Origin of the sequence: Enterococcus avium (assembly GCF_002891025.1) — a bacterium.
Lineage (GTDB): Bacteria > Bacillota > Bacilli > Lactobacillales > Enterococcaceae > Enterococcus_A > Enterococcus_A avium.
Genome location: NZ_NBSL01000003.1, coordinates 57672 through 173014, shown reverse-complemented (window position 1 = coordinate 173014; position 115343 = coordinate 57672). Strand labels below are relative to the sequence as shown.

At 37.8% G+C, this 115343-nt stretch carries 117 protein-coding genes and 1 pseudogene (2 of these 118 cut by a window edge); 99 read left to right on the top strand and 19 right to left on the bottom strand.

Features of this window, described 5'->3' with window-relative positions; translation table 11 throughout:
- The 10 genes from AUF14_RS16530 to AUF14_RS16485 form a co-directional block, all read left to right on the top strand.
- On the top strand, positions 1–221 hold the final stretch of the coding sequence (locus tag AUF14_RS16530) for a helix-turn-helix domain-containing protein (protein WP_102866187.1). The gene continues 1321 nt to the left of window position 1, outside the view; the window shows 221 of its 1542 coding nt (coding positions 1322–1542); its start codon lies off the left edge, out of view; its stop codon occupies positions 219–221.
- Positions 222–504: 283 nt separating this feature from the next.
- A complete protein-coding gene (locus AUF14_RS16525; protein ID WP_016179051.1) occupies positions 505–798 on the top strand; it encodes a hypothetical protein in 294 nt (97 codons plus the stop codon).
- A 353-nt stretch (positions 799–1151) separates the two neighbouring features.
- Complete coding sequence (locus AUF14_RS16520; protein WP_102866186.1) at positions 1152–3116, top strand: BglG family transcription antiterminator; 1965 nt, start codon at positions 1152–1154, stop codon at positions 3114–3116.
- A gap of 2 nt (positions 3117–3118) precedes the next feature.
- The gene (locus tag AUF14_RS16515) at positions 3119–3583 is read left to right on the top strand and encodes a PTS sugar transporter subunit IIA (RefSeq protein WP_016179053.1); all 465 of its coding nucleotides are present in this window, start codon (positions 3119–3121) and stop codon (positions 3581–3583) included.
- 23 nt (positions 3584–3606) lie between these two features.
- Positions 3607–3915 carry a PTS fructose-like transporter subunit IIB gene (locus AUF14_RS16510; protein WP_016179054.1) on the top strand — a complete coding sequence of 103 codons (309 nt, stop codon included), beginning with the start codon at positions 3607–3609 and terminating at the stop codon, positions 3913–3915.
- Between the two features lie 102 nt (positions 3916–4017).
- Entirely contained in the window at positions 4018–5118 is a 1101-nt protein-coding gene (locus AUF14_RS16505) for a PTS fructose transporter subunit EIIC (protein WP_016179055.1), read from the top strand.
- A 96-nt stretch (positions 5119–5214) separates the two neighbouring features.
- A complete protein-coding gene (locus AUF14_RS16500) occupies positions 5215–7545 on the top strand; it encodes a formate C-acetyltransferase (RefSeq protein ID WP_102866185.1) in 2331 nt (776 codons plus the stop codon).
- 17 nt (positions 7546–7562) lie between these two features.
- Entirely contained in the window at positions 7563–8345 is a 783-nt protein-coding gene (locus AUF14_RS16495; protein WP_016179057.1) for a glycyl-radical enzyme activating protein, read from the top strand.
- A 65-nt stretch (positions 8346–8410) separates the two neighbouring features.
- The gene (gene alsE, locus AUF14_RS16490) at positions 8411–9088 is read left to right on the top strand and encodes a D-allulose 6-phosphate 3-epimerase (RefSeq protein ID WP_102866184.1); all 678 of its coding nucleotides are present in this window, start codon (positions 8411–8413) and stop codon (positions 9086–9088) included.
- A 265-nt stretch (positions 9089–9353) separates the two neighbouring features.
- Complete coding sequence (locus tag AUF14_RS16485; protein WP_102866183.1) at positions 9354–9821, top strand: GyrI-like domain-containing protein; 468 nt, start codon at positions 9354–9356, stop codon at positions 9819–9821.
- Positions 9822–9842: 21 nt separating this feature from the next.
- Here the strand turns inward: AUF14_RS16485 and AUF14_RS16480 are convergent, their stop codons facing one another.
- Positions 9843–10640 carry a MurR/RpiR family transcriptional regulator gene (locus tag AUF14_RS16480; RefSeq protein ID WP_102866182.1) on the bottom strand — a complete coding sequence of 266 codons (798 nt, stop codon included), beginning with the start codon at positions 10638–10640 and terminating at the stop codon, positions 9843–9845.
- A 180-nt stretch (positions 10641–10820) separates the two neighbouring features.
- Between AUF14_RS16480 and AUF14_RS16475 the strand changes: the two genes are divergently transcribed.
- From AUF14_RS16475 to AUF14_RS16440, 8 genes are all read left to right on the top strand, one after another.
- Positions 10821–12269 (top strand): glycoside hydrolase family 1 protein, encoded by a 1449-nt coding sequence (locus AUF14_RS16475; RefSeq protein ID WP_102866181.1) that lies wholly within the window; start codon positions 10821–10823, stop codon positions 12267–12269.
- A gap of 269 nt (positions 12270–12538) precedes the next feature.
- Positions 12539–13339 (top strand): SDR family oxidoreductase, encoded by an 801-nt coding sequence (locus tag AUF14_RS16470; RefSeq protein ID WP_102866180.1) that lies wholly within the window; start codon positions 12539–12541, stop codon positions 13337–13339.
- 20 nt (positions 13340–13359) lie between these two features.
- The gene (locus AUF14_RS16465) at positions 13360–15207 is read left to right on the top strand and encodes a BglG family transcription antiterminator (protein ID WP_227656371.1); all 1848 of its coding nucleotides are present in this window, start codon (positions 13360–13362) and stop codon (positions 15205–15207) included.
- 1 nt (position 15208) lies between these two features.
- Positions 15209–15691 (top strand): transcriptional regulator GutM, encoded by a 483-nt coding sequence (locus AUF14_RS16460; RefSeq protein ID WP_016179064.1) that lies wholly within the window; start codon positions 15209–15211, stop codon positions 15689–15691.
- A gap of 2 nt (positions 15692–15693) precedes the next feature.
- Positions 15694–16245, top strand: coding sequence for a PTS glucitol/sorbitol transporter subunit IIC (gene srlA, locus AUF14_RS16455; protein ID WP_016179065.1), 552 nt, complete (start codon positions 15694–15696; stop codon positions 16243–16245).
- 13 nt (positions 16246–16258) lie between these two features.
- On the top strand, positions 16259–17257 hold the full coding sequence (srlE, locus tag AUF14_RS16450) for a PTS glucitol/sorbitol transporter subunit IIB (RefSeq protein ID WP_102866178.1): 999 nt from the start codon (positions 16259–16261) through the stop codon (positions 17255–17257).
- A 37-nt stretch (positions 17258–17294) separates the two neighbouring features.
- Positions 17295–17648, top strand: a complete 354-nt coding sequence (locus tag AUF14_RS16445; RefSeq protein WP_016179067.1) for a PTS glucitol/sorbitol transporter subunit IIA — start codon at positions 17295–17297, stop codon at positions 17646–17648.
- 419 nt (positions 17649–18067) lie between these two features.
- Positions 18068–18679, top strand: a complete 612-nt coding sequence (locus AUF14_RS16440) for a helix-turn-helix domain-containing protein (protein WP_016179068.1) — start codon at positions 18068–18070, stop codon at positions 18677–18679.
- Positions 18680–18860: 181 nt separating this feature from the next.
- On the opposite strand, the gene AUF14_RS16435 is transcribed toward AUF14_RS16440, so the two are convergent.
- A complete protein-coding gene (locus AUF14_RS16435; protein ID WP_102866177.1) occupies positions 18861–19679 on the bottom strand; it encodes a CPBP family intramembrane glutamic endopeptidase in 819 nt (272 codons plus the stop codon).
- The gene (locus AUF14_RS16430) at positions 19669–20373 is read right to left on the bottom strand and encodes a TetR/AcrR family transcriptional regulator (RefSeq protein WP_102866176.1); all 705 of its coding nucleotides are present in this window, start codon (positions 20371–20373) and stop codon (positions 19669–19671) included. Before AUF14_RS16430 ends, AUF14_RS16435 begins: the two co-directional genes overlap by 11 nt.
- 351 nt (positions 20374–20724) lie before the next feature.
- Here AUF14_RS16430 and AUF14_RS16425 point away from each other — a divergent pair, with 351 nt between their 5' ends.
- Positions 20725–21252, top strand: a complete 528-nt coding sequence (locus AUF14_RS16425) for a hypothetical protein (RefSeq protein ID WP_102866175.1) — start codon at positions 20725–20727, stop codon at positions 21250–21252.
- Positions 21253–21360: 108 nt separating this feature from the next.
- Here the strand turns inward: AUF14_RS16425 and AUF14_RS16420 are convergent, their stop codons facing one another.
- The gene (locus AUF14_RS16420; protein WP_016179072.1) at positions 21361–22443 is read right to left on the bottom strand and encodes a DUF871 domain-containing protein; all 1083 of its coding nucleotides are present in this window, start codon (positions 22441–22443) and stop codon (positions 21361–21363) included.
- A 3-nt stretch (positions 22444–22446) separates the two neighbouring features.
- Positions 22447–23331 (bottom strand): BadF/BadG/BcrA/BcrD ATPase family protein, encoded by an 885-nt coding sequence (locus tag AUF14_RS16415; RefSeq protein WP_070503284.1) that lies wholly within the window; start codon positions 23329–23331, stop codon positions 22447–22449.
- Positions 23332–23508: 177 nt separating this feature from the next.
- On the opposite strand from AUF14_RS16415, the gene AUF14_RS16410 reads away from it, so the two are divergent.
- Both AUF14_RS16410 and AUF14_RS16405 read left to right on the top strand, forming a co-directional pair.
- Complete coding sequence (locus AUF14_RS16410) at positions 23509–24375, top strand: MurR/RpiR family transcriptional regulator (RefSeq protein ID WP_070503286.1); 867 nt, start codon at positions 23509–23511, stop codon at positions 24373–24375.
- Positions 24376–24410: 35 nt separating this feature from the next.
- Positions 24411–25709, top strand: a complete 1299-nt coding sequence (locus AUF14_RS16405) for a PTS sugar transporter subunit IIC (RefSeq protein WP_102866174.1) — start codon at positions 24411–24413, stop codon at positions 25707–25709.
- A 135-nt stretch (positions 25710–25844) separates the two neighbouring features.
- Here the strand turns inward: AUF14_RS16405 and AUF14_RS16400 are convergent, their stop codons facing one another.
- Entirely contained in the window at positions 25845–27032 is a 1188-nt protein-coding gene (locus AUF14_RS16400) for an IS110 family RNA-guided transposase (protein WP_002297293.1), read from the bottom strand.
- A gap of 322 nt (positions 27033–27354) precedes the next feature.
- On the opposite strand from AUF14_RS16400, the gene AUF14_RS16395 reads away from it, so the two are divergent.
- Positions 27355–27642 (top strand): diacylglycerol kinase, encoded by a 288-nt coding sequence (locus AUF14_RS16395; RefSeq protein WP_070503290.1) that lies wholly within the window; start codon positions 27355–27357, stop codon positions 27640–27642.
- 130 nt (positions 27643–27772) lie between these two features.
- Here the strand turns inward: AUF14_RS16395 and AUF14_RS22590 are convergent, their stop codons facing one another.
- The 4 genes from AUF14_RS22590 to AUF14_RS16380 form a co-directional block, all read right to left on the bottom strand.
- A complete protein-coding gene (locus AUF14_RS22590) occupies positions 27773–27997 on the bottom strand; it encodes a hypothetical protein (protein ID WP_171030578.1) in 225 nt (74 codons plus the stop codon).
- 23 nt (positions 27998–28020) lie between these two features.
- Positions 28021–28557 carry a glucosaminidase domain-containing protein gene (locus tag AUF14_RS16390; RefSeq protein WP_227656370.1) on the bottom strand — a complete coding sequence of 179 codons (537 nt, stop codon included), beginning with the start codon at positions 28555–28557 and terminating at the stop codon, positions 28021–28023.
- Between the two features lie 263 nt (positions 28558–28820).
- A complete protein-coding gene (locus tag AUF14_RS16385; protein ID WP_070503292.1) occupies positions 28821–29453 on the bottom strand; it encodes a DUF998 domain-containing protein in 633 nt (210 codons plus the stop codon).
- The gene (locus AUF14_RS16380) at positions 29446–30084 is read right to left on the bottom strand and encodes a TetR/AcrR family transcriptional regulator (RefSeq protein ID WP_070503294.1); all 639 of its coding nucleotides are present in this window, start codon (positions 30082–30084) and stop codon (positions 29446–29448) included. Before AUF14_RS16380 ends, AUF14_RS16385 begins: the two co-directional genes overlap by 8 nt.
- Positions 30085–30367: 283 nt before the next feature.
- Here AUF14_RS16380 and AUF14_RS22875 point away from each other — a divergent pair.
- A pseudogene (locus AUF14_RS22875) lies at positions 30368–30502 on the top strand (type II toxin-antitoxin system RelB/DinJ family antitoxin); the annotation flags it as partial.
- A 151-nt stretch (positions 30503–30653) separates the two neighbouring features.
- Here the strand turns inward: AUF14_RS22875 and AUF14_RS16370 are convergent.
- On the bottom strand, positions 30654–30839 hold the full coding sequence (locus tag AUF14_RS16370; RefSeq protein WP_070503296.1) for a hypothetical protein: 186 nt from the start codon (positions 30837–30839) through the stop codon (positions 30654–30656).
- Positions 30832–31737: a hypothetical protein gene (locus AUF14_RS16365; RefSeq protein WP_070503298.1), complete on the bottom strand. Its 906-nt coding sequence runs from the start codon at positions 31735–31737 to the stop codon at positions 30832–30834. Before AUF14_RS16365 ends, AUF14_RS16370 begins: the two co-directional genes overlap by 8 nt.
- 362 nt (positions 31738–32099) lie before the next feature.
- Between AUF14_RS16365 and AUF14_RS16360 the strand changes: the two genes are divergently transcribed.
- The 9 genes from AUF14_RS16360 to AUF14_RS16320 all read left to right on the top strand — a co-directional run bounded on the left by AUF14_RS16360 (position 32100) and on the right by AUF14_RS16320 (position 40672).
- Positions 32100–32462, top strand: a complete 363-nt coding sequence (locus AUF14_RS16360) for a DUF2620 domain-containing protein (protein WP_102866173.1) — start codon at positions 32100–32102, stop codon at positions 32460–32462.
- A 21-nt stretch (positions 32463–32483) separates the two neighbouring features.
- Complete coding sequence (locus tag AUF14_RS16355) at positions 32484–33800, top strand: YhfT family protein (protein ID WP_070503302.1); 1317 nt, start codon at positions 32484–32486, stop codon at positions 33798–33800.
- Positions 33801–33815: 15 nt separating this feature from the next.
- A complete protein-coding gene (locus AUF14_RS16350) occupies positions 33816–34688 on the top strand; it encodes a phosphotriesterase family protein (protein ID WP_070503304.1) in 873 nt (290 codons plus the stop codon).
- A gap of 15 nt (positions 34689–34703) precedes the next feature.
- On the top strand, positions 34704–35795 hold the full coding sequence (locus AUF14_RS16345) for an aminotransferase class V-fold PLP-dependent enzyme (RefSeq protein WP_070503306.1): 1092 nt from the start codon (positions 34704–34706) through the stop codon (positions 35793–35795).
- A gap of 16 nt (positions 35796–35811) precedes the next feature.
- Complete coding sequence (gene yhfZ / locus AUF14_RS16340; RefSeq protein WP_102866172.1) at positions 35812–36735, top strand: GntR family transcriptional regulator YhfZ; 924 nt, start codon at positions 35812–35814, stop codon at positions 36733–36735.
- Positions 36736–36846: 111 nt separating this feature from the next.
- Positions 36847–37200: a hypothetical protein gene (locus tag AUF14_RS16335; protein WP_070503308.1), complete on the top strand. Its 354-nt coding sequence runs from the start codon at positions 36847–36849 to the stop codon at positions 37198–37200.
- A 1-nt stretch (position 37201) separates the two neighbouring features.
- Complete coding sequence (locus AUF14_RS16330; protein WP_070503310.1) at positions 37202–38356, top strand: YhfX family PLP-dependent enzyme; 1155 nt, start codon at positions 37202–37204, stop codon at positions 38354–38356.
- Between the two features lie 4 nt (positions 38357–38360).
- Positions 38361–39575, top strand: a complete 1215-nt coding sequence (locus AUF14_RS16325) for a phosphopentomutase (protein ID WP_016179108.1) — start codon at positions 38361–38363, stop codon at positions 39573–39575.
- A gap of 62 nt (positions 39576–39637) precedes the next feature.
- Positions 39638–40672: an amidase family protein gene (locus tag AUF14_RS16320; RefSeq protein ID WP_070503312.1), complete on the top strand. Its 1035-nt coding sequence runs from the start codon at positions 39638–39640 to the stop codon at positions 40670–40672.
- A gap of 701 nt (positions 40673–41373) precedes the next feature.
- Here AUF14_RS16320 and AUF14_RS16315 read toward each other — a convergent pair.
- On the bottom strand, positions 41374–42561 hold the full coding sequence (locus tag AUF14_RS16315; RefSeq protein WP_002297293.1) for an IS110 family RNA-guided transposase: 1188 nt from the start codon (positions 42559–42561) through the stop codon (positions 41374–41376).
- Positions 42562–42914: 353 nt separating this feature from the next.
- On the opposite strand from AUF14_RS16315, the gene AUF14_RS16310 reads away from it, so the two are divergent.
- Genes AUF14_RS16310 through AUF14_RS16295 form a run of 4 tightly spaced genes read left to right on the top strand, consistent with a single transcriptional unit; the run spans position 42915 to position 46185 of the window.
- Positions 42915–44978, top strand: a complete 2064-nt coding sequence (locus AUF14_RS16310; RefSeq protein ID WP_102866171.1) for a BglG family transcription antiterminator — start codon at positions 42915–42917, stop codon at positions 44976–44978.
- Positions 44975–45445, top strand: coding sequence for a PTS sugar transporter subunit IIA (locus tag AUF14_RS16305; RefSeq protein ID WP_102866170.1), 471 nt, complete (start codon positions 44975–44977; stop codon positions 45443–45445). Before AUF14_RS16310 ends, AUF14_RS16305 begins: the two co-directional genes overlap by 4 nt.
- An 11-nt stretch (positions 45446–45456) precedes the next feature.
- Positions 45457–45864, top strand: a complete 408-nt coding sequence (locus AUF14_RS16300; RefSeq protein WP_070503316.1) for a hypothetical protein — start codon at positions 45457–45459, stop codon at positions 45862–45864.
- Positions 45865–45891: 27 nt separating this feature from the next.
- A complete protein-coding gene (locus AUF14_RS16295; RefSeq protein ID WP_016179113.1) occupies positions 45892–46185 on the top strand; it encodes a PTS sugar transporter subunit IIB in 294 nt (97 codons plus the stop codon).
- A 101-nt stretch (positions 46186–46286) separates the two neighbouring features.
- On the opposite strand, the gene AUF14_RS16290 is transcribed toward AUF14_RS16295, so the two are convergent.
- Positions 46287–47495, bottom strand: a complete 1209-nt coding sequence (locus AUF14_RS16290; RefSeq protein WP_049220023.1) for an IS110 family RNA-guided transposase — start codon at positions 47493–47495, stop codon at positions 46287–46289.
- Positions 47496–47770: 275 nt separating this feature from the next.
- Here AUF14_RS16290 and AUF14_RS16285 point away from each other — a divergent pair, with 275 nt between their 5' ends.
- The 37 genes from AUF14_RS16285 to AUF14_RS16105 all read left to right on the top strand — a co-directional run bounded on the left by AUF14_RS16285 (position 47771) and on the right by AUF14_RS16105 (position 86347).
- Positions 47771–49042: a PTS galactitol transporter subunit IIC gene (locus AUF14_RS16285; RefSeq protein ID WP_102866169.1), complete on the top strand. Its 1272-nt coding sequence runs from the start codon at positions 47771–47773 to the stop codon at positions 49040–49042.
- Between the two features lie 45 nt (positions 49043–49087).
- Positions 49088–50128: a zinc-binding dehydrogenase gene (locus AUF14_RS16280; RefSeq protein WP_102866168.1), complete on the top strand. Its 1041-nt coding sequence runs from the start codon at positions 49088–49090 to the stop codon at positions 50126–50128.
- 25 nt (positions 50129–50153) lie between these two features.
- Positions 50154–51005, top strand: a complete 852-nt coding sequence (rhaD, locus tag AUF14_RS16275; RefSeq protein ID WP_185937954.1) for a rhamnulose-1-phosphate aldolase — start codon at positions 50154–50156, stop codon at positions 51003–51005.
- Positions 51006–51017: 12 nt separating this feature from the next.
- The gene (fucO, locus tag AUF14_RS16270) at positions 51018–52169 is read left to right on the top strand and encodes a lactaldehyde reductase (RefSeq protein ID WP_102866166.1); all 1152 of its coding nucleotides are present in this window, start codon (positions 51018–51020) and stop codon (positions 52167–52169) included.
- A 60-nt stretch (positions 52170–52229) separates the two neighbouring features.
- A complete protein-coding gene (locus AUF14_RS16265) occupies positions 52230–53066 on the top strand; it encodes a class II fructose-bisphosphate aldolase (RefSeq protein WP_102866165.1) in 837 nt (278 codons plus the stop codon).
- Between the two features lie 4 nt (positions 53067–53070).
- The gene (locus AUF14_RS16260; RefSeq protein WP_102866164.1) at positions 53071–53754 is read left to right on the top strand and encodes a triose-phosphate isomerase; all 684 of its coding nucleotides are present in this window, start codon (positions 53071–53073) and stop codon (positions 53752–53754) included.
- Between the two features lie 3 nt (positions 53755–53757).
- Positions 53758–54273: a YjbQ family protein gene (locus tag AUF14_RS16255; protein ID WP_016179120.1), complete on the top strand. Its 516-nt coding sequence runs from the start codon at positions 53758–53760 to the stop codon at positions 54271–54273.
- Between the two features lie 887 nt (positions 54274–55160).
- Positions 55161–56735 (top strand): PucR family transcriptional regulator, encoded by a 1575-nt coding sequence (locus AUF14_RS16250; protein ID WP_102866163.1) that lies wholly within the window; start codon positions 55161–55163, stop codon positions 56733–56735.
- Between the two features lie 164 nt (positions 56736–56899).
- A complete protein-coding gene (locus AUF14_RS16245; RefSeq protein WP_102866162.1) occupies positions 56900–58186 on the top strand; it encodes a cytosine permease in 1287 nt (428 codons plus the stop codon).
- 2 nt (positions 58187–58188) lie between these two features.
- Positions 58189–59292 carry a DUF917 domain-containing protein gene (locus AUF14_RS16240; RefSeq protein WP_102866161.1) on the top strand — a complete coding sequence of 368 codons (1104 nt, stop codon included), beginning with the start codon at positions 58189–58191 and terminating at the stop codon, positions 59290–59292.
- Positions 59285–60835, top strand: coding sequence for a hydantoinase/oxoprolinase N-terminal domain-containing protein (locus tag AUF14_RS16235; protein WP_102866160.1), 1551 nt, complete (start codon positions 59285–59287; stop codon positions 60833–60835). The genes AUF14_RS16240 and AUF14_RS16235 overlap by 8 nt, the downstream gene beginning before the upstream one ends.
- 179 nt (positions 60836–61014) lie before the next feature.
- Positions 61015–61650, top strand: a complete 636-nt coding sequence (locus tag AUF14_RS16230) for an AAA-type ATPase lid domain-containing protein (protein ID WP_102866159.1) — start codon at positions 61015–61017, stop codon at positions 61648–61650.
- Between the two features lie 206 nt (positions 61651–61856).
- Positions 61857–62318, top strand: coding sequence for a hypothetical protein (locus AUF14_RS16225; protein ID WP_102866158.1), 462 nt, complete (start codon positions 61857–61859; stop codon positions 62316–62318).
- Between the two features lie 11 nt (positions 62319–62329).
- Positions 62330–63046: a GntR family transcriptional regulator gene (locus AUF14_RS16220; RefSeq protein WP_016179127.1), complete on the top strand. Its 717-nt coding sequence runs from the start codon at positions 62330–62332 to the stop codon at positions 63044–63046.
- 130 nt (positions 63047–63176) lie between these two features.
- Positions 63177–63599, top strand: a complete 423-nt coding sequence (locus AUF14_RS16215; RefSeq protein ID WP_102866157.1) for a PTS sugar transporter subunit IIA — start codon at positions 63177–63179, stop codon at positions 63597–63599.
- Positions 63600–63620: 21 nt separating this feature from the next.
- The gene (locus AUF14_RS16210) at positions 63621–64094 is read left to right on the top strand and encodes a PTS sugar transporter subunit IIB (protein WP_016179129.1); all 474 of its coding nucleotides are present in this window, start codon (positions 63621–63623) and stop codon (positions 64092–64094) included.
- A 19-nt stretch (positions 64095–64113) separates the two neighbouring features.
- A complete protein-coding gene (locus tag AUF14_RS16205; RefSeq protein WP_016179257.1) occupies positions 64114–64896 on the top strand; it encodes a PTS mannose/fructose/sorbose/N-acetylgalactosamine transporter subunit IIC in 783 nt (260 codons plus the stop codon).
- On the top strand, positions 64886–65695 hold the full coding sequence (locus AUF14_RS16200) for a PTS system mannose/fructose/sorbose family transporter subunit IID (RefSeq protein WP_016179131.1): 810 nt from the start codon (positions 64886–64888) through the stop codon (positions 65693–65695). Before AUF14_RS16205 ends, AUF14_RS16200 begins: the two co-directional genes overlap by 11 nt.
- 16 nt (positions 65696–65711) lie before the next feature.
- Positions 65712–66713, top strand: coding sequence for a hypothetical protein (locus tag AUF14_RS16195; protein WP_049222273.1), 1002 nt, complete (start codon positions 65712–65714; stop codon positions 66711–66713).
- A gap of 169 nt (positions 66714–66882) precedes the next feature.
- Entirely contained in the window at positions 66883–67461 is a 579-nt protein-coding gene (locus AUF14_RS16190) for a hypothetical protein (RefSeq protein WP_102866156.1), read from the top strand.
- Between the two features lie 83 nt (positions 67462–67544).
- The gene (locus tag AUF14_RS16185; RefSeq protein ID WP_016252593.1) at positions 67545–68198 is read left to right on the top strand and encodes an HAD family hydrolase; all 654 of its coding nucleotides are present in this window, start codon (positions 67545–67547) and stop codon (positions 68196–68198) included.
- A 283-nt stretch (positions 68199–68481) separates the two neighbouring features.
- Positions 68482–71205, top strand: coding sequence for a sigma 54-interacting transcriptional regulator (locus AUF14_RS16180; RefSeq protein WP_070558593.1), 2724 nt, complete (start codon positions 68482–68484; stop codon positions 71203–71205).
- 165 nt (positions 71206–71370) lie between these two features.
- Positions 71371–71790 (top strand): PTS sugar transporter subunit IIA, encoded by a 420-nt coding sequence (locus tag AUF14_RS16175; protein ID WP_016179258.1) that lies wholly within the window; start codon positions 71371–71373, stop codon positions 71788–71790.
- A gap of 11 nt (positions 71791–71801) precedes the next feature.
- Positions 71802–72263, top strand: a complete 462-nt coding sequence (locus AUF14_RS16170; RefSeq protein WP_016179259.1) for a PTS sugar transporter subunit IIB — start codon at positions 71802–71804, stop codon at positions 72261–72263.
- 16 nt (positions 72264–72279) lie between these two features.
- Positions 72280–73161 (top strand): class II fructose-bisphosphate aldolase, encoded by an 882-nt coding sequence (locus AUF14_RS16165; RefSeq protein WP_016179260.1) that lies wholly within the window; start codon positions 72280–72282, stop codon positions 73159–73161.
- Positions 73155–74000, top strand: coding sequence for a sugar phosphate isomerase/epimerase family protein (locus tag AUF14_RS16160; protein WP_227656369.1), 846 nt, complete (start codon positions 73155–73157; stop codon positions 73998–74000). Before AUF14_RS16165 ends, AUF14_RS16160 begins: the two co-directional genes overlap by 7 nt.
- Entirely contained in the window at positions 73997–75049 is a 1053-nt protein-coding gene (locus AUF14_RS16155; protein ID WP_016179263.1) for a zinc-dependent alcohol dehydrogenase, read from the top strand. Before AUF14_RS16160 ends, AUF14_RS16155 begins: the two co-directional genes overlap by 4 nt.
- Positions 75050–75070: 21 nt before the next feature.
- Complete coding sequence (locus AUF14_RS16150; protein WP_016177908.1) at positions 75071–75838, top strand: PTS sugar transporter subunit IIC; 768 nt, start codon at positions 75071–75073, stop codon at positions 75836–75838.
- A complete protein-coding gene (locus tag AUF14_RS16145; protein WP_016177909.1) occupies positions 75828–76646 on the top strand; it encodes a PTS system mannose/fructose/sorbose family transporter subunit IID in 819 nt (272 codons plus the stop codon). Before AUF14_RS16150 ends, AUF14_RS16145 begins: the two co-directional genes overlap by 11 nt.
- A gap of 12 nt (positions 76647–76658) precedes the next feature.
- Positions 76659–77777 (top strand): mannitol dehydrogenase family protein, encoded by a 1119-nt coding sequence (locus AUF14_RS16140; protein WP_016177910.1) that lies wholly within the window; start codon positions 76659–76661, stop codon positions 77775–77777.
- 16 nt (positions 77778–77793) lie between these two features.
- On the top strand, positions 77794–78762 hold the full coding sequence (locus AUF14_RS16135) for an aldo/keto reductase (protein ID WP_016177911.1): 969 nt from the start codon (positions 77794–77796) through the stop codon (positions 78760–78762).
- Positions 78763–79300: 538 nt separating this feature from the next.
- The gene (locus tag AUF14_RS16130; RefSeq protein WP_102866154.1) at positions 79301–82042 is read left to right on the top strand and encodes a sigma 54-interacting transcriptional regulator; all 2742 of its coding nucleotides are present in this window, start codon (positions 79301–79303) and stop codon (positions 82040–82042) included.
- A 209-nt stretch (positions 82043–82251) separates the two neighbouring features.
- On the top strand, positions 82252–82740 hold the full coding sequence (locus AUF14_RS16125; RefSeq protein WP_102866153.1) for a PTS system mannose/fructose/N-acetylgalactosamine-transporter subunit IIB: 489 nt from the start codon (positions 82252–82254) through the stop codon (positions 82738–82740).
- 18 nt (positions 82741–82758) lie between these two features.
- Entirely contained in the window at positions 82759–83511 is a 753-nt protein-coding gene (locus tag AUF14_RS16120; protein WP_102866152.1) for a PTS mannose/fructose/sorbose/N-acetylgalactosamine transporter subunit IIC, read from the top strand.
- A gap of 1 nt (position 83512) precedes the next feature.
- Positions 83513–84352, top strand: a complete 840-nt coding sequence (locus tag AUF14_RS16115) for a PTS system mannose/fructose/sorbose family transporter subunit IID (protein ID WP_102866151.1) — start codon at positions 83513–83515, stop codon at positions 84350–84352.
- A gap of 43 nt (positions 84353–84395) precedes the next feature.
- Entirely contained in the window at positions 84396–84788 is a 393-nt protein-coding gene (locus AUF14_RS16110) for a PTS sugar transporter subunit IIA (protein ID WP_016177916.1), read from the top strand.
- Positions 84789–84829: 41 nt separating this feature from the next.
- The gene (locus AUF14_RS16105) at positions 84830–86347 is read left to right on the top strand and encodes a carboxylesterase/lipase family protein (protein WP_102866150.1); all 1518 of its coding nucleotides are present in this window, start codon (positions 84830–84832) and stop codon (positions 86345–86347) included.
- 115 nt (positions 86348–86462) lie between these two features.
- Here AUF14_RS16105 and AUF14_RS16100 read toward each other — a convergent pair whose 3' ends face one another.
- Entirely contained in the window at positions 86463–87296 is an 834-nt protein-coding gene (locus tag AUF14_RS16100; protein WP_016177918.1) for a MurR/RpiR family transcriptional regulator, read from the bottom strand.
- Positions 87297–87470: 174 nt separating this feature from the next.
- Here AUF14_RS16100 and AUF14_RS16095 point away from each other — a divergent pair, with 174 nt between their 5' ends.
- The 5 genes from AUF14_RS16095 to AUF14_RS16075 are packed head-to-tail and all read left to right on the top strand — an operon-like array spanning position 87471 to position 91160.
- Complete coding sequence (locus AUF14_RS16095) at positions 87471–87953, top strand: PTS system mannose/fructose/N-acetylgalactosamine-transporter subunit IIB (RefSeq protein WP_102866149.1); 483 nt, start codon at positions 87471–87473, stop codon at positions 87951–87953.
- A gap of 14 nt (positions 87954–87967) precedes the next feature.
- A complete protein-coding gene (locus AUF14_RS16090; protein ID WP_102866148.1) occupies positions 87968–88723 on the top strand; it encodes a PTS mannose/fructose/sorbose/N-acetylgalactosamine transporter subunit IIC in 756 nt (251 codons plus the stop codon).
- Positions 88723–89553: a PTS system mannose/fructose/sorbose family transporter subunit IID gene (locus AUF14_RS16085; RefSeq protein ID WP_016177921.1), complete on the top strand. Its 831-nt coding sequence runs from the start codon at positions 88723–88725 to the stop codon at positions 89551–89553. The genes AUF14_RS16090 and AUF14_RS16085 overlap by 1 nt, the downstream gene beginning before the upstream one ends.
- Positions 89554–89563: 10 nt before the next feature.
- Entirely contained in the window at positions 89564–90763 is a 1200-nt protein-coding gene (locus AUF14_RS16080; protein ID WP_102866147.1) for a M20 family metallopeptidase, read from the top strand.
- Between the two features lie 13 nt (positions 90764–90776).
- The gene (locus AUF14_RS16075) at positions 90777–91160 is read left to right on the top strand and encodes a PTS sugar transporter subunit IIA (protein WP_102866146.1); all 384 of its coding nucleotides are present in this window, start codon (positions 90777–90779) and stop codon (positions 91158–91160) included.
- A gap of 331 nt (positions 91161–91491) precedes the next feature.
- Here AUF14_RS16075 and AUF14_RS16070 read toward each other — a convergent pair whose 3' ends face one another.
- Entirely contained in the window at positions 91492–92280 is a 789-nt protein-coding gene (locus tag AUF14_RS16070; RefSeq protein WP_102866145.1) for a DeoR/GlpR family DNA-binding transcription regulator, read from the bottom strand.
- A gap of 255 nt (positions 92281–92535) precedes the next feature.
- Here AUF14_RS16070 and AUF14_RS16065 point away from each other — a divergent pair, with 255 nt between their 5' ends.
- The 13 genes from AUF14_RS16065 (at position 92536) to AUF14_RS22865 (ending at position 102908) form a co-directional block, all read left to right on the top strand.
- Positions 92536–93408 carry a ketose-bisphosphate aldolase gene (locus AUF14_RS16065; protein WP_102866144.1) on the top strand — a complete coding sequence of 291 codons (873 nt, stop codon included), beginning with the start codon at positions 92536–92538 and terminating at the stop codon, positions 93406–93408.
- Positions 93409–93430: 22 nt separating this feature from the next.
- Positions 93431–93889 carry a PTS sugar transporter subunit IIA gene (locus AUF14_RS16060; RefSeq protein ID WP_102866143.1) on the top strand — a complete coding sequence of 153 codons (459 nt, stop codon included), beginning with the start codon at positions 93431–93433 and terminating at the stop codon, positions 93887–93889.
- A 10-nt stretch (positions 93890–93899) separates the two neighbouring features.
- Entirely contained in the window at positions 93900–94211 is a 312-nt protein-coding gene (locus AUF14_RS16055; RefSeq protein WP_102866142.1) for a PTS fructose transporter subunit IIB, read from the top strand.
- 18 nt (positions 94212–94229) lie between these two features.
- Positions 94230–95342: a PTS fructose transporter subunit IIC gene (locus tag AUF14_RS16050; protein ID WP_102866141.1), complete on the top strand. Its 1113-nt coding sequence runs from the start codon at positions 94230–94232 to the stop codon at positions 95340–95342.
- A 14-nt stretch (positions 95343–95356) separates the two neighbouring features.
- Positions 95357–95902, top strand: coding sequence for a D-lyxose/D-mannose family sugar isomerase (locus AUF14_RS16045; RefSeq protein ID WP_102866140.1), 546 nt, complete (start codon positions 95357–95359; stop codon positions 95900–95902).
- A 72-nt stretch (positions 95903–95974) separates the two neighbouring features.
- Positions 95975–96982, top strand: coding sequence for a dihydroxyacetone kinase subunit DhaK (locus tag AUF14_RS16040; RefSeq protein WP_102866139.1), 1008 nt, complete (start codon positions 95975–95977; stop codon positions 96980–96982).
- The gene (gene dhaL, locus AUF14_RS16035; protein WP_102866138.1) at positions 96982–98070 is read left to right on the top strand and encodes a dihydroxyacetone kinase subunit DhaL; all 1089 of its coding nucleotides are present in this window, start codon (positions 96982–96984) and stop codon (positions 98068–98070) included. Before AUF14_RS16040 ends, dhaL begins: the two co-directional genes overlap by 1 nt.
- A 12-nt stretch (positions 98071–98082) precedes the next feature.
- Positions 98083–98853, top strand: a complete 771-nt coding sequence (locus AUF14_RS16030; RefSeq protein WP_102866137.1) for a triose-phosphate isomerase family protein — start codon at positions 98083–98085, stop codon at positions 98851–98853.
- Positions 98850–99497 carry a fructose-6-phosphate aldolase gene (gene fsa, locus AUF14_RS16025; protein ID WP_102866136.1) on the top strand — a complete coding sequence of 216 codons (648 nt, stop codon included), beginning with the start codon at positions 98850–98852 and terminating at the stop codon, positions 99495–99497. Before AUF14_RS16030 ends, fsa begins: the two co-directional genes overlap by 4 nt.
- A gap of 31 nt (positions 99498–99528) precedes the next feature.
- Positions 99529–100320, top strand: coding sequence for a triose-phosphate isomerase family protein (locus AUF14_RS16020; protein ID WP_102866135.1), 792 nt, complete (start codon positions 99529–99531; stop codon positions 100318–100320).
- A gap of 126 nt (positions 100321–100446) precedes the next feature.
- Positions 100447–101409 carry an aldose epimerase family protein gene (locus AUF14_RS16015; RefSeq protein WP_102866134.1) on the top strand — a complete coding sequence of 321 codons (963 nt, stop codon included), beginning with the start codon at positions 100447–100449 and terminating at the stop codon, positions 101407–101409.
- 13 nt (positions 101410–101422) lie between these two features.
- A complete protein-coding gene (locus AUF14_RS22870) occupies positions 101423–102235 on the top strand; it encodes an FGGY family carbohydrate kinase (protein WP_227656368.1) in 813 nt (270 codons plus the stop codon).
- Positions 102236–102239: 4 nt separating this feature from the next.
- On the top strand, positions 102240–102908 hold the full coding sequence (locus AUF14_RS22865; protein WP_227656367.1) for an FGGY-family carbohydrate kinase: 669 nt from the start codon (positions 102240–102242) through the stop codon (positions 102906–102908).
- A 1259-nt stretch (positions 102909–104167) separates the two neighbouring features.
- Here the strand turns inward: AUF14_RS22865 and AUF14_RS22585 are convergent.
- From AUF14_RS22585 to AUF14_RS22580, 3 genes are all read right to left on the bottom strand, one after another.
- Positions 104168–105205 (bottom strand): hypothetical protein, encoded by a 1038-nt coding sequence (locus AUF14_RS22585; RefSeq protein WP_193756250.1) that lies wholly within the window; start codon positions 105203–105205, stop codon positions 104168–104170.
- Between the two features lie 162 nt (positions 105206–105367).
- The gene (locus tag AUF14_RS15995) at positions 105368–105880 is read right to left on the bottom strand and encodes a GNAT family N-acetyltransferase (RefSeq protein ID WP_102866133.1); all 513 of its coding nucleotides are present in this window, start codon (positions 105878–105880) and stop codon (positions 105368–105370) included.
- A 192-nt stretch (positions 105881–106072) separates the two neighbouring features.
- A complete protein-coding gene (locus tag AUF14_RS22580) occupies positions 106073–106219 on the bottom strand; it encodes a hypothetical protein (protein WP_193756249.1) in 147 nt (48 codons plus the stop codon).
- Positions 106220–106737: 518 nt separating this feature from the next.
- Between AUF14_RS22580 and AUF14_RS15990 the strand changes: the two genes are divergently transcribed.
- The 8 genes from AUF14_RS15990 to AUF14_RS15950 form a co-directional block, all read left to right on the top strand.
- On the top strand, positions 106738–107397 hold the full coding sequence (locus tag AUF14_RS15990; RefSeq protein WP_102866132.1) for a WxL domain-containing protein: 660 nt from the start codon (positions 106738–106740) through the stop codon (positions 107395–107397).
- Positions 107398–107441: 44 nt separating this feature from the next.
- Positions 107442–107666, top strand: a complete 225-nt coding sequence (locus AUF14_RS15985) for a hypothetical protein (RefSeq protein ID WP_034875949.1) — start codon at positions 107442–107444, stop codon at positions 107664–107666.
- A gap of 26 nt (positions 107667–107692) precedes the next feature.
- Positions 107693–108046, top strand: a complete 354-nt coding sequence (locus tag AUF14_RS15980; RefSeq protein WP_227656366.1) for a cell wall protein — start codon at positions 107693–107695, stop codon at positions 108044–108046.
- Positions 108047–108251: 205 nt separating this feature from the next.
- Positions 108252–110315 (top strand): pectate lyase-like adhesive domain-containing protein, encoded by a 2064-nt coding sequence (locus tag AUF14_RS15975; protein WP_102866131.1) that lies wholly within the window; start codon positions 108252–108254, stop codon positions 110313–110315.
- Positions 110316–111107: 792 nt separating this feature from the next.
- Positions 111108–111347 (top strand): AbrB/MazE/SpoVT family DNA-binding domain-containing protein, encoded by a 240-nt coding sequence (locus AUF14_RS15965; protein ID WP_070505085.1) that lies wholly within the window; start codon positions 111108–111110, stop codon positions 111345–111347.
- Positions 111347–111694, top strand: a complete 348-nt coding sequence (locus tag AUF14_RS15960; protein ID WP_070505086.1) for a type II toxin-antitoxin system PemK/MazF family toxin — start codon at positions 111347–111349, stop codon at positions 111692–111694. The genes AUF14_RS15965 and AUF14_RS15960 overlap by 1 nt, the downstream gene beginning before the upstream one ends.
- A gap of 537 nt (positions 111695–112231) precedes the next feature.
- On the top strand, positions 112232–113140 hold the full coding sequence (locus AUF14_RS15955) for a tyrosine-protein phosphatase (protein WP_083291870.1): 909 nt from the start codon (positions 112232–112234) through the stop codon (positions 113138–113140).
- Between the two features lie 551 nt (positions 113141–113691).
- Positions 113692–115343 carry the 5' portion of a BglG family transcription antiterminator gene (locus AUF14_RS15950; RefSeq protein ID WP_070505087.1) on the top strand. It continues 412 nt past the right edge of the window, so 1652 of the gene's 2064 nt are visible here — the first part of the coding sequence; it begins with the start codon at positions 113692–113694; its stop codon lies off the right edge, out of view.

Below are 115343 nucleotides of genomic sequence, written 5' to 3'. Positions count from 1 at the left end.
GAATCAATGAGGAACCTGATGTGATTATTTCCGATTATGCGATTGATCTGTCAAAATATTTTTCATCAGATGTCCCTTACCTGTTCCAATGGAGTGAAAAACAGTACCTGCCTGATTGGGTGCGAGTGATCACCTTTATAAATGAGGTTCGGGAGCGAAAATACGCCCGATTACTGCCAAAGAATGTTGAAGAGGAACAAACCAGCGAACATAGACGTTAAAAATGAAATATTAGGAGAAAATTTTCAGAGAATTACTTTATAGGATTAGAAAATTTTTTGACTTACACACCCTAGGTAGAGGGAAACTTTACTTGGGGTTTTTGGATTGTCGAGAATCCTAAGCGTTCTATTGAAGCCATAGGCTTTTTAATATCAGTATAAAAGAAGATGATGGCTTCCATTTTTTACTGTTTTTACAATGAGAACAAAGAAGCTAAGCAAACCGCTTCCTATGAAACGGGTATCATAGCGTATACTCAAGAAAAAAATAGGAGGAAGGGTTATGAATACTTATGTTAAGGTTATTGACCGGAACGGAGAAGATTATTATTTTGCTGAGGTGGAGTACGAGAAAGGGATCATTGGAATAAGCAGGCATCGGGGCTTATATAAAGTGAGAGAAAGAGAAATTTATCCTTGTGATGTTCGAGAGATTATAATTGAAAAAACAAGTGAAGAAAGAACCATAAGCTTTTATCATGATAAAGAGCATTATACTTTTTTTGATTCTGGTAATGGCATTGTGTCATTTTTGAATCTAAAGGTAAATCCACTATTCTTTTCAAAAGTGATCTAAGGGTGTAGGAAAACATGATAAATAAGAGAAGAATCTGGATAGGTGCGTATCGGGATTCTTTTCTTTTTCAAAATTGAGGTAAAGAATGAGTCTTGTAGATATAAATGTTTTTAGTTAGATAAGATTAGGATATGAAAATATCGTCGGACTAAAATTATTTTATAAAACAACGATAACTTGGTTTTATAAAACGTAAAACTAATATGCTTTAACTGTGAGATTGTATTATACGAGTGTTCGCTATGAATAATAATTGCGACATTAATACGGAAGCAGGATGTGTTATACATAGAAAAAGCCATGTGATATATTTAACTAAAGTTGATAAGCGCTTACAATTTGGAGGAATAATTATGGAGGGAATGAATACAAGACAGAAGAAATTGATTCGATTACTTGTTCAAAATGATGAGTATTTAGCAATATCTTTTTATGCGACGAGACTTTCTAAGTCAAATCGTACAATCTATTCGGACCTAGAAAAAATACAAGAGGAGCTAACAAAGCTTCCTATTAAAGTCAGCATCGATAGAAGGCCAAGGAGTGGAATCAAGTTACTTGGAAGTGTCACAGAGAAAATGTCTTTGTTGGAAATTCTGGACGAGGATGTTCATGAATCTATTTATCTTGAGCCCGTTGAACGGCAATTTGAGATTAGCAGGATGTTGCTTGTCGATGGGAAAACCGTGACACATCAAAAATTAGCAGATAAATTTCACGTGAGTAGTAGTTCAATTTCTAATGATTTAGAAAAAGTGGATGAAAGCTACCCAGTAACAGTCGTTTCTTCGAAAAGGGGTACTTATATCGAAGGGAGTGAGGAGGAAATTCAACGAAGCCTTTTCCGATTTTGTGAAAATTACTTAAACATTAAAGGCTTTGGCAGTGAACAATTATTGGATACAAACGGGCAAGAATTTTTATCAGGTCTTTTTTCAGTACAGATTGTGGAGGCTGTTTTCCATGAAATTGATCGGATTGAGAGATTCTCTGATTACACGATTCCGGGACAATATAGAAAATCAATTATTATAAGTTTAATTGTCTTCTTCTTCAGATTAGGCTTAGGAAAGCATATTCTTTCAAAAAAGGAATTCCTGTTTGACCAGATCCAGTCTCTTGATACCTATTTTTTAGCGAATGAAATAATGGAAGCAATCTCGAAGAAAATACAGGTAGATTTTGACGATCAGGATCTATCTTATATTAATCGTCAGTTAGTAGGTTATGGCATTAAGCTGGAAACATCTACAGAACAAACCTACAAGAAATATGAACCTATAATTAATAAAATCATTCGAAATATGAGCGAGATCATGCATGTAGATTTTTCCAAAGATACGGCCTTGAAAGAACATTTCTCGCAGCATTTTATTCCAATGATTTACCGACTAAAGATGGGAATCGAAACAACCAATCCACTGTTAGCTGAAATAAAAAGTCAATATGCTATCATCTTCAGTTCAACCTGGTATGCGATGGGAAATGTGGAAAGCGAGTTGGGAGTCCACTTTAATGATGATGAGGTCGCATTTTTGGCGATGTATTTTCAAGTGTCACTTGAAAAAAGTCAGCATGGGAAGAAAATACTGATTGTTTGTCCAACTGGTGTAGGTACTTCTGAATTGATTTATAGCCGAATTAAGCGTGTGTTGCCAGCTCAAGATACAGCAGAAGTTACCACGATTCAAAATCTTTATCAAAGTGATTTAGACAGCGTCGATTTAATTATTTCATCTGTCAATTTAGATAAAATTGAAAAACCAATCATCAAAGTTTCTCCACTGATTACGCAAGAAGACATCAAGAACATTTCCATCCTTTATTCGGATTTCTTTTTTAATGAAGAAAGTAAAGCGACTAAACCAAAGGCGGAAACATTTCCATTTCTTAAAAAGGTCATCGATAGAGAATATATATTTACAAATCAATTTTTTGAAAATAAGGATTCTTGTTTAGATTATATGATTGATATTCTTGAAAAAAATAATATAGTTAGCACAGAATTTCGAAACGAGGTTTTTGAAAGGGAAAAACTGGGGGAAACGGCTCTAGATACAGGTGTGGCAATTCCCCATGCAGCGCCGCAGAATGTTTTGAAGTCTAAGGTTTTCATTTTGACTTTGAATCGTGGCATTGTTTGGGACAATAAGAGAGTTAATTATATTTTGCTTATTTGCATCTCGAAGGACGAAAAAAAGTTGGTTAAAGGGGTTATCACGGATATTCATAAATTAGTGGAATCCGAAGAAAACGTAAAATTTTTCTTTAATAAAACGCGTCCAGAAGAAATTTACCGCAAAATTTTAGGAGGATAACTATGACAAAGGTCATTACGGAAAATTTGATTGATTTGAATATTGAGGCAGAGGATAAACTTGGCGCAATCAGAGTTTTATCTAATAGAATTGAAGCTGCTGGCAGATTATATGATGGTGATGGTTATTTAAAAAGTGTTATTGAACGAGAAGAATTAACAACAACTGGTATAGGTTTTGGAATCGCGATTCCACATGGTAAATGTCCACATGTGAAAGAAACAACGGTTGCTTTTGGGCGATTGACCAATTATCTTGATTGGCAAAGCCTAGACGGGCAAGAGGTTGGGTTAGTATTTCTTTTGGCTGTCCCAGAGGAATGCAAAGGAGATCAGCATTTAAAAATTATTGCTAGTTTATCGCGAAAACTGATTCATCAAGATTTTAGAGAAACGCTTCAAAATGCAAAGACGAAAGAAGAAATTGTGAATTTACTAAACGGGACCTTAGCGGCGGTTGTCGCTTAATAATAAAAAAGGAGAGGAAAATGATGAAATTAGTTGCAGTAACAGCATGTCCTTCGGGCGTAGCACACACGTATTTGGCAGCAGAAAGCTTGGAAGTGGCTGCTAAGGAAAATGGTGTGGAGATTCACGTTGAAACACAGGGCTCCATCGGTATCGAGAATGAATTGTCTTCAGAGCAGATTGGCGCAGCAGATGCCGTTATTTTAACCAATAATATCGGAATCAAAAATGAAGAAAGATTTATTGGTAAACCAGTAGTCAGGGTCAGTGCAGGAGATTGTATCAACAAAGCAGGCGCAATTGTGAAAAAGTTGCAAGCAAAACTTGGATAAAAGAAATAAGCCTTCTCCACAAAGGCTCATCTCTTTTAACAAAAAACATTTGACATAAGTATACAACTTTTCACTCCCAAAAAAAAGTAAAGGGGTATTAAGATGAACGATTTAGTGAAGATTTTAAAGGATACAAAAAAGCACCTAATGACAGGTGTTTCATACATGATTCCTTTTGTTGTAACTGGTGGTGTAATTCTTGCTGTTTCAGTATTGCTGAGCGGTGAAACGGCTGTACCAGATGCTGGGGCACTAGGTAAGATTGCTCAAATCGGTGTTGCTGGATTAGGACTTATGGTACCTATTTTGTCCGGATTTATTGCTTTTTCAATTAGTGATCGTGCTGCTTTGGCGCCGGGAATTATTGGAGGGTATCTTGCGAACAGTATCGGTGCTGGTTTTATTGGCGGATTAATCTCGGGGCTGCTTGCCGGGATTGTTGTTTTCTATTTGAAGAAAATCAAGGTACCATCCGTTCTCAGATCCGTCATGCCAATATTTATCATTCCGTTAATTGGTAGCTTAATTGTTTCAGGAATTGTTCTGTTTATTATTGGTGAACCAATAGCCGCGCTTATGAAGAGCTTAACTGGTTTTTTAGAAGGTATGGGTACAGGAAATATCGTTGTATTAGCATTTGTATTAGGAGCAATGAATAATATCGATATGGGAGGACCGATTGGCAAAGTTTCCTATGGCTTTGGTACAGCGATGTTATCCAACATTGATCCAGCTACTGGGTTGCCGACGGAATCATCATTAATGATTATGGCAGCTGTTGGCGTATCTTGCGCGATTCCAGCGATAGCTTGCGGATTATCAACATTAATTTTCAAAAAGAAATTTACACCTGAAGAACGTGAAGCCGGGAAAGCTTCATTGATTATGGGTTTTGTAAGTATTTCGGAAGGAGCCATTCCTTTCGCGGCGACAGATCCATTCCGAGTAATTCCTTCATTGGTTGTTGGTGGCGGAACAGGTGCAGTTATCGCGGCACTTTTGGGGGCAGGAAATCCGGCTCCATGGGGTGGCTTAATTGTAGCGCCAGTAGTGAATAATCCTTTTGCTTATGTATTAGCTATTGTAGTAGGAAGCATGATCGGCGCAGTACTCATGGGCGTGCTTAAAAAGGTGCCAAGTGCAGAAGAACAAGCAATCCAAACAGCCGATGAGGATATTGATTTAGATATCGAAATTATGTAACGAAAATAGCCAGTATGTCTAAAAAAGGTGTACTGGCTATCATTCTAAAACTTATCAATAAATATCCGATTTAGCAGGAAAGGGAGTTAGAGATGAATGATAAACACCTTACAGTGCAACTTTAATAGTATTGATTTGGACAGAATTAAAACTCTAAAAAACGACATGTTGAATCCAACTAGAGAAATTTCTTTAGAAAGAGCGCTGCTGTATACAGAAAGCTATAAGCAGACAGCTGGCATGAGTGTGATTTTAAAACGAGCAAAAGCGGTAGCACATATTTTAGACAATGTAGCAATTTCGATTCGTGAAGGAGAACTGTTAGCTGGCAATCGGACAGTGAAACCAAGAAGCGGTATCGTTTCACCTGAAATGGACCCGTATTGGATTTTGAAGGAGATAGATACAATCGATACACGTCCTCAGGATCAATTTCATTTTTCTGAAGAGAACAAGAAAATTTATCGTGAAGAGCTGTACTCTTATTGGCAAGGAAAATCCATGAAGGATTTTATCACGAAAAAAATTGATCGTGATATTCAAAAGTCGATTGATGAGGAAGTCGTCAGCTTGAACCAAACGGACAAAGGGCAAGGTCATATTATTTTGGATTTTCCAACTGTTTTAAGGTATGGAATTGGTGAATATTGCAAAATTTTAAAGGAGAAAATCGCAGATAATCCTGAAAATGAGTTTTTAATCGCCGCCTTGATCGTCTTTGAAGCTTTTTCACGACATTGTGTAAGATATGCAGAGTTGGCAAAAAAATTATCGGAACAAGAAACTTCGGAAAAAAGAAGAGAAGAGCTTTTGGTTATTTCAACTATGTGTACCACATTAAGCAAAGAAAAACCAGCGAATCTCCAAGAAGGGTTGCAGCTTGTTTGGTTAACCAGTATTGCCGCCCAATATGAATCCAATGCTTCTTCGATGTCGTTAGGTCGGATGGATCAGTATTTGTTTACTCTTTATCAGCATTCGATCGAAGAAGGCTACACAAAAGAAACTATCTTCAGCTATTTGATCGATTTCTTCATTAAGACAAATGATGTTGTTATTTTACGGAGTCAGCAAAGTGCCAAGTCATTTGCTGGTTTTCCGGTAGGCTACAATATTGCATTGGGCGGACTTGATTCATTTGGTCGTTCAGCAGTGAATGAGCTTTCCTATCTTTTTTTAGAGGCTTACGAATATGTGAAAATGCCGCAGCCAAATCTTTCAGTAAGAATGAACGAGTTGATTCCGCAAAAATTTTTGAATAAAACCTGCGAAACGATTCGTATGGGAACAGGAATTCCACAATTATTCAACGATGAAGTGTGTGTACCAGCGTTTCTAAGTAAAGGTGTTTCATTAGAGGATGCACGAGATTATGCGATTGTCGGCTGTGTCGAAGTGACGATACCTGGTCGTACCTACGGGCTTCATGATATCGCGATGTTCAATTTCTTACGAGTGATGGAATTGACAATGTATAGCTTCAAGGGTGATGAGACGATTACTTACGATAAGCTTTATCGCCGAATGAAGGAAAGGATTTCTTATTATGTAGAGCTGGTCACTCGAGGATCAGATATCGTTGATTTAGGTCATAGAGAATTTGCGCCAACACCATTTTTATCTTCGTTAGTGATGGATTGTTTAGAAAAAGGACTAGATTTAACAGAGGGCGGAGCACGCTACAACTTCTCAGGTATCCAAGGAATTGGACAAGCAAATTTAAGTGATTCGATGTATGTGTTGAAAAAAATGGTTTTTGAAAACAAAGAAATTACGTTTGAGGAAATGCTTGAAGCTATGGAGAATAATTATGAAGGAAAATATGCTGATCTGCAGGAGCATGTCATTAATGATTTTGATAAATACGGCAATGACAATGACGAGATTGATTTTGTAGCAGCTGATATGTTTAAGCATTACGCAGTGGAATTGGACAAATACACCAATATTCGAGGCGGTAAATTTAATCCCGGTGCCTATACAGTTTCTGCTCATATTCCACTTGGTGAGGCAGTTGGCGCAACTCCAGATGGACGGAAAAAACAAGAGCAATTAGCTGATGGCGGTTTATCGGCAATGGTTGGTCGAGATCGCTTAGGACCAACCGCAGTGTTAAAAACTGTCAGCAAGCTAGACAATATGTTGATGGTTAATGGAAGCTTGTTAAATTTGAAGTTTCAGCCTAACACATTGAAAGGAAAAGAAGGGATCGAAAAATTCGCCAATTTTCTGCGTGCTTATACGAAATTAAAAATTCAGCATATTCAGTTCAATGTTCAAACAAGAGAAACGCTACTTGAGGCACAAAAAAATCCAGAGAATTACCGTGGTTTAGTAGTCAGGGTAGCGGGCTACTCCGCATTTTTTGTTGATTTAAACGAAAAAATCCAAAACGACATCATCGCTCGGGCGGAACATGTTCTCTAAGAAAGGAAGCTGTTTTAGTGACTAAAGGATTGATATTCAACATTCAGCGATATTCGGTTCATGATGGAAGCGGAATAAGGACAATTGTTTTTTTGAAAGGCTGTCCATTGTTTTGTCCGTGGTGTAGTAATCCAGAGTCACAAGGTCCTGTTCAACCAATTGAATGGCTAAAGAATGGTAAAAAAGAAATTATCGGTAACTGGATGAGTGTTGATGAAGTTACAGAGGAAGTATTAAAGGATGAAATGTTCTATCGGACTTCGACTGGTGGCGTAACATTATCTGGTGGAGAAGCACTGGTTCAGCATGATTTCATCTTTGAGCTATTGAGAGAGCTGAAGGATCATGGGATTCACACTGCGCTAGAAACTACTGGCTGTACGAAACCCAAAGTTTTAGAAAAATTATTTCCTTACTTAGATCAAGTCCTTTTCGATCTAAAAATTATGGACAACGAGCAACTTAAGAAAACGATCGGTGCAAACCTCAATTACGTCAAAGAAAACTTTCGAATGGCTTCTACTAATTCTAACGTTGAGTTGATTGCACGCGTCCCTCTCATTCCGGATCACACAACAAGTGTGGAGAACCTGAATCAAATTATGGATTTTTTATATGAATGTAGGATTGAAACGGTCCATTTGCTGCCATTTCATCAATACGGTAGTAACAAATACAACTATTTAGGCTGGAAGTATTCGATGGAAGATGCTCAAATACTCTCAGCCCAAGAGTTAGACGAAATAAAAGAGCTATTCATTTTGAGAGGGATTCATCCAATCGTTGAAGGGCTTGCGTAAGAATCTTCGTCTACTTTTTAGCTGAAGATGTAGTTCAAAAGAATAAAAGAACAAGGAGAAAACGCATGAAGGTAAAATTTTCGCCATCATTAATGTGTATGGATCTATTGAATATTGAGAAAGAAATCAAAATTTTAGATCCAGAATCAGACTATTATCATGTAGATATTTTAGATTGGCACTACGTAAAAAATATGTCACTGGCACCTTGCTTTATGGCTGAGATAAACAAAATTTCAAAAGTTCCTCAAGATGTCCATTTATATGTAGATAATTTAGATGTGGATTTGGTTGATTTGTGTATTGCTAGTGGTGCTGAAATCGTGACTATGCCGCCAGAGATCATTGAAAAGATGGCCTTTAGACTGTTTAATCATATTCATCAAAGAGGTAAAAAAACCGGCATTTTCATTAATCCAGCTACACCTCTATCGGTGATCTTGCCCTATGCCGAGCATATTGATCGGCTTTTGATCATGACTGTCGATCCCGGTTTTGCTGGGCAAGCGTTCATTGATGAAACTTTAGAAAAAATAAAAGAAGCAAAAGAATGGAAAGAAAAATACGGCTATCACTATGAAATAGCGGTTGACGGCTGTTGCAATGAAAAATACTATAAACAGCTATACGATGCAGGAACTGAAGTATTCATCCTTGGCGGCAGCGGCTTGTTCAGTAAGAGTAAAGACACCAAAGAAGCCATTGCGATAGCGAAGAACTATATTGAGGAAGCGACAAAATAAGCTCACAGTTATATCATTAAGTCTTTAAAATTTAAGTTTAAGAGCAATAAAACGATTATGAAAACGAGTTAAACGAATCATTTTCCTATAATTATTAATAAAGCTTAGAAACTGAAAATATTCTTTGGTCCAATCATTAGTAAAGATGATTGGATCTTTTTTCTATTCGATTGATGATAAAATGGATTGAGGAAAAAAGGTTATAGCGGAAAAGCCATTCGGTTAATCAGGATTATTAGGATATAAAGGAAAGGTTGATAACAAGGTGGAAATTCAAATCGAAAAAATGGAAGCGTTCCGATTACTTGGGAAAGTCGAAAAACAATTTGTTAAAAATGTTCGGGCAGATGAATTTTGGAAGTGCTGCAACCAGGATGGGACTTTGGAGGAATTGATAGATTATTCCACATCGCAGAATAAGGAACTTATAGGATTGGCGGATGGCTCTTCGTATGATGGAGCGAGCTATCAGTATTATATCGCGACTCCTTTTGATGGCGAGGAAATTCCAGAAGGCTACGTAATGAAGACGATTCCGAAAAGTACATGGTTAAAGGTTCAAAGTCCCAATGCGGGTGGATTCATTGATCAGGAGATATGGTCAAAAATATATTCAGAGTTTTTCCCAACAACGACCTACGAGCCAGCTGAATATCAATTAGAGGTTTATCCAAATGGGGACATGAAAAAAGAATCTGAGGTTTGGATTGCTGTTCAAAAACGCGGGAAATAATCGTTAAAAAGCCTCTCTGGATTATTTCTGTCCAAAGAGACTAACATATCGACGGATCACGTAATCGAAAAAGAAGGTTAAGGGGTAGGTTCCGATTTGCACGTAATTTTGGCTAGTGACCTGAATGGTCTGGGTAAATAAATTTGTAAGTGTATTTTTTGTATTTTGTGTAATAAAGATCGACTGAGCGGAACTATTATTAATTAAGCGCGTCAGTTCAGGGTCCTTCGTCAGCAATGTTCCATAAGAAGAAATAAGAAGGATCAAGGCGTCTTGATTCAAGCCTTGAAGTAGTTCCTTTTGCAAGGGTTCGGTTTCACCAAGATAGAGAATTTTTCCGCTGGAAAGAAAGGACATCTGGACTTCCTTGGCGATCTCCAAAGTAGCACCATAGCCCATCAAAACAACTTCGGGAGCCTCATGGATTTTTTTGAGCAGCTGATCAATTTCAGGAATATCGATGGTTTTCAGCACGTCTTGGATCGAGGTAATGATTTCCTCACTGTAATTTTCTAGATAAGTTCGCGGGTTTCTTTGGATTAGCTGGTATTGCTGCTCATTCATCCGTAAGCCGTTGTAAGGAGGCATGCCAACCAAATGAGCCAAGGTTTTCCTCAGTTCATTAAAAGAGGAAAAATCAAAATGACGACTGAAACGGGTCAGCGTAGCCGGCGAGACATAGCATTTATCGGCAATTTCAGAAATCGTCAAGGATTGTACCTCTTCTGAATGAGTCAATAGGTAAATAATGATCTTAGAATAGCTGGTTTCTTTTCCATGGATATTTAAATAGGTTAAAAAGTCTAAGAGATTAGACAAGGTTAGGCACACTCCAATCAAATCAAATCATTCATTTTCATAAACATGAAAATGGCTAATGCAGAATGAAAATGGGTCCTATCACAAGAAAATCTACTTCGGTTTTCTTGTGATAAGATAAAGGAAATCAAGTATAACAATTATACAATAGACTTGAATAGAAAAGGAAGGATGAAGAGCATGAGTGGATTTCCTAAGGACTTTTTATGGGGCGGAGCAACGGCGGCCAATCAATTTGAAGGCGCTTTTTTAGAAGACGGCAAAGGCTGGTCGACCGCTGACACAGCCCGTTATATTAAAGAAAATGGTACAAATATGCATGGCATCACCAAGCCAATGACCACTGCGGATGTCAAGGCAGCGATGGCGGATAAGGAAGGGATTTATCCTAAACGGTATGGGATCGATTTTTATCATCGCTATAAAGAAGATATTGCCTTATTTGCTGAAATGGGCTTTAAAACCTTTCGATTATCGATTTCTTGGCCGCGAATTTTTCCAAATGGCGATGAAAGTGAGCCGAATGAGGCGGGATTGGCTTTTTACGACGCTGTTTTTGATGAGCTGTTGAAATATGGTATTGAACCGCTTGTTACAATTTCACATTATGAATTTCCGCTGGAATTAGCCTTCAAACAAAATGGCTGGGAGTCTCGTGAGACGATCGCGGCTTTTGAAAAGTATGCGCGGGTTCTTTTCAACCGGTATAAGGACAAGGTGAAGTATTGGCTGACCTTCAACGAGATCAATATTATCGGAATGACTGGGTATTTAAGCGGCGGGATTTTGGCCGATAAAACAGACAACATGCTGCAGTCGCAATTTCAAGCGACTCATCATCAGTTCGTCGCAAGCGCACTAGCTGTGAAGGCGTGTCATGAGATTATTCCGGATGCCAAGATCGGTTGCATGCTGGCTCGCATGGAGGATTATCCAGATACCTGCAATCCGCTGGATGTGATGGAAAGTATTGATAGCGATCATACCAATCTGTTTTATTCGGACGTTCAAATTCGCGGGTATTATCCTAGTTATATGAACAAGTTTTTCCGCGATAATAAGCTTACAATCAAAAAAGAACCCGGCGATGACGCAATTTTGCGAGAAGGCACGGTTGATTATATGTCCTTCAGTTATTATATGAGCAGTATTGCTACCCATGAAAAAGATGGAGAAGAAGTAGGAGGCAATTTATTAGGCTCTAAGAAAAATCCTTATCTAAAAGCCAGCGACTGGGGCTGGCAGATTGATCCTGTGGGTCTAAGAATCACCATGCATAAGCTGTATGATCGTTATCAAATTCCTTTATTCATTGTTGAAAATGGTCTAGGGGCGAAAGATGTTGTAGAAGAAGACGGTGCTATACATGATCCATACCGCATTGATTATCTCCGTGATCACATTAAGGAGATGGAACAAGCCATCGATGAAGGGGTTGAGCTAATGGGCTATACACCATGGGGCTGTATCGATCTAGTCAGCGCAAGCACGAGTCAGATGTCTAAGCGTTACGGCTTCATCTACGTTGATTTGGACGATGAAGGACATGGAACATTGAAACGTTCGAAAAAAGATTCCTTTGATTGGTATAAAAAAGTCATTGCCACAAATGGGGCGGATTTGACTTAATTGCCATTATAAGAGAGAAAAAATAATGGAATAAGACATAATAAATAGCACGCATAGAAGATGTTGATCATTTTCTATGCGTGCTATTTTTGACGTAGAAATTAAGATTCCTAGAAAGCTCCACAAAAACAGCGCCAGTTGTGCTTCCTCCTTTTCAGGCACTCTTGAATTAGTTCACGTTTTTTTATGCGGTTCATAAAAAGACCGTATTAATTTTGTGAATGAAGGGTTCTATACTTTGGGTGTATTAAAAATAGGAGGAACGTGTTATGACAGATTGGTTAGACATTGCAGGCAAAACGGTGATTGTGACAGGGGGCTCATCAGGTATTGGAGCGAGTATCGTCACGGAATTGCTGGAGGTTGGTGTGAAGGTAGCGAACTTTGATCTCAAGGAAGGCAAGCAAACACATGAAAATCTTCGCTTTTTTGCGACAGACATTTCATCCAAGGAACAGGTCGAGGCAAATGTAGCAAAAGTAGTAAAAGCGTTTGGAACCATTGATGGGTTGGTCAATAATGCAGGAATCAATGTACCACGATTATTAGTAGATGGAAAACAGCCCCATGGCGAATTTGAACTATCTGTAGATGTTTTTGACAAAATTTGCGGGATTAATCAAAAAGGCCTCTTTTTAATGAGTCAAGCAGTTGCTAGAATCATGGTAGAAAAGAAATCAGGTGTGATTATCAATATGTCTTCAGAAAGCGGATTGGAAGGCTCTGAAGGTCAAAGTGCTTATGCGGCAACCAAGGCTGCAGTGAACAGCTACACTCGTTCATGGGCGAAGGAGCTGGGCAAACAGGGAATACGTGTGGTCGGGATTGCTCCAGGGATCATGGAGGAAACAGGCTTACGAACTCTCTCGTACGAAACAGCCTTGGCTTATACTCGCGGAATCACCGTTGATGAATTACGTCAAAATTATAGTAAAACCACCACCATTCCATTAGGAAGAAGCGGCAAGTTAAGTGAAGTGGCAGATCTAGTATGCTACTATCTATCTGACCGAGCAAGTTATATCACTGGTGTTACAACCAATGTCGCAGGTGGTAAAACAAGAGGCTAAGGTGAAAGTGGGGTAATATGATGGCGTTGGTGAACCGTTGGTATCAAGTATTGCAGCATTTTATTACTCAAGATCGACTAACTCTAGAGGAGCTAGAGCTGATTACCAATACAACTTCACAAACAGTCAAAAAGACGATTCAATTACTAAATGAGCAAATGGAACATGTAGGTAAAATCGTGGAAGTCTCAGGTGTTTATCAGCTGAAGGTGATTGATTCAAAGCAATTTGAGGTAGTGATGAACGGCAGCTTAAAGCAACAGATGGATTTTAATTCAAGCAGTAAACGCATGGCGGTATTAATTGATTGTTTTATGAAACGACAGGATTACGTGATGATTGATGATTTGTCAGAACTTCTGGGGGTCAGTCGTTCAACGGTAAATAAGGATCTGCGGAATTTGAAGCAGCTGCTGCAGGAATTTAACATTTCATTAATTGGAACCCCTAACAAAGGACTGCTGCTGCAAGGACAAGAAGCGGATCTGCGGATGCTGTACTTGCATCATGCCTATGATTATTTAGAATATCTCAGCTTAAGTGAGACGATTTTATTAGTAATCGAAGAAATATCAATCACGAAGAAGCTGGATTTTCGCACTGCCGGCTTATGGAAAAAAGTCATTGGTTTAACCTTGGATCGAATTCAAGGGGGGAATACATTACCGACTGCGATTCCGTATTACGTAAATTATTTCAGTGATGATGCACAAGTAGAAGAGCTGCGGGTGACGATTGAAGAAAGCTACAGCGTGACCTTAAGCCAGTTTGAATTTGACTTTCTGTGCTTTCCTTTGAATATTTTCAACAATAACATAGTGGATGAAGAAGTAGCGGACAATTCAATTGTTCATCAGCTGTTTAAAGGCATGATGACGACCATTCACGAGTCAGTCATTATCGCTATTGATGAAGATCAGCTATTTAAAAATTTGCGAGCGCATTTTATGTTTTTACTTAATCGAATTATTTTTCGCGTACAGACAGCTGATATCTTCGGACGTGATTTTCGTACGAAGCACGCATTTGCTTGTGAATTAGCAGAGATCGGTATTCGTGCATTGGCAGATGTTTTGAACAAGCCGCAGTGCAGTGCAGAAATTCCTTATTTGGCCATTTATTATGAGTTAGCACTTAAGGCAGATACCAGCGGGAAATTTAAAGAAATTGCGATTGTCTGCAATACCGGAAAAGGAACGGCTTTGATGCTGAAGCGTCAGCTAGGCAATGTACTGGGGCCGAATATTCGGATCGCTCATTATTCAGAGGAAGAATATCAAACGAAGGATTTGAATCGCTATTTTGCTATTTTTACAACGATTCCGCTAAATAAAACCAGCGTTCCTACGACGCTGATTAAGCTGACGGATCTTTTTAATGATAATTGGCTTTTAGGCGAGTGGAAGCGGATTATTGCATCAAAAGCGGCTTCATTTGAGAACATTCATTTTAATTTTAAGACACTGGACAGTCAAAAATCATATGAAGAGAACTTATTGCTAATGCTGAATCAGCTTGAAGCTGAAAAGTGGATCGATGGCGCCTTTAAATCCTATATCCTGCAGAAATCGCAGGAGGAGTCGGCGGTCATTGAAAACGGGATTGCGTTTCCTCATGGTATTAATAATCAAAGTGATCAGATTATTGCCTTTATTGGTTCGTATCCTGAAAAACCGTCAATCGAAGAAATTGAGCTGGTCTTTTTAGTCGCTATTCCAGTCGATTTAACGATGGAGGCCGAAGACGAGCTGTTGAGTTTCTACGATACCATTTTTACCATATCTTCCAGTCCGAGCCTGCGTAAAAAGGTAAAGGAAGTCGTTTCTAAGGAAGAATATACACAGCTATTAACGAAAGGGGAAGTCTAAGATGAATATCTTTTTTTTAGGCGCTATTGCTCTTGTTGCTTACATTGTTCAGACATTTTTAGGCTTAAAGCAAATTAAAAATTTCAATATGGTATATGGACGGATGCGAAGAAGAGGCAAGGTGGCTATCGGCAGACGACCGGGAAAGATTGCTTCAGGGACACTTCTTTTGTTTGCTGTAGATACGACAGGAAAAATCGGAGAGGCAGAGATGATGCAAGGAACATCAATCTTGGCTCGCTTCAAACCTCGCCCGCAATTCATCGGCTTGGATATTCATGAGCTATCTGCGGATCATCCAGTCTTATTGAAGGAAAATAAATTGACTCGTCAAGCCGCGATGAACGCGCAAAAAGTCTATTTGGAAGTTGAAAAGGGCAATTATCAAGAAAGTCAGCCAGTTTCACCAGCGATGAACGTAGGGCTGAAAGTAACGATGCTAAAACAAGCAATTCAGACAAAATTTACTAAAAGGAGTGTATAAAAATGGATTTTCTAATTAAATTCGCAGAAGGCTTCATGGGCCTTTTCCAAACAGGTGCTGAAACATTTATCAGCTGGATGACGGGGATCGTCCCGGTTGTCTTACTATTAATGGTGGCAATGAATACTCTAATTGCCTTTCTAGGAGAAGAACGAGTAACAAAGGTCGCGCAGGCTTCTTCTAAAAATCCCTTTACCCGCTATTTGATTTTACCGTTTCTGTCAGCCTTCATGCTGGGGAACCCGATGTCCTTTACGATGGCTCGTTTCTTACCAGAGTACTATAAACCAAGCTACTACGCGTCGCAAGCACAGTTCTGTCACACAAGCAACGGAGTTTTTCCTCATATTAATCCTGGCGAACTGTTCGTATGGATGGGGATCGCTCAAGGGATTACGGCACTAGGCTTGAATTCAATGGAACTAGCGATTCGTTATATGCTGGTAGGAGTTGTTATGAACTTTATTGGCGGCTGGGTCACAGACTTTACGACAGCTTTTGTTTGCAAGCAGCAAGGCATTGAGCTGAGTAAAGACGTACGAACAGTAGAGTAGAGGAGGAAAAGGAATGACTTACAAGAGTATCAAGATTGTTAAAGGCAACGGCGGATTTGGCGGACCATTAGTCATTACACCGACAGAAGAAAAGCATAAATTTATTTACGTAACCGGCGGCGGTGAAAAACCGGCAATTGTTGACAAAATTGTTGAACTGAGTGGTATGGAGCCAGTTAACGGCTTTAAAACTTCGATCCCAGATGATGAAATTGCCTTAGCGATTATTGATTGCGGTGGAACCTTACGTTGCGGGATTTATCCAAAGAAAAATATTCCAACTGTCAACATTGTACCGACGGGTAAAAGCGGTCCATTGGCACAATATATTACAGAAGAAATCTATGTGTCCGCAGTTGGAATAGATCAGATCACGTTAGCTGATGAAAGTGAAGCAGTCGTTGCGCCGACTGAAGCGCCAAAGGAAGAAAAGAAATTCAAGTACTCTACAGATAAAAAGATCACGGAACAGCGAGCAGAGCAGCAAAGCTTTATCGCTAAGATTGGCATGGGAGCCGGAAAAGTAGTTGCCACCTTCAACCAGTCTGCTCTTGAAGGAGTTCAAACCATGATCAATACGGTCATTCCTTTCATGGCCTTCGTATCATTGTTAATCGGGATTATTCAAGGTTCAGGAATTGGCACAGTTTTCGCCAATATGATGAAGCCATTGGCAGGTAACGTGATTGGCTTGATCATTATCGGTTTTATCTGCTCGCTGCCATTTCTGTCACCATTACTAGGACCAGGAGCAGTAATCAGTCAGATTCTAGGAACTCTGATTGGTGTAGAAATCGGCAAAGGCAATATTCCGCCGCAGCTGGCGTTACCAGCATTGTTTGCGATCAACACGCAAAATGCCGCAGACTTTATTCCGGTTGGTTTAGGTCTAGAGGAAGCAGAAGCAGAAACTGTTGAAGTCGGAGTACCATCCGTTTTGTATTCCCGTTTCTTAAATGGGGTGCCTCGCGTATTAGTAGCGTGGCTGGCAAGTTTCGGTATGTACAGTTAAACTAGAGGTAAAAGTAGTTGTTGGGAGAGATGAAAAGATGATTTTTGAGACGCACGTAACGAACATTGGACCAGAGGCAGAGATGTTTCAGGCTGAAAAAATGCTGATTTTTTTCGGGGATGAAGCTCCTGAGACGCTGGCTGATTATTGCTACAACATTGAGCTAAAGGCTTCAACCGGTGATATTTTGCCAGGCATGACCTTTGGCTTTAACGATCAGACGTATAAGATCACAGCCGTTGGAGATGTGGTTAAGAAGAATTTAGACGATTTAGGGCATATCACCGTGCGTTTTGATGGTGCCGCAGAAGCAGAGCTTCCAGGAACATTATATGTAGAAGAAAAGAACCTGCCTGATATTCAAATCGGAACGAAAATCAGTATTTATTAACAGCGAATTTTCTTGGCAAGTATCACTAACGCGGTACTTGCCAAGATTTTTTTTCAGCAAAAATGGAACAAGCAAGACAGAACATGTCATGGGAATAAAAATGACTACGACAAATGGCATATCGACAGAAAAACTTGATATATCAATATTTATAACAGTTTTCAACACTTAAACAGCAATGAAAATAGAAGAAGAAATGTAGCTTTTGACTCGCTATCAGCAAATTAATCGTTGATAAACTTTCTAATTTAGAATGATTTCATTTATTTTTAGTAAATCAAGACTCAAAATTTATTATTTTTAATCGATAATGACGTTTCTAAGGTAGGGAAATGAAACATAATAGAATTGAAATAAATCCACACAAAAAAATTAGAAAAAATGAACGAAATCGATAGATGATTAATGGAGGGATAGAAATGAGAATATTAGTACTGACCAAAAATATTTTTCATGAGTTAGAATTACAACGAGAATTACAGGTTTTAAATCACGAGGTATTCGTGACAAGAAATGAACGGAATAACTCCTTATTGGCTAATTGCGGAAGTGTCTTTGATTGTCTATTTTTGAGCGAAACATTATCGGAAAAGGAATTCTTAACCATAGTGAAGGAATCCTCTTCTTTATTTGATGGGCAAATTATTCGCATAAATGTTGAAGAGGGACAGCAAATTCCCGCATCAAAGGAAAAGTTGGACGTCTTGTATGTTGATCGATCTTTTGTAGAAATTAGAGAGCTTTTGGATATCCTAAATACTAAAAATGATGAACACTTAATGGCAACCTCGATAGAAGAATTCAATCGAAAATTAAGCAAGCAAGAGCAATTATTTTTTGAGAATCTGCAGGAAGGAAAAACAATTGCCAGAGAGGACATGTGCTGGTTAATTTGGGGAGAAGATGAATCAAGCTCAAGAAAATCACAGCTATCTAACTTAGCCAAAAAGATCAATCGAAAACTAGATGAGTGCAACTACACAGACAAAAGAATCAAGACCTATTGGGGAAAAGGCTACATTCTGCAGTAGTCTGTTAAAGTAGTAGAAATTTATAGCTAAAAGCGAAGTTGTGACAGAAGTGGTTAGCTTCAAGAAATAAGAAGGAATTTTCGAAAATTGCTTTTCAAATTTTTATAAAGCGTCGGAAAAAGGCACTGTGACAAGAATCCTGCCACAGTGCCTTTTTTAGTTGATGTATTTGGGAATAGCATTATTTTTCCAGAGCTAATTGACGTTGAGACCAAGTGTGATGGAATGTAATGACTATAAGTGCAGCAGCTACTAATACGATGGCTCCTACGAGTTTGATGAACAAATCATCGATCAGCGGCAACGAACCCTGCATCGCATTGGTCATACAGTGAAACATGACACACAACCACGTGCTTTTCGTCACCTGGCGAATAGCCGCCATTGCAAATGAGGCACCGATGGCGTAGAAGGAGAAAGATAGCAAGTTGCTAGAATTTTGCGACGTACCAACGATCAAAAAGAGTGGCAAATGCCATGCGACCCAAATCAGCGAGGTAATAAGTGTTGCAGGGATGAAAGAGAATTTCTTCTCAAGCGTCGGCTGTAAATAGTTGCGCCAGCCAAGCTCTTCTGATCCGCCAACGAAAAAGAATAAGGGAGAAATCAGTAGCGTCATCCAGATGGGGAAGCGTTCAGCAGCGGCAGTCCCACCAGAAAACGGGCTAACCTCAGTCGCGATGCCTCCCAGCAAAGCAGGTACCGCAAAAAATAGCACTACGAATAACACAAGCAGACCATAATAGACGGGCTTTTGTTTGATGTCAAAAGATGATTTAGCAAATTTCTTCAGTGAATAATCGGTTTGCTCCCGGCGGAATGCAAAAAAGGCAGCGATTGCCGGACAATTTGCGGCAAGAACAACAAGGATAACAGAAAAGGACTCGCCATAATTAAACCAGCCAAGCTCCTGCGCCAGCAGAATAATCCCCCACAATAAATAAGGAACTAAAAATACCAACAATAAATAGACCTTCAAACCACTTTGATTACTTTTCATTAGATAACCCTCCATTTTTTCGTTTTGATACATCGCCGCTCAGTAGGAGAACGGTAGATAAGTATAAAGTTGTCACCAATTTATCAGGATCAAGCTGCATCGCATTTTCATAGGCTTCACCGATTTTGTAGTGACGAGCTAAGATCAAATCCCGTATCATTCCATCAAAAGCAGTTCCCATAAATAACAGAAGATCTTCAATGGACGTTTTTGGTTGAAAATAACCTGCTTGAATTTTTTCTGCTAACCAGCCGAAACATTTCGCTTGAAAAATCGCCTCCTGTGCTCCTAGACGATTTTCAGATCTGAAATGCTCCAGACGTTCCAAATCGTTAGCGTACATATTTGTGACCTCAAAATAAATTTTTCCTGCGCCGACATAGTTTTTCAGCACCTCATTTTGCCAAAGCCGAAATAGCTGCTCCAATGTTTGTTCAGGGACAAGCTCTAAAGACAAAATAGCGTTCACCTCTTGCTCCATATCACAGGCCGGACATTCACGATTGATCAGGGCGATCAAAATATCATCTAATCCTGAATAATAGCGATAAATGCCTCCTTGACTTAACCCGCTTTTTTGGATAATGTCCCGCAATGAAACGGAGTAAATAGGCTTTTCCATCACTACCTGATAGGCCGCATCCAGAATTTCGTCTCTCTTTTTCTTAAAATAATCTTCACTCACTTTTGGCATGCTGCTTCCTCCTTATGTCTACCTATAAAAAATAAATGACATACTGTTCATTTTAGATAATAACAGTGCGAACATTAGGTGTCAATATAAAAATGACAATATGTTCATTTTTATTCAATCAATAGGTGTTACCACATTGAAAGAGGTGGGTAAATTGTTCAGTCACAGCTTTGATTTATTCAAAATGCTAAATAAAAGAAAAAATATTGAGAACCAAAAGAAAGAAACGAAATGCTATCATTTAATGAGAAATATTTTTCGGTTACAGCGTTCATATAAATGATCCCGTTAATTTTTTGTGAGAATTTTTTTGAGCCACGAAAGAAAAGGAGCGTTATCAAGAAGAGGTTGGTGAAATTGGATTATAAAAGAATGTATGGCATTCATTATGAGGCGGAAGTGGGAGGCTACATTTCAGGAACTTATCTTCAGAACCGAAAGAATTATGTCCATTTGACTGAATTATATCCTAGTCAATTTCCAGAAGATAAGATACCCGTACCAGTGCTTCAGATTGCTAGTATAATGATGTTCGATTCTTTACTGCGAGCACAGAAAAATTTAGAAAAATATGCTAAATACGCAAATGTGACGGATGCGGACAAGCTAGAAGTAAGAGAGCTGAACTATCAAGAGATTGAGCTAATCAACCGATGTCGCGTATTCATGGAGGAACGAAAAAGAGCGCGCTCTTATGCGGAACGCTTCAAAAACGAAAAGTTAAAATGCTCTTATTGCGGAAATACCAATATTGCGGAGATGGTGGTAGGGGAAAAAACGTTCCAATTAATGGATAAGCACAAAACAACTCAGGTTGATGAACGCTTTCAAAAAGAACTCAGTGTTTATTGCAATAAGTGCGCGACTCAGATACGATAGACGAGTGCAAATTAGAATAGGCAAAGAAGAAGTATCCAGCAGCGATACTTCTTCTTTTTTAGTGCTGAACTTAGTGGATAGTTTAATTTTGGTGATTTTGAAAAGGACTCACACCAGTTTAAATTTCGTCCACGGGTTCAAATAATTGATGAGGGCAATTTCATCTTTTGAAATTCTTCCAATTTTATTTTTACGGTCATCCTTATGCGGTGTTAATACGATCTGCAATTCATTTTTGTAAATTCCAAAGCGGTCGTTTCCGATTAAAATATCGCCAAATTCAAATGTCATGTCGTTGTCATGAGGAGGATTCGCTTCGTTTTTATAAATAACACGTGACTGTGTAGAGCGAGCGACAAGGGCATTCGTATCGCCACGGCGAAAATGCTGCTGCTCACAAGCGATTTTTCGTTCCAATTCTGTTGTCTCCGCTAAAAAATCCACCTTCAATTGAAGCTGATAACGATCTAGTTCTGCCAGTGCCTTCAATTCCTCTTCAGTAGCATAGGCATTTCCAATGATGACATCATCAATGAGGCCAGTGGCGAATAATTTTTTTGCCTGTACCTCGATTGGCAAATAACGATCACTTTCCAAAGTAGGCAAGCCATCATTCACATTCCAAGGACCTTGTTCTCCATATTGGCTGGCTACGAAGGCGGCGGTATGAATGCCATTCTTCTTAAATCGTTCGCTGCACTCTAGGAAAAACTCTTCTGTTAAGCCAGTTCCCACCTGTGGGTAAAAATTGTGACAGCCGAATAAATATGGTTTATTGGCTTGATAACTCAAAATATTCTCAAGGTAAGCGACATCATTGCTCATGTTCAATTCGATGATGAGTCCATAAGGATTATAGCTTATCAGTGCTTCGGTATTTCCATCAAAGCCTTGATCTAAACGAATCCCATCCACGCCTAATTCCGCAAAAAAGCGCAGATCCTGATAGCTGATCCCCAGTTTTTCAAAGATGCGAGGAGAGATATCGATGATGGTTAAATAGCCTAAATCCTTCGCCACAGCAATGATCCTGCTGAATTTTTGTTTGGTGGCAAGGATGTCGTCCGCTTCAAGCATACTCATGAAAAGTCGAGAATATCCGTATTTTTTCCCCAGTTCTAAATAGTCTTTGTCTTTTGAAAAATCACTATGGTCTGGATAAATGGAAAGTCCTAATTGTCTAAATGTCATGGTTTATTCTCCTTTGTAATAAAGTACCCCAGAAGCATTTGTACCAACTAAAGGGATCAACGCCACTTCGGGATAGTTATGTTTGATTGTTTGTTCAAAGCTATCTTTGAGCACTTGATTGTTTGTTAAAACGGAACCTGTAATAGCAATTTTACTTTGATTTGCGCTCGGACCTATTTGATCAAGGATTGCCAAAACCTGAAGGCCTAAACATTTTCCGCAACGCTTTAAAATCTTTTGGAAGGCTTGGTTTTTAGTGCCGTGTTCTGCAAATGCTTTTCCAAAAGCCGCCAAATCATTGCGAGGAAGACGATTGAACAGCTGAACAGCTTCAAATACATTTTCTACGCCAATTATTGGCAAAATTAGTTTTGTTAAATCACCGATGATTCCACGATCCGCTTCTCCCAGCATTCCTTTAAACGCCTGACGCACCAAATCATAGGCGCTGCCCTGATCCCCTAATAAATGTCCCCAGCCGCCAGCTCGATAGGCTGTTTGATTGAATTGGCCTAAGACAATCGAACCTGTTCCAGCGATGACCAAGATTCCGTCTGTTCCCTGTAATCCTTTCAGCATTGCCAGTTCAGCATCGGATAAGACGACTGCTGGACGATGAAATGCCCGTTCAATAAATTCTGCGATTTCTTTTTGGTTTCCAGCACTTTGACTACCGGCTACACCAGCTAAAATTAGCTCACAATTAGCTATCGGCAATTTATCGAATAATTCTGTTAAAACGCTCTCAATATTTTGTTTCGTCTGCTTGAAATCGACCAAACTATTTCCTGGTCCAGCCTTTCTTTCAGCCAGTAATTCTCCTGTTTCAGAGTAAGCCTGAGCGGTGATGACTGTTCCACCGCTGTCTATTCCTATTCTATAATGCATAGATTTTTTCCTCCAAAATACTTGACATGGAATAAAAATACGTTTACATTGTATCTGAAATGAAATTTTATTTCAAGTTTTGTGAAGAAATGAAATCGAATTTCTAAAAAAGGGGAGAAAAAAGAAAGATTGAAGGAGGTCAGTTAGTAAAGATAGAACATTATGGGAGGAACAAGGATGCCGATTTTTGCCAAAATTCAGGAACAACAAGAGGCGTTTTCAAAATCAGAATTAAAAATCGCGCAGTTTATTTTGGACCAACCGCAGGATGTGTTGGAAATGACTGCTCAACAATTAGCCAGAGCAGCTGATTCCAGCAGTGCCGCTGTTATCCGTTTGTGTAAGCGGTTAAAAGTCTATGGTTTCCCGCAGCTTAAAATAGAATTATCCGCGGATTTAAGCGGGGGAGAACTTAGTCGGAAAATACAGCCAGAAGTACGTGAAAATGAAGAAATCAGCTCCATCAAAGAACGCTTACTAGTGAATACTCAAAATTCTTTAGCTGAAACGGTTGAAGAAATAGACGATGATCAAATCCATCAGCTTAGCCAAATAGTTGCTCGTTCAAGACGGTTACTTGTTTTAGGTATCGGTGTTTCTAATCTAGTAGCTCAAGACATTGCCCAAAAGTGGGGAAGTGTTGGCACTATTGTTATCGCTTTTAATAATGTGAATGATCTATTGCCGATAGTAGCAAATGCTGGAATTGAGGATTCCCTGTGGGTAGTAGACAATTCAGGAGAAACCCCAGAAGCAATATATGCAGCTCAAATCGCTAAAGAACGAAAGGTTCCAATCATTACGATGACTAAAAAGGGCAGCAATACCATCTCTGAGCTAGGTGATGTGGAAATTCATACGAGCCAGCCGATCGAATTACCAGGAAGAATTGCTGCGACGGATTCCTTACTATTACAGTTTATGGCTATTGATATTATCTTTTATGATTTTGTGAGTCGGAATTACGAATCAAGCATTTCTCAGTTGAATCAATCAGCGAAACTTGTGAAGGACTACAAGAACCATTTCTATAAAAATAAATGATACAAACAATCTATTGTTAAAAAAGGAGAAGTACCATGGATAAATTCATGAAGATTATTGAAGAAAAACTTGTGCCGCCAATGTCTAAACTAGGGACACAACGGCATCTATTAGCCATTCGTAATGGTGTAGTGTCGACGTTGTCGCTCATTTTAATCGGTAGTTTCTTTCTTATTTTTGTAAATATTCCTTATAAACCATTAGCTGACTTATTAGCCCCATATAGCGCAACGATTGCTTTGCCATTTCGGATGACGATGGGCTTGATGGCGATCTATGCGACCTTTATCATGGGGTCTGATCTTGCCAAATCCTACAAGCTCGATCCAACAACCGGTGGGGTATTGTCGCTAGGTGCATTTTTCATGCTGCAAATGCCTGTGAATGTGACCACGCCTGCTGACGCACCATTAGGCTTTGTTTTACCGATGGCATCATTGGGAGCTTCTGGGATGTTCTCAGGAATCTTAGCAATGATCTTTTCTGTTGAAATTTATCGCTTTTTCACCAAAAAGAAAATCACGATCAAAATGCCCGAACAAGTACCACCAGCAGTTGCCCGGTCGTTTGAAGCCTTGATTCCGGGGGCAGTCGTTTTGATCACATTGTGGATCATCCGCGATATCATTGGCTTTGATGTGAATTCGGCTTTAATGGCAATGTTTAAACCAATTACTGGATTACTTGGAAACAACTTATTTGGTGCCTTACTGCCAATGTTCTTTATCCATTTATTGTGGTCGTTTGGGATTCACGGGATGAGTATTGTCGGCTCTGTTATCCGCCCAATTTGGCTAGTGATGTTAGACGACAATGCTAAAGCGTTAGCATCAGGAACATCGGCTACAAAGCTTCCTTATATCGCACCAGAACAATTTTATCAATGGACAGTGACGATTGGTGGAGCAGGTGCGACCATCGTTGTTGCCGCATTATTCCTGTTCATTTGTAAATCAAAATTTCTAAAAGAAGTCGGACGCTTCACCTTGATTCCTGGGATTTTCAATATCAATGAACCAATGATGTTCGGAGCCCCAATGATTTTGAATCCATATATGTTCATTCCGTTTAATCTAGTTCCGTTAGTATTGACGACAATTTCCTATTCAGCTATTAAGCTGGGGATCGTCAACGGCTTTACGACGTATCAGGCATGGACGCTTCCAGCTCCAATTGGTGGGTTCTTGAGTGCCGGGAATGATTGGCGCGTTGTAGTCTTGATTGTTGTGAACCTGCTTGTTGCTGGAATTATCTACTATCCTTTCGTAAAAGCCTATGACAAGAAGATGGTCCAAGATGAAATGGCGCAGGTAGAAGTAAGCGCTGCAGAATAAGTTTTAAAAGAGAGACTAACTATATAGAGTCAAGTAAAAATTAGCCAAATCAAAAAATATTTTATAACAGATAATTCCGAAAAAAGGGTACAACAAATAAGCTTCTTACCATTAGTTTTTTTGAATGTTCAATAGCTAATCAGAAACAATTATATAAGGCTCGTTTTTAGTCAAAATAGCATGAATCACGTAACAAAGCTTACGAGAAACCGCACCTAAGGCAGTTAGATGATGTTTTCCTTCGGAAACTTTTTTCTGGTAAAACGCACTAAAAACAGGATCACATTGAGAAGCTACTAAAGCCGCCGAAAACAAGGCTTTTCGCAAATATGGAGACCCTCGTTTACTCATAACATTATGCGTTGCCTCATATTGCCCTGATTGTGTCACGGAAGCGTCTATCCCAGCGTAAGCAACGAGTTTTTTCGGGTTAGAAAATTTTTGAATATCTCCGATCTCACCAAGAATAGTCGCACCGTTTATAGGACCAATTCCAGGAATTGTGAGAATAACAGAATTTAAAGTGTCCATTATGTGCTTGATTTCTCTTTCCGTTTCCTTTATTTGGCTTTCAATGAATTTTAATTGTTCAATCATTGAACGTAGTTGGAAGGTGAACGCTTCTTGAGCAAATTTTACTCCAAAGGAGTTAGAAGCTGCTTGCTTCAATTGGTCCGCTTTTTCTGCCTTGATTCGGTTCCTGCTTAACTCAGCTAAGTATTGGGCCAAAGTTTCTGAGGAAATGTTTTCTAAGTCGATCGGGGCACTAAACGCCAGCAATAACTCTTTAGAAGCTTTTCCGAAAACGCCCTGCTTGGTAAAAATCGTCGCGTATTCTGGAAAGACTTGATCCAATACGGCTATAATTTTTCTTTTGAAGTCGCTCGCTGTACCTACTAAATAAGTTCGGTAACGAGAAAGTTGTTTCAAAGAAAAAACATTTTCATCGGATAAGACCGTTTCGACAAATGAGCCATAGCGCATTAAGTCAGCAATCAAAACAGAATCAATAATATCGTTTTTTCGTTTCCGTATTTCTGTACCTTTACGCCATCCGTCTGTTTGAAGGGGATTCACAACGTGAATCAAATAATCTGATTCGTGAAGGTATGAAAAGATGGACAGCCAATAGTGCCCCGTGGCTTCCATCCCTATAACAAAGTCACTGGGTGCTCCGGAATAGTCGACCATTCGCTCAATTAATGACTCTGCTCCTTCAGTGGTGTTAGGAAATGAAAAACCTTTTAGTAATACCTTTCCTTCCTCGTTCATGATAGAAGCAACGTGAGTGCGTTTACCGATATCAATGCCTAAAAAGTACATGTATATCTGACCTTTCAAAAAAAGAATTTTGGATTGAAATCCACTCAACTGAAAAGCGTCACTACCTTGTACGAGATACGGAGTAAAGTAAGGACTTTCAACATCTAACTCATACGCAATCCACTTATCAGAGAGAGGAGCCAGTCTCTCGAGTGCGGGTTCAATGACCCAAGGGGGGAACGGCTTAGCCTCTCAATCCAATAAATATATTATCTCAAAAGAAATGAGTTAATACCAAATTAAAATAACGATGGTTCATAGGGTTATCCAATCAAAACCGGAAGGTTAAAACCCTAACTCTAATATACAAGGGTGGGAAACGATGTACTGGATCGCTGTATTCGCATTTTTCTTCATTGTATTAACTGTGAGTCAATTTTTATTAAATAATTTAAAGAAAGCAGGCATTCGAATTCATCGTTGGATTTGGGCTTTTGCTTCCTTTCTAATTATGATTCTTCCAAATGTTTTATTGCCAAATTTATCTGAGCAGGCAAATATCTTCCTGTATGCATTGTGCGCAGTTTTTGCGGTCAATTTTATGATCGAGCAGAGAAAGTATGTGGAAGCGATGAATAGTCGATACCCTACTCAAGCAAAAACGAAATAGAGCTTAAATCAGGCAGTATGCTTTCTGCTTTTCGATTGATTAGAAAAAGATTCTAATGAAAAATAAACCGGAAACAAGTGACAACCGAGTCTTTCGGTTTTGCTTGCTTCCGGTTTTTTGAATTCTTCTCTTAAATCACCGTTTTCTGCAATTCAGTGAAGCTTTCCACCGTTTTGATCTGCTCACTGCCTCGTTCCCAATGGTATTCTTTACAATCGCTGCCTGTTGCTCCCTTGACCATATTCTTAAAATGACCAACCTTATCCATATTATTCAAATGGAATCGTTTGTTGCCCCAGACACCGTAGATATCGTTAGCAGTTCCTGATGCCTGCGGTTGATAATAAATAAACATACCAAATTCATTCCTTTCATTCGTTATTGTGCAGTGTCAATGGCTTCTAATTTATTCGGATTTTGTTTTTTAATGGCATTGTAGGTAGGCACTAACATACTTAGGTAATATTGATACCCACTCGCGGCATAATCTGCTTTTGCGCCGCCGACTCTAAACAAACCTTTACAAAAATCTTCAATCGTACTTTTTCCTTCGACTTTGTAAAGTCCATTTCTAGCAGATAATAAGAAAGTATATGCGTTGAAATAGTCCTCCAAAGTATCAAAATGAACATAGTAGCCGCCTTCATTGGACGGTCGTGCACTTCCTCGGCGCATACGTATTTCTAAATCGGAAGGGACAGTAAAGGGTTCAGATATTCCGCTCCAATTGTTATCAATACTCCCGACAATGGATATGTTGGGATCGCCCCAATGACTTTCGATAAACATTTGAGCGATTAAAAAACTTGGTTTCAACTGATATTTTTTGGAATGTTGAATAATCCGTTTAATATTTTGTTCAGAAATAGATTTACCTGCGTTTACTAGTGAACCTAAGTTGTATTCTGCTGACATTGTCATCACCTCTTTATTATTATAGTGGGATAGAGGTACGGTTTTGTTGCCGGAAAAAGGACATTAAAAAGAAGAAAATAGAAGAAAAGCAGACAAGGCAACTGACTTAAAAATCTTCCCATGAACAATAAAGGGCAAGAAAATCTGATCGTCGATTTTCTTGCCTTTTTTCACAAGTTTAGTTTAATTTACTCTGCGATGTGTACGAGATATCCGCTTCAACGTAAGGATGAATTTTTATTTGAGAACACTGTTTTATTAAGTCACTCCCCACCAAATCCTCGAAACAAATAAACACCCAAAAACGCATTAAACCCCATCGCCGCAATCACACTGAACCGTTCAGGGATACCGAAGTATTGGATTGGCACTACGTTGATACCAATGGCTCCGGTGACCATAAGTAAAAGTGCAGCAGCGGCCCAGATTCCTAATGAACGATAGTGATTACTACGAAAGCTGCCAATCGTAATAGTCAGTAGGGACGTGATCGAAAGGACCACGACTAAGACGGTCACGACGACATGCATGACGTCTTGGAAGGTTCCAGCAAAACCACTGTCAGTTAAGGGAAACATGGTATATCCCACTGCGGATAACCACATCATTACCGCAAACAGGTAGATCCCGACGCGTATGGATTTGCTCAATCTCCCTTGAATATAGACGCACACCAGCATGACACACACGACACTGCCGACGCCAGATAGGGAAGAGAGCTGGTTCCATAAAATTCTGGAAGGCGAATTATCTGCGCTTAAGTCACTGACAGCCTGCGCCATCCAGTTGTATCCGGGATAAGCAAGCGGACTGAAAACCAACGCTGCGATGTAGGATAAGAAGCTAACTATGCCAAATAATCCTAGCCATTGAATTAGGTTTCTTTTTTTATCCATGGGCATTCGCTCCTGTTCGATAACATTCATTGAATTGGCGAATATGCTGCTCCAGCATTATCAACGCTTCCGGCTCTCTTTCTGGTTGCCGATCGCAAATCGTCAGCAGCAAATGAATCGGCGCGTAAAATTGCAACGCCATAATCTTAGGATCATTTGGCTGCATGACACCTGCTTGCGTCAGCATCGAAAACAGCATTCCTTGATAAGAAAGCGGATCGTCTGCGTATTGCTTCGTGAACATTGCGGCCAGCTCGCTGTTTTGAAACTGTTCGATCGTCAATAGTTTGCGGAAATTGGCGGCGTAATCATCATGTAAAAAAAAAGCAAAGAGCTTATTGCCAATCTCCACAAGCTTTTCTTCAGACATCGTTTCGAAAACATCCGCATCTGTTTCACCATCGTGTCCATTCATCTGCAACGCCGCCATATTTGTTTCGTAACGAGTATTCATTGCTTGTACAACGGCATCGAATATTTCCTTTTTGTTCTTATAATGCTTATACAAAGACGGTGCCTTAATTCCGACTGCCTGTGCGATTTCTTCGACATTGACCGCATCGTAGCCCTTTTTTGCAAAAAGGTGAGAGGCTTCTGCGATGATTCGTTCTTTTGTAGGAAGGCTGCTCATAGTCTGCACTCCTTTTGGCTAATGTTTATTAGCTTAAGTTTAGCTAATGGTTGTTAGCTTGTCAAACTTCTTTTGAAAGAATGATCGCTTTGTATAATATAGACTAGTTTTTTATTTCTTATTATATAAGGAGTTGATGAAATGGGAAGTTCAGGAAGTTTTATTCAAACAAGCGAAAAACATTCTTATAGGTATTTTTCACCAGCATCATTACTCCTAAACCCAAATTGGATATGAATGAGATAAAATAATCAATTAGCAAACGCTATGGAAGCATGACGCTGAACAAATAATTGCTGAGTTAGGTCACACATCCCAAACGGTGATTGTATTGCTTTATAATCAAATTGTAGAACAAGGAAAGATCCCATTTTCGACTGAATTAGCAGAGAGAAATAGACGTACTTTGAGCATTTAAAAATTATCTAAAGAGTTGCCAATCAGAAGATTAGATACTGACGAAAAAAACAATGAATGGTTCAATGAAGATGAAGCTTTAATTTCACAATAAGTCAAAAAAGCAACGACGCTCTTCTCAAACCAAAAAGGAGAAGAGCGTCGTTTTTATTTTAGATATTCCCTATCTTAAACCCGCCACGTTTATCCTCAAAGGATTTAAGCAGTTCCGCTTTTTTAGGGTCACGTGACTTGTGTTCGTTCTTTTTGACTTTCAAGAGGGTAAGGAAGGCAGCGGAGCGTTCTCTACGCTCTTGAATGGATGTATTCAGTATTTTTTCTGTGTTTATGTCAACCATTGCTTAGTACCTCCTCAAGTATTTTTGAAATAGTTCTAAAAGGCTCCCCATAGGCCTTAATCAAATCAATAATAGATAGATTATCCTCAGGTTCAAGGGTTTCCTTTTCTTCATTATACAATAGAATATCAAAGTTTGGTTCCAATAATACTCCAAAGTAAGGACCAATGTCTTTACTAATTTCTTTATTTAAAGGAAATGCAAGATAATATAAGTTAGTCTTTTCATATTCAGAATAGATGATGTTTTTTTCTTCAAGTTTTTGTTTTATAGCATACTTAATAAATTCCAATGAGGTTCCATCTTGATAAAGTGCAACATACTGATCCAAAATTTCCCGTTCCTCATCGCTCAACTGTTCATTTAGATAATCAAAATCCAGTGCTTCATAATGAAGCTCAAGCAATTCCAATACCCACTTACCATAATCCTTGTAGCCCCAATGCAATAAACCTCTGATTCGATCAATTAGCATATCATTTACATTGCTAAAATTTATTTTAAATCCATCTTGAGTGGTATAAGATAAGGGTTCCTTATAGATACCATCGAAGGGAATATTCGCTACCAATTCGAGGACGATTTCCAATTTTTCATGAATCCAATATTTTGCCTCTTTTTTAAAGCCTAAATCTTCCAGAACCTTCGCCAATTCTTTTTCAGCCGGGGTGATGAAGTCAATATCTTGAGTGTTGTAGCCGCCTCGAGTATAAAATTCGATAGATAATCCGCCAGTCACGATAATTTCTGAACCTGAAATACGCTGGAGATAATCGTTGATAACGGCAGCCATGCGAATATTTCGAATCCCAGAATTTGCTACTTTATCGTCCATGGATTCACTTTCTTGTTGGGTATACATTTCTTCAATTATTTTGGTATATTTTTCTAAACACACATGCTACACCTCGCGATCACCTTTATTATACATTCTAAAAGTCGTTCAGGATATGTTTCCGCAAATTTTATAATCAAGCTAGCCCTAAAAAATAGAAATCCCCTAGTAAACATCGTGAAAAATCGCTAGAGATTACTTAGTTGCTTGACTGCAAACGTGCGGCTCCAGTTGTGTTTTCACCAAACAGTTGATTCAGCAAAATTTTAAGAAGCGCGTTAAAGACATCGTTTCAGACAATTTGATCACTTTGTTTCTAAAAGAAAGGGGTTGCATTTGTTGGTGAGTACGGTTACAATCATTTTGTAATTATTAATTACTTACCAATATACAAAAAAATGTATATTCAATTAGGAGGAGCTATCATGAAAAAAATTGTAGTAGGTGGACAGATTGACAAGCCAGAAGTGAAGGAGCTGGTTGAAAAATTTGGTGATAATCAATACGAAATTGACATCAAAAGTGATTTGGAAGCAGCAATGGCGGTAAAAAATGGACAGGCTGATTATTATGTTGGAGCGTGCAATACAGGAGGCGGCGGTGCGTTAGCCATGGCGTTAGCTTTACTAGGACATGACAATTGTGTAACCGTTTCAATGCCGGGGAAATTGATGCCAGAAGAAGAGATTCGTGAGAATGTTCGTTCTGGAAAACAAGCGTTTGGATTTACAGCGCAACATAAAGAAATAGTGATTCCAATCATTATGGATGAACTTAAAAAACAATAAAAAGACAACGGAGGAAAGAAGATGGATTCGTCAAAAATTATTGAATTAGCTGCAATCGCGTTACTGGGTGGTTTGTGTGCGGTATTAGCGAATAAAGGCATTGCTGTTTTTAATGACGGCCTGCGACCGATCGTACCAGAATTTTTAGAAGGCAAGATCGGGAAAAAAGAAATCGCTGCTACGAGCTTTGCATTAAGCTTTGGTTTGGTTATTGGATTTGGAATACCTGTTTCAATTGGCGCATCAATTCTTTTGGTGCATAGTGTGTTACTAATGACAGACATCATCGGTTCGTGGGCTCCAGAAGGAAAAACCGGTATGATCATTTCTGCTTGTGTTGGTGCAGTATACGGTGTCGGCTTAGTTCTAGGACTTCAAGCAGTGGTTGATCTATTCGCAATGATGCCAATAAACTTTATGGACTCACTTTCTCAAGTAGGCTCTCCAGTCGTCATTGGGTTCAGTATTTTTCCTGCGGTGGCTATCGCAAGTCAGCATGGCTTCAAAAAAGGGGCCATTTCATTTAGTGCGACCTTGTTAACGTTGTTTATTGTAAAAAGATTTGGTACATTTGACTTAGGAAAAGGCGCGACGTTAACGTTAAGCGCTGAAGGGATGTCATTACTTGTTGGCATGATCTTTATGATTGTTTATGCTATTCAAGTAAAAAGTGATGGCAGCAACTCAAATGAAAGCCTCGTCAGCGTTTTTTTAGAACGAGTGAATCGAATTAAGAAAAACTGGATATGGCTTTCTATCACTGGCGGTTTAGTCGCTGCTTCAACAAGCTTGATGATTATCGCAGGAGACCCCATTTCTCTTAGCTTACTTTCAGAAGGAAAAATGAGTGAAGCAGCATTAGCAGCTTTTGCTAGAGGGATCGGCTTCATTCCGTTAGTATTCTCTACAGCAATCGTTACAGGTGTGTATAGTCCTGCCGGTACAACATTTGTATTTGTAGCAGGGATTTTATTACATGGAAATCCTATCGTTGCATTCCTTGTGGGCGCGCTATTGATGTTTGTGGAAGTTCAACTATTAAGCTTAATGGCAAAAGCACTAGATAAATTCCCAGGAATTCGCGAAATGGGGGAGCACATCCGTACAGCCATGAATAAGGTTCTCGAGGTTGCGTTATTAGTTGGCGGGGCCATGGCTTCGGAGCAAATCGCACCAGGAATTGGCTATTTTTGGGTGATTGGCTTGATGCTGCTAAATAGAAAAGCGAAGAAGCCAGTAGTAGAATTAGCTGTTGGACCAATTGCAGCAATCAGTTTAGGTGTAATCGTAAATATTCTGTACCTAGTTGGACTATTTGTTCCCGTTGTTACAAAATAGGAGGAGTCAAAATAGATGTTACTTGATGGAATAACGTACATGCATGAACACACAACAATTGATTTATCACGGTTAAAAAATACTGATGATACCAATTTAAACTGTTTCGATGAAACTGTCTCAGAATACAAAAAAATGTATATTAAAGGCGTGCGTAATATTGTTGATGTGACGAATATGGATATGAGAAGAAATCCGAAATATGTTCAAAAAGTCGCTGATTTATCAGGGATAAATGTCGTGCAAGCGACTGGATTTTATCAGGATAAATTTCTTCCAGAATTCGTAACAGAGGCAACCGTCGATCAGTTGACAGAATTCATGATTAAAGAAATCGAAACGGGAATTGCGGATACATCAATTAAAGCGCAAATCATTGGTGAGATTGGAACAAGTAAAGACACCATGACTGAGCGTGAACGTAAAGTTTTTACTGCTTCAGTGATTGCTCAAAAACATACTGGAGTTCCAATCACTACTCATACCACTTTAGGAACCTATGGGCATGAACAGGTTGAATTTTTCAAAGCGCAAAAGGCAAATTTAGAAAAAATCGTCATTGGACACGTTGATTTAACAGGAAATTTCGATTACATCTTGCATATGCTGGACCAAGGAGTGTATGTTGAATTTGACACAATTGGGAAAGAAAACTACCAACCAGATTTATTACGAGCGACCATGCTAAAAGAAATCGAAAAAAGAGGCTACGACGATAAAGTATTTCTCTCAATGGATATTACACGGAAATCAAATTTGGAGTATCAGGGTGGGATTGGTTATTCCTACTTATTAGATAAGTTTGTCCCATTAGCACTTGAAACAGGTGTTTCTGAACACTTTATCAAAAAAATGCTTCAATATAATCCTCAAACATTTATGAATTAGGAGTGGATCGACACTATGGAAGCATTTCCTTTGAAAAGTTTAACAATCGAAGAAGCGACGAATTTGCAATTTAAATTGGTTGATTCAATTACACATTATTTTTCTGGTGACGAAATTTTAACTCGAGGAGATCTCGGAGTAGTAAAAGAATTAAATCAACCAAGAATGACCAACAAAGTAGAAAAAGTATTAGCTGATTTTTTCAATGCTGAAGCGGCTATGCTAGTACGTGGTTCAGGAACGAATGCGATTAGACTTGCACTACATGCGGTTGTTGGAACAGGAAAAACAATCCTGGTTCATGATGCGCCGGTCTATCCAACCACTCAGGTCTCGATTGATATGCTGGGTATACATTTAGTTTATGCGGATTTCAATGATTTTAATAGTGTGACAGAGGTACTTCGAGAAAACAAAGTTGATGGAATTTTAATTCAAGTAACCCGTCAAAAAATTGACGATTCGTATGATCTGAAAAAATTGATCTCACATATTCGCTCAATGAATAAAAAAATACCGATTGTGACGGATGACAATTACTCAGCTTTGAAAACTGAGGGAATCGGCTCACAATTTGGCGCAACCCTCGCTTGTTTTTCGACCTTCAAGCTGTTAGGGCCTGAAGGGATAGGGTGTATCGTTGGAGCTAGAGGTGCGATCAAACGCTTAAAGCAAGAGAACTACTCAGGCGGCGGTCAGGTTCAAGGCCATGAATCACTAGATGTGTTAAGAGGGATGATTTATGCGCCAGTATCGTTAGCGATTTCAGCCAAGGTTAGTGAAGAAGTCAGCGATAGAATCAATCGCCATGAGATTGAAGGATTGGAAGCGGCATTTATCGTTAACGCGCAATCAAAAGTGATTGTTGTGAAGCTTACCAAACCATATGCTAAAAAAATAATTGAAGCAGCAACAAAATTTGGCGCTTTACCCAATCCAGTAGGCGCAGAATCGAAATATGAGTTTGCACCGCTGGTTTATAGGGTGTCAGGAACGTTTAGAAAGGCTGACCCTGCTGCGGAAGATACAATGATTCGGATCAATCCGAATAGAGCAGGAACCGATACTATTATCAATATTCTAAAAAAGGCCATGGCGAGTATTTAAAGAATGAGGAGTTTCTATGGGAGAAGAATTTTTAAAGAAAAAAGGAATTGTTGTTAACTATTTAGCTTCCGATCTACTACAGAAAAAAAAGGGTGATCGGGTACTGAGTGTGACGGAATATCAAAATAAGTACGCCGTTTCTCGGGGAACCGTACAAAATGCTTGGGCATTTTTGAAGGAAATAAAAGCGATCAAAGTAAAAAGTCACGGACATATGGGAACCTTCATCGAAGAAATTGATTACAGCATTTTGCAAGAATACGCCTTATCAGATACGATTCTTGGAACGATGACTTTGCCTTATTCAAGACTTTACGAAGGACTGGCTACCGGCATTTACGACGTATTCAAGGAAAATAATATTAAGCTGAACCTGGCCTATATTCGAGGTTCGAAGGAAAGAGTCCGTTCTATCGCAAATAAAACGTATCGCTTTGCGGTTGTCTCAAAATTTGCCGCCGAGCAAGCCATTTCCGATGGGGAACCAATAGAAATTAGTCTTAATTTTGGTCGACATTCTTATCTAAGTGAGCACGTCTTGCTTTTTCGAGATAAGAATCAGAAGAAGATTGAAAAGAATATGAAGATAGCCATTGACTATAGCTCAATTGATCAACGATTACTGACAAAAGCGATAATCAAAGATGAACAGGTAGAGTATGTTGAAATGCAAGGACATCAAATTATTGCGGCTCTCCAAATGGGACAAATTGATGCTGGTATCTGGAACTTTGACGAAATACGTGATAAGAATCATCAAGGACTACATTATGTTCCCTTAACTGAAAGTGAGATGGAGAAGGATATGAGCACATCAGTAATCATTACCCAAAAAGATGATTCTTCAATGAAAGCATTCTTCCAAAAAAGCGTAGACAAGAAAAAAATTCTATGCATTCAAAAAGACGTATGTGATGGAAAGCTGATTCCTCAGTACTAATTTTTTTAAATTATTCTCTTTTCCATAAAAACCAAAAAAGGGTAGGTTATATACCATGAAATTTATCCTTCAATAAATAAAAAACGTTCATTCGTAACTAGGGGGAACAGCATGATTCGAGAAAAATTAGCAATATTACTTAGCTCTGAGATTATTGATCAGGAAACACAGGATTATGTCTTGAGTGTTTTAGAGTATCTACTGAAAGAGAACATCATCGAGGAAGAACAACAAGCGGATGTTTTTTTAACGCATCTTGCTATGGCTGATATGCGTAGAAAGAAAAACGAAACCATCAATGATCTAGAGTCTTTCATCCGCGCAGAAATTGAAGCGGATGAAAAATTTCTTCACTCAAAAGAATTATGGCAAGACCTTCAAGAAATGACTTCAAACAAGCACTTTGATGAGACAGAGTTAGACTACTTTTATCTTCACATCATCAATATGCTGAGGGAGGAATAGGATGTTTTTAGATGTCACTGCCCGAAGAAATCCAAACTTGATTGATGCAGCAGTTGAACTTCATCAAAAAGGACTCCTCCTTCCAGATACCTATATCTTGGATCTTGACACAATTGAAGAAAATACATTAAGCCTTGTTAACGATGCAAAAAAACAAGGGATTCAATTATTTTACATGACAAAGCAATTTGGACGGAATCCATATGTTGCGCAAAAAATTCATGATGCAGGGATAGAAAAAGCTGTTGTTGTGGACTTCAAGGAAGCGTTAATCATGATGGAACAAGGGCTGCCACTTGGAAATGTTGGCCATTTAGTACAAATTCCGCAGCGACTTTTAAAAAGGATCATGCTTTATGGGACAGAGTACATGACCATCTATTCGTTGGAAGCGTTGCAGCAAATTATCAGTATTGCCGTAGAGCTGAACATCAAACAAAAAATTTTAGTCAAAGTCATTGAAAAGGACGACCAAATCTACGAGGGACAATTTGGCGGCTTTCACTTAGATGAGTTACCAAGTATCGCTCATTTATCAAATAAAACGGATTTAGTTGAAATTGCTGGTGTAACGTCTTTTCCATGTTTTCTCTTTGATGGTAAAGCGAAATTATTACCAACAAACAATGTTGAGACGATAAAAAAAGCAAAAATGATATTTAAAGAAGCTGGCATTGAAATTACAGAGGTGAATATTCCATCAGCTACTTGTCACGAAACAATTCCTTTAATCAAGGAAATCGGCGGCACACAAGGAGAGCCTGGACACGCATTAACAGGCACAACCCCTCTGCATGCCAAAATGGATTTGCCCGAAAAACCAGCAATGGTATATGTCAGTGAAGTCTCGCATAATTTAGATGGCCAGGCCTATTTTTATGGCGGAGGCTACTATCGAAGAGGCCATTTTAGATCTGCGTTGATTGGAGATGCCCACTCTCTAGTGAGAGATAATGTGAATCCATTCAGTGATGAGAATATTGATTACTATCTTTCAACTCAAAAAGAACACCCGATAGGCTCGACGGTCATCGCGGCATTTCGAACACAAATTTTTGTCACTAGAAGTGATGTAGCAGTAGTATCTGGTATTCAAAAAGGAATAACAAAAATTGAAGGAATTTATGACAGTCTAGGAAATTTGATTAGAAGGTGAAACAATGGGAAGATTTGTCGTAATTGTTTTAGATAGTTTTGGTGTTGGAGCGATGGAAGATGTAAAGGAAGTTCGTCCAAGAGACATCGGAAGTAGCACAGCAGGACATATTATACAAAAGAATGAAGCCATTCATATTCCAACGCTTGAAAAATTGGGGTTAATGAACGCTCTTGGATATGAAATAGGCAACCACAAATTTTCAAAAGAGGCAAACTATGGAACCAGCAATTTAGCCCATCACGGAGCAGACTCCTTTTTGGGACACCAAGAAATCATGGGAACTACCCCTAAAATACCTTTAATCCAACCTTTCAATCAAAAAATTGACGAAATTGAAGAAAACCTTATTAAGCAAGGGTATAAGGTTAGACGTGTAGGAGAAAAAGGCACACAAATTTTAGTGGTTAATGAAGCGGCAACTGTAGGAGATAATCTGGAAACGGACTATGGGCAAGTTTATAATGTATCCGCTTGTTTAGCGTTAATCAGTTTTGAAGAGCTGAAAAAACTGGGACAGGCAGTTCGAGAGGTCGTTCAAGTGTCTCGAGTAATCACTTTCGGAGGACAACAGATCACTTTGGACAATCTATTAAAGGCAAGAAAGGTGAAAAATAATGAGATAGCTGGGGTAGATGCTCCTGAATCGGGAGTTTATGATCACGGCTATCAAGTGGTCCATCTAGGTTATGGCATTGACAAAAATGTACAAACACCAACAATTTTAGATAATGCCGAAATTCCTGTTTCTTTTCTGGGTAAAGTAGCTGATATTATCCAAACGGAGAGTAAACGACTATTTCCAGGGGTGGATTCAGATAAGCTTTTCGATGACTTAATTCAAGAAGTTCAAGGGATAGAACATGGTTTTATCGCGTTGAATATTCAAGAAACAGATTTAGCCGGTCACGCAGAAGATGTCGACAGGTATTCAGACCGACTAGAACTTAGTGATCGACGAATCAAGGAATTAATCCCGTATCTGAATAAAGGGGATATCCTACTTGTTATGGCCGATCACGGAAACGATCCTACAATCGGTCATAGCAACCATACAAGAGAACGGGTTCCATTATTAATTTACAGTCCTGATATTCAAGGGAGATATGTTGGTGAGCGCAAAACCCTCGCTGACGTAGGAGCAACAGTTGCTGATTATTTCAATGTAGGTGCTCCGCAAAATGGAGAATCATTTTTAGCTGATTTAATTTCAAACTAATCAGATATGCTCGATCTACGGTGATACACCAGCTAGATCGGGCTTTTTATGGAGGGATGAGTATGGAAATTCAAAGATTTCAAGAGTATTCACTGAAAACAAGTCTGGCAATGGCAAATTTATTCCAATCAGTGATAACTGTTTATCCTAATTGCATCACAACTATTCATTCAGAAGCTGACTATTATATGGGCGTTAAACAAGTCCCTATGATTCCAGATGCATTTGTCAGTCATTTGGAACAAAATGGTTTTCATCTTCACACGATTGATAAGGCAAGTCACAAAGGAAGAGGCATTGATATAGATTTAAAAAATCCAATTACAGGTCGTTTCATGACAGGCTCATCAAGCGGTACAGCAGTAAATGTTTTCTATGGAATAAATGATCTTGGGGTTGGAACAGATGGTGGAGGCTCGGTACTATCTCCTGCAGCTGCTTTAAATTTAATTGGATATATTCATCCTAATCTCGGATCGGAATGGATAGATTATGTGAAATATTCAAAGACATCAACAGATGGAATCTCTTTTATCCCTTCTATTGGATTTATCAGTAGAGATTTGGATTTAGTCAAACAGGCATCATCATTATTCATAGCTGATAATTTAAAAAAGAAAAAGATAAAGATCGCTGTAGATTCTGAGATTGATAAAAATGAATGGGCTGAGTTTGATGAGTGTATAACTGTAGAAACTACGAATCTCGTCTATAAATATGAAGCGAGTAGAAGCGAACTGATTCATTCGCTAAAGCAGCTTCTTTCCGATTTTGATATTGTCGTTTCAAAAGAAGGACCGATTGATGTTTACGGAATTGGAGAAACACTTTTTGGACATTTTGATAAACAAACTAGGTCAATTCAGATTCAGGGAAAAAAAGGGTTTGTTCGTGTAGTGAACATGTGTAATGCAGTAGGGTTGATCGTCCCTAGTCAAGAACTTGCCACAGGGTATTTGATAATAGGTAGGAAGTACAATTTTATTGAAAAATATATATTTGATTTGGCTGAAAAATTGATAAGCAAGCAAGACTCATTAATTGAAAATTATTTTTTAGATTATCGTTCATATTTTTCCGAAGGCTATACTGTTTAATAATGAAAAATAGAAAACTCCTCCATAAAAATTACCTATTTTGCTATCTTCACTTTTTTTAGTAATGATTTACGTTGGGGGAGGCAAATCAGATTAATGATTTTTTTTAACAGAATTAAGAATAGGATAAGCAGCGTTTTTGACAGAAAAGAGGTCAATTTTGATCCTAAAAAGCTAATAATACACTCATTCCTCACTTAAAATTCTGATACTTTTTAAAATGAAAATGTCTACACGTAATCGTTTTTATATCAGAGAATGCCCTTTTTAAAATAATACAAAATGCGAAGCAAAAGACTAATTAGCTACTAACAGCCAATTAGTCTTTTTGCTGTTTTAGGGATCTCTTATATGGATGATACCAATTATTTATAAACAATTATTTGAATGCTGGTGGTGCCTTCAAAAGTCTTTTTGAAAAGGAAGTAAAAATAACAAATAGCAGAGAAGAGATTTTACGGTTAAAATTGAATATCATCAACTTGTTGATTGGGGTGCTTAAAATTGGGGATGAAAGCGGATACTTTCCGTTGTATATATGACCTATACTATGGGTGAGCTCAAATGATAACGAAGAGAGACTAACTATATAGAGTCAAGTAAAAATTAGCCAAATCAAAAAATATTTTATAACAGATAATTCCGAAAAAAGGGTACAACAAATAAGCTTCTTACCATTAGTTTTTTTGAATGTTCAATAGCTAATCAGAAACAATTATATAAGGCTCGTTTTTAGTCAAAATAGCATGAATCACGTAACAAAGCTTACGAGAAACCGCACCTAAGGCAGTTAGATGATGTTTTCCTTCGGAAACTTTTTTCTGGTAAAACGCACTAAAAACAGGATCACATTGAGAAGCTACTAAAGCCGCCGAAAACAAGGCTTTTCGCAAATATGGAGACCCTCGTTTACTCATAACATTATGCGTTGCCTCATATTGCCCTGATTGTGTCACGGAAGCGTCTATCCCAGCGTAAGCAACGAGTTTTTTCGGGTTAGAAAATTTTTGAATATCTCCGATCTCACCAAGAATAGTCGCACCGTTTATAGGACCAATTCCAGGAATTGTGAGAATAACAGAATTTAAAGTGTCCATTATGTGCTTGATTTCTCTTTCCGTTTCCTTTATTTGGCTTTCAATGAATTTTAATTGTTCAATCATTGAACGTAGTTGGAAGGTGAACGCTTCTTGAGCAAATTTTACTCCAAAGGAGTTAGAAGCTGCTTGCTTCAATTGGTCCGCTTTTTCTGCCTTGATTCGGTTCCTGCTTAACTCAGCTAAGTATTGGGCCAAAGTTTCTGAGGAAATGTTTTCTAAGTCGATCGGGGCACTAAACGCCAGCAATAACTCTTTAGAAGCTTTTCCGAAAACGCCCTGCTTGGTAAAAATCGTCGCGTATTCTGGAAAGACTTGATCCAATACGGCTATAATTTTTCTTTTGAAGTCGCTCGCTGTACCTACTAAATAAGTTCGGTAACGAGAAAGTTGTTTCAAAGAAAAAACATTTTCATCGGATAAGACCGTTTCGACAAATGAGCCATAGCGCATTAAGTCAGCAATCAAAACAGAATCAATAATATCGTTTTTTCGTTTCCGTATTTCTGTACCTTTACGCCATCCGTCTGTTTGAAGGGGATTCACAACGTGAATCAAATAATCTGATTCGTGAAGGTATGAAAAGATGGACAGCCAATAGTGCCCCGTGGCTTCCATCCCTATAACAAAGTCACTGGGTGCTCCGGAATAGTCGACCATTCGCTCAATTAATGACTCTGCTCCTTCAGTGGTGTTAGGAAATGAAAAACCTTTTAGTAATACCTTTCCTTCCTCGTTCATGATAGAAGCAACGTGAGTGCGTTTACCGATATCAATGCCTAAAAAGTACATGTATATCTGACCTTTCAAAAAAAGAATTTTGGATTGAAATCCACTCAACTGAAAAGCGTCACTACCTTGTACGAGATACGGAGTAAAGTAAGGACTTTCAACATCTAACTCATACGCAATCCACTTATCAGAGAGAGGAGCCAGTCTCTCGAGTGCGGGTTCAATGACCCAAGGGGGGAACGGCTTAGCCTCTCAATCCAATAAATATATTATCTCAAAAGAAATGAGTTAATACCAAATTAAAATAACGATGGTTCATAGGGTTATCCAATCAAAACCGGAAGGTTAAAACCCTAACTCTAATATACAAGGGTTGATGATGAAAATTTAGATTACATGAAAGGATGATTGAAGTGGATAAGAGAAGTGAACGGATTTTGAACTATCTGGTATACCATTCTCAAGTCGATAGTCGGACGCTCATGAAGGAGTTCCACATTACTCGCAATCAGTTAAATTACAGCATCAAGAAAATCAATGGCTGGTGTGAAGGATTGAATTTTCCAGAAGTTATGCGAACAAGAAATGGGTTATTTTATCTTTCGCCAGAGTTATTGGCACATTTTAAGCAAGCGAAGGGGACAGAAGCAGCAGCAAATTCTTTTTACACAGAGAATGATCGGTGCAATATCATACTGCTAATCTTATTTTCGAAACCGAGTTATTTGTCTTTGGATCACTTCATGATTGATTTACAGATTAGCAAAAATACGGTTTTGAGATCATTGCGTTATTTGAAAAGGCATCTTCCTAATGAAATTGAGTTAACTTATTCTCGCAGTCATGGATATGATTTGGCAGGCAATGAATGGAATCTGAGAAAACTATTGATTGAGACAGTTAGCTCGCTACGAAAGTTATCCAACGGTGATCAACTGTTAATGAAATTTGCTGAGCCAGTCAGTGATAAGATCGCAATTTTTCATGAGATTTTAGAAGATGCGGAGGAAACACTGAAGGTTAAGTTTTCTGATGAGCAGGTTGAGATACTTCCCTACATTTTGGCAATTATCAACTATCGGATAGCAAATGGAAAAGTAATCCAAGAGTCATTTCAAATTAACAATAGTATGCTGGCAGATACCAAGGAATACGCGGTAGCTAGTGAGATATTTGATAATTGGAAAGAAATTCCTGATCAAGAAAAATTATTCATCACTTTACAGCTGCTGACTACAAACATCATCTCTGGAGATATTTTGACAGAGGAGCTATCTAAAAATCTATCGTCGATTATCGAGGATTGTTTGACTACTTTTGAAAAGAAGGCTTGTGTAACGTTGAAGGACAAGCAAGATCTTAAAGAAAGAATGATCCTGCATATGAAGCCGGCCTTTTATCGAATGCGATATCACTTGAACTTAAAAATGAAAATTGAAGATATCCAATTTGATCCAAAATATGATGCGTTTAAAGAGCTGATTCGTGAGGCTTTTCAACCTCTTCAAGAGTTTATCGGTGAAAGTATTCCAGATGAAGAATTCTTGTTCATCACGTTATTCATTTTGAGTGCATTGTCTGAAGAACAGAAGGAAAGAGAAAGTTATCATGCTGTTGTAGTTTGCAAGAGCGGCATATTGATCTCTCAAACGTTGAACACTTTCCTGCAAAAGATTTTCCCGGAGTTTACTTTTTTACCTCCTTGTTCATTGAGAGATTTTTCAAAAATTAAAAGCAAAATAGATGTAGTTTTTTCAACTGTTCCAATTAAGGATGTAGAAAAGCTCTTTATTGTAAAACCTATTATGAGTCAATCAGAGTTAAAGATATTGAAAAAGCGTGTATTACGAGAAACAAATGGGGGTGCTCAGGAAGAAGCGGGGCAACTCTTAGAAAAAATAATGACAACTATAGAAGATTTTTCAACTGTTCACGATCGCACAGCCTTAGAAAAGAAGCTTATCGAGCTCTTTCAAACAAGAGATGACTATCCATACGATCAAGAAATAAATCATGAGATCAGTTTGCTGGATGTTTTAACACTCGATGCTGTTCAGATTATTGAACAGGTCGAAGATTATCAAGAAGCGATTCGTTTAGGGAGCCGCCCTCTTTTGAAAAAGGGACAAATTACCTCAAATTACATTCAATCGATGATCGAATCTCATAATATGGATGACTCTTATATTGTTTTGGGAAATGAAGTTGCAATTCCTCACTCTCGCCCAGAAGAAGGAGTTAATGAATTAGCTGTTTCATTGCTGCATGTTAGACAAGGAGTGAACTTTTCAAGAAGTGAGCGCGTTCATTTTGTGTTTATTATTGCTCCAATAAATCAAGAGAGTCACATCAATGCGCTTTTCGAAATTATGAGTATTGCTGAGGATGAACATAGGCTGCGGTATATGCGAACCTGCAGTACACCTCAAGAATTATTAAACAGTTTAAAACTAGGTGAAGGTGAGGAAGACAAATGAATGTTAATGATTTGATTAGAGAAGACCTAGTAATTTTCTCTAACGCCAAAACGAAAACAGAAGCAATAAGCGAATTAGCAGATGTATTGTATGGGAACAATAAAGTAAAAGAGTCCTACAAAAAAGCTGTATTAGAAAGGGAGGCAGCCTTCCCGACTGGTTTGGAGACTGAACATTTTGGAATCGCAATTCCTCATACGGATAGCATTCATGTCAAAGAGCCAGCAGTTTCCATCGCTCTTCTAGAAAACAAGCTCCCTTTTATTCAGATGGGTAGTAGCGATGAGGATGTACAGGTTGAAGTGATTTTCATGTTAGCGGTAAAAAAAGCAGAGGATCAATTAGAAGTTTTGCAAGTGTTTGTCGATTTAATTCAAGATGATTCCTTTATGGAGAGGCTAGTAACTAGTAAAAATGCAAAGGAAATTATCCAAACGATCCATGAATTTTCTGAACAAATGACTTAGGAGTGAGAAAAATGTTAGCACCCATTCTTGATCGTGTTTTGTACTTCAATCTTGGTTCTCTTGGTAGATCAATCGTAGATGTGATCCAAAATAACCAGTGGCTCTTCCTTACCATATTTTTACTTTACGGAGGAATCGTTTTATATGCCAAACTGATCTGGTCGCGTTATCTGCCTCAAAAAATGTACAGCTATCTGAAAAACACTGAGAAGAAAAATCTTTCAATGGAAGAGTTATATGAAGGCTGGTTAAGGTATCGCAAAAAATTGCCGCAGTATATTTTAGTTCCAACACACAATGAATTTTGGGTAAAACCAGCGGCAAAGATGACTGGTACTGAACAAAAGCTATTTTACAATTCTGATAGAAAAAAGCTGAATGAAAAGGATTGCTTTATATTGATTGCTGAAAAACTATAACGATAAACAAACTTGGAGGAATTTACTATGGAAAGAAAAAGAATCTACGTATGCTGCGGATCAGGGATTGCGACATCAACTGTTATCTCAAAAAAAGTGAAAGAAGCCGTTGAAGCAAACAAAATCCCTTACACCTTGGAACAGTGTACGGTTCAACAAATTTCATCAAAAGTTGCAACCTTAAAACCTGACTTAATTGTTAGTTCTGCACAAATACCAACCGATGTAAAAGGTGTTCCGGTAGTTATGGGCCGCGCATTTTTAACAGGGATAAAAAAACAAGAAACGATCGATCAAATTATTTCTATTTTGAAACAATAATCTATCCAAAAAGCTAGCTATGAATTAGTCAAGTGAAAAAGGAATTTCTTTTATCTTTAAGAAAACACACCAAATAGACCTCCAAAAATCGAATGAAAAATTTATTTTTCGGAGATATCTTCGGGAAAATGAACTTCGTAAGGTTTGTTTTGTGTCCAAACGGCAAAAATGATATTCACGAGTTTTCTGGCAACTGCACCAATGGCGGTTCCATGTGACTTTCCTCGTTTTCTCAATTTTTGATAATACAAGGAAAGGGCAGGATCTTTAAATGCGGCGACAAAAGCAGCTTGCCAAATGGCTCTTCTAAGATAAGGAGAACCACGCTTAGAAAGTCTGTTTTTGGTTCCTGTAAAATCTCCAGACTGATGAACAGAGGCATCCAGTCCAGCAAAAGCAAGGAGCTGATTGGGGCGTTCAAAACGTTTGATATCCCCGACTTCTGCCATGAGGACAGCGGCAGTAATGTCACCAATCCCTGTAATGGTCGTCAAATAGTTTTCTTGTTTTGAAACGATTTCTTGAATTTCTGCTTCAATGATCTTGATTTGAGAATCAAGCAACTGAATCTGTTCCAACATGATTTGAATCTCTAACTTGAAGACATCAGAAGCAATTGAAATGCCAAAAGAATGTGCCGCAGCTTCTTTCAATTTCATCACTTTTTCTTCTGAGCGAGCGATTCCTAACCGTTTCTCACTTGCGGTATTGATGGTTTCAATGAGACGTTCGGCATCAATCTCAAGAAGATCTTCTGGAATAGGAGAATTTAGTAAGACTTGCGTGGAAGAACAACCAAACACATCCGAAAAAATCTGATCGTATTCAGGAAAGACCTGATCTAAACAAGCAAGAATTTTTCTTTTTAAGTCAGAACACCGATCCACTAAACCATAGCGGAATCGTTCCAGCTGTTTCAATCGGAAAATATCTTCTGCGGGAAGTTCGGTTTTATCAGGCAAGTCCAATCGAATGACTTGGGCGATCAATAAAGCATCAATCGTATCAGTTTTTGTTTTCCGAATGTAAAAATCGCGTAATACATCGGACTGTATTGGATTGAAAACAGTGGTATGAAAGCCTAGCTTATGCACGAAAGTGTAGATGGACAGCCAGTAATGACCAGTGGCTTCCATTCCGACCATGGTGTTTTCTGGAAGTAACGCGTGTTTATTGAAGAAAGCAAGCAGTTGTTCACTGCCAAATTTGGTATTGGAGATACGGATGGTTTTTCCGATCGATTTTCCGTGTTGATCAATCACTCCAACTTCATGGTGTTGCTTACCAATATCAATACCGAGAAAAAACATTCAATCAGATCCTTTCAAGGATTTGTCAGATAGCGGTTATCCTCTCTGCTCTTGGACGATATAGCCTCGTTAGATATTCAGAAACCAGGTTCTATCTAGCTCATTCATATACTGTCGCAAGAGAAGAGGCGTCAGTCTTTTTGAGGAAGACAAGGCTTCAAGGAGGAAAACTACGACCTCTATCTGCTTACTACAAGTTTAAACCAAAAAGAAGGTTTAAAGGAATAACCAGTCAGAATGTATCTGACAATATTAATATACGAGGAGGAAAAAAGATGAATGCTATTTTTGATTTTTTTCAATACATCGTCAACTTAGGAGTCAGTGTGATGATGCCGCTCATCATTACAGTACTTGGGTTAATCTTTGGTAATAAATTTTCCGCGTCTTTTAAATCAGGCTTAACAGTTGGGGTAGGGTTTGTCGGGTTAAATGTCATTGCTACGCTGATGACGACGGCTATCAGTCCTGTGACGAAGGCGTTGGTCGAAAACTACAACTTCCACCTTGTAGCTACTGATATTGGCTGGGGTGTAGGTTCGTCTCTAGCTTGGGGTACGCAGATTGTTCCCTTTGTTTTTATTACAGTTATTGCCACAAATGTTGTAATGATCTTATTGAATTGGACCAAGACAATGGATGTAGATATTTGGAATTTTTGGCATTCAATGATGATTGCAGGAGCTCTTTATTTAACAACTAAGAGTATGATTCTTGCTTTGCTTAGTGCTGTGATCAATATGGCTATTGTCTTTAAAATTGCTGACTGGACTCAAAATGATTTAGATGAGGTATTAGGGCTGGAGGGAATCTCATTCCCTCAGATTCAATCTAGTGGTTGGGCATTAATTGGCTACCCATTAAACTGGTTGTTTGATCGAATCCCTGGGGTAAAGAATATTTCATGGACACCAGAAAAGGTTCAAAGCAAGTTAGGGATTTTTGGCGAACCTATGCTGATTGGCTTGTTTGTAGGCGGTATCTTAGCTGCTGCAGCAAGAATGCCGTTAGATCAAATTTTACAAACAGCGGTGACGATCGCTGCAAGCTTAGTCTTGATGCCGCGAATGGTGGCCTTATTGATGGATGGCTTAACCTTGATTTCTGAATCAGCACAAGAATGGATGCAAAAAAGATTTGAAGGCCGCGAATTATATATTGGATTGGATTCAGCATTGGGGATTGGTCACCCATACGTTTTGACGACTGGACTATTGATGATTCCTGTTGCCCTTATTTTGGCATTCATTTTACCAGGAAACAAGGTCTTGCCTTTAGCAGATTTGACAGCGTTACCATATTTTATGATATTCGCCATTGTACCTTCAAAAGGTAATTTGTTCCGAGGACTGATTACAGGAGTGATTTTCACAGCAATTATCTTGTACTGCGCAACATATGCTGCTCCGATCGTTACCCAACTTGCAGCTCAGGTAGGCTATCAATTGCCTGCAGATACTGAGATGGTCACTTCATTGGCAGTAGGTTCGCAATGGTATACATGGATTACTTATGCATTATTCAAGGCAATCGGTGGCATTTTCTAAGCATCCTTGTCTAATAAAAACTTAGTTTAATTGGAGGAATTTTATATGAAAGCAGCACTTATGTATGGAGCAAATGATATTCGAATTGAGGATATTGAGAAACCCGAATACGATGCGGAAGGATTATTACTTAAAGTAGAGGTCATTGGACTCTGTGGTTCTGATATTCGCAATTTGACAACGGACTCAAGAAAAGGGGACTATCCACATATTTATGGTCATGAAGTGGTTGGAACAGTTGCTGAAGTGGGGGAGAAATGTACCAAATTTGCCGTTGGCGACAGATTGTACGTCTATCCAGCAGTTCCTTGCTTAGAGTGTGAATATTGTCGAGCGGGTAACAGTCACAGCTGTAAGAATCTGAAGGCCTATGACAGAATTCAAGGCGGGTTTGCACAATACATGGCTGTTCCATCATGGGGCGTAAAGGGGCCAAACATTTATAAAATTCCAGATGATGTTCCCTTTGAGACAGCGATCATGGCCGAACCACTTTCTTCTGTCTACGCTTGTTTGGATAATGTGAATGTTCAAATTGGTCAGACAATTGTAATTGTGGGCGCAGGACCAATTGGATGTCTCCAAGCAGAGCTTGCTAAGATTCGCGGAGCAAATAAAGTTATCATGGTTGAAATTAACGATCAACGTTTAACAGAATCCAAAGAATTTGGCGTGGACCATACGATCAATAGTTTAAAGGTTGATGCGGTTGAGGAAGTGAAGAAGCTTACTAACGGACAAGGAGCACATGTCGTTATTTCAGCTAATCCTTCTACTAAAGCACAGACGCAAGCAGTTTATATGGTGCGGCCAAATGGGACGTTAGTCTTTTTTGGAGGTGTTCCAAAGGGTGAGCTGACACCTATCGATACAAACTTTCTTCATTATAATAGTATCTGGGTTTATGGTCATTACGGGTCAAATACGATCCAAGTAAAAGAAGCCTTTGAAACGATCATTTCCGGAAGAATTGATGCTACACGATATATCTCGGAGATCATGCCTTTAGACAATCTGTATGATGCAATCCAGCTAATGAAGAGCGGAAAGGCAAACAAAGTATTGATTAAGCCTTGGATGAATTAAGCAAAGGTCACTACACGTTGAATCAATGAGTAAAAAAATTCAATTGGAGGAAACAGCTTTGGAAAATATCATGCAATTTAGACCTATTCAAGAAATGATTGAGGTAACATCGAATCTTTATCGTTTAGGATGGGATGAAAGAAATGGTGGGAATATCACCTATCTAGTAGATGAAGCAGAAGTTCAAAAATATATCGATACAACAAAGGTAATTCGAAATATTCCGATGAGCTTTGATGGAAAAGAATTAGTTGGGAAATATTTCTTGGTTACTGGTTCAGGGAAATATTTCAAAAATGTTCAATCTGATCCTGAGAACAATTTAGGGATCTTACGGGTAGCTGAAGATGCTCATAGTGTGGATCTTTTATGGGGATATAGTGATGGAGGATTGCCAACGAGCGAATTACCAGCTCATTTTATGAGTCATATTGCTCGACTAGCAGTTGATCCTGAGAATCGAGTAGTCATGCATTGTCATGTGACACATTTGCTTGCGATGACATTCTCACATGAGATAACTTCTAAAGCGATTACTCGGACGTTATGGGAAATGTGTACTGAGTGCCTCGTTGTTTTTCCTGAAGGAATCAAAGTCTTGCCTTGGTTAGTTCCTGGATCAAATGAGATTGGGGAAGCAACTGCAAAAGCGATGAAGGACTTCCGTTTAGTGTTATGGTCCTTCCATGGCGTATACGGTGCCGGAAGAACAATTGATGAAACCTTTGGGTTAATTGAGACAGCAGAAAAAGCAGCAGAGGTTTATACCTACGTTCAAGCTCAAGGCGGCATGAAGCAAACGATCACAGATGAAAATTTCAAGGCTCTGGCTAAGCAATTTGGTGTAACCCCAAACAAAGACTTTTTTGAAATGTAAGGAGGAGAAAAAATGGCCAATAGAATTATTTTGAATGAAACATCTTATTTTGGAAAAGGCGCAATCCAGCATATAACTGAAGAATTGAATAAGCGGAACTATCAAAAAATTGTGGTTGTCACAGATAAAACTCTGATTGATCACAGTGTTGCAACTAAGGTAATGGATCTGTTAGATGAAGCAAGTGTACATTATGACACTTATGACGGTATCGTTCCAAATCCTACCATTGAAAATGTGAAGGATGGGGTAGATTTTGTTAAGAAATCAAATGCTGAATGTATGATAGCTATCGGCGGCGGTTCACCAATCGACACGGCAAAGGCAATTGGAATTATTATGACAAACCCGGAGTTTTCTGATGTTGTGAGTTTGGAAGGCGTGGCTGATACGAAAAATCCTAGTTTGCCAATTTTTGCAGTCCCAACCACATCAGGAACTGCTGCAGAAGTAACGATAAATTATGTAATCACGGATAAAGAAAACCAACGTAAATTTGTCTGCGTTGACCCCCATGATATTCCGGTCGTAGCTTTTGTAGACAGCGATATGATGATGGGAATGCCAAAAGCTTTATGCGCCGCAACAGGAATGGATGCCATGACTCACGCGATTGAAGGTTATATAACAAAAGGAGCATGGGAAATGACGGACATGCTGCATATCAAAGCTATTGAACTCATTGGTCGTTTCTTGCCGGATTCCGTTGCAGGAGATCAAATTGGTCGAGAAAAAATGGCTCTTGCTCAATATATCGCTGGAATGGGATTCTCAAATGTCGGCTTAGGTTTAGTGCATGGAATGGCCCATCCATTATCTGCTTGGTACAACATTCCTCATGGTGTTGCGTGTGCTTCATTGCTACCAACGGTTATGCGTTTCAATAAAGATTTCACTGGAGAAAAATACCGTGATATAGCGATAGCTTTAGGAGTTTCGGATGCTGAGAAAATGGATTTGACAAAGGTTCGCAACGCGGCATGTGATGCAATTGATCAGCTAAGCAAGGCAATCGGAATTCCTAGTACAATCTCAGAGCTTGGGGTAAAAGAAGCAGATTTATCAAAAATCGCCGAAGATGCCTTCAACGATGTTTGCAGTCCCGGTAATCCTCGCGATGCCTCGATTGAAGAGATTATCGAGTTATACAAAAAGCTAATGTAGAAGAATGCCTTATTTGAAGTCACTTGAAAAGATTGCTATTTATAAAAGGAGACGAATCAATTGTTAGTTTCTACAAAGGAAATGCTACAACGAGCAAGAAGGGAAGGCTATGCGGTACCTGCGCCAAATTTCTTTGATTTTTGTTCTGCTTCAGCTTATCTAGAAGTTGCCGAAGCTCTTAATAAACCATTGATTTTGGCTTTTGCACAAGCACATATGGATCAACTTGACTTGGAAGATGCCGCAATGATAGGTCGCTACTTAGCTAAAAAGGCAAGTGTCCCAGTAGCGCTGCATTTAGATCATGGAACAGACGAGACGATAATAAAGCAGGCGATAGATTTAGGGTTTACATCAGTTATGATTGACGCTTCTCAAGAGAAAATCGAGGAGAATATTATGAAAACCAAAGCTATTGTAGCGTTTGCCCGTCCAAGAGAAGTGGCTGTGGAGGCAGAGCTGGGGCATGTAGGTGCTGGAGATAATTATGAGGATCATGAGCATTCGGATTCCATCTATACAAGGGCTTCTGAAGTGGAAAGATTTATTGAAATGACCGATGTTGATTCCTTAGCGATTTCTATCGGAACAGCTCACGGTATTTATAAAGGAAAGCCTAAGATCAGCTTTAACACATTACATGATATTTTTTCAAAAACTGCTATCCCATTAGTATTACATGGCGGCTCCTCATCGGGAGAAGAAAATTTGCATCGTTGTGCCACAGAAGGCATAGCTAAGATCAATATATTCACAGATATAGTCGAGGGCGGAATGAAAGCCATCAATAATGGACGACCAACGGAGCTTTTTGAATTAGAAAATCTTCGGAGTCGGGGAATGAAAGCGGTACTGGAAGAATATTATCACCTGCTTGCTACTAAAACTTGGAGATAAGAATATGAAAAAAATTCAAACACCATTTTTTTGTGTGAATCCAAAGGGGTACTTATTTGGATCAGAGCTGCTGGAATTAGCAAAAGCAGCGGATGAACTTTCAAAACGTTATCAATTGACGGTATTCTTTACAGTTCCATTTACTGAAGCTCACCCAATTATAAGAAATACTGAGAATTTAATTGTTACTGCTCAGCACATGGATGGTATTTCCAAAGGAAAAGGTATGGGACGTATTTTTCCCGAGTCCTTAGTTTCAGCCGGTTTTAAAGCGATCTTCTTAAATCATGCAGAACATCCTATGACGTATCATGAATTGGAACAAGCAATAAGAAGAGCCAAAGAATCAGAGCTATACACGATTGTTTGTGCAAACTCAGTGACTGAAGGAAAAGCAGTGGCGCTACTTGAACCCTCAATCATCGTTTGTGAGCCCACTGATTTGATTGGTACAGGGAAAACAAGTGATTCTAGCTACATGAAAGAATGCAATCTAGCTATCAAAGAAATTTCTCGAAAAACCAAAGTGCTACAGGCAGCTGGAATAAGCACCGCAGCGGATGTAAAGAAGGCACTTGATTCTGGAGCGGATGGAACCGGAGGAACGAGTGGAATTGTTTGTTCCGACTCTCCTAAAGAGACGTTGACGGAATTGATACAATATGTCGCAAAATATAAGGAGAGCTAATAAATGAAAGTTTTAACAAAAGAGCTTATTTTAGAATCCAATGGACGTCGCGTGACGTATCATAATATTACTGAACAGGTAAAAGCATTTGTTGAAGAAACAGGAGTGAAAAACGGCTTATGCTTAGTTCAATCACAGCACACAACCTGCTCTGTTATCTTTGAAGAGTTTATGCATGATCTTGATTTTAATGGGGATGACTATCTTCAGGTCGATATGAATGCATTTTTAGATCGTCTGATACCTAGAGAGCTATCTGAAAATACAAATTATCGTTATCCTGGTCCGGCGCATAAGGATTTTCTATTCAGCTTATCCCATTCAGATCATCCTTCAGATCCAGCAGTATTATTGAATGGAGATGCTCATATTCGTGCCTCTATGTTTGGAGCAAGCGAGACGTTTGCATTAAATGACGGTTTATTGGCTATTGGTGTTGTTGGCTCAATTTACTTTATTGATTTCGATCAAAACCGCATTCGAAAACGTGTATGTCGAATCCAAGTGCTGGGTGAATAATAGACAAAGGCAATAAACTTATCGTAATCAATAAAAGTGATGCTAATGAATTAATCAATCGGAAATTCTTTTATTTGCGAGGGGACTTTAAATCAGCTGCTTCTTTATTTATAGTATGATACTCACCACTTTCGGTTGGATTCCAATCTGTCATCGATACCTTATAAAAGAATCTTAGCACAAGCCAAAATATAAAACATGGAAATTATGGGTTACTCAAATTTTCTTCATAAATCCAAACTTCGTACAGCTGTATTCTATCTTCTTGGGTGATACCGATATATTGTAACTGGACGATCATTGGTTAGATGATCGAGGTGACAACTGAATACAACTGTCTACCTGACCGCGCCCCAACTGTCGCATCTGGTGATAAAAAAAAGCCCTACTCCTGGCCGAGTAGGGCTTTCGTGTTTCTAGCACTCGAAATCTTCAAATTTCGAAAAATCATTCTAGCATGAATAATGCATATTTTCCTGGTGGTAAGTTACGATCCACCTTATCAGTAGATAAAACGCTTCTCCACTCTCCCATAAGTATTAACCAATTAATCGATATTTTGGCGGATCGCTATGAATCTGTTCATAATCGATCTGTGGGATAAAACTTCTTGTTTCTGAAGTAATGGGATTTAGGCTCGAATTTTTCGCTTCAATTTCTGAATTAACTTTGACCATAATAAAACTGGGTGTAGCAAGTGAATTCTTGAATTGATATAATCAGAATAATTCTATTGGCTGGGTTTGCTGAATGAGCGGTAACTGATTCTACATGTCGAGAGGAGATCATACGAAGCTGTTCTCTTAAAATAGAGGACTTGAACTATCAAATTGATCGCAATCACCTCCCCAGCCACCAAAAAAAAGAAAGGATAAGAGGGAATTTATATGGGTGTAAAATTAGAAGAATTGTTAAAGCTTCCTTCATTGAAAGAAGCGAAAGTAGTGAGTGGCGCGACGAATCTGAGTAATACCGTGACTTCTTTATCCTTTCTGGAAGTATCTGACATGTCGTTTTTCAATGAAAAAATTGGTCTGCCAGATGAGTATTACGCAGGGGAACTGGTCATTGGTTCCTTTTTTACGATCAAGGACGATGTTGAAAAGCAATGTGAAGCAATTCGCCGGCTGCATGGACTAGGAGAACTCGGTATTATCCTGTATTATGTCGGCATTGTTTTAGATGACTTGGCGCAAGAGGTTATCGATGTGGCCGAGGAGCTAGGCTTTGTCATCATAAAAATGCCTGAGAATGATTATTCGTTGAGATACAACGAAGTAATAGTCGAAGTGATGACCGAGTTGCTCAAGCAAAAATCAACGGAAAATATCGTAAATGAAGTGTTAGAGAAAACGTCTTCCTTACCAGAGCACCTTAGAAATGTTGAAATGAGTTTAAAATCTCTTTCGGACTTGCTGCGGGCCAACATTATTTTGACAGATGAAGAAGGAGAAATAATCAATCAAATAAGATGGCCGAGAAATTCAAAACTAAAGCTGGCAAACTTTTTATTGAGTGCTGATCGAAATGCCAATGCGCCAATAAAAAAAGAGAATTGTTGGGTATTTTCTAGAGAAATCTTTCATAAGGACAATGGCGTATTGAACGTATATTTAGTCAAGGAGCATGAACCTCTAACGCCAGCTGAATGCGAGCAGTCGGTGGAGCTGATTCAAGTCGCATTAAATCTGTGGGGGAAAAAGCATGGCGAAGTGAGTGAGCATGGACTGGTCAAAGCCATCTTGAATGATGAAAGCGAGAAAATGTATCGCTTGGCAAACAAACTGTCCATTGATGTCAAGAGTATCAATTTAATGTGGCTATTTCAACTGAAGGGACCTGAAAAAGAAAAGGAGATAAAAGCGGAGGTTCTTGACTACATAACCAAGTACTATCACACAAGTATTGTCCAGCTAGTGGAGGACCAATTAATTGTTTTGCTAGGAAATTATCGATACAACGAGCAGGAGGTAGCTTTGAGTGAAAACTTTTTAGGCAGCAGTCAGTTTGTGATGGAAATTGAGAGTCTGGCGGTTTGTCCTCGTTTGAGAAACACGACAGACGTTCGAAAAAATTATCAATTGATCAATAGCTTAAAGGAAGAACTTTCGACCCTGTTTATCGGTAAAAAGCATTTTACAATCAGCGAAGTGCGCCAAGTTCAGCAAGCAATCGAGTGCGTACGTTCTGGAGAAGTAAAAGTCGATGAGGTATTAAGGAACATCCAACCAATTATTGAGAATACTGAGCAAATGCACACATTATGTACGTTTCTGTTGGATGCTGATGCCGATTATCAAAAATGCGGGGAATATTTATTTATCCATAAAAATACAGTGAAATACAGAATTAAGCGAATCAATGAGCTTTTGGGCTGCGACGTGACGAGAATCTCTGATAGCTATGAATATTCAATTACTTGTCTGGTCTATCGAATCGTTCGTCGTTCAAACCTCTTATGATCGAAGAACTTGGCTGCCTGCACTATCCAATCTCTGCTGGATAGTGCAGGCAGTCTTATTTGCATTGTAAAAAAACAAAAAATATTCTCATTTATTTTTCATTTAGAAAAAGACATCTGCTTTTGCCTCACGTATAATCGGGATTTATACAAGGGGGGAACGATATGGAAGATAAAAATAAAACACAATCCTGGTACAGCTTAGCATTTATTTGGGGCGGTTCGATGGTCTGTGTCCCGAGTTTATTAATTGGCAGTACCTTAGTATCGGGAATGAGTTTGGGAAAAGCGTTGTTGGTTGGGCTGATCGGATATGCGATTACAGTAGTCATTATGATTCTTCAGGGAACGCAAAGCGTGGATCTGCATAAACCAACTGTTCAAATTGCAAAACAGGTTTTTGGCGAGGTCGGATCGCAACGAATCATTTCCATTATTTTAGCGATTGCTTGCTTAGGATGGTTTGGTATCCAAACAAATGTCGCAGGAGCAGCCTTTGCTAATCTTTTAGGTCTATACGATATTCATATTTCAGTCCCAGTCTCTTCAATAATATGGGGAATCATTATGCTTGTTACAGCAATTTATGGGATTCGTTTGATTCGTCTGATCAACTACATTGCGGTTCCATATCTTGTCATCGTGTGTCTATATGGCCTATTCGAGGCTCTTTCCTCTGGACAAGGCAACCAACTTTTGCAGGCGTATCAGCCGACGAGTCAGCTTTCATTTTTTGACGGCTTAGCGGTAACGATCGGCTCATTTGCCTTAGGAGCAGTCATTGCCGGCGACTATTCGCAGTTTTCAGAAAAGCGTTCAGATGTTGTAAAGGCCGCAAGTGCTGGGATTATTCCGGCAGGCGTATTGATGATCGCTGTAGGAGCAATTTTGGCTATCGTCAATAAAACTTCTGATATTAGCAGTGTGTTCATGAACATTGGCTCACCGCTGATCGGAGGGATTGCACTAATCTTGGCTACTTGGAAAACAAACGTCATTAACGCGTTTTCGGGCGGGTTAGCCATTATTAATGTGTTTGGTATTTCAAAAGAAAAAGAAAAAATCGCCGTAGCAATTGCTGGTGGTATCGGAACCTTACTAGCAGTTGTGGGGATTTTAAATTATTTTGTCCCTATTATGTCCATCTTATCAGCGATGGTTCCGGCAGTTGCTGGAGTAATGATCGCCTCTTACTGGGTCGTCCAAAAAGGCGAACCTTCAAATTGGGCACCCGTTTCAGGAGTCAATTGGCTGGGGATCATTTCTTGGTTAATCGGTGCAGTTATTGCAGTAATTCCTGTAGTGCTTGGCTTTTTCCCATCGTTGCCGCAATTTCCTAATCAGCCATTGATTGGAATCATCTTATCCTTTGGCTGCTACCTAGTTGGGAACAAGCTTTTTGTCAAAGAAGAAAATAAAAGAACCATGCATACAAAGGAAATGGAGGAGTAGCAATGCGTTATTTAGATGAAGAAGCAATTGAAAATATTGCTGTTGGAGCAGCGTTCTTAGGAACAGGTGGAGGCGGAGATCCCTATATTGGTAAAATGATGGCCCTATCAGCGATCAAGCAACACGGTCCTGTACGCTTGATTTCTCCAGATGAAGTTCAGGATGACGACTTCTTTATTCCTTCAGCCATGATGGGTGCTCCTTCAGTGTTGATTGAGAAATTTCCAAAAGGTGATGAGTTTCTTCGTGTTTTCCAGAAGCTGAGCCGCTATTTAGGAATCGAAGAAATCGCAGGAACATTTCCAATGGAGGCAGGCGGTGTGAATTCCATGATTCCTATTGTGGTAGCCGCTTCTCAAGGAATTCCGATTGTCGATTGTGATGGAATGGGTCGGGCATTTCCAGAGCTTCAGATGACGACCTTTAATCTAGGAGGAGTCTCCTCAACACCGATGGCCATCACAGATGAAAAAGGAAATATCGGCATTTCAGAAACAATCAGCAACAAATGGACAGAACGATTGGCCAGAGTACAAACAGTGGAGATGGGAGCCAGTTCATTGATCAGCATTTACCCAGCTACCGGTCGTCAATTAAAAGATCATGGCATTCACGGCATCGTGACTCTTTCAGAGAAAATCGGGGAAGTAATCCGCAGTAACGATTTAGAAGAGTCAACCAAGTTAGAAAAGCTACTTAAATTAATCGATGGTCTAGAGCTGTTCCAAGGAAAAATGATGGATGTCATCCGTAAAGTAGAAGGCGGCTTTAACTTTGGGGAAGCAACTCTGGAAGGCTTGAATCAGGATGCAGGATCGACTATGAAGATCTATTTCCAAAATGAAAACCTGATCGCTGAAAAAGACGGCAGTGTCATCACCATGACGCCCGATCTGATCTGTATGGTTGATTTAGAAACCTTGATGCCCGTAACCACCGAGGCGTTAAAATACGGGAAAAGAATCCGCGTTTTAGCCTTACCTTGTCATGAAAAATGGCAAACCAAAGAAGGCATCAACACTGTTGGGCCGCGCTATTTTGGCTACGATTTAGATTATATTCCGTTGAAGGAGTTAGCGATAAAAGGGGGGCATAAGCATGTATAGAATTGGAATTGACGTAGGCGGGACCAATACGGATGCTGTGATCATTAATGAAAATTTGGAGCTTGTTCATGGTGTCAAGGTGCCTACAAGCGGGGATATTCAAACAGGGATCGAAACGGCTTTGCATAAGGTCATGGCTGAATCTCAGATTGAAGCAGGCAGTATTAGCCATGCGATGCTTGGCACCACTCAATGTACCAATGCGATCGTTGAACGAAAAAAACTATCGAAGGTCGGCGTGATTCGTCTAGGCTATCCTGCCACTGCTTCCGTTAAACCCTTCACGGCTTGGCCAGAGGACATGATCGAATGTCTCGGAGAAAAATTCGAATTATTGCACGGCGGCTATGAATATGATGGTCAGATTTTGTCGGAAATGGATGAAGACGAAGTTAAGACAGTTTTAGCCAATTGGCAGGGGAAAATTGAATCATTAGCGATTGTTGGAGTCTTTTCTTCGCTGAAAAACGATCAAGAGCTGCTTGTAGAAAAATGGGCAAAAGAAATATTAGGCGAATCCATTCCGATATCTTGCTCCTCGCAAATCGGTTCTGTCGGCCTGTTGGAAAGAGAAAATGCCACGATTCTAAACGCTGCGTTAGACAAGGTCATGGCGTTAACCAGCAGCGGTTTTGAACGCGCACTGAAAAGTGAAGGGATCAATGATGCTGAGATTTATCTCTGTCAAAATGATGGCACACTAATGTCGATTGAATACGCGAAACGTTTTCCTATTTTAACCATCGCCTGTGGCCCGACGAACAGTATTCGCGGAGCTTCTTATTTGGCTAGAATCACAAATGCCATCGTCTTGGATGTTGGAGGAACGACCTCCGATTTAGGCGTACTAGCAGATGGATTTCCGCGAGAATCCTCAATAGCGGTTGATGTCGGGGGAATTCGAACAAATTTCAGAATGCCGGATATCGTTTCCATTGGTCTTGGTGGCGGAAGTATCGTTCGTGAAGTAGGCGATCAGGTTACTGTTGGTCCAGATAGTGTTGGCTACAAAATCACTGAAGAAGCACGGGTATTTGGCGGAAAGCAATTAACCACCACTGACATCGCCGTGCGCTTGGGTCTTGCCGATATTGGAGACAAAACACTGGTTGAAGATGTTCCGCTGGAGCTTGCCGAAAAAGCCTATGCAACGATCAAACAAATGACCGAAGAAGCGATTGATAAAATGAAAACCAGCTCAGGCGATGTGGATTTGATATTAGTTGGCGGAGGCGCAATCATTATTCCGCAAGAACTAGCCGGAGTAGCAAACGTTTATCACAATCCACACGGCGGCGTCGCCAATGCGATCGGAGCGTCCATTGCGCAAATAAGCGGACAATACGAACAAATCTACATTTATACAAAACTATCAAGAGAAGACAGCATGAACGACGCCAAACAAAAGGCGACCCATCAAGCAAAATTAGCAGGGGCTATCGAAGAAACCATTGAATTGGTTGAAGTCGAAGAAACCCCACTGGCCTATCATCCAGAAAATGCCACACGCTTACGAGTGAAAGTTGTAGGGAAGATGGAATAATCTATAAATGAAAATAGACTCGATTTAGAAAATGAACTTTCTAAATCGGCTCTGTTTTTGTTTAATGACTCTGAAATTTTAAGATATTAAGAACCCTATAATAACTCGTTTTTTATGAATCTTGATTCTAATAGCGGTTATCAAAAACTTTAGCATAATTAGAAAAACTATTTACATTTATGGATAAAGGGAATTTCACAAGAATTGGTGAGACAAAACCACGTAAAGCTGAGGTGCGTTTGGCTTTTGAAACAACAGAAAAACCTCAAGAATTTATGCAAACATTTTTAAGAAGAATTCCGATCCATATCTATATTCCCAATATGGATGGACGAGGAATAATGGAGAAACGCCAGATGATCGAATATTTATTTGGTAAAGAAAGTCGAAAGCTGAACAAACCGATTGAAGTTACGCCAAGAGTAATGAACATTTTACTGCAGACGTATTATGAGGGAAATATTGGAAAGATTGAGAATACGATCAAATATGCCTGTGATAGTGACATTGTCCGGAACGAACAGATTCAAGTGAGAATTCAGTTACGAGATTTACCGCAAAAAATCTATGCTCGTAATACTCAGCAAGAAAAATGGTCGACATTTGAAGGGTCAAATCTTATCTTTTCTGGTTTCTGTGAAAGAAAGCAGGTTTCTAGCCGAACTAAGGAGCTGGCTAGTTTTATTTCTCGGATAGTACTGTTTCACGAGCACTTTGAGAATGGTGAGGAGACTTTACATGAATTGAAAAAGCAATGGTTACAACAGGTAACTCAATTCATGGATGAGTTAGTGTATCAAGATAAATATGATTAATCTTTTTGTTTTCAGTTTTAATTTTTTTTAATCAATTGGACATCTGGACTTCGAAAGTGGTTTCATTAAATGACTACTTATGAAGTCCAAGATGTCTTTTTTTGTATAGACTTCAATATTTATATATTTAATTATTTTGTGTGATGGAATGCTGAACCTAAGCTATGATAAAATATTTACAAACAAAAAGGAATAGGGGATTACGGATGATTAATAAAAAAGTCAGAGTATATCAGACTCCTTTGGAAAGGGCTAACACATCATATGATACAGAGGTACATAAAGAAATTATTCATCAAGAGAAAAATTTTTACAATGTACTTTTTGATAATATACAAGTAGGAAAGGTAATAGAACGGCGTTTTCTAATAAAAAAAGATGATTGTCCTATAGCATTTATAAAATCTTTTATTCCGTGTATCCACTCAAATATTAAATCAAATGAATGTGTTAACCTAGAAAAAGAAGTAGATGATTTACTACAGGTTAAAATAGTTAAAAAGGAGTTTTCATTAACTTGGCCAACGAATGAAGAGGCGGAAATACTGCATATCATTGGTGATGGTCAAATAATAGTTGAGAAACAATACTTATTGAACCGCGAAAATAAAATAATCAGATATGAAGAAGAAAGTTCAAGTCCAGAGACATTCATTTTTGAGGAATAGTAGGTGATTGCATGGGAAAATTTTTATATCAAAAAGCTCGAGAAGAAATAATTTCTTTGATACAAGATGGAGATATTAAACCTAGTGAAAAAATAATGCCTGAGCGAGAGTTATCAGAATTGCTTGGATACAATAGGATGACTATAAAAAAAGCAATCAACTCATTAGTTGCTGAGGGTGTTCTTATAAAAAAAAGGGGAGCGGGTACTTTTTTGTTAGGTACAGATAATTCCAATAAGTTTGATATTGGAGATGAGGCACCTATTTCTTTAAGCCAAGGCATAAAAGTAAAAGGTATGATTTCTTCTAGTTTCGTTGAATCCTTTAAGATTATCTATGATACACCTGAATTGATGACTATTTTCGGTGATTATTTTGAGTTCTTTGAGTTGATTCGAGTAAGAGAGGCTGATAGTGAAGCAGTGTCAATACAAAAAGCATATTTTCCATTTAGATTATTTAAGGATGCACACCGTTATGATTTTAGTCAATTTTCTCTTTATGACTACATGGAATATAAAAATAAACGACCAATAAAATTTAAGAAAAGGTTCTTCGCTCGGCGTGTTGAGAAAAATATGAATTTAGAAAAAATTGGTGCTCGTGCTGGTGAGTACGTCCTATGTATAGAGTACTTAGGTTACACAGAACAAAATGAGCTCGTTGAATATACACAATCATTTTTTGATTCCAACAAAGTTAACTTAGCTATAGAAATACCAAGATGATTGGTTCCTTAATTGGTTCCTAAAAGAGACCTATTTTGAAAATTGGTCTCTTTTTTATTGTTTTAAAGCGTTTTCCAACATATTATTAAGATAAAGAAAGATAGAAAAAAATAAAAACTGGAGGACAAAAATGGAGATAGTTTTAGCTAGTCATTCCAACTTATCCGTTGGAATGAAGGAAACCACTGAGTTTATCATGGGAAAACAAGATAATCTTCATGCAATTGCAGCGTATGTTGAAGAAGGGAAAAGTGTAGGTGATCAGTTAGAAGAATTGGTTTCTAGTCTCGCAACAAATGAGGTGCTTTTTATAACCGATTTAAAGGGAGGTAGCGTAAATAGTGCAGTGAGTGAGTATATGATTGGAAAAGAGAAATATTTCCTGATTTCAGGAATGAATCTTGCTTTAGTATTAGAATTGTTATCAGTATCATTCAAGAAAAAAAGAGAAGAGGTGATAAAACAATTGGAAGAAATCGTCGTTAACTCGGCTAGTGGAACTGAAGTAATTGATGTAAATAATTTGGGAACCCAAATAGATGAAGATTTTTAAACTTAGGAGGTTTTAAAAAAGATGATTAAAATGACAAGAATTGACTACAGATTATTACATGGACAAGTAGCTTTTGCATGGACAAAGAACCTATCAGCAAATGCAATACTGATCGCAAACGATGATGTTGTAAATGATTCGTTTAGAAAACAAACGTTAAACTTAGCAAAACCGAATGATACGAAGCTTATTTTTAAAAGTATAGAGGATTCAATTAAAGCAATAAAAAGTGGTGTTACAGATAAATATAGTGTGTTTATCGTAGTCGAAAATGTTCATGATGCTTATAGATTAACTAAAGCTGTCCCAGAGATTAATAAGGTCAATTTAGGTTTATCTGCTAAGAGAGAGAATACTGAAAACATTGCCAAAGCTGTTTATGTTACAGAAACTGAGATTAAGGAATTAAATGAATTAGTTGGTTCAGGAGTAGAAGTCTTAGTAAAACAAGCACCAAACGATGCGAATGTTGAATTTAGATCACTTTTGAAATAGAAAGAAGGAGATGAGTTCTATGGTTGTACAAACGATTGGAATATTTTTAATTGCCTTGATTGCAAATATGCAAGACTTTTTGGGAGCCTCATTTATTGGTAGACCCTTGGTTACAGGTCTTTTTGTAGGATTACTTTTTGGTGATATTACACAAGGATTGATCATGGGAGCTACTTTAGAATTAGCTTTCTTAGGTTTGATGGGGGTAGGTGCAACAGTTCCCCCAGATGAAATCATTGGAGGAATTTTAGCAACAGCACTTGTTCTAAAAAATGGATATGGCGTAGATGTAGCATTAACACTCGTTTTACCAATAGCCGCTTTAGGATTAGCAATCAAAAATATTTTATACGTTATCATTTTTCCAGCGATGACACATAAAGCGGATAAATTAGTTGAACAGGGGAAAATTAAACAAGCAGCAAATATGCATCTAATCGCATCATTTACCAGAATTATTATGATGACAACCGTAACCACAGTTGCATTTGTTATCGGTAGTAGTACTGTTGATATGATTTTAGATTTGATTCCACAAGCTTTTATTGATGGTATGAACATTGCTACTAATATTTTACCAGCGGTCGGATTTGCAATGTTAATTAATATGACTTTTTCAAAAAAAGTTGCACCCTTTTTCTTCTTGGGATTTGTTTGTTCAGCTTATCTACAATTGGATATGATTGCTACAGCAATTGTGGGAGCAATCTTTGCAGGAATTATGTATATTATCTTGGATACCATTGAAAAGAGCAAAGGACAAAATAACAACGGTGGAGAGGAGCAATACGATGACTTCTAAAAACTTAACTAAAAAAGATTTAATGGGAATTTTTTGGAGATCTATGCCGATGGAGGCCTCATTTAACTACGAACGTATGATGAGTTTAGCCTTCTCTTACTCAATGAGTGGAGTAATTCAAAAGCTTTATTCCGACGTTAATGATCAAAAAGCAGCAATGCAAAGACATTTAGAATTCTTTAATTGTACTTCTGCGACATCTCCATTTATTGCTGGTGTAGCTGCTTCAATGGAAGAGAGAAAAGCAAATGATCCTTCATTCGATGAAAGTTCGATTAATGCGATGAAAGCTGGTTTGATGGGACCGATTTCAGGTATAGGTGATTCAATTTTCTGGGGAAGCTTAAGAATTATCGCAAGTGGGATAGGTATTTCACTAGCAAAGCAAGGTAGTATTTTAGGTCCTATTCTATTTTTAATAGTGTTTAATGTCCCAAATGTATTGGTCAGATATTTTGGAACATTATGGGGATATAAAGCTGGAGTCACATTTATAGAAAAAATGTCTAGCGGTTTAATGGAAAATATTACGTATGCGATAAATATTCTCGGTAATACCGTTATTGGAGGTATGGTAGCGTCAATGGTAATCATTAACATCCCTGTAAAACTAACCAATGGGAAAGATGCTCAAACTATTCAAGGCTTACTAGATTCTATGATGCCTGCACTATTACCGTTACTGATTACTTTCTTGTTTTGCAGACTGTTAAAGAAAGACGTTAAAGTAATTTATATCTTACTAGCTATTTTAATTGTTAGTGTTCTAGGTGCTATTTTTGGATTTTTATCTGTATAAAAAGGAGAGTAAATTGATGTATTTCAAATCAGAAAATTTTGTGAACGATTACCAAAAGGTTGTAACCCAGTTTAATGATGTAGAAAAAATTGCTAGAAATTTGCAACAAAGAAATATTACAAAACTTTACCTAATAGGTTCTGGCGGAACATATACAAAGTTTGTTGATATGCGGCCAATGCTTTTTGAAAAAATTGATATTCCATTTTTAATTGTCAGCCCAGAAGAACTGTCTGAGTTATATTTTGATCAAATTGATGAAAATACATTGCTGATCGTGGGAACAAAGACTGGAGCTACTGAAGAACTAATTGATGTTTTGAAGAAAGCGAAAGAAAAAATTCCTGAAGTTATGATTTATGGATTTATTGGTGATGACGAGACAGAGTTAGATAAATTAAATATTTTAAGCTATCGTACTAGTTCTGTGGATACAGATGTACATTTAGTTCTTTTTGGTTGGTTCATTCTATGCTTTACAGAGAATGATGATATCATTTTATCTGAATACAAAAAGGAGTTAGAGTTAGTAGGAGAAAAGGTAGCTTCAGAAATTTCGAGAAATGAGGAAACCGCTATTAACTTAGTACAATCTTCAGATCCAAGCCGCATGCAAATGTGGGTTACATCTGGGCGATTATGGGGTGAAGCGTGTTGCTTTTGCAATTACATTTTGGAAGAAATTCAATGGATTCAGGCACAAGCTATCCATTCATCAGAATTCTTCCATGGTCCTTTCGAATTGATAAGTGATGACTTTCAGGTAAATGTGGTTTTGAATTCTAGAGAAACTCGAAATCAAGATCTTCGTGTAAAACAATTTATTGATCAACACTCAACTGCTTCAAATACAATTGATATGAAAAATTTCAACATCGAAGATTTTGCTGATGAGTTAATCAAATTTATTGAGCCATGGTTGCTAAATCATTATTATGACTTACTACTACGTATCTATGAACAAAAAACAGGAAAGTCAGCAAAAACTCGTCGATATTATCGTGTAATGGAATACTAATGGACGGTTATACCCTCTTTGAATTTCTATCGATTCATTTTCAAATCATCCATTTTCAAAACAAAAAGAAAAAATTTGTTAAATGGTTTAGTAGTGTATTTACAAATGATTCGATAACTCAAAAAAGTCCTAATTTTTTTATCGAGATGAGTCAACAAAGACAATTGTTGTGAATATTACTACTCCAGAATGGAGCATATTTGGAGATCGTTTTCAGACACAAAAAAATAGAGAAAGATATTTGAAGAAGTTAGGGATAACAAAACTTATCTCAATGATTGCTTTCATTATTCTATTGTTCCTGACTACCAGAGCATTTAATCAAGGAAGTATTATTCTATCAATCATACTTCTTCTTTTATGTCTCTCTCTTTTTATTGCGGGTATTGGTATTCCGAAAAAGTATAGTTTTTCTTCACTTGCTACGGTCGCTAGCGCGATTACTTGTTTCTTGTCTGATGATCAGTGCTCCATATATTTCGTTGAAACGGAAAATCAGCTGTATTCTGATCTTCCTTCGTTTATTAAAACTGAAACCATTTGGATATTTGACGATCTTTATAATGGAGACATTTTAACTTGTAAGTCCAAAAAAATAGACGATAGAACATGTAATTACTTGCAGAGTATAAAGAAAGATAATCAAGAGATATATTTAATAAATAAACAAAGAGATAAAACTACTGTTCCACCCAAAAAATTAATAAGTAGTTTTCGAGAAATAAATAATGAAATCACCAAATTTTGATAGAATGTTGTGATGTCTTATTCACATGATTTCAATTTTGGAACTTTTTTGAAAATCGGAAGGAATCATGTTAGGAGGAAGTAATGAAAAAAGGGATCGTTTTTGATTTTGATGGAACTTTAGTTGATAGTGAGAATTTAGTGTATGAGGCTATTCATGATTTCTTATATTATGAATTTGATTATGACTATACTCAGGAAGTCTATCAATTATCAATCGGGCAAGTAGAAGGAAATTTCATCAAGGATCTAGAAAAACGAGTTGGACGAAAGATCAATCAAACGCAATTAAATGAAGCAATAAAACAAGCACAACGTTTAGGCTATCGTAACTTACCTTTGCGACCAGGAATTGAGGATATTCTTTTAAAGTCTAGACAAAATGGCCTGAAATTAGCTATTGTTTCTAATTCTTGTATTGAAGAATTAAATTTCTTTTTCAATTATCATCTCGAAATTCGAAAAATATTTGATACAGTTATAACGATTGAGGATGTAAAAAAGGGGAAACCCGCACCAGACGGATATTTGGCCTGTATTTCAATGATGGGATTAACACCAGAAGAAACAATTGCTATCGAAGACAGTCCAACAGGTGCGTCTGCTGCGCTTAATGCGGGACTACGAACAATTATATATCCCAATAAACTTACTGAAAAATTGAAATTTCCTTGTGAAGGAAGAATAATTGATGATATAAAAGAAATAACTACGAAGTTATTGTGTTTAAACTATTGAATGCTTTAGCTTGGTTTTATGTATCCTATCACTTATAGAATACGATTGGACTATATACTTCAATAGTTCGATCTTTTTTTTTTAATTACTGAAGTCGTTAATAGAACGGATTTCAAATTTAAAAATATATAATTTAACAACCAATGTGAGTAGAGAAAAGTCACCTTAATGATTTATGTAAACCTACTTATATGATAGAAAAAGTAAAAACCCAATTTGACCTATATGTGCTTTAAAAGTAGACTAAAAAGAGAGAGTGAGTTTTAGAAAGTGGTGGTATAGAATGAAAAGGGAGATTTTGAAATATGTTGAATCACTAAATAACGAATCAATTTCTATTGTAGATGAAACATTTGCGACTTCAGCTACTGATATTTGTGAGCGATTCAATATTAAACGTAATACAGCAAGTAGATATTTGAATGAGTTAGTGACAGAGGGATATTTGATAAAAATTAACACTCGACCTGTATTGTTTCTGAGCAAGAAACATACGGAAGAAGCCTTAAATATTGAGTGTGTGAAAAAAGAATATTCTTCCTTAGATGAGCTGCTACATTACAATGAAGAAGATGTATTTGACATAGTTATTGGACGAAATGGTAGCCTTAGAAATGTGATTGATCAATTAATTTCTGCAGCAAATTATCCTGGAGGACTTCCAATTCTTTTTCAGGGAGAATCTGGAACAGGTAAAAGCATGTTGGCTAGAAAAGTATACGATTTTTGCTTACAACAAGGTATCCTTGAAAAAGATTCGCCCTTCGTTGTTTTCAATTGTGCACAATATTTTAATAATCCTGAACTACTTTCAAGCCAGTTATTTGGATACAAAAAAGGTTCTTTTACAGGAGCAGAAAATGATCGTGGCGGATTGATCGAAGAAGCAGAAGGAGGTATTCTTTTTTTAGATGAGGTTCATCGGCTGTCTCCAGAGGGTCAGGAAAAATTGTTTATTTTGATGGATCAAAAAATCTTTAGTCGCATTGGAGAAACCGAAAATAAGAGGAAAGCTAATGTTCGTTTGATTTTCGCTACGACAGAGGACATTCAATCAGTTTTTTTACCGACTTTTTTAAGAAGGATTCCTATGGTGTGTAAACTGCCTAATTTTTCAAATCGTACATATAAAGAACGAGAAGATTTAGTATATTTAATGTTCAAGAATGAGGCAAGTGTTTTGAAGATTTCTATTCGAGTGTCAAGCACAGTAATTTATATTTTGACTCATTCTGAACATAAAGGAAATATTGGAGAGATAGAAAATTTAATAAAACGAATTTGTGCTCAAGAGTTTTCTTTTCAAAATGAGAAGAATCCGATTGATATACGACGGGCGTCTATTCCAAAAGAATTCATTATCGATAATTTAGAGACTCTGGATGGAAAGCGTTTTATTAATGAACCAATATTGTTTACGCCTTCAATGGAAATCAGAGTGTCAAAGGAAGAAACTGTATTCAATAAATATGCAGATATCTTCATGTCGCGGGTTTTAAAATCATTTGCCTTATTAACAGAAAACAAAATTAATCAAAATGATTTTAGAGAACAAATATCTTCCGATTTATACTCATTTATCGATCAATTAATATTCAATGATTCAAACACATCACAAGAAATTCTAAATTATATGATTAGACAAATTCAAGAAAGTTTCCAGATGGTATTGCATTCAAAGAACAATCTTTTTAATGGAAACGACATATTTATTATTGCCCATTATTTATTGAAAAGAAATGATACTTTACGTTTTAGCGTAAATGTATGTGAAATAAGAAACTTATATAAACATCTTCAGAAAATGGTTAGACAAGATACTCAAGCACTCTTTCAAATGCTTGAGAACAATTTAGATATTTCATTAAGTGAGTTTGATAAACTTTTCATTCTATTAACGCAATTAATTGGCACTGTCAATCAGGTAGAATCAAAAAAATTTAGTGGTTTGATTGTAGCTCATGGTTATGCCACTGCAAGTAGTATTAGCAGCGTCGTTAATCGGATGCTAAAAGCCCATATTTATGATTCATTTGATATGCCTTTAGATATAAGCACAGATGAAATGATCGAACGAATTGAAAACTATATAAAGACTAATAATTATCAAGAAGGCTTATTAGTCTTAGTTGATATGGGATCACTTCATAATATCGGTAAAAAATTAGTTCAAAGCACATCATCTCCCATCATTTTGGTAAACAATGTTTCTACAGAAATGGCTTTGTGGGGAGGTAGTTTACTACAACAGGGCGTAAGTATGATTGAAATATCTGAAAAAATGAAAGAAAGTGGTAAGATTAATTGCCAAATTATTTATCCTGAAAGGACAAAAAAGAAAACGATTATCATTTCTTGTAGCACTGGATATGGAACTGCGTTAAAGCTAAAAGAGATGTTTACAAGAATTGTCCCAAAAGAAAGTTCAGTCTACTTTATCGCTCAAGATTTCGAAAAAATTCTCCAAAAGGGACTAGAGTTGGAGGTATTTAAGACTAATGAAGTTATAGGATTAATTGGTACTAATAATCCTCATATTGACAGCTTACCATTTATTTCTATTGAGGATTTATTTACCGATAAGGATAACCGTCTTTTAAAATTGTTAGAAACACACACAACAAAAGAGTTAGCTGAAGTTGTGAATAATGAAATGATCAAGAATTTATCTTTGAATAAGATTATTGATTCATTGACTATCTTAGATAGTAATAAAATCATTACTCAAATTGAACCTTGTTTGGATTCGTTGGAGCGATATTTAAATAGACAATTAAACAATAGTCAGAAACTAAATCTATATGTCCACATTAGTTGTATGATTGAACGATTAATGCGTGGGAAAAAAATGGACTCCTTTCCGAAAGACGGATATTTTGGAGAAAATCAAGAACAGTTAGGATCATTAATCAGTACCGCTTTTCGTCCTATTGAACAATTATATAATATTTCACTGCCAATTGAAGAATGCTATTACATCTACAATATTACTCAAAACCTGGATTGACACTAAAAATAAATTTGTGGACACTAACTTAATGAAAAGTTAGTGTCACTTTTTTTGTGTGAATAGATAACTTGTATCACAAAAAGCCTGTTAAACCAAGTGTTTTGAAAATTTAAACTAATTGGCACGCCAATTGCTAGTAATAAAGTGAAAAGGAGGAATTCTATGAGAAAGATTTTATGTATCAGTCATGGAAATTTAGCTAAAGGAATGACTGAAACAGTGAAAATGATTGTAGGAGATTTTAAGAACATCGATTATTATTGTGCTTATTCTAAAGAAGATGAAGATATCGAAAGAGAAATCAATCGTATTATCGAAGAAAATCACGGAAATGAACTTTTCGTTATTTCAGATATTTTTGGTGGAAGTGTAAACAATGAATGGATGAAGAGGATAAACAATGACAATAGTATTCATCTTGTTGCAGGCATGAATTTAGCATTTGTAATTGAACTATTGGTGTTAATCAACGATTCACAAATGAAGGGGGACGAGGCAATTTTAAGGGCAATGAAAACTGCTACAGAAGGTTTTATTTATTGCAATCAGTTAAAAATGAATATTTCAGAAGATGATTTTTAGGAGGGATAAACATGATTAAGCTAGTTAGAGTTGATCACCGATTGATTCATGGTCAAGTCGCCTTATCTTGGACAAACAGCATAAAGGCTGACTGTATTTTAGTTGCAAATGATACTGTCGTAACTGATCCGTTACAAAAAGCAACACTAAAAATGGCTTGTCCTCATAATATCAAAGTAGTAATCAAGACGGTTGAGGATTCGATTAAAGCTATCAATTCGGGAAAAACAGACAAGTATAAACTATTTATTGTCGTAGGCTCTATCGGAGATGCCTATCAATTGATTAAGGAAGTACCCGAGATTACTAGATTAAATCTTGGTGGTACTAAGGCTCGCGAAGGAACGAAGAATATTTCAAAAGCAATTAATGTTTTACCGGATGAAGAAAAACAGCTAAAAGAGTTAGCTGCTAGTGGGATTAATTTAGAAATTCAGCAAGTGCCAACTGACACAGTTATCAATTATAAATAGAATCTGGAGGAAAAAAATGATTATTCCAATGCATGAACTATTGAAGGAAGCAAAAAAAGGAAAATACGGAGTAGCTGCTCCAAACGTGTTCAATCGTGAAACCATTGAGGCATGTTTCTTGGCTGCAAAAGAGTTAAGAGCACCAATCATTTTGGATGTTGCTGGGGTACATGGAATTTATGAATGTGCAGACATCGCCCGTTTTTACGAGAGAAGATATCCAGAAGTACCTGTTGCACTAAACTTGGATCATGGTGGACCATTTGAGGATATTGTCAATGCAATTCGTGCTGGATTTAGTTCAGTTATGATTGACCGATCTCAAAGCAGCTTTGAAGATAATGTTAAAGAAACAGCAGAAATAGTTAAGATTGCTCATGCTTGTGGAGTTTCAGTTGAAGCTGAGCTAGGTCATGTGGGACAAGCGTATGAGTATGATAAAACTCGAGATACAGGATTGACCAGACCTGAGGAGGCTGCTGATTTTCTAAAACAAACCTCCGTAGATTGTTTAGCAGTAGCTGTTGGGACTTCACATGGTGTTTACAAGGGAGGCTGCAAAATTGATTTTCCACTACTTGATACACTTGCTTCACAAATTGAGCAACCATTAGTTCTTCATGGAGGTTCCGGATCTGGTGATGATAATTTACGCATGACAATCGAGCATGGAATTCAAAAAGTCAATTTGAATACAGATTTAGTTATGTCTGGTCTAGATAGAATTCAAGCCTGCTATGAAAATAATTTAGAAATTAAGGTGCCAACGGGAGCAAATATGGACGAGTTTACTACTAAACGGATGAACATGCAACAACTTTACTTAGTAGGTGCTGAAGGCTACAAAGAGAAGCTCAAACACTATATGAAATTGTTTAAGTCAGATGGAAAATGGTAAAGATGATAAATCGGTTTGCACCGATGAATCTTACTTATCAAAAATTTCAACTACAAACATTTTTGAATGATGTTTCAGAAGTAGGATTCACTAAAATCGATCTGTGGACCTGTCCGACTCACTTTTATGTTGATGCTTTTTCTCATAGTGATACCGATCAATTAAAAAGACAGTTGCAACAAAAAAAGCTGTCTATCAGTTGTATCAGTCCACGACAAAGTTGTCCTAATCCTTTTCACTTAGCGGCAAAAGACAAAGATATGATTCGCCGTACAAAAAACTATTTTCAACAGGTTGTGTACAGCGCTCATGAACTCGAGGTGTCTAGAATCATGATTACTTCTGGGTGGTCGTTTAATGATGAAACTAAAGTAGAAGCATGGAAAAGATCTGTTAGTCTTTGTAAATGGTTATGCCACTTTGCAGAATCTTATGGAGTAAAAGTCGCTATTGAACCTTTGACTCCTCAAAGTACCAAATTAGTAAATTCTATCGAAGAAATGAAGAAATACATTGCCGATGTAGATGAACGTAATTTAAAAATTATCGTTGATACAGGAACAATTCGACGAGAAAAAGAAAGCTTATCTCAGTATTTTCAATTTTTTGGAGAAATAATTGATTACTGTCATCTTACAAATTACAAAAAAGGGCAATTTGCACATGTAGATTGGACAAATGGCGAACTACGTCTTGCGTCAACCTTGAAAGAAATTGAACAAAATCATTATCAGGGCGATTTTTGTTTAGAGTATACGCATAGGGACTATTTGGATAATCCTAGAGAAATATATGAAACCACGTATAATCAAATTTTAAAAATGGAGGAAATCAAATGACAAACTCAATGTCGACAAAATTTGCAGTTATTACTGAGAAATTCATTGCAGAAGTCCATGAACGAGAAATTCCTGCGTTGAAAGATGACCAAGTCTTGGTCAAGGTGAATGCATGTAATCTTTGTACTTCAGAATATGGCGTATGGGATGGGGCAAGACTTGGAAAGCAACCATTACCTATGGCTTTTGGGCATGAATACAGTGGTGTGATCGTCAATATGGGATCAAAAGTAAAGGGTTTTGATGTTGGAGATACAATTGGTGTTGGTTACGATTGGTGTGGTGAATGCGACTTTTGCAAAGAAGGAAAAACAAGTCAGTGTCCACATCGAGGCATCATGAATATTGCTTCGGACGATGGCTATTATGGGAATTTTGGTTGTGGAGAATATGTAGTTAAAACTTATCGCGCGCTTTGTAAGATGGATCCTTCGGTAGACCCATCAGAAGCTGCTTTTGTCGAACCGGCAGGCACAGTTGTAGAAGGTTTGCGCAAATTAAGAGTAGTAAAAGGTGAAACAATAGTAGTTATTGGTGCAGGCACAATGGGAATTCTAAATGCCTTAATTGCACGCGAAATGGGGTGTCGTGTGATTTTAACCGAAATGATGCCTAAAAAAATTCAAACGGCAAGAGAGTATGGTTTCGATGTTGTTGACGTATCAAAAACGGACCCAGTTAAAGCTGTAAAGACGTTAACTAAGGAAAAAGGAGCAGATGCTGTAGTCGTTGCGGTTGGTGCTACGTCAGCCAATAATCAAGCCTTAGAGATGATTAAACAGATTGATGGACGAATTCTTTTATTTGCTGCTGGGTATCCTGCACCAGAAATGAATATTGATTCAAATACAATTCATTACAGAAAGATGGAGCTACTAGGAACATTCAGTGCAGATATAGATGATTTCCAATATGCAGCTGATTTGATTAGTGAGAAGAAGATTGATGTTTCCAAGTTGGTTGAAAAGAAATTCTCTCTGAAAGATGTTCAATCCGCATTTGAGGCAGCAACAGTCCCAGGTGCTTATCGAGTTAGTATCGTTTTTTAGTAAAGTAAAGGAGGAGAAACCATGTTACAAGCAGTTCTCGCAGGGTTAGTATTAGGTATTTGTAAAATGGATATGTTCTTTGGGTACTGTTATCTTTCACGACCACTAGTTGCTTCGACATTAATGGGATTAGCGTTGGGAGATGTGACCCAAGGGATCATTATCGGGGGTGTTCTTGAAGTTATTTTTATTGGTTCATTTCCAGTAGGTGCAGCAGTCAGTCCCGATGGCGCTGCAGCTGGGGTAATTGGAACAGCATTTGCGATTATGACCAATTCGGGTGCTGAACTTGCAACCGCTTTGGCAGTTCCTATTGGACTTTTAGGCGGCTTTCTATTTATTGTAGTAAAACTATTTAATTCTGTTTTTTCTACAGCTATGGGTAAACAATTGGAAAAGAGGAAAATGAAGGCGGCTTCACGGATTTATGTTATTGGATGTTGGATTTCTACATTTGGTATTTATTTTGTATTTGGTTTATTAGCTGTTTATTCAGGAAGCGGAGCCGTTCAAACCTTTGTTAAATCAATTCCAGTTGATGTGATTAACGGTTTATCTGCTGCAGCAAATTTGTTACCAGCTATTGGATTTGCCATGCTATTAAAAATGATAATTAGTAAGAAAATGTCTCCCTTTTTCTTTATTGGTTTTATGCTCGCTGCATATTTAAAGTTACCAACGATTGCAATTACTCTTTTGGCTGTAATGTTTGTAATTATCATGCTAACACCTCACAATTTGAATACTTCACCCGCTGTAGGACAGGAGGATATTGACGATGACTTCTAAATTATCAAAAAGAGATTTGAATCGAGTTTTTGTAAGATATATTGCACTGAACTGTATGAACGATTATCCAGGACAGATGCACAGTGGTTTCACGTTTTCAATGCTTCCGTCATTAGAAAAAATTTACGCAGAACATCCTGAAAAATTAAATGAGTCCGTGATGAGACACCATGCTGAGTACTTCAATATTACACCATCATTGGCGGGCTTTCCATTGGGAATAACGTTAGCGATGGAAGAAGAAAATGCTAAATCGGAAGATTTTGATGTTACTACAATAAGTGGTATGAAAACTGCATTAATGGGACCACTATCAGCTATCGGGGATACGATTTTCCCTGCAACACTTAGAATTATTGCCACAGCAATGGTAACTGAAATGGCGGCGAAAGGTAGTATTTTGGCTCCTATTATTTTCTTACTGGTGTATAACATCCCAAACTTTTTAGCAAGATTTTATTCTTTAAAATTAGGCTATAACTTGGGTAGTGACTTCATTATCCAATCAGAAAAGTCTAATATCATGCAAAAAGTTTCGTATGCTTGCTCTGTTGTGGGCTTAATGGCTATTGGTGCTATGTGTGCTTTTAATATCAAAATTTCTACACCGATTGTAATTGGTGGGTCAGTGAAAGATGGGGCAATGAAATTACAAGAAACCTTAGATAGTATTTTACCAGGAATGCTCTCGTTGATTCTCGTGGGTATTATTTACTGGCTTTTAGATAGAGGAGTGAAAGTGGTCCCTTTACTATTAGGTACAATGGTTGTTGGTGTCGCTCTGTTCATGTTGGGAATTATAGCTTAAGGAGAAATGGATATGAAGAAAGCATTAATCATTGGAGCGGGCAACATAGGGCGCGGCGTCGTAGGCTATTTATTAAATCGTGATGGTTATAAACTTTCATTTTATGATGTTCATCCAGAGCATTTGATAGAAATGAAGAATTTGGGCGGTTACTCAGTGTTTGTTGACGATAATAATAGACAGACAGAGTTTCATGTATCTGATTTTTTGATCATAGATTCAGACAAATTATCCAAAGCGTTGGAAGAACATGATTTTATCTTCTGCTGTGTTTATGAAGGAGCTTTTAAAAGTATTGCAGAAAATCTAGCAAGGGCTATACAAGATTGTGAGAAAAACAATTTTAAAAATGTCATGCTATGCGTTAATTCACTGGGAGCTCCTCAAAAATTTGTTCAATATATCAGCGAGTATTTGAAAAATGACCCTTTATCATTGGATTACTTTAATGAAAAAGTTGGAATAAATCAAGTTATGGTCCTTTCAGCAGCATTACCGCTTCCAAAAGAGTTAAGTGAAAATTATCCATATGCAGTTATGATTACTGCTAATCCTCATCTAGAAATTGATGGAATAACATTCACAGGAAAAAAACCAGAAATTCTAGATGTTGAATTTGTCGATAATGCTGAAGGAAGAATTTACAGGAAGGTATATGTAGGCAATATGCGTCATACTATGGCCGCTTTTATTGGAGTAATAGAAGGCTTAACATATATTTATGAATCACAACAAGATCCACGAATTAGACCTTGGCTGGAAAAGGCGTTTGATGAGGCACATCAAGCAATTAAGGCTACGTATGATTTTGATATGTCAGAAGACAAATATTGGGTTGATTATATGCAAGAAAAATTAAATCAAGACATTAAAGATCCTATTGAAAGAGTCATCGCAAATCCAGAATTGAAACTTGGCCCATCTGAACGGTTTATCGGTCCTGCTAAATTGTGTTTAAAGAAAAATATTTTGCCAATGTATATCGCAAAAGGAACAGCTTACGGACTAAAATATCTACAGAAAAAGGACCAACGTTCGATTGATGAGCTATTAGCAGAAGTTTGTGGTTTAAACAAGGAGAACGATTTTGTACTTTACCAATTAATAAAAAAACAAACTGAGTTGATTTAGTAGAAGGAGAGCAAAAATGAGATATAAAAAATTTGGTAGTAGCAATTTAGAGATTTCTTCTGTTGCAGTTGGAACTTGGGCAATGGGGGGAGAAAATTCTGCAGGAGGTAGCTTTGGAGAAGTAGATAGAAATGAATCCATCGCAGCAATTAAGACTATGCTGGATGGGGGAGTAAATATCATTGATACTGCACCAATATACGGAGAAGGAACTGCCGAAGAAATTGTAGGAGAAGCAATTAAAGGGTATGATCGTAGCAAAATTTTTATTGCTACAAAATTCGGATCTTATATTAGTCATTTTGATGGGAAACCAGTCCGTAACAATAAATATGATGCTATTTTGAAAGAAGTAGAAGAATCTCTTCAAAGATTAGGCACAGATTACATCGATTTCTATTTGATGCATTGGCCAGATGTGAATACACCTATTGAAGAAACAATGGCTGCATTAAATTATTTGAAAAAAAGTGGAAAAATTCGTTATATTGGTTTGTGTAATTCATCAAAGGAACTTATCGAAGAAGCGTTAAAGTTTGGAGAAGTAAATGTTATTCAACCCCCTTTTTCTATGGTTAATCATTCACAAAAAGAACTGATGGAATGGGCAGAAGCTAATGGAATAGCAACTATGACTTCAGGTTCGTTGGGAGCAGGAATTTTGACTGGAACGATTCGTGAATTACCAAAGTTTGATGAAAAAGACTTTCGATTAACCTTTTATCCATTTTTTAAGGAACCCGAATTTTCAAAGATTATGGAGTTATTATTGACGTTAGATAAAGTTGCAAAAAAATACGATAAACCAGTTGCACAAGTAGCAATTAATTGGTCAACTCAAAAGAGTTTTGTAAATACAGCTCTTTTAGGGGTTAGAAATCCAAATGAAGCTAAAATCAATTGTGAGACATTTGAATGGCAATTAAATGAAGATGATATTAAGTGTATTGATGATGAAATACTTCGGTTGGAAATTGGTAATTAAATGATCATCTAGCAAAAGAAAAATAGATAAAAGAAAGCACAAATGGTGTATGGAGGTTAATAAAATAAGCACGTACCCAGGAATACGTTTCTTTCTCAAGTTTGAGTATAGCACGAAAAAACGAGTAATTTTGCACTCGATTTTTCGTGCTATTTATTACGAGCCATGTTCTTTCCCCCCTTTTATAGACACTAATCAATAATTGATATTAAGAAAATCGGTATATACAATTGGTAGAAATTAATCATCTGACTTGTATAGTTCTTTAGGGAATAATACCTTAGAATGTGTTTTGTTAAAATCAGATTGATGAGTACATAGTCTAAAAGCTTCTAAGTTGGTTCATTATTTTTAGAAGATTATCTTCATTCAAGCTAACTATTTTTAGTTTTCAAATATAATTTTATTTTTAGAGAATGGCAAGATCTGGTTAATGAGATAAAATCTTCCCTCAGATATTTTATGATAAACTGATACTATAACGCTTACTTTACGAGCAGCCTTTTTCGACGTAATGCTATTTGGAAGGGGGATAGTTATGTATAGAAAAGATAGAGTATACGACTTTTTGGAACGGTGTGTCAGTCATATCGGATATGTGGATATAAAAAATGGCTTTAATGGAATTGGAACGACAGAAATAGCGGAAGCGATCAGCATTGATCGAACGAACTGCAGCAAGGAATTGAACAAGCTGGTGAACGAGGGGAAACTGATCAAGGTTGAAGGCCGGCCGGTGAAGTTTTTCCCGACGAAAAAGATCATGGAGATTTTTGATCTGACGATTACTGGAAAAAGTGTAAAAAGGCTGAGTGATTTTTGCAGCGGAGAGGATGGCATCAATGCCTTTGATAAGGTAGTAGGAAATCAAGGCAGCTTAAAAATGGCGATTGAAAAGGCTTGTGCAGCGATGATTTATCCACCCCATGGATTAAATACGATTTTATCCGGAGAGACGGGAACGGGAAAAACGATGTTCGCTGACATCATGTACAAGTACTCAAAATCTCATGGCATATTGAACAAGGATGCTCCCTTTATCATATTTAACTGTTCTGAATATTCGGATAATCCGCAGCTGCTACTCTCGACACTTTTTGGATTTAAAAAGGGATCATTTACTGGTGCAGAGAAGGATCAGGCGGGCTTGGTCAGTAAAGCGAACAACGGGATTCTTTTTTTAGACGAGATTCATCGTCTTTCCTCAGAAGGGCAAAAAATGCTTTTTCATTTGATCGATACGGGAAATTACCGAAAATTGGGGGATAACGACAACTATCATTCTTCTCGAGTATTGATCATAGGAGCGACCACGGAGTCATTAGAGTCAGCGCTATTATCGACTTTTCTTAGGCGAATACCGATGGTGATTGATTTACCACCTATCAGTGATCGAGGAATGGATGAACGGCTAGAGCTGATCAGTATCTTCTTCAACCTGGAGTTTGATAAAATCCAAAAGCCTATAACGATCAAAAAAAGTGTCTTGAAATCATTGCTCGGATATCACTGTGTTGGAAATGTCGGACAGCTAAAAGCAGATATCAATCTAATTTGCGCCCGAAGCTACCTTGATTCAATCTCGAATCATGAAGAAAGCATTCAAGTGACTAAAAAAGTTCTTCCCAGCTACATATTGGAGGGAATATTGAATGGGGAGAAGAATAAAGAAATTGATTTTTTATTGTCTAAGCTTGATGGGGATTTAGTGATTGATGGCGCATCAATGCCTAAATCCCTGATAAATAGTCAAATGTGGTATAAAAGGCTGGATAAAAATGCTAGTCTGAGCACGATTAAAAAAGAGCTGGAGCAAAGCATCCTAGAGGAATATCCATCTTCACCTTATAGTCGGACAGAGCACGAGAATATTTTCAAGGTTATTGAACCAAGTATCTACTACGAAGTGGATATTATTCTAAAAATAGCGGAAAGAAAGCTGCAGAAGAAGTTTTCGAAGCGAACCTATATTGCCTTTGCGATGCATGTCAATTCCTTGATCAACCAGCCAGTGGTGCATTCTGGGATTGATATTACAGTCGAGGAGCTGAGCGCCAAATATCCGAAAGAATTGGAAGTTGCTCGCTTAGTCAAAAAACATTTGGAATTCGAACTGGGGATAAAGTTTTCACCTGAAGAGGAATATCTATTCACACTCTTTCTTTCGATGGACGAGCAAAACGATAAGTCAAATGAGACCAAGCGTGTCGGACTTTTATTGATGGCTCATGGGAATGGTGTGGCGAAGAATATCGCAAAAGTCGCAAACTCTCTGTTAGACACACAGCACACCCACGCTTTAGATATGCAGTTGGAAAAATCTGTCGATGAATTCTATTTTGAGTTTGAGGAGACGGCCAATGAAGTTAATGAAGGGAAAGGCATCCTGATCATGACAGATATGGGCTCGCTGAATTCATTCGGGGAGCTCTACACCGAAAAAACAGGTATTCCAACGAAAACGATCAATTTTTTATCGACACCTTTTGTCTTAGAGGCGTTAAGAAAGACTCTAATTTCTGACTATAAGCTGGAGGAAATCTATTCAGAAGTAAAGGACATCATGCATGCCCACGTGGATGGGGACATTCAACGGTCAAAAACGAAACCTGAAACGAGAGAAGTCATCATTACGACCTGTCTAACCGGTCAGGGAGCGGCAATTACGTTAGCGAACTTCCTGAGAAATTCAATCACTTTAATTTCTAAATACAACATTGAACTCTTTCCTACCAATAGTTCTGATTATCGGCTGGAGGATTTCAAAAATAAAAAAATTCTAGCAGTAGTAGGAGTCAGTGATCTGAATATCACTCAGGTCCCCTTTATTCCATCGGAGAAAATTCTTTTGGATAACGGCTTGTCGCAGCTGAATGAGATCATTGAGGCCAATTATTCTGACTCGGATGGGAAGAACTCTTTTGAAGTAACGAATGAAAATGGCTTGCGGATCATTTTGGAAGAAACACTGACATTTTTGAATCCAGAGAAAACCTTGAAAACATTAGTTCATGCTTTTGAAGGGATAAAAGACGATTTGGTGACAGGGGAAAGTGCGGAGCGCTATCTGATCATGTTTGTTATGCATGGCGCCAGTATGATCGAACGTGTAATTCGAAATGAATGTATTGATTATCCTGATATCGCAAGCAGCATGCGTGATCGATCAGAGACCTACCAAATTCTGAAACGAGGGATGGTCGAGGTCGAAAGTACGTTTATGCTGGAGGTTCCGAATGTGGAAATCGGCTATTTAATGGATCTCTTTGACACAGAGTGACACACTAACTGGTTTTCCCAGAATATTTTGACACGGTAAATTACGTGACAGAGTCGAACGCTGACTCTGTCACTTTTTTTGCTTTAGAGAAGGTTGGCACGGAACTTGCTAAATAGAAAAGTAGAAGGACTATTTTGGGGAAAGGAGTAGAAAAAGACATTGATTTAATTGGATAGCAGAGTATAAAAACGTGGAAGGAAATGAGGAAGATGGGAAAGATAAAGTTGATTCGGGCGGATTTTAGATTGATTCATGGACAGGTGATTACTAAATGGTTAAAAGAGGCTGAAGCGAAAAAAATCGTCATTATCAATGATGCGCTAGCAAAGGACGATTTTCTAGGCAATATCTATGTAATGGCAGCACCACCGGGAATCAAGGTGGAGATCAAAACCATTGATGATGCTGTCAAGCAGTGGCAAGAAGATGCATTTGGAGCAGAAGATTTATTGATTTTATTCAAGTCAGTCAAGGATAGCTATCAAGCACAATTATTAGGGTTTCCCATTGAGACACTGCAGATTGGCGGATTGGGCGGAGGACCGGGCCGAGTGAACGTCCTAAATCAAATTTCCCTTGATCAAGAGGATGCGGAATTACTAAAGGAAATCCAATCCAAAGGGACACATGTGTATCTACACGTTTTACCGACAGAACCAAAGGTTGAGTTAAATGCCGCATTGAGCAAAATGAATTAGGAAAGGGGTAAGGTGAAAATGACTTCAAATTTCGGTATGGTATTAACAGCAGGTCTACTTTATTTTATGGGGCACTGCAAGATCGGTTATTGGTTTTATGATGTTTTTGGACAGCCATTATTTATTGGAATGATTTTTGGGTTAGTTTCAGGAGATTTAAAGACCGGATTACTTTTAGGCGGAACGATCCAGCTTGTTTATTTAGGAATGATCATGCCCGGAGGAAACATCCCCTCCGATCCGGCGCTGGCTTCGGTGATCGCTATTCCAATTGCGTTGAAATCAGGACTAACTGCGGAGCAGGCGGTGGTGTTAGCTGTACCATTTGGTGTACTTGGTGTTTTCATTGATCAGATCAGACGTACTATGAATGCCATGTTTATACATAGAGCAGACACCTTTGCAGAAAGTGGAAATGGCAGCGGAATCTTTAGAGAAGGTGTGATCTATCCGATCATCCAAGGATTCGTTCTCCGCTTTCCAATTGTTTTTCTCGTGACCCTGTTTGGCTCAGATGTAGTGAATTCGATCATGGATTTTCTGCCAGAATGGATTATGCATGGGTTGGAAGTCGCAGGAGGTTTGTTACCAGCCCTCGGTTTTGCAATCGTAGTGTATACGATTGGTAAAAAATCGATTCTGCCATATTTTATCATTGGCTATTTTGCTGTCGTCTATTTAGAACTGAACACCATGGCAGCAGCTGTATTTGGTTTATGTATCGCTATATTAGTCGTTAGTTCAAGAAAACCAGAAAGTGAGGGTGCCTGATATGGAGAACAATGTCGTAGAAAACGAGAAAAAAGTGACACTTTCCAAGAAATCCTTGAAAAAAACCTATTTTTGGTGGGTCTTTACTACCGAGCTAAGCAATTCTTATGAGCGACTGCAGGCCTTGTCTTTTTGTGTGAGCCTGCTGCCATCCTTGAAGGAACTCTATAGCGGTGAATCTGATGAATACAAAGCCGCACTTAGACGGCACCTGCAATTTTTCAATTCAGAGGGAACTTTTGTCGGATTGATCTTAGGAGTGATTTGCTCTTTAGAGGAGGAGCGAGCTGGCGGGGCGGAGCTGCCGGATGAAATGTTCTCTGGATTAAAAACCGGCTTAATGGGTCCAATGGCCGGGATTGGTGATACCATCATTTGGGGAACACTGCGTCCGATTATCTTTTCGATAGCAGTGACTTTAGCACAATCAGGAAATATTTTAGGCGGGCTTTTTCCGTTCCTGTTTTCATTTATCAGCTTGGCACTTGGGTACAATATGTTCAAATTCGGTTATAAGGTCGGCAGAGAATCAATCCAGTCATTACTAGGATCAGGAATGATCAACAAGGTGATCACGGGCTCAAGTATCTTAGGACTTATTATGATGGGGGCTCTGTCTGCCAGTTATGTCAAGCTTTCCATACCGATCAAAATCAAGTTAAGTAATGCGAATCCAATCGTCATCCAAGAATTATTAGACCAAATTCTTCCGGGAATGCTGCCGCTACTGGTAATTGCGGCCATCTATCTATATTTCATGAAGAAGGGTCAAAGCTACAACTTAGTAATCGGAGTGATCATTGCGGTATCGCTAGTAGGATCGCTGATTGGTTTATTTTAAAAAGTTGTCGTTTGTGGGCATGAAAACTGGATTGGAGGAGAACATGGAAAAGCATATTCTTGTTTTGACACATGGCGATTTTGGCGAAAGTCTCTTGAAATCTGCGCAAATGATCATTGGCGAAGTGTCAGAGGTAACATCAGTTTCTCTGACACCAGAAGACTCTGGGGATACATTCTATGAAAAGATTGAGCAGGAGATTTCGAACGTATCGAAGGAGATCATTTGTCTAGTCGATATGTTTGGCGGAAGTCCCTGTACGACTGCATTGCGGCTGTCGAAAAATCGCTCGATTACCATTATCTGCGGGCTAAATCTGCCTATGTTTATCGAGCTCTATAATCAATTATCGATGGGAGAAACTATTGAGAACGAATCGTTGATTAAGATCGCGAGAGACAATATCTTTGATGTCGCAAAAAAGGTTTTCCAGTGAGCATCAATATTTACAGTTAATTTACGAAAGGAGTTTGATAAATGACTAGTCCAATCATCGAGACAACAAAAGGGAAAGTGCAGGGAATAAACATTAACGGTGTAGATAAATTTCTGGGGATTCCATTTGCGAAACCTCCAATTGGAGAAAGAAGATTTTTTCCTCCTGTCGAAACCGATACATGGGAAGGTGTATTGGATGCTAGTAGCTTTAAAGCTAGTCCGATGCAACTGCCAGGAAGCTCTGAAGGAGCGATGTATCCGCCGGAAAAACGAACTGCGCCAAGCGAAGATTGTTTGTATCTCAATGTTTATGCGCCAGAGAACGCGTCTGGGAAAAATCTGCCAGTAATGGTCTGGCTGTATGGTGGACACTATATGAACGGCTCCTCCACTTCAGCAGGCTGTGAGGGAAGTAATTTTGCCAAAAATCAAAAGGTAATCGTTGTCACCTTTAACTATCGTGTTGGAATATTTGGTTTTATGGCTCATCCAAAGCTAAAGAAAACGGATCAAAAAGCGACAAATGCTGGACTTGAGGACATGCTAGCCACGCTAAAATGGATCAGAGAAAATATCTCAAGCTTTGGAGGGAATCCAAATAACGTTACGCTGTTTGGCGTGTCAGCCGGGTCTTCAGCGATCAATGTCTTATTGACCTGTCCGGCAGCAGAGGGACTCTTCCATGCTGCGATCACCCAAAGCGGATCGCCCTTTAATCATGACGAATGGGACATTAATGAAGCACAGGAACAAACTCGCTGCTTAAATTATTTAGCAAAAATCGGTGTCAGTGAAGACGAGCTATTCTGTGTTTCCGCAGAAAAACTGTTAAGTGATCCTGAAGCTTACGAAGCCTCCGAGTTTTGTCCTTATGTGGACGGACGATTAGTCCCTGCTCGTTTGGAGGAATCCTTCTTGGCTGGGAAGATTCATGATATTCCCATTATTCTCGGCTGTACAGCGGATGAAGCCTTCATTCTCCTTGGAGAACGAGAAAAGGTTACAAAAGAACGTTTTGAAAAAACAGTGGCGACCAAATATCCAGATCATAAGGTTGCTATCTATAATAAATATGGTGCCTATTTGGATCAATCACCTGCGTATGCGTTAGGACGTTTTCGGTCAGACAATACGATCGCAAATATGAGATATTTTACCTCCTGTCTTGTTGAGTTTCGTACCTCACCGACCTATTTTTACATTTTCCAAAAAGTCACACCAGGCAAAGAACCTTATTATTACGGCGCCTATCATGCCAGTGAGAATGCCTACCATTTTCAAAATTTAAATAGCGAGTTCATCAATTATGGGGAAAGTGACGTTCGAGTAAGCAATACAATGGCGAAATATTGGGCGAATTTTGCAGCGTGTCATGATCCGAATAGCAAGGCTTTGCCAGAATGGAAGAAATTTACACCACAGACAAATCAAATTATGTATATCGATGATCCTTGCGATTGTGTTCCCTTAAAAACCAAAGCTTTGACGGAAGAGTTGCAAAAAATTCTAGAGGAAAGAACGGAAAAAAGCGTGAGAAGGGCAGAATCAAGGATTTAAAGAGATTGAGCTTGGATTAAAAAGATAAAAAAAGCAGAAAAACTCGAAAACAATGGAAACTTTTACCACAGTCGGGATTTTCTGCTTTTTTCTTTTATAAATGATTATCCAATTTCTACTTAGTTGAGTGTATCGCGTCTTGTATTTTTTCTAAACTAGGGATAGATAAGGTATCGTCAGAGGTCATGACTAAGGTAAACAAAAGATCCATGATTAGCATTTGCGCTAATCTTCTTGTATAGATTCCCATGTTTTTATATTTTAGTTCCTCAGTTGTTGCAATGAGTGTGAAATCAGCAACTTTAACCAATGAAGTATTATTGAAGCTGGTTATCACGATAATCGGTACATCATTTTTTTTCAAAATATCGGCAATTCGAAGGATATCAGAATTCTCGCCACTATGAGATACAATAATTGCACAACTTTTTTTCGTGAGTTTTCCTGCTTTGAGCAATTGCATGTGGTAATCCATATTAAACTCTACTTCTAGAGGTGAGCGCAAGAATTTATGAAATCCATCCAGAGCTACTGGCGCAGACCCGCCGAGTCCGAAGAAGACAACCTTATTAGCTTGAATTAACGTATTGACTACTTGTTGTAATTGTTCATAGTCAAGCAAGCTAGCGGTAGTAGCCAAAGATTGTGTTGAAACCTCTAATACTTTTTCAGCGATCGCCTGAAAACTATCCTCTTCATAGATTCCTTCAAAAATTTTTTTCTTCGAACTATTTGATAAAAGAACAGTCAATTCTTTAAATCCAGATAGTCCAATTTTCTTCGAAAAAAGAAAGACGGTTGATTCAGCAACTCCACAGATTTCCGATATCTCGGAAATAGTCTTTGTTTTGGCTTCTTCTGGACTCTTTAGTAAGTAGTCAGCGATTCTTTTTTCTTTTTTTGTCATTGTTGGATAATTTGTTTGAATAACGCTTTCTAAGTAGACCATTATGTTCCTCCTAAATCAATATCGAAAAAATTCGATTTATTGTGTTTACTTTTCGAAAATATTCTATATAATAAAAATATATTTATTAATCGTAGATGAAAATGAAAAAATTTCATTTTTAGTATATCACATTTTCATCAATGATTAAATTCAATAAAAATAGGGGGAAGTAAGATGACAGAAATTGGTTTAGTAAGGGTAGACAGCCGCCTGCTGCATGGACAGGTAGTTACTCGTTGGATTGGACAGGTCGGTGCAAGTGAGGTCATTATTTTTGATGATGATTTGTCACAAGATGAATTCATGATTGAAGTGTTCAAAATGGCGGCCCCAAATGGTGTAAAGCTGATTGTTAGAGGGGTAAATGATATAGAAGATACCTTAAATGGGCGAGAGTTAAAACATACGATCATTCTTTTTAAAAACATTCCTATGTTACTAAAAGGAATGAAAGCGAATACAAAAATTGAAAAGGTTCAAATTGGCGGTATTGGTGGTGGACCAGAAAGAGTTGTTGTGTTCAAGAATGTCACGTTAACAAAGAATGAGTATAATGATCTTCAAAATTTAGCTTCGGAGGGTATTCGTATCTATCTTCAAACGGTACCTGAAGAAAAAGAAGTTAGTTTAAAAGATATAGAAAACAAATTTAAATAGTAGGAGGAAAGAACATGACGATTTTTCAGGCAATTATTTTAGGTATACTATTTTGTTTTTGTCGAATGGGGATCCTATATACATGGCCCAAAAATATTCCTTTGTTTGGGGCGTTGTTGATTGGGATTGTCTTGGGCGATGTTCCTCAGGCAATGATTATTGGCGCAGCTATCCAGGCTATCTATATGGGTGTGATACAACCCGGAGGAAATATACCTACAGATCAGGTGTTAGCTACATTTATCGCTCTTCCAATTGCTATTCAAACAAATTTGTCTCCAGAAGTTGCGGTTACTTTAGCAGTTCCGGTTGGACTATTGGGTGTTCTGCTGGACTATATTCGTAGAACGGTTAATGCTGCTTGGGTCCACATGGCAGATAGCTATGCAGAAAAAGCTAATACTAAAGGAATTATGCGTGCACACTTTTTATATCCTACTTTGTCTTTGATATTTATTTACATCATTCCTGTAGCGATAGCGATTTATTTAGGACCAAATGCGGTAAAAAGCTTTATGAACTTTATTCCAGAATGGATTATGACAGGACTTCAGGTTGCGGGAGGAATTCTTCCAGCGTTAGGATTTGCAATCACGATTTCAGTCATTGGGAAAAAAGGAATTCTGCCATATTTTGTTTTAGGTTTCTTCTTATTCCAGTATGCTCAGCAAGTAAACACCATTGCTTTCGCATTACTTGGGATATTCATGGCCTTTCTGCATATCACGTTTACTAAATCAAATTCATCTGAGGAAGCGGGGATCTTATAATGAATGAAAATCAAGTAGATACAAAGAAGCTGTTAACAAAAAAAGATATCCGACGATCATGGATGCTTTGGTTAGGCACATGTGAGCTGTCAAACTCTTTCGAACGACTACAAAGTTTATCTTTTGTCGGCTGTCTCGCACCGATTTTGAAAAAGCTGTATAAAGATGATGAAGAATTAAGCTTAGCTTTTAAACGTCATTTGACCTTTTTTAATACTGAAGGCATTTGGGGAAGCCTAATCCACGGAATTGTAATAGCGATGGAAGAAGAACGAGCAAAAGGCGAAGAGATCTCAGATGATATGATTACTGGTCTAAAAACGGGCTTCATGGGTCCATTGGCTGGAATCGGAGATACGGTGGATTGGGGAACTATTCGTCCAATCGTTATAGGATTATTTTTGCCATTGGCTTCTGCTGGAAGCTGGATCGCCGGGTTAGGCCCCTTTGTCGTAGTTAGTTTGATTACATCCACCATTAGCTACTATCTATGGCATTTAGGCTATAAAGTAGGTCGGAAGAGTATCTTGCAAGTGTTGAAAGACGGTCGAATTAATCAGTTTATTATGGCATCTAGTATTTTAGGAATGTTCATGATGGGAATTCTATCTTCTCAATATGTCAAGCTGGAACTGAAGCCTTTTCTGATGGTGAATGGAGAAAAAACGACAATTCAATCCTATGTGGATCAGATTCTTCCGGGACTTCTACCGATAGCTGCAGTATTTATTCTGTACTATTTAATCAAGAAAAGAAATGTTAAGTATACAACTATTTTATTGGGTGTTTTAGTCTTTTCATTATTAGGGGCACTAGTCGGATTATTCTAGGGAGGAAATCATGCAGTCAGACGTTAAAAATACAATTTATAAAAATGTTGAAGAGAATAAGTTAGATTTAATTCGGATCAGTGAGTATATTCACGAAAATCCTGAGTTGGGATATAAAGAATTCAAGGCAGTAGAGAAATTGACGAGTTACTTAAAAGAGAAGGGGAATGAAGTTATTATTCCTTTTGGAGGACTAGATACATCTTTTAGCGCCTCGTTCACACAGGGGAAAGGAGAAAGACATATTGCAGTACTGGCAGAATATGATGCATTGCCTAAATTAGGTCATGCATGTGGACACAATATTATTTGTACATCCGCTCTAGGTACCTATCTAGCTGCAAAGAGGGCGATGGAGAAGTTCAATATTTCTGGAAAAGTTTCTATTATTGGAACACCCGCAGAAGAAGGCGGTGGCGGGAAAATAAAATTACTGGAAGCGGGTGTATTTGATGGGGTAGATGCCTCATTGATGGTGCATCCTACCTCAGGAACTACACGAATTGCTGGTAGATGTACGACTACGTATTCATTTACAATCGAATTTTTTGGACAGTCTGCACATGCTGCAAGTCAGCCCTTTAAAGGTATTAATGCTTTGGATGCAGCAAATCTTTTTTTCAATGCGATTGGATTTTTACGCCAGCAGGTGACCTCGGATGTCCGTATGTCAGGATACATTGTTGATGGCGGTAATGCCAGTAACGTTATTCCAGACTATACTAAAATTCAATACAGTATTCGTTGTATGGAAGATCGAGAAATGTCTAGATTAGTTGAGAGAGTGAAGAGTTGTATTCAAGCTGCTGCTTTAGCAACCGGTTGTAAGGCAAATATTATTGAAGAAAAAGGCTACGCCGCCCGTACCTTTAGTGAAACATTAGGAAATATTTGTCGTGAGGCTTTGGAAGAGCAAGGCGAGGAAGTGTTAACAGGGTTTCCAGATGATTTTGGATCAACTGATTTTGGAAATGTTAGTCAAATAATCCCAACGACAAACCCATACTTTAGCTTGAATAAGACACGGGTATCATTACACACTCCAGAATATGAAAGACTGGCTAATCAGCCTATTAGCCATACAGCCATCGAACGCTCCGCTAAAGCAATGGCTTTTACAATCATTGAATGTTTCTTAAATGATTCGATTTTGGAACGTGCTAAAAATGAAAAATCGAATGAAGTCAGTATAGATATGAGGCCAAGATAAGGGAAGTGATAAAATGATCGCAATACTCGTTGGAAGTCACGGAAATTACGCTAAGGAAGCATTAAAAAGTGCTGAAATGGTCATCGGTGAACAAAAAAATACTGCCTATTTCACATTGACTGAGATGATGGATTTATCAATGACAATAGAGGCTGCGGAAGTAGCTTATCAGTCATTGGATAAAGAAACAGGCACGTTGATTTTGACTGATATTGTTGGAGGAACGCCAACAAATGTTGCAACGGTTCTAAAGAAGAAGGGAAAAAATATTTCTTTGCTAGCTGGATTTAATATGCCTTTATTATTAGAGGCATTATTAAATAGGGAACAGGAGTTAGAAGAACTTGTTGTCTATTTAAAAGAGCTATTTGAAGGCACCTTAACAGAAATAATTTAGCGAACGGATGAAATGATTTCTTAGAAAAATAAATATGAGAGAAAAATGCTAGATAATGATAAAACTCCCCTAATTAGGATCAATAAATAGTTGAATCCTAGTTAGGGGAGTTTTTAAAAGAAAGGTGAGCTTTAATCCAATTTTAAATTAAGTTACACGATAATCACCAGATTAAGATAAATGGATTAGAGTAACAAAAAGCAAAGAGGTATGAGGAAATGAAACATTTATCAATTAATGAAGTAAAAGCAAAAAGAGCACAATCCTAAAAAAAGAATGGGCTCTTTAATTGTTTCGCATTTAGTGATTGAGTATTCACATGTTAGTAAATTTAACTATCGGCTTTAATAATCTTTATACGTGAATCGAATTGCTGTTCAATACTCTTGTCCAAATTAGCATCGGTGATCAGTATATCTACTTCTTCGAATGTACAAAATGTAGAACTGGAGTCCTTATTGAACTTTGTACTGTCGACTAATGCGATCGATTTTTTTGAATTGATCACGTTTGTGCGTTTATGTTTTACTTCCATCAAATTATTTTCGGAAAATCCTCCATCCAATGAAAGTCCCGAAGCTGAAAAGAAATAGGTGTCTATATTAAAATTGTCCAAAATAGGACTGAAAAATTCGTCATAAATTGTATTTGAATTTGCTTTAAGCAGTCCACCGATGGCTAACACATTGATATGTCGATTTTGTTTTAGAATTGCGCCTGTAGATATTCCATTCGTAATCACGGTAAGCTGTTCACTGAACGTCACCAATTCAGATGCAAATTCAAAACAGGTAGAACTGGAGTCTAATAGGATCGTATCTCCTTTCTTTACAAATTCTATCGCTTTTTTGGCGATTGCTTTTTTTTCTTCTTTATTGACGAATGCACGTTCACTGTATTCGGTAATTCCATCTGTAAGATCTTTACCCATAATTTCTTCTTTGAGCATAATCCCACCATGGATTCTAGTTAGGTCATTATGCTTTTTTACTAATTTGTCCAAATCGTTTCTAACCGTCGGACGAGTAACTCCTAGCTCATCTGCCAAATTATTAACATAAACGACTCTTTTTTCTAAGATCAGTTTACGAATGAACTCTTCTCTTTCTGTAGCTAACATAATATCTACTCCTTTGATTTTCATTATAAGTCATACTAAAAGAAAAATAAAGAAAAAATATGCGTGTAAAAAGAAAAAGAAGAGATATAAAAAACCTTCCCTAAATCCAACATAAATATTTGGTTTTTAAGAAAAGCACAAAAAATTTTTTTCTTTTTAAAAATATTGTTGACTAAAAGAAAATAAAGTAGTACATTGTGTGTGTAAAAAGAAAATAAAAGAAAGAAAAAGGAAGAAAAAGAAAGAGGTAGTTATATGTTAATTAGTGGAAAAGAAATGTTGGACGTAGCAAAGGAACATCATTTTGCTGTTCCAGCATTCAATGCTGGCTCAGGTCAATTGCTGTCAGCGGCAATGGATGCCTGTGAAGAAGCTAAGTCACCGTTCATGATGGCGATTCATCCATTAGAGTTGGAGTTTTTGAGAGACAGTTTTATTAGTCAGGTCATTTATGAAGCAAATCATAGCCGGATTCCAGTTGCAATCCATTTGGATCATGGAGCTTCGTTTGATCAAGTGATACACGCGATTCAGTTAGGATTCACCTCAGTAATGATTGATAGCTCGCACTTGCCTTTCGAAGAAAATATTGCTGTAACACAGAAAGTCGTTGAAGCGGCTCATGCGGTTGGTGTATCTGTTGAAGCAGAGCTGGGAACAATCGGTGATACTGGAAACACGGTAGAAGGCGGAGTAAGTGAAGTTATTTATACGGATCCAGCAAAAGCAAAAGAATTTGTTGAAAGAACAGGGATTGATTCTTTAGCAATTGCTATCGGAACGGCTCACGGAATTTATCCAAAAGATGTTAAACCAAAATTACGCCTGGACATTTTACGTGAAATCATCAAAGTCGTAGATATTCCATTAGTTTTACATGGAGGATCAAGTAATCCAGATAAAGAAATTGGCGAGTCTGTTGAATTGGGAATTTCAAAGATTAACATCTCCTCTGATATTAAGATTTCATTTACAGAAAAACTAAGAGAAATCTTAAATAATGGTAATCTAGAAATTCGTGAACCAAATGTGATCTTCCCGGATTGTATTGAGGAATCTAAGAAGACCGCGTTGCATAAAATTAAGTTGTTCAAATCGGACAACAAAGCAGATCTTTACCATAAATAAGAAGACTATTTGGAGGTAAATCATGCAAGAAATTAATTTAGAGCAGGTTTTGGATGAAGAAATCATGGGCGTTCAACTTCCTGGCAATTCCAAAGAAGATACGATTCACTACTTAGCGAAGCTTCTACTTGATAAAGGATACATTAAGGAAATAGATGGATTCGTTAAAGATATTTACTATCGCGAGTCGCTTGGAAAGACGGGGATCGGCAATTTTATTGCGATCCCTCATGGTCAAAGTGAAAGCGTTATCACTAATGGGATTGCAATCGGTGAATTCAAAAATGAGATTCCTTGGGAAACATTAGACGAAAAACCAGTCCGAATTGTTTGTTTATTTTGTGTAAAGGCTGGAGATGGAGGTGAAAACGAGCATCTACGAATGTTAGCGGCCTTAGCTGGAAAATTAGGAAATGATGAAGTAGTTGCACAATTACTCAATGCCAAAAATGTATCAGAGATGAAAAAAGCATTTTTATAGGAGGAGAAATATGAAAATCGTAGGAATAGCAGCATGTACTGCAGGAATTGCCCATACGTATATTGCCAAAGAAAAACTGGAAAATGCAGCTAAAAAAGCCGGACACGACATTCATGTAGAAACGCAAGGAACAATTGGAACTGAAAATCCGATTCCAGAAAGTGCTATTAAGGAGGCGGATGTGGTTGTGATCGCTGCCGATGTAAAAGTAAGAGGTAAGGAACGCTTTGAAGGCTTGCGCGTCATTGAGATACCTACAGAAGTAGTTATTAAATCTCCGAACAAATTTATTGAAAAAATTGAAGAAATTGTAAACCAATAACGAAAGGATGCGATGGAAATGACGGACACAAAGCAAAGCGGGAAATTGTTTACAAATTTAAAACAGCATGCACTTACAGCTATTTCATATTTAATTCCAATTGTTGTTAGCGGCGGTTTTTTGTTAGCAATTGGAAGTCTCTTAGGCGGTGCAACAATTAATGATATCAAAGAATCTTACAATTTCTTTGATGTGATGTACACGATGGGTGGATTAGTACTAGGAATGCTGCCGGTAGTTATCGCAACTGGGATATCATTCTCGATTTCCGATAAACCCGGGATCGCACCAGGGTTTCTCGTTGGGCTGATTTCTATCAATATGAATGCAGGGTTTATTGGTGGATTTATTGGCGGGTATATAGCTGGCTACTTGACCAAATTCTTAAAAGAAAAAATTAAAGTACCGTTGTGGGCTGAAGGCTTGAAACCAATGTTGATCATTCCTTTTATTTCATCCGTAGTCGTTGGATTCATTATGTATTTCGTTTTAGGTTTCCCAATTTCAGCTCTTACAGACACATTGAATAATTTCTTATTAGGGTTGGATACAAGTCAAAAACTAATGTTTGGATTAATCGTCGGTGTATTATCTGCTATCGATTATGGCGGACCGATCAATAAAGTGGTCTTCGCATTTTTATTGTCCTTACAGTCAGAAGGAATCAATGAACCAATGGCAGTATTAATGTTGGCCTCTATGGTCACGCCTTTTGGAATGTCCATTGCTTTCTTCTTGCAAAAGATCTTTAAAAAGAACATTTACAACCGGATGGAAGTAGAGACATTAAAGACCGCTTTTCCGATGGGAGTATGTATGATTACCGAAGGATGTTATCCAATTATCTTTAATGATTTATGGCGGTGTATTGTGTCTACAGGTATCGGTGCAGGTATCGGGGGTGCATTGAGCATGATTTGGGGTGCAGCTTCTCCAGTTCCTCACGGTGGTTTGTTTGCCATGGTAACGATGACAAATCCTCTTGGGTGGTTTGCGGCATTAATGATCGGCTCAATAGTAGATGCTGTTTTATTATTAGTATTGAAGAAGCAAGTCGATTACGACGATGTGAAAGAGATTCAAGCAGAAGATGAAAAAGACATTGATTTGTCTGATATAAAAATTAGTTAAGGTGGGTAATAACTATGAGTGGAGCAACTGAAGAATACAAACAGGCAGTGAAGGATCTATACAAAAAATCTCAAATCGTTCTCACAGATGAAGAGTTAGAATCAGTGGATTATGCAGATTTTGGTTTAGATAATTTGGAAGAAGAAGGTTTGAACTTGATTCTGTATGTAAATAATGCTCGATATTGTGCGAAAGAAATGGTTTTACTGCCAAATCAAACATGTCCAGAACATTTACATCCAGATTGGAATGGTCACGAAGGCAAACAAGAAACGTTTCGCTGTCGTTGGGGCGAGGTTTATCTTTATGTAGAGTCTGATGAACCGTTAGATCCTGAAAAAATTAGTGTAAGTATTCCAAAAAATAGTCAAGAATACTATACCGCAAGTAAAGAATATCGTTTATTGCCGGGAGAACAATATACGATTGATCCTAAATTAAAACATTGGTTTAAGGCTGGAAAAGACGGTGCAGTGATCAGTGAGTTTTCTTCTCCTAGTTATGATGAATATGACGTGTTTACTGATCCTAATGTGAAACGAGTTATTATGGATCGTTAGTGCACAAATTACTAAAGCGCTTTCGGTTATTTTTAATCGTAAAGCGCTTTAAGTATACCGTGGGAGGCTCTTATGAAAAAAATTTTGAATTCAAAAGAAACGTTGATTGAGGATATGCTGGCCGGATTTATAGCCGCTGAAGGAAAAAGGGTTGCTCGATCATCTGAAAATTCTCAAGTTCTTTTTCGAAAGGAAAAAAAAGCAGGGAAAGTCGGGATCGTCAGTGGTGGAGGAAGTGGTCATGAACCTCTTTTCTTTGGATTGCTAGGGAAAAATATGGTGGATGCGGTAGCAATAGGCAATTTTTTTGCTGCACCAACCCCAGGAACCGTTTTGGAAGCAATCAAACAAGCGGATCAGGGTGCGGGTGTAATTTGTCTTTTTGGAAATTATGCGGGTGATGTCCTAAATTTTGACATGGGTGTTGAACTAGCAGAGATGGAAGATATTAAAGCGTATAATTTACCGATCGCGGATGATGTGGCATCAGCTGGAAAAGAAGAACAAAGAGAGCGTCGCGGAATTGCCGGTGACTTATTCGTCATTAAAGAAGTCGCAGCGGCAGCAGCTCAAGGATGCTCTTTAGAAGAGTGTTTGAGAGTTGGAGAGAGTGCAAATCAACGTATTTTCTCAATCGGTGTTGGAATTTCTCCTGGGACAAATCCTGTTAATGGTCAAAAGAATTTTGAGTTGGCCGATGATGAAATCGAGTTTGGTCTAGGAATTCACGGTGAACAAGGAATTGAACGGATGAAGATGCTGGATGCTAAAAGCTTGGTTCAACGGATGGTCGATAAGCTTCTCATAGAACTAATGCTATTTGAAGAAAAAGAAGTCATTGTCTGTATTAATGGTTTGGGCGCTACTACGCATCTAGAGTTGTATACAGTTAATCACGAAGTGGACAAGCTGTTAAGGGGAAAAAATTTTAATGTCTACGATACTGTCGTTGGAAGTATTTGTACAACACAGGAGATGGCAGGTTTCTCTATTACAGTGCAGGTGTTGACAGAGGAGTTAAAAGAAATGTATCAAATGGATGCCTACAGTCCCTGCTATTTTCACAAGGAGGACTATTGATGGAAAGATTGACTAGTGAAAAAGCGAAAGCGATGTTGATTTTCACAGCTGAGGAATTGATTAAAAAGGAAGAGTATTTAGGTGACATCGATCGTGCGATCGGTGATGGTGATCATGGTATCGGGATGTCTAGTGGTGCGAAAGCTATTTGTGACGTTCTGCAGAATGATTCGATTACAGATATTGATCAGGTATTCAAAAAAGCCGGGATGGCGATGATGGAATCAATGGGAGGCGCATCAGGAGTTATTTTCAGCTCTTTATTCTTGGGAGTAGGGAAGGCTGCCGGAAAAAAAGAGGACTTGTCGGTTGAAGAATTTGGTGCCGGTCTTCGAGAAGCGGTGGCGATGATTCAAAAAAGAGGCAAAGCGCAATTAGGAGATAAGACCATGTTAGATTCTTTAATCCCCGTTGCAGATGTTTTTCAAAAGACACAATCGGTTGATTTTTTAGAGGTTTTGGAGGAGGCCGTTCAGGCGGCCTATGAAGGGGTTGAAAAAACCAAAAAATATCCTGCAAAATTTGGTAGAGCAAAATTTTTAGGAGAGCGATCGTTAGATAAACAGGATGCTGGTGCGACTTCGGTTGCAATTATTTTTGAAGCAATGCACGAATATTTAAAAGGAGGAATTATGATGAAGGTTGGTTTTGGTGCAGATGAAAATGCGGTTGAATTTAAAAATACTTTGAAGGAGTATGCAGAAGAATTAGGTTATGAGGTTATCGATTTTGGTTACTATAGTGATTCACCCGTTGATTATCCGGCAATCGCTTTTGAAGTGGCGAAAGCAGTGAAATCCGAAACGATTGATCGTGGGATATTATGTTGTGGGACAGGGATTGGAATGGCGATCGCCGCGAACAAAGTTCCAGGTATCCGTGCCGCGCAATTGACTGATATTTATTCAGCTGAACGTGCGCAATTAAGCAATAATGCACAAATTGCTACGTTTGGAGCTTTCGTTCAGGGAATCGATTCTGCCAAACTATTATTGGAGGAATACTTATCTCAATCTTTTGAAGCCGGAACAAGATCTGAACGGAAAATTAATCAGATAATGGATTATGAAAAAAATCTAGCAAAATAAAGGGAGATAGTGATGAGGAAACCAATTGTTGGAATTAGTTTAAAAATATATATGAACGAACTAGAACCCACTATTAAATATACCCAGAAGTTGAAGGAGCTTTGTAATCACTTTGCAGACACTGATTTATTTATGTTTCCCAGTATGGGAACCTTACGGGAGGTTGGACAGTGTCTAAGTAATTCATTCATTGAGTTTGGGTCTCAAAATATCGCCTTTATGGAAAATGGTGCGTTAACAGGAGAATTCTCAGTAGAATCACTTTGTGATATGGGAGGTAGCTATGTTGAGTTGGGGCATGCTGAACGACGGAAATACTTTAACGAGACGGACGAAATAATAAACGAAAAAGTAAAGCTTGCTTTCAAAAACGGGATACGTCCTGTTTTATGTATTGGAGAAAGTATGCACGAAAAGGACCAGGTGAAAGCACACTTGAAGAAGCAATTGATTGTGGACTTAAGTGGGGTCACCCCAGAAGAATTAACAGAATTGGTCATCGCCTACGAACCCGTATGGGCGATTGGACAGGAAAAAGCCGCATCAGCCAGCTATGTACACCATGTACATGAGATGATTCGAAATATTTTGACCGACCATTATGGTCATTCAATTGCTCAGAAAATAAGAATCATATATGGCGGTTCTGTTAGTCAGAATAACGTGAATGACTTAATCGAAAATGAACATGTGGATGGTGTTTTTGTTGGAAGATTTGGACATGATCCAGAAAAATTTAAGAACATTGTTGAAATTGTTCAGCAAGTAAAGGAGAAAAAATGAAATTCTTTTTAGATACAGCAAACGTAGATGAAATCAAACGAATCAACAAATTAGGCCTAGTTGATGGAGTAACGACCAATCCGACAATCATTGCAAGAGAAGGTCGAGATTTTGAGGAAGTCATCAAAGAAATTTGTGAAACGGTAGAAGGTCCTGTCAGTGCAGAGGTTATCAGTTTAGATTCGGAAGGCATGATTAAAGAAGCCAAAAATATTGCACAATGGGCAGAAAATATCGTAGTGAAAATCCCAATGACCGAAGCAGGTTTGGAAGCAGTAAACAAATTGACAAAATTAGGAATCAAAACAAATGTCACATTGATTTTTACCGCTGCACAAGGGTTGATGGCAGCCAAAGCTGGCGCAACATACATTAGTCCATTCTTAGGCAGATTGGATGATACTGGAACAGACAGCCTAACGTTGATTAAGAAGTTGCGAACGATTTTGGAGACGTATGGATTGAAGACTGAGATTATTTCAGCAAGTGTTCGTGGTTTAGAACATGTAGAAAAAGTTGCAGTGGCAGTTTCGGATATCGCTACGATCCCGGGATCATTATTCCCTAAATTATGGAGTCACCCATTGACTGATGCGGGTATTGCAGCCTTCATGAAGGATTGGGAAGCATTCAAGAATCAATAAGAATCAATAGCATAAACTGGAGGAGCGAAAAATGAGTAAACGTAAACCAGTAGTCGTAATGAGTTGGGCAATGAGACAAAATCGCGAAGTTGAGGCGGTAACCTTTGCCGAACAATTAGTCGAACTTTTAGGAGATGATCAGAATATTGAGAAGATTTTGCTGCCATCGATGGCCATGCTCTATCCAGTATCAAAAGTTTTATGGAATACCAATATACATTTAGGAGCGCAAAACATCAGTGCTTACGCATCCGGAGCATATACCGGCGAGTATTCAATTGAATCGTTATTGGATATCAAAGGGGATTACGTAGAACTTGGGCATTGGGAAAGAAGACAATACTTTCATGAGACGGATACAACGATTAATAAGAAATTGCGTTTGACCCTTGAAAAAGGCTTGAAGCCGATTTTATGTGTGGGCGAAGTGGAACAGACAAGCGATTTCGAAGAGATTGAATCCTTTCTTTACTTACAATTATTTAATGATCTTTATGAAGTGAAGAAGGAAGATTTGGAGACTTTAGTGATCGCTTATACGCCGATTTGGGCAGTGAATAAAAGCAAGGCAGCGAGCGCACCGCACATTCATCTCGTCTGCGGAATGATTCGAAAAGTTCTGGCGAAAATGTTCGATTTAGCATCGGCCGAGAAAGTTAGAATAATTTATGGCGGAGCAGTTAGTCCTGAGAATGCTACATTGATCGTTCGAAACAAAGAAGTTGATGGTGTTTTTGTTGGGCGCTTTGGCAGCAATCCTGAGAGATACGCCAAAGTAGTGGCAGAAGTACAAAACAATATCGATAAAGAAAGCAGTTTTTGATTGGTAAGGAGAGAAGACATTTTCTGATTATACAGACCAACTAGGTGTGAACACGATTCGATCGCGGTCGGTAGAAAATATTGTTTCTGTCTTTCTTTCATTGAACATGGAGGTAGAATAAGTTAGATGAAGAAATATACATTAGAGAATGAATTTATCTTAGTCGAGTTTTTAGATCTAGGCGGTTGTATTACTAAATTAGAAAAGAAGAATAACCAAACAAATTTCGTGCTTCATTATTCTGATAGTGAAACCTATCAGTCCAATCCTTATTTTCTAGGTGCAACAATCGGACGAAATGCGGGGCGTACTTTTCCGCCATATTATTTGAATAGCGATGAAAAGCAAATTAGATTGGATACAAACGAAGGAGATTTGCATCTTCATGGTGGTAAAGAAGGTCTTCAATTTAAGCAATGGTCCGTTAAAAAAATAGATGAAACTGCATATAGATTGTCTTATTTTGACACTGATTCTGTATACGAAGACATGGACTTCACCATATACTATCGATTAGAAGGAAACACCTTCATTGTTGAAATGCATGGAAATTCAGAACAGCCGACGATTTGTAATCTGACGAATCATTCCTATTTCAACTTGAATCACAACAAAAAAACGATTGAAAACCATTGGTTGACAATTGATGATGCAGAAATTCAACTTATTGATGCACAGCTTGTTCCTACGCAGGAATACGTGAAACCTACAGGCGAATACGAAAGCTATAATTTTCAAAAGGAAGTACAGATCAAAAAGGCCTTGGGTACAGAAAAGAAGTTAGCGAAACTCTGCGGAAATGGGATTAATCTGGCCTATCGTTTTACCGATCCCGATTTTATGCGAACAAAAATAAAACTAAAAAATGATACTGGAGACAATCGCTTAACAATTCGTTCTAATCAGGAAGCTTGTGTCGTCTACACTTTAAATAGTATTGATAAGCCCGTACTTTTAAATCGAGAGATACCAATTGAACCTTTCATGGGGATTACTTTTGAAATGCAGCAAATTCCCAATTATGTCCATGAGAAAAAGGATCATCTATGTCACAAGTATTCTTCGATTACTACTTACGAAATAAATTAAGGGAGCATGCACGATGGATTATTATTTAGGCATTGATTTAGGAACAAGCTCTTTAAAAATCATCTTGGCTGATAATCAGGGAAGAATACTCGGTAATTCAAGTAGTTCTTTCTCTATCATTTCAGAAAAGGAAGGCTATAGTGAAGAAAATCCAACCGATTGGCTGCGAGCGTTTGATCGCGCTTTCAGTGAAATGTTGGAAAGATATCCTCAAATAAAAGAGAATATCGTTTCTATCGCTTTCTCTGGACAGATGCATAGTTTGGTGATGATTGATGAGGAAGGGATCCCTATTCGTCCGGCGATTCTATGGAATGATGTTCGAACAACTGAGCAGGTGAAACAGTTAAACACCGATATTCTACCTCACCTATTATCGGTAGAAAAAAATATTTCTTTAGAGGGTTTTACGTTACCAAAAATACTATGGGTGATGGAAAATGAGCCGGAAAACTGGAAAAAGGTTTGGAAATTCATGATGCCGAAGGATTACCTCATTTATTATCTTACAGGTAAAGTTTGCACAGATTATTCCGATGCATCAGGGACTATCATGTATGATGTCAGGAAACATCAATGGGATGAGGAGATACTGACAAGGTTTGATATCCGTTTAGATCAATGTCCTGAACTGTTGTATTCTACTGACAGTGCGGGTGTGCCTACTGAGCAGATAAAGGAAAAGTTTAACATTACTAAGAACTTTGCTGTGATCATGGGTGGGGCCGACAATGCTTGTGGTGCACTAGGTACAATTGATAATATTGAAGAGCAGGGACTTATTTCAGTCGGAACTTCTGGCGTTATTTTTGACCTACTCCAATGACAGTATGAACCAAGTAGGAAAGTATCACTATTTCAATTCATTGATTGAAGAACAAGATTACAAAATGGGTGTTACACTTTCCGCGGGCTATTCCTTAGATTGGTTCAAAGAGAGGTTTGCACCTGGTGAGGATTTCGAGACACTAACGAAGAAAGCTGAAGAAAGCTCTATTGGAAGTAAGGGGGTACTTTTCTTACCCTATCTTTTTGGCGAACGCAGTCCCTATTACAATGCAAAAATGTCTGCGGAATTTGTTGGAATGAAGGCGTACCACAATGATGGTGACTTGATTCGGTCGGTATTGGAAGGAGTGGCCTTTTCGCTTAAGAACGTATATCAAACTATGAGGGATTTATCCGATAAACAGGTGCAAAAATTTCGGATTACTGGAGGCGTAGTGAAAAATCCTCTTTGGTTACAAATGTTTGCAGACATATTCAACTCCGAGATCGAAGTTTTAGCAATCGATGAGGGTCCAGCTTTTGGTGCTCTTATCTGTGCGATTCATGCTTCTACCGGACAGCTTTCATCAGAGATATGGAAAAAATATAACCATGTCAAAAAAATTTATTCACCTGAGCAAAAAGCTGTTGAAGAATATGAAGTTTATTATCAGAAGTTTAAACTACTGAGTGATAAGATGGATGCTTCATCGTGTCTGAGGATTAAATAAAATAAAACGAGGTATTGGAAAGCTGTAAAACGTTTTTTTGATACCTTTAATCATCCATCTTTCCGATAAAGAGCACCTCTTTCTAATACTTGCTGCTCATGTTATAACAAAAATACCAAACAGAAAATTGCTGAGTGTGGCACTATATTCTGGTATTCGAGATCTATAGGTTTAAAAAGGTAATATTATGTTTTTAACTAGGACGAAACAATAGCTGAAAACTAACGACTATCAATTGAAATTTGTTGTTGCTATCTTAATACTGAAAAAAAGTAAAAAAATTTAAGCGATCAAAAGATTGATGATTCAATCTTTTGATCGCTTTGTTTCTGAAACTAAAATCTACTTTCTAAGTCTAAGGTAGTTATTGATATCTTATCCTTGTAAGATGATATTACAAAAAAAGTTATGTAATAGATAGAAAACGCTTTACTTTCAATATGAAATCTTTTTATGAACTGGGAGGAATAAAATGAAATTAAAAAGTAGAGAAATCAAAATACTTCATTATCTTTTGCAAATGAAAGAATACGTACCAGTGAAAGATATTGCTCTTAGTCTACAAATCAATGAACGGGAGGTTAGATAAAGTCTATATAAAGTAGATTAGTTTCTAAAGAAGAATCAGTTTGAGAAGTTGGTCAGAATAAAAAGAAAAGTTTTTTATTGCTAAAAAATAAGAAAATAGAAGAAATGATTCTTTCGATGCAATTAAGAGTTAGTCCAAGCAACTTCCAGTATTCACATGATGAAATTTTTTGTTTATTCTATTAAGTTTGCTAATCTCAAACGAGTATTTATCTGCTAGCTATTTTGAGGAGACTTTATTCATATCTCGAACAAAAATTATTACTATTCTTGATGAATTGGAGGAATTCTATTTCTTGGAGATTCAGAATTAAGTCATAAAAAGAGATCAGTTTTTTTATAGAAGGATCATTGTTTGATAAAAGTCGTCTGGCTGCAAAACTTCTAATTGAAACAATTCCTTTTAATGAAATTGAAAGGTTCATTCTTTTAGGTGAGACGACGACAAAAATAAGCGAGTTGCTCTTAAACAACATTTTTACAATTGATGAAGACCTCCTTTTACAAAACGATTATACACTATTACTAGTTAATTAATATATTAAATTAGCTGACTAACAGAGAAACTTAGATAGCTCCATCACATAGAGTTTTTCTTAATCATTTTGAAATGTAGTATCCAAGAATAAAAAAACTCAAGAAGAATGTATCTCCTTGAGAGAATTTTGGGTTTAGTATTTTTTCAATAGTAGAAAAATGGAAACACTCAAAATTATTGAACCAAATATCAAATAGAATGGGTTACCTTTTTTAATATTGGTTTTAGGATAACGGAGATTTCCTGTTTTGTTTATATTTGTATAGATCGATACGCTGTCGGATTTTTTTTCAAAATCTTTAGCTGTTTCGGAAGGCGTACTGGATTCAGAAGGCGTACTGGATGTAGACGACGAACTAGACGAAGACGATGAACTAGACGAAGACGATGAACTAGACGAAGACGATGAACTAGACGAAGACGATGAACTAGACGAAGACGATGAACTAGACGAAGACGATGAACTAGACGAAGACGATGAACTAGACGAAGACGATGAACTAGACGAAGACGATGAACTAGACGAAGACGACGCACTAGACGAAGACGACGCACTAGACGAAGACGACGAACTGGACGAAGACGACGAACTGGACGAAGACGACGCACTAGATGTAGACGACGTACTAGATTCGGTACTTGAATCATCAGGATTTATAGGAGGTGTAGGAAGAGCTTCGTCTACGGTAATTTCTACAGGCATTCCTTTTTCACCTTGACCATTACTATTTATAATATAAAAAGTAACAGTAGCCCCACCTTCTGCAATTCGATCTGGAGCAAGGTCTACTTCCCAATTTGGAGATTTCAGAATAGTTTCCCAATCGTCTCCCTTACCAGTTGCATTAGGATTAGACGCGCCAATAATTGCAGCATATAAAACATAAAGATTGGTATTCTCAGTTATAGGCCCAATCGTCAGCCAATCGTTTTTGACTTCACCTTGAGCGTTATATTGATCACCTGGATAATTATCGCTCTTAGAATTTGAATTTATTTGTACGTATTTATCCCAGTTGTAATAGGCATCTTGAACCTCAGGATCATCCCAATGTTCGATGATATTCGTATTAACGTCAGTAATTGCTAGGGCTTCTTGATTTAAAAGAAAGCCATAAGCAACTACTAGAACAACTACAATAAACGAATAAAATTTTCTTTTATAAAACATATTCCCGCCTCCTATTGTTGAAGATCATTATAGAATAACAGGGCAGGAATATAATTATTTTTTGTTGAAAATAAATTAAATCTAATTTACTTATTAGAAAAATCGAAAAAATAAAAAATAAGATTTACAATTGATTTATTTTTGGGAGTTTCATGACTATCGCTAACTAGAGCAATTGTCCTTTTTTAAATCTAGAACCATGTTGTACCACGTTTCTCCAGCATGTTGTGAATCAGAAACCCCCTCTAGTTTGTAACCATTTTTTTCGTAAAAGGGAATAAGTGATTTTAAACAAGTTAGTGTGATCCCATCTCTTTTCTTATTTCTCGAAATATCCTCCAATTCAGTAAGTAGATTAGTAGCAATGCCGAATTTTTGGAATTGAGGATCAACCACTAAACTCAGAATAGTTTGATAGCCGCCAATGGCTGGATTTTCAACGGTTTTTTCAAATAGATCATCATGCAAGTATCTTTCTGGGATAACTGGTCCAACAACATAGCCTACAGGATTATCAGATTCAGTTACAGCCAATATAAAGCTGTCATTAATAACTTCAATCCGTTCTTTCATTGACTCTGAGGAAGCAGCTTCTTCAGAAGAGAAACCTGATTTTTCAATGTCCATGATTCTCTCGAGATCTTTCAAAAACGGTGATCTAAAATTGAAAATCACAAAATCACTCCTTAAATGTATTGTTAAATCAATGTATAGTTTAGCATATTTAGATTATTCAGATAATAAGGTTTAATAGGGTTTGATTTTGTGAATACCATTTTAGAACATCCACAATCGAAAAAAAATCAGAATAGCTTCACCAGAATGGGATTGCTAAGAAAAGAAAATCAAGAGGCTGTAGTAAAAAATTCATTGATAGTCTTTCAATTCTAGAAAACCTTTGATCCCTGCAAAGATACCTAACAATAAGATAACAGGGTTTGTCTTAATTCCAATTAGAATTAAAAGCAAGCTTAGTGCAAGATAACGGTTCTTTTTATTAAAACTAATGTTCATTTCATCAACCCCTTTTGGTATTGGATTTGAGTCAATTTTAAAATTAGTTTGACAGTTTTGTCTAGGTAATCATCTTTACATCGACATTCTTATTTTTGGACATTGGTTATCCTCCTATGATTGGGTTTGGCGATTTAATCACAGGACAACCAAATGTTTTTTTGTGTAAAAAATAGTTGATGTTCTCTCTAAGAAAGAGTAACGACGCCTAATATTATCGAACCTCATTTCTTCTAAAATGAATACAAAAATAACGATACAACCAAATGTTTTTTTGTGTAAAAAATAGTTGATGTTCTCTCTAAGAAAGAGTAACGACGCCTAATATTATCGAACCTCATTTCTTCTAAAATGAATACAAAAATAACGATAAAAGACGGGAGTTTCTAACGAAGTCAAAGAAACCTTAAATTTTTTTCCGAAATCAGGAAAAATTTCGAACTAGAAAAAGCCGATTCCTCATGTGAGACTTAATTTAAGTCAGATTAGATCATTTGTTATTTGTGAGGGATTGAAAAATGAAAAAAGCTTTGATTACAACGGCTGCACTTGGTTTGTTGGCAGTGAGTGGGTCAAGTGTAACTGCTCTTGCTAATGAATCTACGAGTGTCGGAAGTAAGACAGACGTTACGTTGACAGCGGGATCTGGAGAAGATGTGGACCCAATCGTTCCAGACGACACTCATGACGATGATCCAAGTACTGGTGATACCGGCGCGCTTTCAATTCCGTACGCGTCGAATATCACATTCGGTCAAAAAGAAATCAAGCAAGGAGATACAGACTACTTTGCATTAAACAAAAAACCCCATGTACAAGTGAATGACACCCGCGGCGGAGCAAAGGGATGGGCATTGGGGGTAACACTTTCACCATTTATGGGTGAAAATGGCAAAGAACTGACTGGTGCGAAAATGTCGCTTTCTAATGGGAAGATAGTTACAAAAAACAATCGCTCAACAGCTCCAGAACTAGCTGGAACCACCTTTGAGTTGAGTGAAGACTACCAAGAGGTTATGAGTGCTAAAGAAGGACAAGGTGCGGGGGCCTTCGCGGTAGTTTTTGAAGGGAAAGATGGTCAAAACGAAAACGTCAGGCTTCATGTTCCGCGGGCAGGTCTGGAAGCACAAAACTATACAGCAGATTTAACGTGGGTATTGACTGATGCGCCAGCGTAAGAAGCTTGGAGGGTGGGGAAAGAAATTTTCCCACTTTTTTATTTATGCAAGTCGTATGGGGGTACTTATTTTTTCTTGTAAAGTTTTCGCTGCGGTCGAATGGTGTTGAATGGATTGGCGGTTCATCCTTTAAGAATCAGGCTTCTGAGTCACAAACAGTTGTGCGGCAGCTGAAAGAAGAATCAGAGCGGCACTTTCAATTAAGGATTTCTACAGAAGAATTTGATGGAATAAAAGAAACTAAGAATTATTCTTGGTGTAATCGCTGATATTTGTAAATTGAAAAAAAGTTAGAGTGAGGGAAGAAAATGAAAAAAGTTATTCGCCTATTTCTATTTTCGTTAGTAATCTGTATCTCTACGCCAATAGCGGAGCTGAACAAGTCAAAAGTGAAGCAGGTATATCATTTTATCAGCCTAGTAATAAAAATCAAACGATACCAATGGAAAAGGTAACGATGAATGATTCTAAAAATACTGCACCTCAGGAAAGAGTAATCGCACCAGAATCAGGTTCTAAAATGTACCCAAAGACAAATGAAGAAAAATACTTATTACTCGGAAGTATCGGCGTATTGATTTTATGTTTGTTTTTCTTCGTATATTTTTTGAAAAATAAACTGAATGAGAGTTCACAGGAAAACACATAGTAAAAATCAGGAAGCCGAAAAGCAGCTATTAATAAATAGAAAAGCTCAAACATCGAGCTATAAGTAAAAGAGGCAACACGTCCAAATGAATGCCGAAAATCAATTACTCTGGCGAGGGAAAGGTAATGTGAACGTTAATTTGGCAGAAAATATTTTTTATTAGTCGACCCTCCTATCAAACTAGTAGAAATAAAGGAGTATTAGAATGAGAAAAATTTCAGAAGTAAGGTATCTTTTACCAATCGTTTTACTGTTCGGAATTTCAATCGGTTGTGGAAGGACTGTTGGAGCGACTATCGTTGAAGAAAACACCAATGATTCTGCTGAGAATGCAATACTTTCTAATCGGCCAGAAGACACAAAAATGAGTGGAATCACGAATGATGGATCATTAGAACCTAAGAATGTACAAAGTTCAACGAAAAATTCTGATATTTCTGTACCTGGAAAAGGACAAAATACAGCTAGTAGTTCTGAAACAAACGCTTCTGTAGAGTCCAATCAAACGAAAGAAAGTTCAGGACTAGTAGAACAACAAGCGGATAAAAAAGTTGCAGATCAAGCAACTGTGAACGTAGACACATATGAAGAGTTTAAGGCAGCTTTACTTGATTCGAACGTCCAGACAATCTCTTTAGAAAACGACATCAAAATACTAGATTCTTTCAATTTTATCGGTAATAAAAAAATTTCTGGTAATGGACATACACTCGATGTGAATTATCAAAGTGTAGGTGTAGCGTTGAGTAATGCAGTGTGTACCATTGAAGAGATTCATTTGATCAATCAGCCTATTTATTCTTTTTTTTGGTCGGAGTATCCGGGTGTAACGGTTAACTATAAGAATGTGACTTCCTCCGGTTATCAGTTTATTTATTTGGCCGCTGGAACTGCCAATCTTGAAGGCAATATTGAAGCAAGTGCCAATTTGCAGGAAATTTTTCAAGGACAAAAACTAAATGTTGGAGACCATTCGAATGTGACATTTAAAGACACAGCGAATGCAATTGCCATCTACTCTGGTGACGGCTTGACTGTAGGAGATGGAGCAAATTTTACCGTTGATGCTCAAGGACTAGGAATGTTTATGTACAATGTAAATGGCAAAATTGATTTACACGGAAATGTTGAGATTAATTCTGCGACAGATTCAGCTATTCGAGGCGGAGCAAACAATGGGTCATTGATCATTTATAACGATGCTAAATTGAAGGCTACCTCCAAAGTAACGGATGAAGAAGCCATTTTGCTGTATAACGGGTCTGTCATTGTAAAAAGTAATGGGACCTTGGTGGCAACGTCAGAAGGCCTGCAATCTACTCTCCAAACCGGTAACAAATTAGAGTTGCAGGAAGGATCGAACTTTATGATAGCCAACAGTAAAGGAAACGCCTTGGGTGCTTGGGAGCTTAAGACGAAGGTATCACTTTCTTCTTCTCAAGGGGTAAGTACCTGGAAAATTGGTAATATAGGAACAGAGATGTCAGATGCGATATATCAGGGACCATTGTCAGCCAGTTTTACCTTAGATACTTATACGACTGGGCAGCATACTCTGGATTTGGCATCGAATAATTCAACATTTAAAGCAGATTTTGATTCAGGGAAAGTTGCAAAAATAGCAGGTGGAATCTATTCAAAGAAAACCGAAATTGCACCAACAACTATTGATAAGTTAACCACGGAGAGCACACAAGTAAGCGGAACTGCTGAACCGGAAGCGATACTTGAGATTAAAGCGGATGGCAAAGTTATAGCTAGTGGGACTGTCAATAAAAATGGTGAATACAAGCTTGCGATTCCCAATCAAAAAGAAGGAACAAAAGTCGTTGCAGTAGCAAGGTCGGGAGGCTTAAGTGCTGAAGCCAGCACAATCGTCCAAGCTGTTGGACCACGTATTGAACTACCTGATGTGATTAATTTTAAGTCTCAAGAAATACCTCCTCAAGATACGCTGATCAAGTTTGTTGGTGATCAGGAGATTAACGTTTTCGATGATAGTAAGAAGAAATCAACAACATGGACACTTTCAGTTCGAGAAGATCAGCCATTGAAGAACGAATCTGGAGAACTGCTAGTTAATCGATTGGAGATCTATAACCAAGGAAAGCTTTTTCAAATCACCGATGAAAATCAGCCGCTTTTCGAAGGAAAGGGACAATTTTCGGTGAAACTTGCAGACTGTATGCGACTAGCCTTGCATCCTGCAGACAAAATTGGTTCTTATAAAGGTGCATTGATGTGGACTTTTATTAAGGGACCTCAGTAAAGATTGAAGGGAATAATGAATAACAACCGAATTAACTGTTAAGTGATTAGATTGTTGCAGGATAGAATAGTAGGTCTATCTAAAAAATTTCTAGTTTTACACATAATACCCTGAACTAGCAAAAAGTCGGTATAAGTTGTCAAAATCCCAATGCTTCAGTCATATTTATAAATAGGTCGAATTGGTGGAGTGGTTTGATACCGCTGCTAATTATTTGGTTAAAACGGTGAGAAGTAAAAGGTAATTCGAATACTAAAAGTGATGCACAATATATTAATGAAAGTTCAGTATTTTCCCACACAAAGTCAGTCCATGCTGCAAAGTCGCTTCGGCGCTTGCAGTATGGACATTTTTTTATTTATTGTACATTGTGCTCCTAATCGTCCTTATCCGGCAAATCCTCAACATCTCGCTCAAAGGCCCGTAACCATGCGATCTTTACACCGAAAGCAAAGGCGTTTCTACTTAGCTTCCTTTTATTGGTATTGGATAAGACATCCCAAAATAGTTTTATAATTGAATTGCTCTACATCACGGATTAGGCAGGTTCGAGAAGCTTGGCAACGCTCGTGATATAGATAAGATAAAAATAAAAGCTGAACATTCTGCGTATTTTAGTTTAAAGCACTTCTAAACGTCCATTTCATGATCAAGTTAGAAAAGAAAACTTTTGTGTTAGTGGGAGAAGAAGCTTGATAGATCAAGATTTTTAGAGGTTCTTAAGGATCATTTCCAACCTATTGCTCTGCCCTAATTAAAAAGTTATACTTGTTCTAACGGGAGGCGATTAGTATGGATGTCGAAGTAAAAAAAATTGGTAATTCTGTCGGAATAATTTTTCCTAAAAAGGCCCATATGAGTGAAGGAGACAAGTTTACTTTGCGAATGTTTAATAATGCCTATGTGTTAACTCCAAAAATTAAAGACATATACTATAATGATGATTTTTGGGGCGATGTTAGAAACGAAATGACAAAAGAAGATGTTGAATGGGATGAGTTTGACACTTTGCCATCGGAGGAAACGGATTGATGTATATCCCTCATCAAAGAGATATTGTCTTTATTAACTTCGATCCATCTTTAGGTGCTGAAATAAAGAAAAGAAGAACAGCAGTTGTCGTAACAAACTATGAGTTTAATCGACGGACTGGATTCTGTTATGTCTGTCCAATTTCCTCGGTGAAAAGAAAAGCGCCATTGTATGTAGATTTAATAACAAATGATTCGAAGGTAAGTGGGCAAATATCCGTCCATCAAATGAGATCATTGGATTTTTGTAAACGAAATATAGAAAAAAAGGATACCTGTGAAATCAGCTGTTTTGCTGATATTTTGGAAAGAATAGAAGCCTTTGTATCAATAGAAAACGAAAGCTAATGACATCCTCAATCAAGCGTTAATGGTTGCGGCAGCATTCGCAATAATAATGACGATCAGCAAAAATAAAGACAATAAAAAATCGTTAAATTGGTCACCGCATTAAACGGTGCTGCAAAGGGAGATTGTTAGCGCAATCTCTCTTTTTCGGTTCTTTATATCCTAACTCCCCATAATTTTACACAAAAGAATCTCTATAAAAATAAGGATAAAACTGGTGTTAGGAAGCTTTAGTAGACACATTTTTAGAAGAGGCCCATCATAGCTTCGACTGTAAGAAAATTCACCAAATAGAAAATATAGCCAAAAAAGGCTGCTATTTCAAAATATTCATAATAATGCTACTTTATAAACGCTAATCTCTTAAGTGAATGCCATTGCAATTCGGAAGGTATCTCCTCTTATCATTTTTACATCTCATCCAACCAAGCACATCAAGCTTTACAAAGAGTTTTCAGCATATTGACCTAATTTTTACATTCATTTAGTATTCTTAGTTTTGTAACAAATACAAAACAATGTCATAAGGAGAGTATTATGAATTTGAAAAAAGTGGTGTTATCTTGTGTTACAGTTTTAACTATTGCGTTCTTTGGGGGACACACGGTTCACAAAGCGGCTGAGAAATCCAAAGAACAAACAACTTCTCTTGCCTCCGAAAAGAATACTAGCAAGAAAATTGTTCTAGTGGGATCAGCTAACACGAGGGATTTGGGAGGAATCGTCACAAAAGATGGAGCGGTGATTAAAAAGAATAAGCTAATCCGTTCAGGTGAGCTGGCTGACCTTGTCCCATTAGATAAGGAACGATTGGTTCATGATTTCAAACTAACAAATATTGTCGATTTTCGTACGGATAGTGAGGTTGCATCAAAACCTGATCCAGAAATTGAGAATGTTAAAAACTACCATTACGGCGTCATGAAAGACAGTGGTGCTACCGCTAGTAAAGACGACTTTTATAAAAACTTAGACAAGGTTAATGGTGTTGAATACATGGAGAAAATCAACGCAGAGCTTGTTACAACACCTACAGCACGTGAAAATTATAAGAAATTTTTTGATGTCCTGCTTGACACTAAAAATGGTGCTACTCTTTGGCATTGTACTGCTGGAAAAGACCGAGCTGGTTTTGCGACTATGCTTGTACTAAGCGCTCTAAATGTCGATAAAAAGACGATTTTCGAGGACTACTTACTATCAAATAAGTATCGGAAATCGGAGAATGAAAAGACCATAGAACAAGTCAAAGAAGCCTCAAATGATAATAAACAGGCAGTTGAAAATATTACTGCCATGATGGAGGTTCGTAAGAATTACTTACAAACTGCCTACGATACAATGGAAGAACAATATGGCGGCGTTAATGGCTATTTGAAAAAAGGCTTGGGATTAACCAACGATGATCTTAATAATTTAAAAGAGATCTATCTTAAGGATAATTAAAGGAGCCACTAAAAACTATAAAAAATCACTAGCTTGATCGACAATCTTATTCGTTTTCTAGATTATACTATTGGTTCCAACTTTCATTAGCACATTGGATAAACTCTTATTAGAAATTGACATAAGTATCTACAAATCGAATAGATTAAACGTTGAAGATCAATCATCTTAATCGGTGATTGGTCTTATTTTTTTATAGCTAATCAAAAGGCAAAACAGCCTGAGATTGTATTGGAAAGTATTATTACTAGATAGTCGGTTTACAAGCGGATTTTTCGTAATTGGTGAAGATTGATTTGTTCCTTTTTTTGGTTTTACTAATTTTAATAGATTAACAACGAATCAAGAGCATTTTATAGAGGTATAGCGAATCAACATGATCAAAGTTCAGTTTACATTTTCACCTTTTTTTGTTATTTAAAACACTATAAATAAGCTATATGGCTATTGCAACTGTTTAAATTTTGTTAAGCGTCAAAACAAAAGATGAATTGAATAGCAATTGAAGGATGTAAACGCAGCCATTATATTTTAGGTAGGAGCTGAGGAAAATGATTGATAGTCAAGATTTATCTATTCTTCAAGAGATTGCTTTTAGAGATCAAAGGAATACAGCAGACTTGGAAAGAAAATTTTTACTAACAAGGAGGCAAATTACTTATTCTATTAAAAAAATAAACGAACTGCTTTCTGAAGGTAATCAAGAATTGGTCAAAGTCTCTAGCAGCGAGCTCATCTTGGATAATAAAATCCAAAAATATTTACAAAATTATTTTTTAAAAATGGAATTTTTTTCGGACGTCTATCATTCGAAAGAAAACCGACAATTGATGATCTTATTAACACTTTCTTGTTCATTAGAGTATTTGTCGTTGGACCACTTAATTTTAATGTTGGATAGTAGTCGATCAACTGTTGTAAATGATTTGAAGGAGGTAAAACGAAGGCTCAAAAAAAGTGAAATCAACGTTGGCTACACTCGAACAAAAGGATATTTTTTAGATGGTGATGAAGCAGATACTCGCTATCTTGTAATGAAAACAGTGATTAACTTTCTTCATCAGGATAATGGGGAGCTTTTTTTAGAAAGTTTCTTAAAAAAGCAATTGAATATTGATTACTCAGAAATAGAAAGCAAGATCTTAGAGGCGAGTGCAAAATATAATATCTCTTTTTTCGAAAACAAACTCAAGGAATTTACTTATTGTTTCATTCTGTTGAGTCAGCGATTTAAATATGAACAGCCTCAAAAGATGATTAGTGATTTTATCGATCATCAATCGAACGAGTATCAGTTTAGTCTTCATGTATGTAATTTTTTCCAAATAGAATTATCAGAAAATATTCTTTATATCTCTGCGTGGATTCTAGGTCTATCCGCTGGAAATATCGATAATCGCACGTCAGATCAACCAATGATCGTAAAAATCATTCAACGACTAATCGCACGTTTTGAAAGCTTGTCAGGTATTCGTTTTTTAGATAAGGGTGCAGTTACTCGTAGATTGTACGAACATTTTAGGCCTAGCTATTATCGGTTATTTTATCACTTGCCTATCATTAATCCTTTAGCTCATAAAATACAAAAAGAGTATCCAGAAATGTATGCCTTAGTTAATGAAGCAATTAGGCCTTTGCAGCCTTTGTTTGATAGAGAACTTCCAACAGATGAAATTGCCTTTTTAACAGTACATTTTGCTGCATCTGCTTTTGAAGAACAAGAAGAGCACGTAAAAAGGAATCGGGGGTTGATTTTGTGCCCCAATGGCATTGGAACATCAATCATTTTACAAAAAGAATTAGAATCCTTATTTCCTAGTATAGAGTTTGTCGTGCAAGATTTTCGTAGAAAAATAGCATCTGATAGTTTTGATATTGTTTTTACGACTACCATCACCACTGACATGTTGAGTATGAAAATCCCATTTATTGTCGTCAATCCAATCATGACATCAAAAGAAAAATTTGAGTTGATTGGACGTGTGTATGAGATTTTAAATGACGAATCATTACTAGACTCAAAACTCGCGGAGACACTTAAAGTGGTGAAAAAGTATGTAACGAGAGAACAATACGAAAAAATTGAAAATGAGCTGCTTATTCAAGCAGATGTCAATCATTCTAGAATCATCATCGAAGAAGGAGGTGAGTATCCGTTGTTAAGCGAAATTACCAACAAGGATCTTGTGAAACTACAGGTAGA

What these genes read in the sequence shown, in the direction of transcription:
- AUF14_RS16525 (WP_016179051.1), top strand. Translation starts at nt 505, where the DNA reads ATGAATACTTATGTTAAGGTTATTGACCGGAACGGAGAAGATTATTAT.
- AUF14_RS16520 (WP_102866186.1), top strand. Translation starts at nt 1,152, where the DNA reads ATGGAGGGAATGAATACAAGACAGAAGAAATTGATTCGATTACTTGTT.
- AUF14_RS16515 (WP_016179053.1), top strand. Translation starts at nt 3,119, where the DNA reads ATGACAAAGGTCATTACGGAAAATTTGATTGATTTGAATATTGAGGCA.
- AUF14_RS16510 (WP_016179054.1), top strand. Translation starts at nt 3,607, where the DNA reads ATGAAATTAGTTGCAGTAACAGCATGTCCTTCGGGCGTAGCACACACG.
- AUF14_RS16505 (WP_016179055.1), top strand. Translation starts at nt 4,018, where the DNA reads ATGAACGATTTAGTGAAGATTTTAAAGGATACAAAAAAGCACCTAATG.
- AUF14_RS16500 (WP_102866185.1), top strand. Translation starts at nt 5,215, where the DNA reads ATGATAAACACCTTACAGTGCAACTTTAATAGTATTGATTTGGACAGA.
- alsE (WP_102866184.1), top strand. Translation starts at nt 8,411, where the DNA reads ATGAAGGTAAAATTTTCGCCATCATTAATGTGTATGGATCTATTGAAT.
- AUF14_RS16475 (WP_102866181.1), top strand. Translation starts at nt 10,821, where the DNA reads ATGAGTGGATTTCCTAAGGACTTTTTATGGGGCGGAGCAACGGCGGCC.
- AUF14_RS16470 (WP_102866180.1), top strand. Translation starts at nt 12,539, where the DNA reads ATGACAGATTGGTTAGACATTGCAGGCAAAACGGTGATTGTGACAGGG.
- AUF14_RS16465 (WP_227656371.1), top strand. Translation starts at nt 13,360, where the DNA reads ATGGCGTTGGTGAACCGTTGGTATCAAGTATTGCAGCATTTTATTACT.
- AUF14_RS16460 (WP_016179064.1), top strand. Translation starts at nt 15,209, where the DNA reads ATGAATATCTTTTTTTTAGGCGCTATTGCTCTTGTTGCTTACATTGTT.
- srlA (WP_016179065.1), top strand. Translation starts at nt 15,694, where the DNA reads ATGGATTTTCTAATTAAATTCGCAGAAGGCTTCATGGGCCTTTTCCAA.
- srlE (WP_102866178.1), top strand. Translation starts at nt 16,259, where the DNA reads ATGACTTACAAGAGTATCAAGATTGTTAAAGGCAACGGCGGATTTGGC.
- AUF14_RS16445 (WP_016179067.1), top strand. Translation starts at nt 17,295, where the DNA reads ATGATTTTTGAGACGCACGTAACGAACATTGGACCAGAGGCAGAGATG.
- AUF14_RS16440 (WP_016179068.1), top strand. Translation starts at nt 18,068, where the DNA reads ATGAGAATATTAGTACTGACCAAAAATATTTTTCATGAGTTAGAATTA.
- AUF14_RS16435 (WP_102866177.1), bottom strand. Translation starts at nt 19,679, where the DNA reads ATGAAAAGTAATCAAAGTGGTTTGAAGGTCTATTTATTGTTGGTATTT.
- AUF14_RS16430 (WP_102866176.1), bottom strand. Translation starts at nt 20,373, where the DNA reads ATGCCAAAAGTGAGTGAAGATTATTTTAAGAAAAAGAGAGACGAAATT.
- AUF14_RS16420 (WP_016179072.1), bottom strand. Translation starts at nt 22,443, where the DNA reads ATGACATTTAGACAATTAGGACTTTCCATTTATCCAGACCATAGTGAT.
- AUF14_RS16415 (WP_070503284.1), bottom strand. Translation starts at nt 23,331, where the DNA reads ATGCATTATAGAATAGGAATAGACAGCGGTGGAACAGTCATCACCGCT.
- AUF14_RS16410 (WP_070503286.1), top strand. Translation starts at nt 23,509, where the DNA reads ATGCCGATTTTTGCCAAAATTCAGGAACAACAAGAGGCGTTTTCAAAA.
- AUF14_RS16405 (WP_102866174.1), top strand. Translation starts at nt 24,411, where the DNA reads ATGGATAAATTCATGAAGATTATTGAAGAAAAACTTGTGCCGCCAATG.
- AUF14_RS16400 (WP_002297293.1), bottom strand. Translation starts at nt 27,032, where the DNA reads ATGTACTTTTTAGGCATTGATATCGGTAAACGCACTCACGTTGCTTCT.
- AUF14_RS16395 (WP_070503290.1), top strand. Translation starts at nt 27,355, where the DNA reads ATGTACTGGATCGCTGTATTCGCATTTTTCTTCATTGTATTAACTGTG.
- AUF14_RS22590 (WP_171030578.1), bottom strand. Translation starts at nt 27,997, where the DNA reads ATGTTTATTTATTATCAACCGCAGGCATCAGGAACTGCTAACGATATC.
- AUF14_RS16390 (WP_227656370.1), bottom strand. Translation starts at nt 28,557, where the DNA reads ATGTCAGCAGAATACAACTTAGGTTCACTAGTAAACGCAGGTAAATCT.
- AUF14_RS16385 (WP_070503292.1), bottom strand. Translation starts at nt 29,453, where the DNA reads ATGGATAAAAAAAGAAACCTAATTCAATGGCTAGGATTATTTGGCATA.
- AUF14_RS16380 (WP_070503294.1), bottom strand. Translation starts at nt 30,084, where the DNA reads ATGAGCAGCCTTCCTACAAAAGAACGAATCATCGCAGAAGCCTCTCAC.
- AUF14_RS16370 (WP_070503296.1), bottom strand. Translation starts at nt 30,839, where the DNA reads ATGGTTGACATAAACACAGAAAAAATACTGAATACATCCATTCAAGAG.
- AUF14_RS16360 (WP_102866173.1), top strand. Translation starts at nt 32,100, where the DNA reads ATGAAAAAAATTGTAGTAGGTGGACAGATTGACAAGCCAGAAGTGAAG.
- AUF14_RS16355 (WP_070503302.1), top strand. Translation starts at nt 32,484, where the DNA reads ATGGATTCGTCAAAAATTATTGAATTAGCTGCAATCGCGTTACTGGGT.
- AUF14_RS16350 (WP_070503304.1), top strand. Translation starts at nt 33,816, where the DNA reads ATGTTACTTGATGGAATAACGTACATGCATGAACACACAACAATTGAT.
- AUF14_RS16345 (WP_070503306.1), top strand. Translation starts at nt 34,704, where the DNA reads ATGGAAGCATTTCCTTTGAAAAGTTTAACAATCGAAGAAGCGACGAAT.
- yhfZ (WP_102866172.1), top strand. Translation starts at nt 35,812, where the DNA reads ATGGGAGAAGAATTTTTAAAGAAAAAAGGAATTGTTGTTAACTATTTA.
- AUF14_RS16335 (WP_070503308.1), top strand. Translation starts at nt 36,847, where the DNA reads ATGATTCGAGAAAAATTAGCAATATTACTTAGCTCTGAGATTATTGAT.
- AUF14_RS16330 (WP_070503310.1), top strand. Translation starts at nt 37,202, where the DNA reads ATGTTTTTAGATGTCACTGCCCGAAGAAATCCAAACTTGATTGATGCA.
- AUF14_RS16325 (WP_016179108.1), top strand. Translation starts at nt 38,361, where the DNA reads ATGGGAAGATTTGTCGTAATTGTTTTAGATAGTTTTGGTGTTGGAGCG.
- AUF14_RS16320 (WP_070503312.1), top strand. Translation starts at nt 39,638, where the DNA reads ATGGAAATTCAAAGATTTCAAGAGTATTCACTGAAAACAAGTCTGGCA.
- AUF14_RS16315 (WP_002297293.1), bottom strand. Translation starts at nt 42,561, where the DNA reads ATGTACTTTTTAGGCATTGATATCGGTAAACGCACTCACGTTGCTTCT.
- AUF14_RS16305 (WP_102866170.1), top strand. Translation starts at nt 44,975, where the DNA reads ATGAATGTTAATGATTTGATTAGAGAAGACCTAGTAATTTTCTCTAAC.
- AUF14_RS16300 (WP_070503316.1), top strand. Translation starts at nt 45,457, where the DNA reads ATGTTAGCACCCATTCTTGATCGTGTTTTGTACTTCAATCTTGGTTCT.
- AUF14_RS16295 (WP_016179113.1), top strand. Translation starts at nt 45,892, where the DNA reads ATGGAAAGAAAAAGAATCTACGTATGCTGCGGATCAGGGATTGCGACA.
- AUF14_RS16290 (WP_049220023.1), bottom strand. Translation starts at nt 47,495, where the DNA reads ATGTTTTTTCTCGGTATTGATATTGGTAAGCAACACCATGAAGTTGGA.
- AUF14_RS16285 (WP_102866169.1), top strand. Translation starts at nt 47,771, where the DNA reads ATGAATGCTATTTTTGATTTTTTTCAATACATCGTCAACTTAGGAGTC.
- AUF14_RS16280 (WP_102866168.1), top strand. Translation starts at nt 49,088, where the DNA reads ATGAAAGCAGCACTTATGTATGGAGCAAATGATATTCGAATTGAGGAT.
- rhaD (WP_185937954.1), top strand. Translation starts at nt 50,154, where the DNA reads ATGAGTAAAAAAATTCAATTGGAGGAAACAGCTTTGGAAAATATCATG.
- fucO (WP_102866166.1), top strand. Translation starts at nt 51,018, where the DNA reads ATGGCCAATAGAATTATTTTGAATGAAACATCTTATTTTGGAAAAGGC.
- AUF14_RS16260 (WP_102866164.1), top strand. Translation starts at nt 53,071, where the DNA reads ATGAAAAAAATTCAAACACCATTTTTTTGTGTGAATCCAAAGGGGTAC.
- AUF14_RS16255 (WP_016179120.1), top strand. Translation starts at nt 53,758, where the DNA reads ATGAAAGTTTTAACAAAAGAGCTTATTTTAGAATCCAATGGACGTCGC.
- AUF14_RS16250 (WP_102866163.1), top strand. Translation starts at nt 55,161, where the DNA reads ATGGGTGTAAAATTAGAAGAATTGTTAAAGCTTCCTTCATTGAAAGAA.
- AUF14_RS16245 (WP_102866162.1), top strand. Translation starts at nt 56,900, where the DNA reads ATGGAAGATAAAAATAAAACACAATCCTGGTACAGCTTAGCATTTATT.
- AUF14_RS16240 (WP_102866161.1), top strand. Translation starts at nt 58,189, where the DNA reads ATGCGTTATTTAGATGAAGAAGCAATTGAAAATATTGCTGTTGGAGCA.
- AUF14_RS16235 (WP_102866160.1), top strand. Translation starts at nt 59,285, where the DNA reads ATGTATAGAATTGGAATTGACGTAGGCGGGACCAATACGGATGCTGTG.
- AUF14_RS16230 (WP_102866159.1), top strand. Translation starts at nt 61,015, where the DNA reads ATGGATAAAGGGAATTTCACAAGAATTGGTGAGACAAAACCACGTAAA.
- AUF14_RS16225 (WP_102866158.1), top strand. Translation starts at nt 61,857, where the DNA reads ATGATTAATAAAAAAGTCAGAGTATATCAGACTCCTTTGGAAAGGGCT.
- AUF14_RS16220 (WP_016179127.1), top strand. Translation starts at nt 62,330, where the DNA reads ATGGGAAAATTTTTATATCAAAAAGCTCGAGAAGAAATAATTTCTTTG.
- AUF14_RS16215 (WP_102866157.1), top strand. Translation starts at nt 63,177, where the DNA reads ATGGAGATAGTTTTAGCTAGTCATTCCAACTTATCCGTTGGAATGAAG.
- AUF14_RS16210 (WP_016179129.1), top strand. Translation starts at nt 63,621, where the DNA reads ATGATTAAAATGACAAGAATTGACTACAGATTATTACATGGACAAGTA.
- AUF14_RS16205 (WP_016179257.1), top strand. Translation starts at nt 64,114, where the DNA reads ATGGTTGTACAAACGATTGGAATATTTTTAATTGCCTTGATTGCAAAT.
- AUF14_RS16200 (WP_016179131.1), top strand. Translation starts at nt 64,886, where the DNA reads ATGACTTCTAAAAACTTAACTAAAAAAGATTTAATGGGAATTTTTTGG.
- AUF14_RS16195 (WP_049222273.1), top strand. Translation starts at nt 65,712, where the DNA reads ATGTATTTCAAATCAGAAAATTTTGTGAACGATTACCAAAAGGTTGTA.
- AUF14_RS16185 (WP_016252593.1), top strand. Translation starts at nt 67,545, where the DNA reads ATGAAAAAAGGGATCGTTTTTGATTTTGATGGAACTTTAGTTGATAGT.
- AUF14_RS16180 (WP_070558593.1), top strand. Translation starts at nt 68,482, where the DNA reads ATGAAAAGGGAGATTTTGAAATATGTTGAATCACTAAATAACGAATCA.
- AUF14_RS16175 (WP_016179258.1), top strand. Translation starts at nt 71,371, where the DNA reads ATGAGAAAGATTTTATGTATCAGTCATGGAAATTTAGCTAAAGGAATG.
- AUF14_RS16170 (WP_016179259.1), top strand. Translation starts at nt 71,802, where the DNA reads ATGATTAAGCTAGTTAGAGTTGATCACCGATTGATTCATGGTCAAGTC.
- AUF14_RS16165 (WP_016179260.1), top strand. Translation starts at nt 72,280, where the DNA reads ATGATTATTCCAATGCATGAACTATTGAAGGAAGCAAAAAAAGGAAAA.
- AUF14_RS16160 (WP_227656369.1), top strand. Translation starts at nt 73,155, where the DNA reads ATGGTAAAGATGATAAATCGGTTTGCACCGATGAATCTTACTTATCAA.
- AUF14_RS16155 (WP_016179263.1), top strand. Translation starts at nt 73,997, where the DNA reads ATGACAAACTCAATGTCGACAAAATTTGCAGTTATTACTGAGAAATTC.
- AUF14_RS16150 (WP_016177908.1), top strand. Translation starts at nt 75,071, where the DNA reads ATGTTACAAGCAGTTCTCGCAGGGTTAGTATTAGGTATTTGTAAAATG.
- AUF14_RS16145 (WP_016177909.1), top strand. Translation starts at nt 75,828, where the DNA reads ATGACTTCTAAATTATCAAAAAGAGATTTGAATCGAGTTTTTGTAAGA.
- AUF14_RS16140 (WP_016177910.1), top strand. Translation starts at nt 76,659, where the DNA reads ATGAAGAAAGCATTAATCATTGGAGCGGGCAACATAGGGCGCGGCGTC.
- AUF14_RS16135 (WP_016177911.1), top strand. Translation starts at nt 77,794, where the DNA reads ATGAGATATAAAAAATTTGGTAGTAGCAATTTAGAGATTTCTTCTGTT.
- AUF14_RS16130 (WP_102866154.1), top strand. Translation starts at nt 79,301, where the DNA reads ATGTATAGAAAAGATAGAGTATACGACTTTTTGGAACGGTGTGTCAGT.
- AUF14_RS16125 (WP_102866153.1), top strand. Translation starts at nt 82,252, where the DNA reads ATGGGAAAGATAAAGTTGATTCGGGCGGATTTTAGATTGATTCATGGA.
- AUF14_RS16120 (WP_102866152.1), top strand. Translation starts at nt 82,759, where the DNA reads ATGACTTCAAATTTCGGTATGGTATTAACAGCAGGTCTACTTTATTTT.
- AUF14_RS16115 (WP_102866151.1), top strand. Translation starts at nt 83,513, where the DNA reads ATGGAGAACAATGTCGTAGAAAACGAGAAAAAAGTGACACTTTCCAAG.
- AUF14_RS16110 (WP_016177916.1), top strand. Translation starts at nt 84,396, where the DNA reads ATGGAAAAGCATATTCTTGTTTTGACACATGGCGATTTTGGCGAAAGT.
- AUF14_RS16105 (WP_102866150.1), top strand. Translation starts at nt 84,830, where the DNA reads ATGACTAGTCCAATCATCGAGACAACAAAAGGGAAAGTGCAGGGAATA.
- AUF14_RS16100 (WP_016177918.1), bottom strand. Translation starts at nt 87,296, where the DNA reads ATGGTCTACTTAGAAAGCGTTATTCAAACAAATTATCCAACAATGACA.
- AUF14_RS16095 (WP_102866149.1), top strand. Translation starts at nt 87,471, where the DNA reads ATGACAGAAATTGGTTTAGTAAGGGTAGACAGCCGCCTGCTGCATGGA.
- AUF14_RS16090 (WP_102866148.1), top strand. Translation starts at nt 87,968, where the DNA reads ATGACGATTTTTCAGGCAATTATTTTAGGTATACTATTTTGTTTTTGT.
- AUF14_RS16085 (WP_016177921.1), top strand. Translation starts at nt 88,723, where the DNA reads ATGAATGAAAATCAAGTAGATACAAAGAAGCTGTTAACAAAAAAAGAT.
- AUF14_RS16080 (WP_102866147.1), top strand. Translation starts at nt 89,564, where the DNA reads ATGCAGTCAGACGTTAAAAATACAATTTATAAAAATGTTGAAGAGAAT.
- AUF14_RS16075 (WP_102866146.1), top strand. Translation starts at nt 90,777, where the DNA reads ATGATCGCAATACTCGTTGGAAGTCACGGAAATTACGCTAAGGAAGCA.
- AUF14_RS16070 (WP_102866145.1), bottom strand. Translation starts at nt 92,280, where the DNA reads ATGTTAGCTACAGAAAGAGAAGAGTTCATTCGTAAACTGATCTTAGAA.
- AUF14_RS16065 (WP_102866144.1), top strand. Translation starts at nt 92,536, where the DNA reads ATGTTAATTAGTGGAAAAGAAATGTTGGACGTAGCAAAGGAACATCAT.
- AUF14_RS16060 (WP_102866143.1), top strand. Translation starts at nt 93,431, where the DNA reads ATGCAAGAAATTAATTTAGAGCAGGTTTTGGATGAAGAAATCATGGGC.
- AUF14_RS16055 (WP_102866142.1), top strand. Translation starts at nt 93,900, where the DNA reads ATGAAAATCGTAGGAATAGCAGCATGTACTGCAGGAATTGCCCATACG.
- AUF14_RS16050 (WP_102866141.1), top strand. Translation starts at nt 94,230, where the DNA reads ATGACGGACACAAAGCAAAGCGGGAAATTGTTTACAAATTTAAAACAG.
- AUF14_RS16045 (WP_102866140.1), top strand. Translation starts at nt 95,357, where the DNA reads ATGAGTGGAGCAACTGAAGAATACAAACAGGCAGTGAAGGATCTATAC.
- AUF14_RS16040 (WP_102866139.1), top strand. Translation starts at nt 95,975, where the DNA reads ATGAAAAAAATTTTGAATTCAAAAGAAACGTTGATTGAGGATATGCTG.
- dhaL (WP_102866138.1), top strand. Translation starts at nt 96,982, where the DNA reads ATGGAAAGATTGACTAGTGAAAAAGCGAAAGCGATGTTGATTTTCACA.
- AUF14_RS16030 (WP_102866137.1), top strand. Translation starts at nt 98,083, where the DNA reads ATGAGGAAACCAATTGTTGGAATTAGTTTAAAAATATATATGAACGAA.
- fsa (WP_102866136.1), top strand. Translation starts at nt 98,850, where the DNA reads ATGAAATTCTTTTTAGATACAGCAAACGTAGATGAAATCAAACGAATC.
- AUF14_RS16020 (WP_102866135.1), top strand. Translation starts at nt 99,529, where the DNA reads ATGAGTAAACGTAAACCAGTAGTCGTAATGAGTTGGGCAATGAGACAA.
- AUF14_RS16015 (WP_102866134.1), top strand. Translation starts at nt 100,447, where the DNA reads ATGAAGAAATATACATTAGAGAATGAATTTATCTTAGTCGAGTTTTTA.
- AUF14_RS22870 (WP_227656368.1), top strand. Translation starts at nt 101,423, where the DNA reads ATGGATTATTATTTAGGCATTGATTTAGGAACAAGCTCTTTAAAAATC.
- AUF14_RS22865 (WP_227656367.1), top strand. Translation starts at nt 102,240, where the DNA reads ATGAACCAAGTAGGAAAGTATCACTATTTCAATTCATTGATTGAAGAA.
- AUF14_RS22585 (WP_193756250.1), bottom strand. Translation starts at nt 105,205, where the DNA reads ATGTTTTATAAAAGAAAATTTTATTCGTTTATTGTAGTTGTTCTAGTA.
- AUF14_RS22580 (WP_193756249.1), bottom strand. Translation starts at nt 106,219, where the DNA reads ATGAACATTAGTTTTAATAAAAAGAACCGTTATCTTGCACTAAGCTTG.
- AUF14_RS15990 (WP_102866132.1), top strand. Translation starts at nt 106,738, where the DNA reads ATGAAAAAAGCTTTGATTACAACGGCTGCACTTGGTTTGTTGGCAGTG.
- AUF14_RS15985 (WP_034875949.1), top strand. Translation starts at nt 107,442, where the DNA reads ATGCAAGTCGTATGGGGGTACTTATTTTTTCTTGTAAAGTTTTCGCTG.
- AUF14_RS15975 (WP_102866131.1), top strand. Translation starts at nt 108,252, where the DNA reads ATGAGAAAAATTTCAGAAGTAAGGTATCTTTTACCAATCGTTTTACTG.
- AUF14_RS15965 (WP_070505085.1), top strand. Translation starts at nt 111,108, where the DNA reads ATGGATGTCGAAGTAAAAAAAATTGGTAATTCTGTCGGAATAATTTTT.
- AUF14_RS15960 (WP_070505086.1), top strand. Translation starts at nt 111,347, where the DNA reads ATGTATATCCCTCATCAAAGAGATATTGTCTTTATTAACTTCGATCCA.
- AUF14_RS15955 (WP_083291870.1), top strand. Translation starts at nt 112,232, where the DNA reads ATGAATTTGAAAAAAGTGGTGTTATCTTGTGTTACAGTTTTAACTATT.